This window comes from Paenibacillus sp. 01T443 (assembly GCF_056398325.1).
In genome coordinates, this window is the sequence record NZ_JBFTPE010000005.1 from 288,357 (window position 1) to 403,699 (window position 115,343).

Consider the following 115,343-nt stretch of genomic DNA (forward strand, 5'->3'; position numbering starts at 1 on the left):
AGCCATACTGGCTGGCAGCAGCAAGCCTTTTGACCGAAGATCCCGTCTGTTCTTCACCAACCGTCTCTTTCGTTATCTCTGTATCGCGGCAGCCAGCTTCGTATGCCTGATTCTCTTTCTGATCCTGCTGCTGATGTTCCGTACCGGCGTGCTGACTTTCAGCCATATTTCGCCTATGGATTTCTTCTTCAGCACGGAATGGAACCCCGAGAATGAGCAATACGGCGCTTTGATCTTTATTTTTGGCACCTTCGCCCTCACGGCATTAACGCTGCTGATCTGCGTGCCTATTTCTCTGATCATTGCCGTGTTTCTATCGGTCTTTGTACCGCCCTGGCTCAAAAACATGCTTCGTCCTGTGCTTGACCTGCTCGTCGGCATCCCATCCGTCGTTTACGGTTACTTGGGCTTGACGGTTCTGATTCCCTTGATTCGGAATGTGACCGGAAGCGGTATGGGCGATGGCCTGCTTGCGGCGGCGCTCGTGCTTACCATTATGGTTCTCCCAACCGTGAGCCGCATAAGCGATGATGCAATCAGCGCGGTTCCTTCCAAATTCAGCGACGCCTCCTACGCGCTCGGCGCTACCCGCTTCCAGACGGTGTGGAGAGTGCTGCTTCCTTCGGCCAAAAGCGGAATCATGTATGCCGTTATTCTAGGCATGGCGCGCGCGGTTGGCGAGACGATGGCTGTCGTTATGGTCATCGGCAATACGCCTCAGCTGGCCGACAGTCTGCTGAAGCCAACTTCCGTTCTCACAAGCAACATCGTTATGCAAATTTCGAATGTTCCGTTTGATTCCACGTGGAATTACGCGCTTTATTTGATGGGCTTCCTGCTCCTCGTCATATCGTTGTTCATGATCGTTGCCATCCGCTGGCTGCAAAGAAAGGGGTCACAAGCATGAAGCAAGCTCTAGATATTAACCCTTTGGCAAATCCGTTCAGCGGCAAAAAAGGACTCAACCGGTTCAAAGACCGCGTGTTCACTGGCGTGGTCTGGTCGCTTGGCATCCTGATCATCGTCTTTATTTTCGGTCTCCTTTTTTTAATTTTGCAGGATGGACTCCCGAAGATTACATGGGACTTCATCTTCGGCCTGCCAAGCGAGATTGACGAGGGCGGCGGGATCGGTCCGACTCTGCTGAACTCCTTCTACGTTTTGTTTATTTCCTTGCTGATCTCCATTCCGCTCGGAATGGCAGCCGGCATTTATTTGGCGGAATTCGCGCCGGACAATAAGCTGATCGGCTTCGTTCGCATTTGCGTGGAAGGCTTAGCTTCGGTGCCGTCTATTATATTCGGATTATTCGGCATTGCGTTGTTCGTTGAATATTTCGAGATCGGCTTGACTATTCTAGGCGGCGCGGTCAGCTTGGCTTTTCTTAATTTGCCTGTGCTGACCCGCGTAACCGAAGAATCGATACGTTCGGTGCCCAAGGAGCTGAAGAACGCTTCCTTCGCGCTTGGCGGCACACACCTGCAAACGATCACCCGCGCGCTGATTCCCACCGCATTAAACGGCATCATCACAGGCATCTGCCTTGTGGCTGGCCGCGCGTTTGGCGAAAGCGCGGTCATCATTTTGACCGCAGGCGTTACAACCTCCGGTGAGATGTGGGATTTCAGCCTATTTTCACCCGGCGCCACGCTGGCCGTCCATCTCTGGTATGTGCAGTCCGAGGCCATTGTCGGCGATGCGCAGGAAATTGCCCAAAAAGCGGCAGCCGTGCTCGTATTTGTCGTACTGCTCATCAATTTAGTCTTCCGTATTCCGCTTTGGCTTAATTCCCGCCGTATGAAGCGTTCCTAACGCGAGCCTCGAACCGCAAGCGGCATGCGCAGTATGCCACTCCCTCCAGCCGTTCCTCTCCGGATGCGGCTGTTTCTTTGCGTGGAAAATAAATGTAAAAGATTGGGACGATACTCTACTACGTGGTGAAATTAAGAAAATAAAGCTGAAAACGCGTTCTACCATATTGTAGTTTCCATATGGATAACTTTTTCTGATAGAATGGAGAACACAGGCTATCTATCGGAGGTTAAGATTTTGGATTATATTATATTGGATATTGAATTTAATGGACGTAAGTTTGCAAGTGAATTGCCCATGGAGGTCATTGAGATTGGCGCCGTTCGTTTAAATAGCTCATTGGAGCAGACAGATGAATTTTCCGCTTTAATCCGGCCCGTTTATTTTTCCAAACTGAACAGCTTTATTAAGAAAAAAACCGGCATTCCGCAGGAAGACATCGACACGGCGAGCCGATTTCCGAAGGTGATTGGCGATTTCACTGCATGGTTGAAAAAAAGTGACACCTTCCTGCTCTTTACTTGGGGCGGCGAGGATTTGAAGCGAATCGTCTACGATACGCGAATGCATAAGCTCGATGACAGCTTTTGGATGGCCGCTGATTATTTCGACCTGCTGAAAGGTTATATTCGGTACAAGAATGTCACGAATGATGTCAGCGTAGAAGCAGCCCTGCTCGATCTTGAAATTACGGCAGAAGGCTCTGCGCACCGCGCGCTCGATGATGCCCGCATGACGGCAGAAGTATTCCGCAAAATCTTTGGCGAGCTGGATTTCAGCCTCAAGCAGCAGTTTAAGGATATGTACACGAATGCCAAGGAACGCCGAATGGTTAAAAATGCGATTCGTACGATGACCTCGCAAAAAATCGTGCCGCAATGGGAAGTATTCGCCGAACGTTATCTTGCCGGCAAAGCCTCGTTTGAGGATGTAAGGAAGGTCGCGGAGCTTCAGCAGTATTTTGACGCCGAGCTGGAGAAGGCCGCCGCTAAGCCTACCGCCGGTCAAGTCGGTTAAGTAGAGAATATAATAAAACCCCTGACCCTTGAAGAGCTAACGCTTTGAGAGAGTCAGGGGTTTTATAAGTATGGGAGATATTACAACGATGGAACGCAGCACCAAGTCAATCGCAACCTATGAATTGTTATACATTATCGGGATAATCGCTATCTCGTTTTCATCGATATTCGTACGATGGTCCGATGCCGATGTAGCCGTCATTGCCATGTACAGGCTGTATTTAACCAATCTTATTATGCTTCCGCTCGTTTGGAAGTACCGCGCTGAAATGTTCCATCTCACCGCAAGACAATGGCGGCTGTTAGCCGCTTCAGGTGTGATGCTTGCCCTGCACTTTTTGCTATGGATGGCATCCCTGCGCCTGACAACCGTCGCAAGCTCAACTGTCATTTTAACGCTTGAGCCTGTTATGGTGATGCTCGGCTCTTACTTCCTATTCCGTATCAAGGCAAACCGCATGATGCTGTGGGGCATGGGCCTTGCGCTTGCAGGCTCAATCGTCATCGGCTCGGGCGATTTCGCTCTCTCCGGAGATGCGCTGCTTGGTGATATTCTATCCTTTCTTGGAGCGGCGGCCGTAGCCGTTCATATGCTGATCGGCAAGCAGCTGCGGAAGGACATGAGCGCCTTCGCTTATAACTTCTGGGTATTCGCGCTCGCTGCTACGGCGCTTGCATTCTACAATATCGTACGCGGTAATCCCTTCACGGGCTACAGCTCGAAGGAATGGGGCTTATTCCTGCTGCTGGCGATTGTTCCTACGCTGTTCGGCCACTATCTATTTAATTGGCTGTTGAAGCATATGAGCGCAGCTGCCGTGTCGATGTCCGTACTCGGCGAGCCCGTCATTTCCTCGTTGCTCGCATGGGTGCTCTTGAAAGAAGCGTTGACGGGCTACCAGCTCGCGGCCGGAGCATTGATTTTGTTCGGGGTGTGGCTCTTTATCCGGCATGGTAAGGAGTAGGCAGCCTACATGGCATGCTTTATCTCCCAGATGCGAGCTTTCATTCGGTTATCGCATTCGGTTACTGCATACGGTTACTGTATTCTGTTAGGTTACCGCATTCTGTTACCGCATTCGGTTACTGCATACGGTTACTGCATTCTGTTACTGCATTCTGTTACTGCATTCGGTTACTTCATTCTGTTACTGCATTCGGTTACCGTATTTTGTTTATACACTGCGCTAAAAAGGCAGCTCGCCCTATATCTACGCTGCAGATTATGCAACGTAATGCTCCTCTAATCGCTCCCTATGGAGCTACATTGTAGTTTGTACAACAGAATCAGCTATATGCGGTTCTATTTCATATCCGAGTACTGATTCTGTTGTATTTTCTGCAACGCAGCTGTCCGCTTCGAGGGTCATGTCAGGTTTCTAATGTATTTTTTGCAGTGTAGCCATCTACTCTACGCCGATAAGTAAGCAGCTGATGCCGTCCTCGGCGAAAAAACTCTCTACTCGGTGAAATACAAGCATCGCACGGCCGTAGCATTGATTTTGTTCGGGGTGTGTCTTTTTACCCGGCATGGCAAGGAGTAGGCAATAAAAAAAGACGGGCTGTCTACAATGGTCAAATTGACCAAAGGAGCAGCCCATCTTTTTTTATTTAGCCAGCAAGTTATAAATTACTTGCGCGCTTTCGGCGCGCGTCATATTACCCTTCGGCACAAAGGTATCGTTCGCTCTGCCTTGAACCAGTCCAAGCTCCGCGGCAGCCGCTACGGATGCTGCGGCCCATGGGCTAATCTCACTGCGGTCGGTAAACGCCGCTTCCGCCGATCCCGCGGCGCTCTCGTTCGCTTTGCGCACTTCATAAGCGCGAATAATCATAACCGCCATCTCCTCGCGGCTAATCTTTTCATTCGGCGCAAACTTGCTGTCGCTGCGGCCTTTTACGATGCCCAGCTTGCTCGCTGCAGCCACATAACCGGAATACCATTTGCCTGCTCCAACGTCGGAGAAGCTTGCCGATCCATCCGCTTTAACGCCAAGCGCGCGAACGAGCATGGCTGCGAATTCGGCACGGGTTACGTTGGCTCCCGGAGCAAACTGCGTGCCGTTAATCCCATTCACGATGTTCTTCGCTGCGAGCGACTTCACCGCCGCGGAAGCCCAGTGGCTGGCCTCCACGTCTGCAAATGATTTGTCGTATTCCAGAACCGCATATTTGCTGAAATGGAATACCTCCGCCGTCATCCAATCGCCGTTCAACGCGCCTCCGACGTACTCCAGCTTGCCGTCATCGCTAACATAATAAACGCCAACGATGTCTTTGTTCGCATTCGCATCAACCTTGAAGGTAATCGTAATCGGCTTCTCGAACTTCGAAGCCTGAACCGTTTTTCCATCCTTCATGACTGCGCTTAAATGGAATTCATAAACCAAAGATGCTGCCTTCACCTGAGCCTGATCGGCTTCCACACGGTCAAGCAAAGCTTTAGCGTCCGCCGTCTTCACTGCTTTTAATTCAAATACAAGCTGCGCGCCGTCGGCTTGGGTGGCTGGAACGAGGGCTTGCACCGCTGCCAGCACTTCATTCGGCAGATTAATCGTAATGCCGTTTGCTTTCAGCTCCAAGTCATTGCCTACCAGCATAGCCGCTGCTTTAAACGGCAGCTGCACAATATTTTTTCCATTGGCTATTTGCACCGACGCTTTGCCGTCCTTGATCGTTTTCAAGCTGCTCTCATCCACGGTTTGAGCATCTGTTTCCTGCGGTGTATCAGGCGATGATCCATTCGACGAGACCTCGCTTAAAATCACCGTTCCGCCTTCGTTCCTGCCTGGTACGGAAACCGTCAATTGACCATTTGCCGCCACCGTGTACATCGTTCCGCTGTATTCATCCTTAACCGCCGATCCTGCTGCGAAAGGAGCGGTCAGCACAACCGCTTTGCTGTCAGTTGCCGTGTTAATGACCGTTACGACATTTACACCGTTAAATTGTTTGTTAAATGCCAGGTAGCCCAGTGCATCCGAGCCCGCAAGCTTCGTCCGCGCCCCTTTCGCATAGACCTTCGAGAATTTAGCCCGAATATTGAGCAGCTTCTCATAATGATCATGCATCGCCTGTTCTGCCTTCAGCTGCTCCCAAGGCATATCCGTCCGGTTTTCGCTGAACAGACCCGCGCTCATATCGCGTGCATTGGCACCCGAGCGGCCCAGCTCTTCCCCGTAATAAATGACGGGCTGGCCTTTTGCCGTAATTTGCAGAGCTGCTGCGATCTTCAGCTTTCCTTTGTCTCCATCAACAAAATGCGAGAGGAAACCATCCTCATCATGGCTGCTCAGGAACTGCCCCATGGTTGTCGTGTTATCCAGCTTGGTCTCGCGGTCCGCCAAGTAAGCGTCAACTGCGTCAATGGCTCCGTTTGCAAAATCTCTCGCTCTGTCATTGAAGCTGAAATCGAGCAAGCTGTCCATTTGACCACTGCGAAGCATACCTCCGTCACCGTCTACAGTACCACCAAAATACTCGCCAATCAGCTTAAACTCGGGATCTGCGGCAGTCAGCGCATTTTTGAATGCTTTCCATGTCGTGCTCTCCACATGCTTGATCGTATCTACGCGGAAGAAATCAATCGTATCTCCACGCTCCGTCTTCGCCCGCTCTAACCATCCTGCCTGCCATTCGATGATTTTTTCGCGTACAGCAGGATCCTCTGTCTTAAGGTCTGGAAGATGATCCAGCTCCCCTTCAACCGGATTCGTGCTGGCTTGAACGCCATTCGTCCTCAGCATGCCGTCAAAGCGCGCTTTGTCCTCAGGTGTAATGCCCGGGCGGCTTTCATCCGCCTTCAAGCCATAGCCGGTATGATTTAACACTACATCGACCATGATTTTGATGCCTTTGTCATGGGCTTTGTTGATCAGCTCCTTGAACGTCTCCATATCGCCGAGATGCTCGTCGAGCTTCGTGAAATCTTTCGCCCAATAGCCATGGTAGCCGTATTGCTTGGCGTTAAAATCAGCGCCTTTGTTAAAATCGATATTATCGACAATCGGTGTAATCCAAAGCGTATTGATGCCAAGCTCCTGCAAATAATCCAGCTTGTCGATCATCCCTTTGAAATCACCGCCGTGATAAGCCTCGAGATGCTCTTTATCCACGTCCGCATTATTGGTACTGTCACCGTCCGCGAAACGATCGGTTAACGCGAAATAGATGCGCGCCTCATCCCAATCAAAGTCCAGATTGCCGGCAAACGTTCTCGCTTTAACGGTCACCGAGCCCGTATGCGTATGCTTATTGCCGAACTCGTCAACCAGTGTAATCGGTATTTCCTTTACGCCGGCAGTAACCGTGTCTTTTACGGCAATGGTTTGTGCGAGCAGCGTGGTGTCCATCTTCACCATAGCCGGTCCGCCTAATGCCGTTAAATCCATATAGCCATCCGTAAAAGCTACCTCTTCCGATACGGCGGTCGTGATTGTCAATACCGCATTTTCGTTGTATGAAATCGCAGCTGGACTGACGGTTGCCGTCATGGTAACGACAGGCTTCCGATACGTAATGAAGGATTTGCCGTCAGAAGTATTTTTCGGATCGTTGATTTCTACTGCCGCTTCGTCCTTCTTCTTAACCACAAAGGTATACTCGTACGTACCGCCTTCTACATTAGCAAGCGTATACGCAAACCATTCCTTCGAAGCATCATAAGCCATATCGTACTCCGTATCGTTTACCCTCACCTTAACGCTGGTCATATCGCTGGACTGCCCGTTTTTGAACAACGTATCATCCCGGTAGAGGAAGGTAATGCCTCCATCCTTCAGAACAGGTCCATCAATCGTTGGCAAAATATCAAGTTGACTGACCATGCTCGTAATATTGACCTTTGTAAAGGCAGCCCCCGGCGCAATCGGAATGACCCGATCATCCGGAATATCCTGCTTCGCGGTGTTCCAGTCTCTTCCTTTGCGAAGCACAAAACCTACGCTGGTCGTGTCGGCCGAAATTTCCAGCAGGACCGTAGCTACACCGTTTTCGACTTTATCGAAATTGATTTGGTCATTTTTCACGCCGGTATTCCAAATCCACAGATTCCAATCCGTGTAGTTCTTATCCGGCCGGATGTAATTCAGCTGAACGTAACGCTTCACCGAATCCGTCGTAACCGAAACCGCCGCGCTCGCCGTGATGCCTTTGTACGTAACCGTAATCGTCGTTTGGCCAGCGCCGACTGCGGTTACAAGACCGCCCGCTGTAACGGCTGCCACCTCAGGCTTCACCGATGAGAACACGGCTGCATTCGTTACTTTTTTCTTGCTGCCGTCGCTGTATTTCGCATAAACTTCCGTTTGGTGCGTCGTTCCTACTTGAAGGGAATAGCTAGCGCTATCCAGCTCAAGCCCCGTAAGCTCCGGCGCTGCCGCGTCCAGCTTAATAATGACAGCTGTCAAAGGCGCAAGCTTAATCTTGCTTGCTGTCAGCTCGAAGCCCGTTGGATCTGCAACGGCCTGGGTGCCCGCCTCGTCGCTGTCCACAACGACCGTGCCTCCCGTCAAATCCTCCGAAAGCGTAAGCGTTCTTTCTTTATTATCCGCATTCATAAATACGTAATAATTCCCCGTGCCGTCGGTTGCTTTGTTTTTATAACCGATCACAAGATCGTTTGTTTTCATTTCCTCCGCGTTAATGAGCGTCACGTTGGAGTTAACCAAATCCTTGTCGCCTAGACGGAACGCATCCGTATGCTTTCTAAGCTCAATTAAGCCTGAAGTATACTGCTGCGTAACGTTATTGACCGGATATTGCCCGGCATCCGTCGCCTTCTGCCAATCGAACTTATTAATGGCATCGGACGAGTCATAGGAGTCATGGATAAAATACCCGAATGGGGTGCCTGACGCATCCGCAAGCTCATGGTATTTTTGCTCCGGGATGCCTTCGCCCAGCCATTGCTTCGTCCGGCCGTATTCTTGCCCTGCATGCAGGAAGGCCGTTCCTTGCGACGTCAGGATAAGCAAATTGCCCAGCCGTACCCGCTTATGAATTTCCAGATCATTAGCCGCTACGGCAGGATCCTTCTTGATCGATTGCGCGATAACATCGTATAGCGGTAAGTTATCATGGGCTTCGATATACTGCACCATGTCCCCCGGGTCGTCCGCCGGCGTGTTGCCGGGCTGGCCCTTAATGTTATTAAGAATCGTAGCGATGCTTCTCTCTCCGCCTGTAATGAATCTCGGCTCGCCCTCAGAGCCGAAGCCGGATTTCAATTCATTGCGAATCTCATCGGAGAAGACACCGACGCTGTCCGTTTTGTCCATCCAAGCCTGGTCTGCGCCCTTATCCTTTAAGGCCGGATCGGAAGCGGCGCCACCGAACGTTTTCCAGCCTTCCCCGATGAACAAGGCATTCGGATTAATGCCCGCAGCCGCGTCATAAGCATGCTGAACGGACTCATAAGTGGCATCGCCCATCATATCCCAGCGCATGCCGTCGATTTTATATTCATCAAACCAATACTTAACGGAATCAACCATCAGCTTTTCCGCCATTTTGTGAGAGGTCGCCAGGTTGTTGCCGAAGCCTCCGATGTTGTTGCCGTTCGCGTCCTGGAACGCATAGTAGTTTGGCACAATGTCGTTTAGGAAGCTTGCTTTTGCCATATGGGTGTAAACGACATCAAGCACAACCCCCATGCCTTCCTCATGAATCGCATCGATGAGTCCCTTTAATTCTTTCACTCTAAGCTCAGGATCCTTGGCATTTTCTGAATAAGCACCGTCCGGCGAGAAATAGCTGTGCGGATCATAACCCCAGTTATATTCATTATCGATCGCCGAAAACTCATTCTCCCTTACACCCATGTTCGCCTCGTCGCCATAATACCAAGCCATGACTGGAAGCAATTGAATATGGGTAACGCCCAGCGATTTGATGTAAGCCAGTTTATCCTTGAATGCGTTGTAGGAGCCCCATCGTGCCGTGAGATCACCTGCAACGGAAGGATCGGATGTAAAATCCCGAATATGCGCTTCCCAAATAATCGCATCCTCTCTTTTCTCATAGCCGTCGATTTGGGCAAAATCATAGTCTAGCGAAGGATCGGTTCCGCTTAGATCGACGATGGCCGCTTTCCCAACCGCATCGCCGTCAGGACCAGCCTCCCCTTTCGTATTGACTCTGAACTCCGCCATCGACTTCGCGTACGGGTCGAGTACGTTTTGGGTTACGCCGTCATTCGTTACTTCATATTGATAAAAATAACCCTTCAAGTCGGTTATGCCTTGACCGGCTAAATCGGCCGGAGCAATGGCTGCCGTCCACACGCCCTTGTCGCCTTTCGTCAAATCTACGCTGCCGACAAGCTGGGCTGCGTCATCCTTATCGTAGACATTGGCAACGACAGAGCTGGCTTTTGGCGCCCAGAGCTTCAAGATAACGCTGCCAGAGTCATAAGTCGCGCCAAGATCATTACCCTCGTAGTCGTACAGCTCATCCAGCATTCTCCAGCCTGAAGCGGCTGATATGGTTTTCCCTTGGTAGGTAACGCTGAGCGGAGCTTTGTCTAATTGGATATTCGCCGAAAGCAAGGCTGTTTTTTTATCCGCATTTAGCGTAACCAGATCAACGGCAACTGCTGCTCCGTCCTTATCTTTAATCGTGATCGCTGTCTTCAATTCATCCGCTGCGAGTCCGTCGGTCATCGTGAACCCGAGAAGGAGCTTGCTCTCAGATAAGATTTCGGCGGACACAAGTCCCGTTGGCAATTCAAAGTAAGGGGACACATAAACGTTGTTGTCGTCCTGCTTAATCCACAGCTGATTGTAGCGATCCAGGAGACTGAATGTCCGATCCCCGCCGTCTTTATCGCCTGATGTGCGATTGACCACTAGAAAGCTGATTTTCTGAGCGTTTTCTTGAAGCGGTACATCCACATAGCTGCCATAGCGGTCAACATGCTCAGCTGTAAATGCGGATGCTCCCATTGGCCAACCCGTAGAGGGAGCTGCCACCTGATCCCACAGCCATAGGCCAAAATCGCTCTGTTTTTTATCGTCTCTGACATAGTGAATGCGAACGGTGTTAGCCGGAAGCTCGACCGGCTCGTAGTAGGATACCTTATCGGAGCCCTGCTGTATCCAAACCTCATTAACCACCGGCGAGCTTATCGCTACGGCTTTGTCTCCGCCGTCCTTTGCGCCATCGGTGCGGTTGACAATAAGGAAGCCTACTTTTTTGGCGTTATCCGCAAGCGGAATATCGACATAAGCTCCGTAGCTGTCGCGCTTATTTTCCGGGAAGGCGGTCGCGCCAAGCGGCCAGCTTGCCGATGGAGCAGCTACATGATCCCATGCCCATACCCCTTGGTTCTCGTATAGGGCATCGGTCCGGCTGTAGTGAACGCGAAGATGCTTCGCAGGGACCGGATCCATATTCGGATCTAACGGGTCCGGGTCCGGATCCGTTTCAACCGGCGCCTTGAAATCTGCAGCTACCGCATGCGTGTTGGCATCATATTTAAAGGTTACCGGCAGATCCGCGGGAAGACTGAGCAATTGATTTTCTTGCGGGTAAGTTTCATCCTCCCACGTCGTTCCCAGTACAATTTTGAACTCGTAATTGCCTTTGGGCACATCCTTCGTGATCGTGTACTTACCGTCAAAATCAGAATCGCCCATCATAGCGAGTGCCGTTTGCGGTGCCCAGTTCCCCGGATCTCCGATTGCCGTCTGCAGGCTTCCAACGATACGCGGGAGCTTATCGCCCGCTAGCGGCGTATAATAGGTAGAATCTGCGATTTTATGCGTAGCGTGATTATAGTAAAAAGTAACCTCAGCTGCTTCAGCAAGGCTCAGCTTGATATTGCCTCCATTCTCCGCGCCGCTCAGATTCGTATAGCTGCTAAAGCCATAGCTTTCATCCCAGCCGCCGTTTAGGGCAACCTTATATTCATAAGCGCCTGCCGGCAGCATAGCCGTAAAGCTGTAATAGCCATTGCCGTTATCGGTCATTTTCGTAGCTTCGGCTGCCGGATCCCAGTCCCCGGTATGGCCTAGCTCAGACTGCAGGTCGCCGACAAGCACTACCTGAGTCGGTGCCGCAGCGCTCGCCTGCATCGGTATGATACCGGCAATCGACCAAATCATAGCCGCGATTAACAGGATAGCCAGCATTTTCTTTCGTTTTAGAGCAAAGCCCATTCGTGTGAACCTCCCCAAATTATCGTTAACGCTCGTTCAATTCTTATTAAAAAATCCCGTTTCACTGCTTCTTTCGCGCTGAATTAACACCTCCCGGCTCCTCTAATCTTTTCGAAAACGACTGTGCAATCGTTTGCATTAAAGACAAAACAAATGCAAACTTTAATTCAAAACCCCATTACTCAGCTGAATTGCTGCCGGAACAGGAATGAAAGCGTTTGCTTAGTCTCATATTAATACTCTCGTTAAAGCGCTGTCAATTGTTTTTCACTGATTTACCTTATTTCGACATGTATATGCATCCCATTTATTGAAAATGACAACGTTTGCACAAAAAGTTGCACAGTGCCTGCTGCCCGAGAAAAATAATTAGCTGGAACCCCATTATACAAGCGTAAACGGCTGACGCCGTCTTTGGCGGCAAAAGCTCGTTTCGTTTCGCGGTGAAATATAAGCAACTATAAAGTTAAATTTTTATACTTTCTTATATTTGAACAAATGCAGCCACGGACGGGAAAATAACGTCCTTGACTGCCTCTGTATCTCCGTTAGTGTGATTTGTAATCATCAACTATTATATTAATAATTCTATATGCTTCTTCTGCCAATGCATGGTTAGCATTTTTATTGCCGTTGTAGGTTATTAAAGCCTTCCATAAAGCCCATCCTCTTGCTCTGTTCCAAGTCTTTTCGTCCATATTTATTACATTCTTGAATATTTTTCTGCTGTTCTCGTCAAAAAATGTCCATGCCATAGCAGCATCACAAGAAGGGTCGCCTACACCCAATATTCCAAAATCAATAACCGCGCAAAGCTTCCCATCTTTAACTAATAAATTCCCCGGCGCTATATCACCATGAATCCAAACGGGATCTGAATCCCATTTCGAATCTAAAGCCAATTTCCAAATTTCTTTCAATACGTGTTCATTAAAAGCATCTTTATTATTCTCAATTGCATTTCTAGACTCTTCATCGTATACAGCTAAAGCTCCGCCTCTATAAAAATTATGCTTCCCGGCTAATGGACCTGCGCTTGCATCGATAGATTGTAATTCAATTAAAAATGCTCCTAAATCTCTCGCGAATTGATTTATATCATTAATATTCTTTGGCGTTAATGTCTCACCCTCCAACCACTTGTTGATAGACCAAGGATATGGATATTCATCACTTGGCATACCTTTGGCTAAAGGTATAGAAATGGGTAAAGAAAGTTTTTTAGATAATAGGGGCAGCCATTTCTGTTCTTTCTCTACTTGAGGAACATAGGACGCTGCACTTGGTAACCTTACACTCATATGATCGCCTAAATGAAAGGTTCTATTATCATGCCCGCTAACTTTGACAGGCCTGATCTCTAAATCCGACCATTCTGGAAATTGTTCTTTTATTAATCTTATAACTAAATCGACGTTTATATTATTCATTGATTACCTCTCTAACCGCCCAAAATCTAAGACTTGATTTACTTTTGTCATGCTGTATCCTAATTTTTAACCGCTGCGATCATCAAGAAAATAGGACGGCGAAGTTCGTCGCGCATTTCAGGAATTTGGTCCAGCATCTCCTGCGTCGGTTGAGGCTCGGAAAGCTTCGTGATGCTGAAGCCCGATTCAAGGAGTGCATTAACGTAACTGGAAACCGTACGATGATATTTAACGACGATATTATCTAAAAAATTCGCTTCTCTTGCACCTTCCAAATAGTAGCCGTCGACAGGCCAATGCAATTTCTCTCCGCTAGCGCCATAGTACCAGTCCTGCGCCGCCACAGCTGTGAAAACCGGATGCTCAACCGAGAACACAAAGGAGCCTCCCGCGGAAAGCGCCTGATGAACTTTCCGGCATACATGATCAAAGCTCTCGACATAATGAAAGGCAAGAGAGCTGATCACCACATCGAATTCGCCCTCGCTAAACTCAAAATCTTCAATTGCGCAGCGGCGGTACTCGATCTCTGAATCGTTCGTCAGCGTTCTCGCACGCTCCAGCATATTCTCCGAGATATCCGCGCCAACCACCGAACGGGCCTGGCGCTCGCGCGCATATCTGCAATGCCAGCCGAAGCCGCAGCCGAGATCAAGCACCTTTTTATCACGCAGCTCAGGAAGCATTGCGCGGAAAGCATGCCATTCCCCTGCTGCATCAAGCCCGCCGATCGAACGGGACATCTGGCTGTAATTCGCGAAAAAACCGGGATCATCATATTTATTCTGTTTCATGATAAGCAAAGCCTCCCCGTTATGATTTGAGCAGTCTCTCATGATGATGCTACTCTGCTCTTACAGGCTAATCCTATATTCTTACTTTCTGCTGCTGCGCATCCCTGCAAGCACCTTTAAGCCCTCCTGCTTACCCTCAACATATTGTTGGTATTCGGCAGATTCCCTAGCCACAAGCGCAAGCTTTCCAGCTTCATTAAAATGAATGCCCCAGCCGTATTTCTTCGGAAGCATCGATGCCCGCATGCATGCCATTGGCTTCGAAAAAAACGCCTCCCGAATCTCTGCTCCCTGTTCGGCTAATATCTCAGGCGCGATCTCCTTGTGGCGCACATGCACCTCGAGCATCAGCTCCTCCTGCGTATAGCGGTAAGGCTGCCCCGCGGCTAGCTCATATTCAAGGCTTGGTTTTGTCCGTCCGCCCTTCTTATCCGGCGGCACCGATCCGAACTCTACCGGACAATCCGCGGATACCGTAATAAACGTATTGTAATAATTCCATTCCATCACAAGTGCCCCCTTTGAGAAAAAGCTATTCCCATTATACCCATTTTTCCGCGCATTTGCTGCCGCTGAGGAAGTTAGTTTTATGCAAGCTTCACTTAGTTTCGTGTATGTAGCACGGGGCTGATATCTCATATAATCGGTGTATTCCAACAAACTTTAGGAGGACACTACTCTATGAATCCATCCCCACTATTGCTGACAGACGAACAAATGCGGAAGTTTATTACGGAAGGCTTCCTGATATTAAAGACGGATTTTCCGAAATCCTTCCATCAGTCGATGACCGCTGAACTAAAAAAAGTATATGACGAGGAAGGAAATCCCGGCAATAATTTACTGCCGCGAATCCGGGAAATTCAACAGGTATTCGACAGCCCCGTCATTCAAGGAGCCTTAACGAGCGTACTCGGACCAAACTATATGCTGCATGCGCATCGTCATGGCCACTATAATGCAGTGCCCGTGGCTGGCGGCTGGCACAAGGACAGCTACTGGGGTTATTCCCGTATGCGCAACCACCATCCATGGTGGGCAATGATTATGTATTTCCCGCAAAACACGCCTATGGAACTCGGACCGACAGGCGTTATGCCCGGCACGCAAAATTACGAATCACGTACTTTTGTCTCCGACGAGGCGGCTGGTGAAGCTTATGCCAGCGGCGAAGCAGGGACATTCGCCCTTATCCATTACGATATTTGGCATCGTTCAACGCCGAATGTATCAGGCCAAGCGCGTTATATGCTAAAATTCGAATTTATGCGTACCGAAGCTCCTGCCCAGCCTTCATGGAATAATCAGGTATCCGAATGGCAGGAGCCAGCCGACCTTGCGCTGCCTATCGCTGTCAACGAAACCTTGTGGGAGGAAACTTGGAATTGGTTATCCGGAAGTGTGGGAAGCCTGGCCGAATCAAGGGAAGAGAATAGCGTGAGAATAAAAGAGCTTTCGGGGGATTTGGCGAATTCGTTTGAACCGACCGCGCTGAACGCAGCTTATGAGCTTGCCAGATACGGTAAAAAAGGCATCTCGGCCCTTATTGCCGGCCTTCGTCACGAGAACGTATCGATTTCGCGCATTTCCGCATACGGTCTTTCCGCAGCCGGCATCGACGCCGTCGAAGAGCTGACATCAGCGCTGGCGGATGATCGCGAAGAGACCGTATTCCATGCGGTGTTTGCACTCGGCGAGCTTCGTCACCTTGCAGCTTCGGCGCTTGAAGCGCTTTGCCGCTTGTTATCCCACCCTTCCGCAGCCATTCGCAGCGCTGTGGCCGAAGCGCTCGGCATCATCGGCTCAGCTTCGCCTGCTTCGGTCGATGGGCTAATCGCCTGCTTAACCGATGAGGATGTTCAGGTGCGGTTTACGGCTGGACTCTCGTTATCCCGCCTCGGCTCGGCTGCGGCTTCCGCCGTTCCAGCTTTGGAGGCAGCCCTGGAAGATGAGAACCGATACGTTCGAGCACATGCGCTCGAAGCTCTCCGGTACATCGGCACGGAAGAAGCAAAGGACATCTTAATCAAGTCGCTATTCAACGCCCGCTGGTGCACGACCACTACGCCGGCAACCCCCTTCTATCCTTAATGTGAACAAGCGTAAACGGCTGACGCCATCTTTTGCGGCAGAAGCTCGTTTCGCGTTGAAATATTAGCATTGTATAAGGTTGAAATTTATACCTTCTTATATTTTAAACAAAGAACCGCAGCGAATCCGCCGCGGTTCTTTGTTTTTCCTATGCCTTCATGGAAAGCTCCCTATATTCGCTTGGCGACAACGCCGTGTACTCCTTAAAGAGACGCGAGAAATAGGTAGCATCCATACCGAGCGATTCTGCGACTGCCGAGATGCTTTGCGAAGTAAAGGTCAGCAGCTGCCTCGCCTTATCCATTCGCTTGCGGTTCACATATTGAATCGGCGAGAGCCCGGTCGTATTCTTAAACATACGTATAAAATAATTAGGGTGAAAATGTACAAGCTGCGCAAGGGTATCGACCGTCATATTTTCGGAAAGATGCTCCTCGATATAACTGAGCACCACATTCATTTTCTCGAATGAGCTTGTGGTTGGCGTGTTAATCGCAATAGGGCCCGCCTGCTCCAGCAGCATCGCCATGATCTCAAGAAAAGCAGCCTGCACATGCAGCTCGGCTGTCCATTCCTCGCTCTTATGATGCGCCACGAGGCGTTCGAATTTCTCCTTAAGCCCTTTATGATCGTTCACCGTTAAGATTACCGGCATTTCCAGCATCTGAAACAAATTGAAATTATCCAGCTTCGCAGTAAAATGGCACCAATATTTGCCGAACGTATCCGCGCTCAGCGTGCCGTAGGATTGCATGACATCCGCAGGCAGCAAGCAAAGGTCGCCGGGCTTTGGATAAAATTTACGCTTCCCTATCTGGACGTACCCTTCGCCTTCTTGGATGTAATAAAGCTTGTTTACATCAGGTGTATAATCATCATCCCTCCACGAAATGGGCACCTTCGTATAATTGGCAACGGCCACATGCAATTGCAAGCCGCTCAAATACGTTTTCCAAAATGTTTTACGATCAGCGTTCACTGTTACTCCCGCCTTCCCGGCTTTTTAGCGGGGCTGCCCGGACAAAAAGCGGCGCAGCACTGAAACAAGTAAATCATGATCCTCTTGATCCGGCAATCCGGACACGGTGACCGTTCCAATTTGCCCCTCGCCGATGACGATCAGCGGAAATGCCCCTCCTGCTCCTACATAATCCGCGAAGGGCAGTCCATACTTCTCTTCCATGGTGACCCCTTCGCTTTGAAGCCGGCAGGCTGTATGCCACGAGCTGGTGCCAAAATGATTCGCTACATTGATTTTACGTCTGATCCAGTTCTCGTTCTCTACTGACGTTCCCTCCATCGCATGGAGAAACAAACGTTGGCCGGCCCGGGTAACGTCGACCGTTATCCGTTTACCTGTTTGCCGCGCTTCCTCTACAATTGCTAGTCCAAGCGCAAGTGCTGTGTCATTCGTAAATGATGAGAACAGAAGCTCCTGCTCCTCCAGTTCCATCTGTTTTAATTTTTCTTGGATCGTTTGCATCATGGTCACTTTGGCTCCTCTTTGCTTTGCCTTAGTAAAAGATGTGGGTTACCACCTTTATATCAACCATCTTATCTCTTATCGCATGCCTTGCCAACAAGCTCCTTCATCATTCAGCCCGGCTTTGAATGCGATAGGTATGTCCAGCCAACACGGAAAAGTTCTCCTCTTCGCATACTAACACTTCTCCCGCTTCGTTCCATACCTCGAATGCGCCCGAGTGTGAAATGGTGCAAATTCCGTCTGCTGCTGCCGTTACGAAAGCCTCAAGCCATTTGCCCTCGCGCCATGCGATATCGACAATATAGCCTCCCCTTGCCCTAAGGCCCGACACGCTTCCTTCTGGCCATGCGCTTGGCAGCGCCGGCAGTAATATAATCGAGCCGTTATGGCTTTGCAGCAGCATTTCGGCAATGCCGGCCGCCCCGCCAAAATTACCGTCGATCTGAAACGGCGGGTGGTCATCAAATAAGTTAGGATGCGTCGAACGGGCCAAAAGCGTGCGTATGAAGCGATGCGCTCCTTCTCCGTCCCGCAGACGCGCAAACTGATTGATCAGCCACGCGCAGCTCCAACCGGTATGGCCTCCGCCATGGTTCAGCCTGCGTTCCAGCGTCGTCCTTGCCGCAGCCAGCAGCTCAGGCGTCGCTTCCGAGATTTGCTCCCCGGGATGCAAGCCGTACAAATGAGAGATATGACGGTGACCCGGTTCACTTTCTTCAAAATCATAGAACCATTCCTGCAGCTGGCCATGGCGTCCGATTCGCAGCGGAGGAAGCTTGGCTAGCGCCGCTTCCAGCTCCTCCTTGAAGAGAGGATCAATATTTAAGATCATGCAGGCTTCAATACAATGCGTGAACAGCTCCCGAATAATGCTGATATCCATCGTGCTGGCTAAGGATACGCTGCCTATTTCACCGTCCGTCGTAACAAATTTGTTTTCAGGTGAGGTAGACGGGTTCGTGACCAGATAGCCATCCGGTCCCGGCACAAGAAAATCAAGAAAAAATAGTGCGCTGCCCTTGAGCAGCGGGTAGGCCGTATCCTTCAAAAACACGGGATCTAGTCCGAACTGGTAATGCTCCCATAAATGGCGCATCAGCCATGCTCCGCCGAGCGGCCAAAACGCCCAGCTGGCATCCCCGCCGCTTGGCGCGGATGACCGCCACAGGTCTACATTGTGATGAGCGGTCCAGCCTCGCGCCCCATAATGGATTTTCGCCGTCCGCTGACCAGCCTCCGCCAGCTCGCCGAGCATATCAAACAGCGGCAGATGGCACTCGCTCAGCGCGCAAACCTCTGCATGCCAATAATTCATCTGCGCATTGATATTCGTCGTGTAATTGCTGTTCCAAGGCGGCTGCAGCTGATGGTTCCATATGCCCTGCAGATTGGCAGGCTGAGTGCCCGGCCTCGAGCTTGCCATGAGCAAGTAACGCCCGTATTGCAAATATAATGCTTCAAGCTGCGGGTCCGCTCCACCGTTCCGGTAGGCGATAAGGCGCTGATCCGTCGGCAGCTTCGCTGCGGGGGATATGCCTAATTGCAGATCCACCCGCCCGAACAGCCGGTCATGCTCCGCCATATGCCGCTCGCGCAGCGCTTTGGTGCCAAGCGCTTTGGCTGCTGCCATACGCTTTGTACACCTGGCGCTAGCTTCGGCCGCTCCGGCGGGTGAAGCATCGTAACGGATAAAATCGGTAGCAGCCGCCAAAATCAGCGTTACCTGCCTCGCTCCTGTAATATGGAGCCTGCCGCCGGCCGCTGCGCTAACCGTTCCACCCTCCTGCACCACCTGCAGCTGAAGCCCAAAGGATAAGCCACGCCCCTCCTCGAACAAGATCGGCTGCGGATGATCCCCATGATAATTGTCCGCTACATGGGTCGGGCATTGCCCTGCAAGCACAAGCCCATCCTCTCTTGTCTCCACGTGATACGGCAGCAGGGAATCGACAGAAACAAGCAGCTCCAGATCCGCGCCGCTCGCTTCATAGGTGACCACCATCACATCATCGACAGCGCTGACGTAGGCTTCCCGCTTTACCTGCGCTTCGCCAAATCCGTTTTCGGTCGACGCGATACCTGTCGCCAAATCAAGCTCGCGTCTGTAGCCGTCAGCCCCTGTTAACGCTGCCCCGGCATGCTCGATCCAAAGATTGCCGAGCGGCTGGTAAGGCTCAGTATTGACGCCTAGCATTTTTTGGTTGATGAGTCTCTCCGCCTCGGCATATTTACCGCCCTCTATGAAGGATCGCGCTGGCTGCAAATAGCGAAGCGCCTCATAATTGTTCGTATCCCGCGGGAAGCCTGCCCACAGCGTATCCTCGTTTAATTGAATCCGCTCGCGGCGGATGTCTCCAAACACCATGCCGCCAAGCCGTCCGTTACCAATCGGCAGCGCTTCCTCCCACCTCTGCGCCGGCTGCCCGTACCATAATTTCCATGCATGCTCCTGAATATCGTTTACCTTCATTGTGCCTACTCTCCCTCTCTTCCTTTTGCACCCTGATCCGCGTCTGCAAAGGAAAAAGCGGACAAGCTTCCCTGTCCGCTCCGCTATTATTTAATTCCTTTTTTCTCTAAATCGGCCAAATGGCGCTCATACATAACCTTCTCTACTTTATCGGCGCCTACCTTTTCCATGTCCTTCACGAAATCATTATAGATATCGTCGAATTCCTTATCCGTTCCCGCAAGCACGAGCGTCGGGATCGTTTTGTTCCATAGGTTTTTAATTTTGGCGTTAATGACGCCCTCCGGCGAGGAGCCCTCCGGCTCGATATTTTCGAGGCCAAGCGAGAAGCTGTCGAAATTGTATTTCTTCAAGAGATCCTTCGCTGCCGCTTGTTCGGGCTGCTTCTCGTCGAAATCGCGTTTTTCTGCGGCATCCCACAGCTTGCCAGAACGCCACATCAGCGTGGAAGCCGTAAAGCCGTATTGGCTGTACCATGCATTGTTGTCGCTCAGCTCAAGTCCCTTCACTTCGTCCTTCGCTTTCGGCAAGCCGTCGACCATGTCATAGGTTTCGCCTTCTTTGCCGTAACGGAAGTCGAGCTGCCCTTCGTCGGACCATGCGTATTCCAGGAATTTAATGATGCGCTCCGGATTTTTTGCTTTTTTCGTAATGAAGAAGCCCTGCCAGCCCATCAAGCGGCTAGCTGGATAACGCGGTTCTTGTCCGCCGACCTTCAAGCCATCGAGGACGACATACGTTTTATCCTCGCCCAGCGTGCTTTTGATTTTCGGGTTGTACTGCGTGTACATGCCGTTCATAAAAGCAGAGGTTACGATAAAGTTAGCGCCGTAAATTTTCTCGTCATACTGCTCCGACTTGGCGATCAGCTGCTGCGGATCAAACAAACCGTTCTTCGCAAGCTTGTTTACGTAACGGAATGCATCGATGAATTTCGTATCGCGCATCGGATACAGGACGCGCTGCGTGTCATCCTTGATCCGGTTTTCCATATTCATCGGGGAGAACGAATCGATCAAATAATCCATCGACGTGCTGCCTTGGAAGCCCCACATCGATACGTCGAAGGATTCCATGCCCACCGGGCTCAGCTCCGGATATTTCGCTTTGGCCTGCTCCAAGAATTCGAACAGCTGCTGCTCCGTCTCGATTTTTGGTTCGCCCAGCGCTTTATAAATATCTTTACGCACGAACCAAGGGCGGATGCCCGTAATCGGCACGCCGTTCGTCAAGCGTTCTTCCGTCTCGTAGTTGTTTGGCAAATACCAAAGCTTGCCGTTCACGGAATGGTATTTAATAATTTCCGGATCGATCGAATCCCAAAGCTTCGGCGCATATTGGTCAATCAGCTCATCCAGGGAATAAAGCATGCCGTTGTTGATTAGCTTCGTCACCTGCGGATGGTTCCAGTCCAGCATGAGCGTATCCGGCAAATCATTGGAGGCGATCAACGTATTTAAAAAGTCATTATCATTGCCTGTTGCAAGGAAGCGGTCAATCGTTACGCCTGTTTTATCCGTAATCTGCTTCATGCTGTATTGATCTTTCCACAAATAGTTGGATGCCCATGTTCCATAAAAATATTGGCGGAACGTAAACGGCGAGGTGTCCTGCTTCCATGCCGGCTCATTCGGATCGCTGGATGTTTGCGCGGCGTTGCCTTCTTCGCCTGTCTCTGTATTGGCGCTGCCCGCGTTTGCCGCCGATTCTTTATTGCTGCCGCTGCTGCAGCCCGTGATCGCTAAGGCAAGTACGAGAATGAATGCCAATGCGGCCGTAAGCGACTTTCTATTTGCTTTGTACATGATGAAAGAATCCTCCCTTTTCGAATTGCTTCTATTTGCTTCTATATATCGGGCAGTTTGCCCGCGGAAGCCTTTGCTTAGCCTTTTACCGAGCCAATCATGATCCCTTTAACGAAATACTTTTGCAGGAACGGGTAAGAGAATACGATCGGCAGCGTCGTAATCACCATCGTTGCCAGCTTGACGGATTCTGCGGTAACCGCCTTCATCCCGAGGTTGCTCGCCATCAAGCTCACGTTGCTGTTGGAGCTGATGATTTGCATTAGGATTTGCTGAAGCGTTCGCAGGCTCTCGCCGCCGTACAGCATCGCGTCAAACCATGAGTTCCAGTGGAACACCGCATTGTAGAGCGCAATCGTTGCAAGCACGGGCTTTGAGACCGGCAGCACGAGCCGCCAGAAAATCGTAAGCTCATGCGCGCCGTCCACTTTAGCCGACTCCTCCATTTCCTTCGGAATGCCCCGGAAGAAGGTAATCATAATTAATGCATTGAATACGCTGAACAAATTAGGCAAAATGTAGGCCATAAAGCTGCCCTTCAAATGCAGGTACTGGGCAATCAGCAAATAGTGCGGGATCAGTCCGCCGCTGAAATACATCGTGATAATGGCCAAAATAAGAAACAGCTTGCGGCCAAGCAGCTCCGGCTTGGAAACCCCGTACGAGAAAGCTGCCGTGAACAGGACCGCTGTTGCCGTACCGACGACCGTACGGAGCACCGTCACAATAAAAGCGTTGATCAGGCTCTCGTCCTGCAGCACCATTTTATAATTTTCAAAGGAAAGGACTCGCGGCCAAAAGGTGATGCCCCCCCGCGCCGCATCGGCGGGATCGTTTAATGATGTAATCAATATGTTATAGAACGGATACAAAGTCACGAAGGCAAGCAGCAGAAGCAGCACGACATTCGCCGCGTCAAACAGCTTCTCCCCCGTTGTCCGGTGTACAGCATTCATACCTAACCCTCCTCATGCGTATTCATCGTGATGATCGCTGCCTATAGACGTTTAGAATAGACTTTCGTTTGTCATTTTGCGTGATGAGTAGTTCGCGCCCAGCATAAGCACGAATGCAACGACGGACTGGAACAGCCCAACTGCCGTACCATAAGAGAACCGGCCAAGCACTAGCCCCATCTCGTAGGAATAAATAGAAAGCACGTTAGCCTGATCCTGCGTCATCGAGTTTTTCATCAGGAACAGCTGATCAAAGTTGGCATTGACCAAGCCGCCTACGTTGAGGATAAGCAGAATGACCACCGTCGGCTTAATGGCCGGCAGGGTGACATGCCATATTTTCCGAAAGCGTCCCGCCCCATCCACCGTCGCAGCCTCGTAAAGCTGCGGGTCAATGCTTGCAATCGCCGCCAAAAATATGATGGAGTTCCAGCCGATGTTTTTCCACACTTCCGAGATGACAACGAGCGTGGTAAAGGTTTTTGGATCGCCCATCAGCAGCTGCTCCTGCGTGATGAGTCCAAGCCACTGCAAAAGCCCGCTGAGCGCGCCCGTTCTTGGATCAAGCAGCGTGTACATGAAGCCGACGACAAATACCCATGAAATAAAATAAGGCAGATACGACAGCGATTGAACGACCTTCTTAAGGCGCTGCGCCCTTAGCTCATTGAGCATAATCGCCAGCAGGATCGGCGCCGGGAAGCCGAACAGCAGCTTAAGAAAGCTGATCTTAAACGTATTGACAACCGAATCCAGAAAGCTCGGATCGATAAACAGCTCTTTGAAATTAGCCAGCCCCACCCATGGACTGAACGTAAAGCCCTGCACCGGGTTGTACTCCTCAAATGCAATAATAATGCCGTACATCGGCACATAATGGAATATAATCAGCCAAATGACAGCCGGCAGCGTCAGTATCATCAGATAGCGCTGCGTCCATAAGCGCTTGCCGAAATTGCTGCGTTTGGTCCCGCTCGTCACAATAGGCCTTGCGGCCACACTCAAGTCTTCCATCTGTCCACCCCTTCTCTTGATGTTTTCCCTAACCCTATTGTAGAAGATGGGACTGGGGCGAGATATATCAAAAAGTGTGGTTTGTTTAAAATATTAACGCACTATTTAAACGCTTTCATACGCTTCCTGCAAACAAAGAAGACTGCCTTAGTGACAAGGCAGCCCTCCGACCGTTCCGTTATCGTTATTTTCGATGCAGCATTTCCTGATATTCACCCGGCGATACACCGAAGGCGTTCTTAAATACGGTACAGAAATACGATGTGCTCGGTATGCCAACCCCTTTCGCAACCCTCGCTACCTTATGTTGAGGGGAAGCCAGAAGCTCCTTGGCTTTGTCCATTCTGATCTGTGCGAGCTGATCATGAAAGGAACGTCCGGTCGTCTTCTTATAGAGCGAGCCTAAGTAGTTAGGAGACAGGAATACTTCCTCCGCTACCGACTTTAAGCTGATATCCGGCGACATAAATTTCTGCTCGATCAGCCTGTTCACCTGGCGGATGACATAATCCTCCTTGCCGTCACGCTTCTCGCGAAGAGCCCTGATCGTTTCCTTTATATATTGAAGGCTGTACGCTTTAATAGAGGCGAGTGTCGGCAGCAAGTACAGTTGCTCGCCTGGATCGGCTCCTCCGTTTTCCTCGGCCTGGCGCGCACCTGCGACAACAGACAGCTCGAACAGCAAACCGCTCACATAATGCCGAATGTAATCGCCGTCAGCTCCTTTGCGAAGCATCACATCATGAAACAATTCTTCCGCGCTCGCAAGCGCCTGTGCTTCATCAAGCGCATGAACGCTGTGCACGATCGCTTTCACCTGCTGGCTGCCCTTGTGCAAAAAATCGGCCACCTCGCTCAGAAACCTCGCCCGCTCCCGCTCTGTCTGCTCCAGGCTGATCACGCCGTATTCATCCCAAAACGATGCATACGCAAGCACATGCTCAGCCTGCTTGACGGACTCCGCAATCCGCAGCAGACCATCTACCGGCGCACCTGCTCCGACCTTCAAATCAGCCGGCCACAATAGCCCTCCTTGTCCCGAAATGCGCACGTTAAGCTTGGCGGCGTATTCCTCTGGCTGCTCCTCCGGCTCAGGAATGACGATTACTAGGTGTCCGCTTCGTTTATCCGAATAGTAGACTAAGCTAGGGCCGGGGAACAGTTTCTTCAGCCGTTCAGCGAAGCGGCCTTGCTTTTCATCCGAAATCGCAAATGCAACGAACCTGCCGTGCTCCGAGACGAAGCCCTCCGCTTGGATAAGCTCCCTTATATATTTGGGCTCAAGCGTGCCGAACAGCAAATCATCCAGCCATTTTCCCTTCATCAGCTGACGATGCTCCTCCACCTCAGCCCGCAGTTTATCCCGCTCCTCTTTGGATTGGACGTCCTCTTCGCATTCATCTCTAACCTTGCGCAAAGCCTCCAACAGCTTTTCCTCGCTAATCGGCTTCAGAACATAATGGCTCGCCCGCAGGTCTATGGCCTTCCGCGCATATTCGAAATCGCCATAGCCCGTCAAAATTATGATCCTCACATGCGGCTTAAGCTCCTTGATCCGGCGAGACATCTCGAGGCCGTCCATGCCGGGCATCCGAATGTCTGTAATGACGATATCCGGATCAAGCACGAGCGTTTGCTCCAGGCCTTCAATGCCATCGCGCGCCGTTCCCGCAATTTCTATCCCAAGGGAAGCCCAGTCGAGAAAATCGACCAGCCCTTCCCGCTCCCAACGCTCATCCTCAACTATAAGCAGCTTATACATAGGTCACGCTCTCTCCTTGGCAAAAGTAATCATAACCGACGTTCCGATGCCCGGTGCGCTGTGAATGTGGAAGGCATGCTTGTCGCCATAATAGGAATTTAGCCGTTCTGTTATATTTTTCACCGCATAGCCGCTCCCGCTCGTACGTTCAATGTTGCCGACAAGCAGCGCAGCAAGCCGCTCCTTCGACATCCCGACCCCGTCATCAATGACCTTGAAGCAGAGCATATCATTGGCTTCAAGTGAAGCCTTTATCTGCAGCGTGCCGCGGTCCCGCTTCGGCTCGATCCCGTGGTTCAGCGCGTTTTCAACGATGGGCTGTAGGATGTTTTTGACCACGCAGTACTCATACACGCGTTCATCAATATCGTAAACGACGTCAAACATTTCTTCGAATCTGAATTTCTGGATCGCAAGATATGCTTTGACCATTTCCAGCTCATCCTTGATCAGGATCTCGCGTCTGCCTTTGTTCAGCACCAATCGGTAAAACTGCGCCAACGCTCCCGAGAGATGAACGATTTCCGTCGAATTGGCTTTTCGCGCTACCCAAGAAATCGTAGCAAGCGTGTTATATAGGAAATGAGGATTGACCTGCGACTCCAGCGCCTTGAGCTCGGCCTCCCGCTCCATCAGCTGGCTTTTGTACACCGTTTCGACCAGCTCATGGATTCTCTCGGTCATATGGTTAAAGCTGATTGCGATTTGCGAGAATTCATCATTCGACTGGACCGGTACCGATACGGTGAGCGAGCCTTCTTTTACCCGCTTCATCGCAAGCACGATCCTTTTCAGCCGTGACAGCAAAGCATTTGTGATCAAATAAACGATAAAACCGAGTACAACAAGCGCAATAAGCAAAATGCCCGTAATCGAGAACGCGGACTCCTTCACCTTTTCATTCAGACCGCTCACCGGAAAAATGCCGATTAAACGCAAGCCAAGATCATGAAGGGGGACGGAAATGACAACCGATTTGCGGCCATTCACCTTTAGCACCTGGTTGAAGGACGTTTCGAGCGGAATCGTCGCCAAGCCTGCGTCCGTAATCTTCTGCTTAAACAGCTCGCTCTTATTGCTGGATACGACATTGCTTTCCCGGTCGATCATAAAAATTTCACCGATCTGCCCCGTGCTCTCCGTATTCAGAATATCGAATAAATCGCTTTCCAAAATTTCAATTTCAAGCAAACCGACCGTGTCAAAATAACGGATCGAGTTGATTTTTTGATAAAAGGAAAAGACGCTCTCCGGCTCGCGGCGCTTCGGAATGTTCAATAGAAACTTCTCGGTATGCAGTCCGCGCCAGCCGGATATGTTGGAATCGTTTTTCGTAACCTCGCTAACCCACTGCTGCTCCTTGATCCGGCTGATCTGATAAAAGCTGTCGTAAACCTCCGGAATCGACGGATTCGTCATATAGACTCTAAGCGAATGCACATTCGGATTTTGCCGCAGCACGTTTTCCACGTACGGGCTAATGTTGGACGTATAGTCGTCATAAGCAAACGAATTGTTATTGAAATCGCTTCCCAAAAACGTTTGAAGACGAATATCCGAGGTCAGCAGCTTCGATATATTTTGAATCATATTCATTTTGTTCATGACACTGTTTCGCGTTTGCAGTAAATTTTGCTCCATGACCATCTGTGCTTGCGAGATCGCCGAGCCCGACAGCTGCAGATACAAATAAATGCCGCAGGCGGACAGGGATACAGCCAAAATACAAAGAAAGGTCGCGACAAACTTCCAGGTCACGCTTAAATTACGAAACAGCTTGGTTATCCTTTGCATGCGGCATTACCTTCTTCTCTGGTGTAAACGCGAAAACCGGCTTTCCAACGATGCCGGTTTTCTCCCTTTAATATGGTTAACTATCCTTTATCGGCATATCCATTGCCCAGTACCGTTTGAAGCCACTGCTTCGCGATTAATTCATGACCGGCTGCAGTAGGATGGACGCCATCCCACAGCCAATACGCAGCATCCGCACGGCTGCAAGCTTCATCGAATGCCGCCTGCAGCGGCACAAAGACGGCGCCAAACTGCTCGGACAGCGCTTGGACCGTTTGGCGATAAGCCGTAATCCGCTCGGACCAAGCCGGCCAATTTTGCGAAGGAGCACCCGTATTTAGTATAAAAGGCTCGCATAGCACGAGCTGAGCTTCCGGAAGCACCTGCTTGGTTTCCTCCAGAATGTGGCGGTATGCCCGTTCAAATCGATCCGTAACACCGCTCGGCTCTCCGTTCATGATCCGCCAAGCATCGTTTACGCCAATAAGAATGCTAATTAAATTCGGATTCAGGCTAATCGCGTCTTCATTCCATCTGGCATATAAATCTGAAGCCCGGTTGCCGCTTATTCCGCGGTTTATAAAGACAGGCTTTTGTTCGGCCCAAACGTAACCAAGCCTCGCTCCAATGATATAAGCATAGCTGTGACCCAAGATATGGTTTGGATCATCATTTCTTCCCCTTGCTCCATCAGTGATGGAGTCGCCTTGAAATAAAATAACCCTGTTGGTCATGCCGAGTGCTCCTTTTCATTACGCTATTGTTCGTGTTTTCAATTACATCTATTATAGGCGATAATCCATCGCTGCGTAATTGCAAAAAACAACGATCCTTTCGATAATCAACGAAGGGGCCGGCCTGCTCATATTCATTTTTGATTATTCTATATACCCGAAAAAAAAGAAGCCGGCATGGCGCCTGGCCTCTTCACGTTTATATCTCTTCCTATGTTTAGGCCACGGCGATTCCTTTTTTCACCCACTGCGCTACTGTTACCGTCCGCTTGGCTTGGTATTCAACCGCCGCCTTTACGTCCTCAACCATTTTACCACCTTGGACGGTTACACTTGTGCCATAGGGATTGCCGCCAGCCTCAAAGGTCACCGGATTCGTATAGCCTGGCGCAGCCACGATGGCTCCCCAATGATACATGGAGGTATATAGACCGAGAATGGTTTGCTCTTGGCCGCCATGGGCATTCTGGGCTGAAGTCATCCCGCTTACGACCTTATTGACCAGCTTTCCGTTAAACCACAGCGCACCGGTCGAATCAAGGAACTGCTTAACAGGTCCAGGAATGCCGCCAAAGCGCGAAGGAATACTGAAAATAATAGCATCCGCCCACTCCAAATCCTTGTAGGAAACCATGCTGTAATATGCTTCAACGCTGATATAACGGGTACTCTACTTGAGTCGGCAGTTGAATAATGATCATGCGCACCTGATCGTCCCCGCTTTCCAAGTGCAGCAGCTCTGCCTGATTATCTGCCTCCAGCACCGTAAAATCCTTTTGCTTGAACAGCGCCCTGCTTCCTCCCTCTGCGCCGAAGCTCCATACGCCGTCTCCTCTAATCGCAAGCGCAGCGACGGAATAGCCTTCGGGGATGGTCAATTCATATTCGGAATCCGGCTCTAAGGTTAGGTCCCACATTTGCGCATCCGTTACCAGCTGGATAGGGGAACCCTCACCAAGAATGGTTGTCTTATGCACTTGGCTGCCGCTGGATTGAGGGAAGTCCTCTGCGTTATATTCGTTGTATGTCGGTTTTCTTTTCACGGCTTCATTAAGATCAGGCTCAAACCAAATTTGAAATATTTCAGCATCAGGTCCTGTTATTTTCTCGCGATGCGATACGCCGGAGCCTGTCTGCATGACCTGTGCGCCGCCGGGGCCCACGGTGCTTGCCGTGCCCAAGGTATCTCCATGCTCAACCCGCCCTTTCACCACATAAGTCATAATTTCAAAGCCCTTATGAGGGTGAAGTCCGATGCTGCCGCCTTCCTTGGCATGTGCCCAAGCCCAATAAAATAACGGGCCTACCCGTTTCACTGCCCCCTGATCCTGAGGAAATCCAATCGGCTTCTGCTCGATAATTTTACCGCCTTCAAATGAACCAACCGCCTGCTGCAAGGGTGTATACACATTCACCTTCATGATTTATCCCCCTTCTCGCCAAGTGCTTCCGCGCCAAGGCCGATTGCCTTTAACAGCACAATAAGCTGTTCTTTATCCGCATTGCTGACAAAGCTTAAATTCCGTGAAATAACCTCTGCATGCTTCGGAAAAATATCATCAAACAAAGTCTGTCCCGATTCCGTTAGGGTCACGTTCGAGCCTCTGCGGTCAGTAGGGCTTGGCTCCCGTTTCACATAACCTTTCTTCTCAAGCTTGTCTACTACGTAAGTGATACTGCCGCTTGGGATCGAAAATTTCTCGCTTATTTTTTGTATGGCCTGCGGGCCTTTGCTGTACAATAGCTCCAAGATCATAAATTGCTCTTGGCTGATGCCGTAGCTGGCAATGTCCTTGCTAATATTGTCTACGATCGTCTTGGAAGCTTTATTCCAAATACGAAACAATCTTAAATCAAGCTGGCTTTGCTCATCCGGCTGATACATATTTGCGCCTCCTTGCATCTATATCTTAAATTAATGAATTCTATAATTAGGATATATTTATCCTAACACTAGTATAAATAGTTGTCAACATGTTTTCTTCGCAAAAAAACCGAGAGCCATCTCCATTGGAGAGGCGCTCGGCCCGATTTGCTCTTTATCATCCTAACCGTTTATCGCTTTCCTTACTCCCGGCAAACCATAAGCAGATTATCATCCGGATCCTTAATAACAAACCAATGCTCATGCTGAATATCCGTCACCATATTCACCTGATTAGCAACCGCAAAATCATAGGACGCTTGCAGATCACTCGTCAGCAGCATAAAAGCCGGCGTCTTAAGATTGGGAACCCCGCCCGGCTCTTTTCCTCCCCACATCGGCATGGTATCAAGAATAAGTCCGGTGCCCTGCATGGGTAAAGGACAAAGATGGCCGTTCATGATTTCGCAATCATTGTTCAGTCCGAGCAAACGACAATACCAGTCCCGTGACTTTTCTATATCCTTAACCGGCACAAAAATACTTCCTACCTTGTTCATGATCGGACTTTTGACAGCCTCACCGCTTGTTTGTTCATTATATTTCATTTGAACGCCTCCAAACAAAGTTTTGACAGCCTTTGGAACGATTACAGGTTTGTACCATTTAATCGCTTGCTTTGTTCTTCGTATGACAGCTGGAGTTCGTCGTTTCGATTGTTCTCCCAACTTAGTCACCTCTCTCACTTATTGCAAACTCATATTCATGCGAATGACAGGGATGAAGCAGATGATTACGGTTGATCGTTCCGACTCCCAGCCCTGGGTCTTCACATATTGGCCGAACCATTCCCTGCTCTCATCCAATCTATATTCCACGCTTTGAGCGGCCCATGCATAAAGCTTATCCAGGACACCGGTCATTACACCGTATGCGCTGGTCGTCATACTGGCATACAGACCGCCCGGCTGTAAACGGACTTCCGCTGTTCCAGCTAATCCGCTGGCTTCCGGGAGCGCTATCGCAAGCTCATACCAACTATGAGCTTCCTCTGAGATGCCATAGCTGTAAGACATAAATAACGCTTGGCGGTGTTCCTCTTGAAGATGCCTGCCTGCCAGCCAATGGGTAAGCTTCTCGTCAGCCGTTTCCTTCGCATCTCTTCCACTCGCGCGAAAAGCTAGCCATTTCATCGGAGGCACGCTCTGTATGATAATCGGTTCCTGCTCCTGCTTTCGTATAACCGGTAAAAACAGCTTTAGCCTCGTCACCTTGCCGCGATGATGCTGATGCTCTTCCACAAAATGATGTTCTCCCAGCTTAAAGCTGCTTCTTGGCAGCCATTCCTCAAGCATACGGTTCCACCCCGCTTGGATAACCGATGAATTCACTGCCGGCACCTTGCTAACCGCGTATAAACCTCCCTCTGCCTCCGTTAAGAATAAATCAGGATGGTCAAGCGCGATTGCCGACGTTAATGGCGTGTAGATTTGATAGGCATACGGGAACGAGCCCGGCTCCGGTTCTAGATTGAAGCCAAAGAAGCGCAGCTTATCCGTCGCACAGCCCGCCGACTCCAATCGATTGAAAAACAAACGAAAGGCCTCTTCCTCCAGCCCCTCGCTTACTGGAGCGCGATGCCGATAGGCAAGCACCTGGGCAGTCTCTGTCTTAATGACCTTAATATCTGAGTATTGAAGCGATAATTCCCGGTCTTCTGGATAACTATGCTTCTCCAATAAATGGACCGGCTCAAAGCTATAATAAAAATCGGCCTTACGGTACATGCCTGGCGTCAGTCCTGTTATCCGTTTGAATACAGTCGCAAACGTTCGATAAGAATCAAAGCCGCAATCCAGTGCAATGTCCAATATGGGTCTTGTTGAGTGCCGAAGATAGACAGCCGCTTGATTGACACGCCTTTTGCGAATGTAATCCATGAGTGAATGCCCCGTCAACGCGTAAAACAGGCGGTACAAATTCGGTACTGACATATAGGCTGAATCCGCAATCTGCTCCGGCTCCAAAAGGTCATAGAGTTTCTCCTCTATATAATGAATGGCATTCTGCAGATGCTTATTCGCGTCCATATTCACCCTCTATCCGTCTGGGATTCTCTTCCTGTCATTATATTATCAAATGCCCTGACGGAAAACATGCCGTTTTATATCAAAAAAAACCGAGATTCACCTTTGCGGAAAATCTCGGTCTTTATTATTATTATTATTGAATTGCATTTTTGCCGCCTTGGGACATCTATCCCTAGTTATAGATATCTTTCCTTTTATGAAAGCCGTCTGCGATTACAGTCGTTTCAATATTCGCTTGATCGACAAATATCGGATCAAGCAGCACGGAAGGGATCTCGCTTTTTCCATTGTTAATGTGCTTGTCGGTTATTACCGCCTCTCCTCTAGCAAGCTTAGCTTTCTTCGCCATGCCACAGCTTGCGGAATGATTCATTGCCCTCAAGCAGCTCCTCTGCGGTTCCTTCGGCCTCGATCCGCCCATCCCTCAAAACGATAATATGATCCGCCTGAGCAAGCGCTGTCTTGCGGTGCGAGACTACGAGACAAGTGGCTTCGCCTCGCTCGCGGAAGAGGCGCGCCCAAAGCTTCTGCTCGGTTTCGACATCCAGCGCGCTGGAGAGATCATCAAATACATAAAGCTCGCTGTCACGGACAAGCATGCGCGCCGCAGCCGTTCGCTGCGCCTGGCCGCCGGACAGCTTCACGCCGCGCGGGCCGATGACCGTGTCCAAACCATTTTGCAAATGCCCTAGATCCTCCTCCAGCACCGCGGTATGCAGCGCCCTTGCGAGTTGGCCTTCCTGATCCGGATGGCCGAGCAATATATTCTCGCGCAGCGTATCGCTGTAAAGCCTAGGTACCTGAGCTGTATAAGCGCTCCGCGGAGGAATAAAGAATGAGCCGGGATCCTGCACCTCATGGCCGTTCCAGCGTACCGTACCGCCGGCTTGAGGCAGAAGCCCGAGCAGCGTTCGCACAAGTGTCGTTTTTCCCGACCCGATCGGCCCGGTTATGACCGTAAAGGAGCCGCGCGTAAGCTTAAGATCAACGGCCATGATGCCCCTTCCGGTTTCTGGATATGTATAGGTCAAACCGTTTACTTCCAGCCGCTCAAGCTTTTCAGCTGCAGACGACGTTGCCGCAGTTGGTTTATCGGTCGCATCCCCCTTCAAATGGAGGCTGTTTGCGACCGTCAGCACCTGAGCCGGCGCCCCTTGCAAAATGCCGGTCAAACGCAGAAGAGCCACCGTCATTTGTTTGAAATAGGTCAGGAACTTGCCGAAGTTAGAAATGAACTGTGTCACGAAGGTAAGATAATAGACGAATAAGGAAAAGTCCCCTACCGTAAATTCTCCACCGCGCATTTTTTGCCCGGCAAGCAGCAGAATGAGTCCCGTCCCCAAATTGACTGAATTGGAAAAAATCGAATCCAGCACCTCGGTCATCAATTTATCCTTCAGCATCGTTTTGCGGCGATTATCGTTCAACTGCCTGAATCTCGACATGACGCGTTTCTCCGCGCCCGCGACTTGAATAGCCTGCACGCTGCCGAACATTTCACTGATTGCCCCGGTAACCTTGGCCGTAGAATCGCGGCTCTCCGAGCGATACTTTTGCAGCCGAGTCGTAGCGAGCTGCGCGGCAATAACCACGATAACAAGCGGTAAAAACACCAGCATCGTCATTTGCGCGTCTATTCGAATGAGGATAAAGCAAGACACGACCGCGAAGCAGGTCATGCCGAACACATCGACAGACCAGCTCACCGCCTCCTCCAACTGATCGACATCATCGCGGAAATGGCTGATCGCCTCGCCCGGCGAGCATGGAATCGCCCTTGCTCCCGGCTCCTTCAAGATATGCTCCAATAAATTTCGCCGCAGCAGCATGCCCATTCGGAAACGAAAGTTAACATCCGTAATAAAACCGATCAGTACCGTAGCGCTGCGGGCGAGAGCAGCCCCAATCAAGAGTGCGATTAAGCCCCATGTGCCGTAGCCGGCAGCTGAATCGATCGTCAGGGAATCGAAAAATGCCTTCGTAATGAGCCCCGGGAAAATCGGCATTAGATAAATAACCGTCCAGACGAGCGCATTAGCGATGTACCAGCCCGGCCGGTAGCATATTAAACGCCACATGTACGTAAATGTACTCATACCAGCACCTCCTCAAGCCCTGCCGCCAGCATCCTGCTGAACCTGGACGCTGGATCAGCGGCCAGCTTTATCCGAGATCCGCTTTCAACAATGCGTCCTTGCTCCAAAATCACAATCTGATCTGCGCGCTGCACCGTAGTTAAACGATGCGCAATGATGATGCAGGAGCGGTTGCTTAGCAGCCTGCCGATCGCCTGCTCCATCCGAAATTCCGTCAGCGGATCAAGCCTCGACGAAGCTTCGTCAAGAATAACAAGGCCGGGGTCCGTAAGGAAAACCCTCGCAAAAGCTAGCAGCTGCGCCTCGCCTGCCGACAAGCTGCCGCCGCCCGAAGCGAGCGGCGTATCCAGCCCGTCCGGCAGCGATTCATACCAGCTCCGCAGTCCCAGCTCCCGCAGAACCAGAATGATGTCTTGGTCCGGGATGCTATCGTCATAGAAGGTCAGGTTATCTCTTACGCTGCCCTGCAAAATTTCGATGTTTTGCGTGACAAGCGCCACCCTGGATCGCAGCTCTATGAGCTTGCACTGCCTAATATCCGTTCCGCTCAGCTTAATGCTGCCCTGCTGCGGGTCGTAGAAGCGCAGCAGCAATCGCGCCAGCGTCGTCTTCCCGCTTCCCGTTCGTCCAAGCAGCCCAAGCACCTCGCCTGGCTTGACATAAAGCTGCAGCTCCTCAAGCGTCGGGTATTCATCATAGCCGAACGTAACCGCATCCAGCTCTACGGCAAGCGGACCAACCGGCAGCTTCGCGCCTGGCCCATCCTCGATTCTCGGAGCCGTAGCCAACAGCTCGCGAATCCGAAGCAGACTGGCGTCCGCCTTTTGCAAATCCTCGATTTGCGTCCGGATTTTTTCAATTGGCTTCGCTAAAAGCTCCGTATAATAAAAAATTAAATAGACGGTCCCTATTGAAATGCTGCCTGCTTTCCAGAGATAGGCGCTAATCGCAAAAGCCATCGCATTGCCCAGCGCAAACACAATGATCGTCGTAATCCACATGGAGGAGAAGCCGAGAAACGCCCTTCTCCGCAGCGGCAGCATTCGGCGCAGCAGCGAATAGAAGCGGTTCATGACGAACCCGGTTGCGCCGTTTGCCCGTGTATCCTCCGTCCCCTCCAGATGCTCGCCGATAAAGCCGTAAAATTCAGCATTGATTTGCCGCCACTTGGCCCATACGGGCACGGCGAATTTGCGAATCCATTGAATGACAAACATAGCGAATGCCACAAATAGAAGCATGCCTGCGCCGATCAGCACGTTTTCCCGAAATAATAAAACGATAATGCCCAGCATAAGCAGCAGATTGCCCGCCAAATGAATGATGAAGCTGGAGAAAAAATTCGCGAGCGCATTCACATCCCCGTCGACTCGCTCAATAATTGATCCGGAGGTATTCGATTTGTGAAAAGACATATCCAGTCTCAAGCAGTGCTCGGCAAGATCGCCGCGCAGCTGGTTTGTCGCTTGCCAAGCGAGATTCTCGCTCACATAGGTGGCGATGACGGATACGAGCTGCTGAACAAGCGAGAAGCCGATAAACAGCGCAGCTGCATAATAAAGCGGCTGTAAGGCATTTTCTGATTGCGCAGTATCAATGAAGTAGCGAATAATTTGAGGATTAACCAGCTGCAGCAAAATCGAGGCAAATAGCAGCAACGCGAGCCCGGCTAACGTTTTTTTCCGCGGAAGCAGATAGCGGCTCAGCATCATTCGATAATGGCTTAATGAATTCATTTTCTTGGTCTTGCTCATGTTGTTCCCCTTCCTGCTCTGCATGGCTTATTGATCCAACTTGCGCAAGCACTCCTGAATGCGAATACTCGTTTCCTCTCCGAGAAAAGCATGCTTCTTTTCCCTTAACGCTTCCCTCTCAAACGCGCCTAGCTCATACAATCTCCCCCAAATGTGCTGAAGCTCCTGCAGCAGTGCTTTGATAAACGCCTTTTGGGGCAGCACGGCATGAACGAATCTTTCCTTGTTATGAGTTAAATAGATGCTAAATTCCATTTCGTCCTTTCCGCATGCTTTCATTTGCATCTCGAAATAATCGATGCCATAGAGCCCCTCGGCATAATGATTCGCTAGATAGCGTTCAATCATAGCTAAATAGTCAAACCAAAGACATGTACCCGGGGTAAACGGATTATCGAAATCGACCACGTTTGCGCCGTTATATTGAATAAAGATGGTCATTGAAAAATAGTTAACATAAAAACTTTCGCTATCTATAATACTCACGGCATTATCGTCATCAATAGGAATATACAATTTCTCGCGTTCGTTCGTATGCACCCGTTTATACTGTTCAAAATCATGGCCAAACTCGGCTTCAATCCGGCTTTGCGGCTTTCTTAAATAGGTTTTGAGCTTGAACATACGTCCTCCTTGTTGATCTGGATAAAAATAGGATACACTCTCCGGAGCGGCCTGTCCAAGCTTTCATTGGACCGTTGACAATAATATGCAGGATATGGTAACTTTTTATTGAACAATGTTCAAAAAAGGAGAATTGGATCCCATGACACCACGTAAGGCTGTTGATCAGGAGCTTAGCAAGGAACGAATACTGGAGACCGCAAGAGATCAATTCTCGCTGCTTGGCTACCGCGACGTATCCATGCGCGGAATCGCAAAGTCGCTTGGCTATTCGCCGGGATCGCTTTACTACCATTTTCGCGAAAAAGCGGATTTGTTCAGCGCGATGGCGGCGGCGGATTTTGAAAGGCTTAATGCACTGCTTGATGATACTGTCAGTCAATCGCCCATTGCCGGCCAAGAACAGCTGGAGATGATCTTTATCGCCTTTATCCGGTTTGGGCTTGTGAACAAACGATCGTTCGAGCTGATGTTTCTCATCCAGCAGCCAGAGCTGGACTGCTACACCATGAGGCCGAAGACGGAAAGCTATGAGAAATTCGCAAAGGCGGTTAAGGAGTCCCTGCACGTAATCAATCCGGAGCATGCTGAAAACGGTGCTATGATCTGGATCCTGTTCCTCTCCCTTCACGGCTTTGTCAGCTTTTTTATTTCGAGCACGCAATCCTTTGAAGAAGTCTCCACTCTGGCCTACATGCATGTGCGGCTGCTGCTGCGCGGCCTGCACTAATTTTTTTGATATTTATTGAACACCTATCAATTAAATCCCAAAAAAAGAGAGTGTGATATTCATTATGGGAAAAAAGATCAATCGTGCGCTCGTGTTTTTCTTGGCTTTTGCGGTAGCTGGTTATGCTGTTGTGCAGTACAGCCTTTTTAAAGCCAGCGATGCCGGACTCGTGGCCGCCAAGCTTCTAGAGCCTGACTTCCAGCTGACGCCTTGGGTCTACGTGCTTTATATTCATATCGTTACGGCTGTGCTAGCTCTGGTCATAGGTCCCTTTCAAATTTTTCAAAAGCCATCCAAACCTAGAGGCCGGCTGCATAAAAGGCTGGGCTATGTCTATGTCCTTTCGATAGCCGTAAGCGGCATTGTCGGCATCTATTTATCCTTTTTTGCAACAGGCGGCTGGATTTCGGGACTTGGCTTCTTTACGTTGGATGTTCTATGGGTAGCAACGACATGGATCGGCTTTCGCAAAATTATGGCCAAGGACGCCAAAGCCCATCGCGAATGGATGCTCCGCAGCTACGCGCTAACGTTTGCGGGTGTTACCCTCCGCATTTGGCTTGCGCCGCTTGTCATGCTATTTGGGGATTTCGAGTCGGGTTACCTTGTCGTGGCTTGGCTTTGCTGGATTCCTAATCTGCTCGTCATCGAATATATCATTCGCAGGAAATCCTCCAAAAGGCTGCTGCCGGTTGATGACAGCCAATCGCGGCCGAATCTATGATAAACTAGTAAAAAACGATTCAGGTCGCAAGGAGATAGATCATGATTAAGCTGGTATCTTGGAATGTAAATGGTTTAAGAGCATGCGTAACGAAGGGCTTTTATGATTACTTCAAAGAAACGAACGCAGATATTTTCTGCCTGCAGGAGACGAAGCTGCAAGAAGGCCAGATCAGCATGGAGCTCGGCGAGGAATACGAGCAATATTGGAACTACGCCGTGAAGAAGGGTTACTCCGGCACGGCTGTCTTCACTAGAATAAAGCCCCTCTCCGTCCACTACGGCATTGAGGAAAACTCGGAGCCTGAGGGCCGCGTCATTACGCTTGAATTCGAAGGCTTTTATCTGGTTAATGTGTACACCCCAAATGCCAAGCGCGATTTGTCGCGGCTGGATTACCGATTGGAATGGGAAAACCGGTTCCGCGGCTACCTTCAGAAGCTTGACGCCGTGAAACCTGTGATCGTTTGCGGCGATTTGAATGTCGCGCATCAGGAAATCGATCTAAAGCATCCGAAGCCGAATCTCGGAAACTCGGGGTTTACGCTGGAGGAGCGCGGCAAGATGTCTGAGCTTCTGGATGGCGGCTTCCTCGATACGTTCCGGCATTTCTATCCGGATCGTTCCGATGTATACAGCTGGTGGTCTTTCATGCCGAAGGTACGCGAGCGAAACGTGGGCTGGCGGATTGACTACTTCCTAGCCTCGGCAAGACTCGGCCCGCAGCTTATCGACGCGCAGATCGACTGTCACATTTTGGGGAGCGACCATTGCCCGGTTCTGCTCACCATGGAAGATCTCTAAGTCTCGCTCCTGTAGAAAGATAATAAAGGATTAGACTGATCTCATCTATAAAAACAGCGGCAGCCGTGGACGAGAAATAAAGTCCTAGAGTGCCGCTGTTTTATTGAGCTAACGTTAACGCATATCTGCTCATTGGATAACGCCTGTACTTGTAATATGAACTTGAATACTCGGCTTCAACTTCACATCCTTGTACTCGTTTTTCCAGATGATGTTTTTCCATAGGTTCGAATGGCTAACTCTCAGTTTTCTGCCGATTCCGAGAGCATCGCAATTCGCTTTCTGCAATTTGCTTGTAACTTCTGCTGCCTGTTTGTTCAAGATTGCGGCAATTTCCTGATTTAACTGCTCGCGATTGATTTTTTGGCCCATATGGGATGGGGAGCTGCTAATCGCACCATAAAGGTCAACTTTTAATGAACATTCGATTTCTTGCGTGTTTTTATTGACAGACACTTTAAATGACCTCTTTACTTTCCGAGCTTCAAAAGTAATCATATTAGCGGTCGTTTCTTTAAACTTGCTCTCTTCAGAGCTCTGTTTCATTGGTATATCCATAAATGCACGTTTGTTTAGCTTATCCATTAAAAGCAATAACATTGTACTTTCGTCACGAGACAAGGATGCTCCGGTAAATTTGGTTCCATCAAATAATGCGATGCTATCGACGACTAAAGCTTTATTTTTCGTTTTATGTATCATAGGCAGAACCGCATCAACACCCGGATCAGTGATTTGACTCCACAAGGTGAACAGATTTTGCTTCGGTACAAGCGTCCTGCTTTCTGATCCATCAACCATTTGTTTAATACTATAAGCGGCAGGACTATTTTCTGTAGTTTCATAAGATAAAACTTCGGAAGCTAGTCCCTTGCTTATTAGGACATTAGACGCCAGATAACCTTTAGGATACCGGTAAAAAAACTCCAAAGGGGACATAATGCCACGTTTTGCTAAATCTTCCCCGATGATTAAAACATGAGTCTTGCTTGCTTCTATCGTGCCTGGAAGCATACTGTCAATAGTAGAACCAACATTAGAAACGGTATCCCCGGTTGCTTGAAACTGTTCAGACTTTACTTCGAATTGTCCGCTGCCTTTACTCTTCAGAATGACCGCACTAAGCGTCCCAACCAATTGGCCATCTTTAGCAGCATCAAAGCTAATCCCGTTTATCATTTTTTTCCTGATCAACAATTGTTGGTCCCAACACCCTGTTAGGAGCATTGAAAATAAACCTATACAGACCGCAAGAAAACATTTTTTTCTCAAGTTGACCCAACCTTTTCATTATTTTTTAGAAGGAAGGACACCAACCACAACAAAATTGGCAAGGGTGCAATCATAATAAGGTATCCATATTGCAACCATTTATAGAAAAAATCAATATTTTCCAATGTGGATAAATACCACCCTATAAGATAGACAAGCAAGCCGCTGATCCACACAAGCTTTCGGTAAGAACTTTGATTTGCGGTTAGACTTTTTCCCGCTAAGCATAGATAAGAAACGATGGTGGCGGTCATTGGAACAATCCAAATGGTTAAAAAGATTAGATCCATGCGGTCAAACAGCTGATAAGATAACCCTTTAAAGATATACAAAACCGGTTCATTCACTTGTTCTAATGCTTTAGGACTAAATCCAATCAGGCAAATGAAAACAAAATAAGTATAAAATAATGTGACAAAACAATTTGCTAAAGTGACAACGCGAAACATACCTTTCCGGTTGCCTTCGACTTGTGCAAAAAAATATAGGATCACTTCAAAACCGAGCATTGAAAAAAAAGTTTTTTCACTTCCCTTTAAAATTTGCATGAAACCTGATTCGCCTATTGGCAAAATATTAGAAACTTGCACTTCATTATTAAAGTTTAAAAAACTGATCAAGATCAACAAACCGAATAGTACAGATGTTAATACAAAAAATCTTGCTATGACACGCAAATTTTCAAGAGCCAGATATATGCCAGTCCCTATGATGAGCAGGAGCAGAACCCAACCGGGTGTCATAGAGAGCATCCAAGTTTGAATTAACTGGACATAGACCGTACTCGCGTAACCCGCTATGAGAATAAAAAAAACATAATAAATGAGGTTTAGAGTCTTGCCTATATAAGCTCCAAACACTCGTACCGTAATTTCACTTAAGGTGTGGTTGGGAAATTTTTTAAGCAGCTGCCAATATACGATAAGCAATAGCTGAATGGCCGCCCCAGCCACAAGAACCGAGATCCAAGCATCGCCTTTAGCCGAACCTTGTATTTTCGCAGGCAAAGATAAGAGCCCTATTCCAATTTGTGTTTTGATGATCAAGAAAAACAATTGGGATTTGTTTATCGTAGTATTCAAGTTCGTTTCCACCTCCCGAAAAATAACTGTTTTAAGGGACTGGTTTTACCGTTTTGTGAGTCCTTATTGACCATCCATAATGGAAGTCTTAGGAAAATATCTTTAAAATTTTGTTTCCCGTGAAAAGGACCAAATGGTGTGAAATAAGGTATTCCCAAAGTCTCTATCTTGCATAGGTGAATGAAGATGACCATCATCATGATGGAAATTCCGAAAAAGCCAAACAAAGCTGCGGCCAGCATGGTTGGAAAGCCCAACACTCTTAAGCTGGTTCCAAACTCGTTTAATGGGGTTGCGAAAGAAGCAATCGCCGTCAATCCGATGACAACAATCATCGTATGAGAAACCAGTTGGGCTTCCACTACGGCCGTGCCTATGACTAACCCCCCGACAATGCCAATCGTTTGGGCTATAGGTGAAGGTAACCGGATCGCTGCCTCTTTCAGTAACTCAAGGATGGTTTGCATAAGGAGTGCCTCCAAGATCGGCGGCAATGGAACGTAGGTTAAGGATACCTTAACGGAATATAGAATTCCGATAGGAAGCACTTCGGAATGGTACGACACGATCGCAATATAGATCGCTGGTAAACAAGTGGCCAAAATAAAACTAATTAAACGAATGTACCGGTAAAATGAACCGATTAGCCATCGGCTGTTATAATCATCCGGGGATTGGTAAAACGAAAAAAAAGTAATAGGCAAAACCAAAACACTTGGGCTGCCGTCAACGGCTACAGTGATTTTCCCCTCCATTAGGTAAGAAACTGCCCGATCAAGCCTTTCGGTCTGTATCGTTTGCGGAAAAGGAGAAAACGGGTGTTCTTCGATCATCTCATCAATGTTGCCAGCGGAATACAAATAGTCGAGATCGATCGCCGATATCCTTTTCAAACATTCCTCAACGATTTTGGGATCGGCTATGTTATCCATATAAAGGACAGCTACTTTCGTATTCGTGACACTGCCTAAGGTGAAGTATTTCACCTTCAATTTTGGACTTTTGATTCGATTGCGGAGCAAATAAATATTAGTGCTTAAGCTTTCGATAAAACCTTCATGAGATCCCTTAATAACTTGTTCGGTCCTGGGTTCTTCGATTGATCGGCCTTGCGATTGTGCAGCTGGCATCATAACTGCGGCTGAATCCCCCCCCATGACAGCAACGCAAAATCCATTAAGTAAAGATTTTCCTATCTGAACAACATTTGTTGATTTCGCGACTTCGATTGAATTTACAAACTGTTCAACATCTCCAGAGTTTGATTCCAGCAAAGGCTTAATAATACTGGTTTGAATTAACTCCGTGTTTACAAGTACTTCTAAATATAACAATGCGCACGCTTGGTTGTTAAATACGTGCATTTGAATCATCAGGTCCTCAGTATGCGATAAATGTTCTTGAATTTGAGCGATTTTGTGTTCGACTTCTCCAGATTTCAACTCAATAGTAAGGGTTCCCGATTCCGATGATTTTAGGTTTCTATTTTTCAAGTATTTCATGTAATCATCCCCTCTGTTAATAATCACTGCTTATTATTAACAAATATCCCCACAATTATTTTCATAACTAGCCCCCATCAATATTTTCATTATGGGCTTTAGCCGCTTCCTGACAAACATGGTTCTTCATAGACTAATTCCGTACCTAACTCATTAGGAAAGGGAGCAAAAAATGAATATTCCTGTTACCGGATTTGTGATGGGATCTTCCGACGAGGACGATAGCCATCATTCGCATAAGCTATATATAACGTCTTGGAATGGAAACCCTGTCCATATTCATGCCTTCTCCGGTGAAACCTCCATCGATGACGGACATTCTCATCAATATGCGAGTTGGACCGCTCCTGCACCTACCGGGGTTCCTCATGTACATGGATATCAAACTGTCACTTCACCGAATAACGGCCATACCCACCTTATTCAGGGAACGACCGGTCCAGCCATCGCTATTCCCGGTGGAGGGCACTATCATTTATTTGAAGGATATACCACGATTAACGGCACTCATCCCCATTCACATGCCTATCGCGGGAGAACAGGCAATGAAGTTAGCAGTATGTAAAAAAATTCACTGAATATAAAGGACATTCGACCGCTCTCACCATCTCTACAAATGAAAATAGGGGCGTGTTAAAGGCTTAAAGCCACCGTATCGGCTCAACAAGGCTGACAGCCGCTTCACGGTTCCCACGTTGCCGTCTACGATCTCAATATGAGACGGCAGCAGCTCCTTCAATATATCCTTATAAAACGGGTAATGCGTACAGCCAAGTACAATGATGCCGTAATCGTTCAAATTATAGCTTGCAAGCTTTGAGAGAAAATATTCATTCATGACCGCTTTATCGAATTGCAGCGATTCGCAGTAATGCACCAGCTCCGGCAGAGGAAGCGAATCCACGATGCCCATATCATCTACACGGGAAACGAGCGCATAATATTTCGGCATCTTAAGCGTTAATGGCGTTGCGAAGACGAGTACCCTTTTGCCCGTCGCGCGGTTCATTTCCACTGCAGGCTTCACCGCAGGCTCCATGCCGACAATGGGAAGCGAGTAACGCTCTCTTAAATCGTTTATGGCAATGCTGGTCGCTGTGTTGCAGGCAACGACCAATGCGTCTATGCCCTCGTTCATCATCATGCCGACCGTATCGAAAATATAAGCCTTCACGTCCTCCTCGGCCTTCGTGCCATAGGGGACATGCAGCGTGTCCGCCATATAAAGAAAATCCTTATCAGGGAGCCTCCGAAGCGCTTCGGCCAGAACGGTAAGCCCGCCGATCCCTGAATCAAAAAAACCAATTCGCATGTCTCATCGATTCCTTACGTTTATTGGAATTGAATAATTAAATGTAGCTATATCCATATTAACTCATTGCTACCCGCCATTAAAGCTTATAATTTCTAATAAACGAAAAAAATGCCCCTCGTCCTAGCGGACAAGGGGCATTTGCGCTGCTTCTATGGCGCTCGCTTCGGCAGCAAACGGACATAATCATCCGAAAGCTTCATCAGTTCCAAAATATAATCGTAGTCCGCCCGGTATTGGCTGAACTCGGCCACGGGCTGCTTCGTCCTAATATCGATCGCCCTTCCGTCATCAAAGCCTTTGCCCGGAACAAACAAAATGTCATTGTTGAAAAACGAGCCGGTTGGCAGATAATATCTCATGCCAATGACATTGTGAGAGCTATTCAGCAAATCATGGCCGAATGCGGTATACCCTTCGTCCTTCAAGGATACTCCGAGCAAATTAGAGAGCGTTGGCATAATGTCTACCTGGCCGCCTACCTGATCGACAACCTTGCCTTCCGCGCCTGGCACATGGACAAACAGTGGAATGTTGAAGCGGCTGACTTCCCCGTCATAGTTTATGCCAAGCTGCTCGCTAACCCATGCCGGATCATTGTCCTTCGCCTGCAAGCCGGAATGGTCGCCGTAAGCAACCAAAACGGTATTGTCCCATATGCCGCTTGCTTTGAGCCCTTCAATAAATTCACCAAGAGCATAATCCGTGTAATTAAGCGCCGTTAAATAGTGGCCCAGCTGCGTATCCTGCAGGGAATCCGGCATCGCAATCCGTTGCTGCCCGCTTGGCACCTTGAACGGATGATGGCTTGCTGCGGTTACGAACTGCGCATAAAACGGTTTATTTTGCTGCTTCAGCGCTTGAAGCTTTTCTAGGCCAACCTTGTAGAGCTCCTCATCGGAGGCGCCGAAGGAATTAAAATGATCATTATTAAATGACGGCTTATCATAGTATTTCGCAAATCCTAATGCAGGATACATCCGGTTGCGATCCCAGAATGTCACATCATTTATGTGGAAGGTATTGGTTTCGTACCCCTGTTCCCCCAGCAGCCTAGGGAGGCTTGGCAGCACCTTATCGCTATAACCCGTAGACATGGCAATGACGCCAGTTGGATAGATGGAGGTATTCGACATAAATTCGGCATCCGATGTGTTGCCTTGCCCGATTTGCTGAAAGAAATTCGGGAAATAGAAGCTCTCCTTCGCCAAATCGTTCAGCACCGGAGTAACTGGCTTTCCGCCTACCGAGAGATTAATCGCGAAATTTTGGAACGCCTCCAATTGAATGACGATGACGTTTTTGCCTTTGGCAAAACCGTAGTAATTAGGGCTACCCGCTTCGACTGCAGTGCCAGCTTGATCAAAATAAGTGACCTGAAGCGCATCTGCGCTAGATGCAGTTTCTTCCACGCTTCCGTTTCTGAGCGCGGCTTGTTCCTTGTTCGCTTTAATGGCTGAAGCTACCTGATAATCGAGAAAGCCCAGGCTCTCGGCTTGGACGATCTCATTCGGAATAGAGCTGCCCGACCAAATATATCCGCCCGATATGGCTGCGCACAGGATAACCGCAACAGCTGTAATCCTCGGTCTTGCGATCCGTTTGCGTCCTTCGCTGCGTAAACCTTTAATACGGTTAACGATGGCGATGACCGTAAGGATGATCACATCTATAAAATAAATATAAAAAGAAGGTTGAATAATTGAGCCTACGCTTGATCGAATCTGCAGCACCTGATCAAGGCCATGCAGCGCGGTGTAGGTAGGTACGGTCCCGTAATAGCTGAAATAGACCGTAGAAGCAAATAACAGCAGCGACAGCACCGCATTCAGTATGCCGTATACCGCTCCCCTCCATTTTGCGGAGGTAACCAGTTCTACAATCAGCAGTAGGGTCAATATTGCCGCCGCATCCGTCAGTAAGCGATCCGCCTGAATGCCTTGAAAAACAAAATGGCGGAAAAGCAGCATTTTCAGCATCATCATGATGAATATAACGATAAACGGTGATCGGCCGTAATGTTTCGAAATCAGTTCCAAGCCCTTTCACTCCTTAATGGTACATGCTTGCGTCTAATAGAAAATAACCGTCATGTCATGACGGCTAATCTAAACTTTAATGTTAAGGGAATGTGAAGACAAATGCAACGTCAATAAAATGAAATAGAGGAACCTTTCTCAGCAGCGATTGGCAATCGTCCATCCATCGCAACCTCAAATACGGATTCGACGATGACGGGCAGCTGCCCCCTTAATGAGTTTGCGCCCAATACCGACCGGGCATGAAGACCCTTCTCGCCGAATACCTCCAGCATTAGATCAGAGAAGCCGTTCAGCACTTTATGATGCTCCTCAAAGAGCGGATCAGCATTCACAAAGCCTTGGACCTTCACAACCTGCTTCACGTTTTCCAAATCACCCAAAGCATTTCTCAATACTGCGAGAACCTCTACCCCAGCCTGCCTTGCAAATTGATAACCTTCCTCTGTCGAAAAATCACGGCCAAGCTTGCCTTTCACCTCAGCAGCTGGTCCTTTTCCTGAAACGAATAGCAGTCCGTTCGAAAATACAGAGTTCACATAGTTTGCTGCCGGATCGCTTGCCTGCGGGAGCACAATGCCTAATTTCGTTAATCTTTCTTCAATGGTACCTTCTATCTTGGTCATATTCTCCCTGCTCCCTTATCGTAGTAGATGATTGATGTAGGCCTTTGTCAAAGCATATACTAGGATTGACCCCTGACGAAGTGTCAGATATGCACTTAATTTAAGGGTCAGACTGCGAGTAATGAGAATGGAACTATTACTGCCCAGGGATGATCATCACCCCTTATATTTGACCTTATATCAGCATATTCGAGGACTTATACAGGATGGCACTCTTCAGGATGGCACTAAATTGCCGTCTATTCGTTCTCTCCGCGAACAAACCAAGCTGAGTAAAACAACCATTGAAACGGCCTATCATATGCTGCTCGAAGAGGGTTATGTCTACAGCAAGCCGCGCGCAGGGTTATTTGTCATTCATCCACAAGCCGCCCCAGGCGCCAAGTCAAAACCGGCTAAGCCTTCTAATATAGAGCATATTCTGGCGCATCGGCATGCTGATCCTCTTCCCCTGCACAACGAGAAAGTAATTGATTTCAGCTTGCTAGCCGTAGATGGGGACTCCTTCCCCCTTCGTCCATGGAAATCCGTTCTCCATGACGCGCTGTCTCTCCACATTAGCAGCGTCCATCAATACGGAGATCCACAGGGCGAATATGGCTTAAGGCTGCAATTAGCCCACTATTTGAAGAGCGCGAGAGGCGTTAACTGCTTGCCGGAACAAATCATCATCGGCGCAAGTTTCACTTACAGCACTCAAATCCTTTCTATGCTTTTGGGTGGCGGCGGTAAGATTGCAGTTGAAGAAGCCGGTATCGCGCAGGTGGGAGCGATCTTTGCGCAGCATGGGTTCGCTGCGCTCTCTGTGCCTTTTCACAACCTGGAGCTGCTGGCTGCGGAATTACAGAAAAAGGACATCCAGGCGCTCTATGTTACCCCCTCACATCGGCCATCGGCCAGCCCGTTGCCCTATGCAACCCGGCAGCTGCTGTTGAACTGGGCCGTTAATAACAACGCCTTTATTATCGAGGATGACTATGACGGGGAATTTCGATATTCCGGAAAAACGATTCCTTCGCTGCAAAGCCTAGACGATCACGGCTCTGTTATTTATATTGGAACCTATTCCAAAGCCTTCACGCCGGCATTGCGATTGAATTATATGGTTGTGCCCCCGCAGCTAACAGCTAAGCTCCAATCGATCCATTACGCGCTCTCCAGCCCTTCGCGAATCGATCAATGGGCGATGCAGCTGTTCATGGAACGAGGCCATTGGTATCGGCATGTTCGAAAGATGCGTAATCTCTACCGCAAGAAGCTTGCCATGCTCCTGCAATATATTGACGTTTATTTATCGGATCGGGTGATGATCAACGGGGAGTCCAACGGTCTACATATCGAATTAACCGTACAAACCACAAGAAGCGCAGATGAGCTGATACAGTTGGCTACGGCTGAGGATGTAAGAGTTTACGCCTCTCAGAACCCCGCTGCTGCATATGGCGATGCGCCGAGAATCTACCTCGGTTTCGGAGGCTTGACGGGTAGAGAGATGGAACAAGGCATCCGCTTGCTAGCCAAGGCTTGGTCGACCGTTTAGCTGCCAACAAAATTTTCATAGTTATAGAATGAACATAATGAGAGGGGGCCTTTTTTTGGGAAACAAACATTTTCTAACCGATCTCGATGGAACACTGCTGCATTCCGATGCTTCGTTATCACCGTTTACTATTAACATCGTTAGCCATGCCTTGGAACAAGGCGTTGTTATCAGCTACTCGACGGCAAGAAGCTATATCAGCTCTCATAAAATCGTGTCCGTTATTCCATGGAAATACCCGATTATTTTGTATAATGGCGCTGTGATTTTTGATCCCCTATCCATGAAGGTCATTGGCGGCTGCTGGCTGGACAACAAAACGACCAATGAAATTATTGAACTGGGGAGAGCTCTGGAGCAAATTCCGCTTTTGTTTGCGCTTGATGAGGAGGACAAAGAACGTGTGCTGCATGAGAAGCTGATTCGAACCGGGGATATATCTTTTTATAACAGCCGTCCGGGCGATCCACGGTTTGGAGAACTTCCTCGGCTGGAATGCCCGGATTCATTTAGAACGTTAATCGTGACCTATATCGGATTGCTGCATGAGCTCGAACCGCTAAAAACCGAGGTTGAGCATCGATTTGGTAACCGGGTGCATATCCATCTCATGAAGGACGCCTACATCGAGAACCACTACTTCCTAGAATTCAGTCACAGTAAGGCTAATAAAAAAGAAGGACTGAAGCAGTGGGCGGAGCTGGTGGGCTGCAAGACCGGGGATGTCACTGTGTTTGGAGACAATCTCAACGATTTAGGTATGTTTGAGGAAGCTGGAACAAAAGTGGCCGTATCCAATGCGCATCCTGCTCTCAAAGCGCTGTCCACGCTGGTGGCAGCGAGCAACGATGAAGATGGCGTGGCCAAGTATATTAATCGTGTGACGGGAGGTATTCCATCAGAAGCTATCGATTCGTAGGCAGATGAATAAGCTTGAATAGAGGTTACACTATACACCCATAACAAGTTCACTTTTGGGGAATTCATCGTATGAATTAACAGGAAAATATGGCGCTAAATCCATCGGAAATTGATACTAATTACGTTTAGCGGTAAAAAACGGCGTTATTTCGGGTTACGAGCTTGTTAATGCAAGTAAACGCGAGAATTAGCGCCAAAAATTACTGTTAATTGGTTGGTAAGTTCTAAATCGGCGAGATTAACGCCATATTTTACCGCTATTTGGTTGGTAATTCGAAACAAGCGAGATTCGCGCCCTCTTTTTCCGCTATTGTTTATCGGTAAGTGAAATAGCAGCTGCATAAAAGAATAGAATAAGCGCTTGGAAGAAACGAAAGAGCGGTTTGGTACTGGTGGAGACGGTTTTGGTATTGGTTGAGGGTTTTTGTACGGTTAGAGCGGTTTGGTACTTGTTGAGGGTATTTGTACGGGTGGAGTGCTTTGGTACTGGTTGAGGGTTTTTGTACGGGTGGAGTGGTTTGGTACTGGTTGAGGGTTTTTGTACGGGTGGAGCGGTCTGGTACTGGTTGAGGGTTTTTGTACGGGTGGAGCGGTCTGGTACTGGTTGAAGGTTTTTGTACGGGTGGAGCGGTCTGGTACTGGTTGAGGGTTTTTGTACGGATGGGGCGGTCTGGTACTGGTTGAGGGTTTTTGTACAGTTGGTGCGTCTGGTACTGGTTGAGGGTTTTTGCACGGATGGAGCGGTTTTGGTATTGGTTGAGGTTTTTTGTACGGATGGAGCGGTTTGGTACTAGTTGAGGGTTTTTGTACGGATGGAGCGGTCTGGTACTGGTTGAGGGTTTTCGTACGGATGGTGCGGTTTGGAACTGGAGGAGCGTCAGCGTTCGCCTTTGTCTCCCTATTTCTACCGCAAGCAGCGGTATATTCGAAGAAATAGGGAGACAACAGCGGCCGGAAGTCCAAACCGTGCTTTGCATCCTGCACAAAAAAAGCTGCCCTAGGTCATCGACCTTCGGACAGCTTCTTCATTTCTGCATATTATTTCTTAGCTACATATTTACGGATATCGAATGCAACGGCAACGACGATGATCAAGCCTTTGATAATCAGCTGCCAGTTAGGATTGATACCGATGTAAGTCAAGCCGTAGTTGATGACCGTGAAAATGAGAACACCTGCGATGATACCCTTCACTCGGCCTACGCCGCCTGTCGTCGAAACGCCGCCGACCACACAAGCTGCAATGGCATCAAGCTCATACATATTGCCGTAGTTGTTCGAAGCTCCGCCTGTACGCGCTGCTTCCAGCACGCCAGCCAAGCCGTACAAAGCGCCGGCAATAGCATAAATCCACATCAAGTTGCGAGCTACGTTAATCCCGGATACGTGGGCAGCTTGGATGTTGCCGCCGATGGCGTACATGTTTTTGCCAAGGCGCGTTTTGTTAAAAACGACCCATACGATAAAAGCTACAAAAATAGCGATTAGAACGATATAAGGAATTGCGAATTGACCGCCGCCGATCGCGCCTGTGCCAATTTCCGTAAAATCCTTGCGCAGACCGCCGATTGGCTGCGAGTTGTTCGGCGGCATATCGAAGTAAAGCGAATTCGCGCCGTATACCGCGACCATCGTACCGAGCGTCGCAATGAAAGGCGGAACGTTAAATTTAGCTACGATTACACCGTTGAGAAGCCCTACCAGCAAACCAACCACAATCGCGATAACGATTGGGATAATCAGCGCCAGCTCCGGCAAGTTAGGGAAAAACTTGCTTGCGTAATCCGGCATTTGAAGCATGGATGCCGATACGACGGCACTGAGTCCGACCACACGTCCAGCCGACAAATCCGTCCCTGCAGTAATAAGTACAAAAGCAGCTCCCAGTGCAATAATAACCCGAGTTGAAGATTGCACCAACATATCTCTAAGCGTTGTTATCGACAAAAAGTTAGCATCGATAATTGCGATTCCGAGGATCAATGCGACAAGCACGATCCAGATTGCGTTTTGCGAAAATGCATGTTTTATTTTCAAGCCTTTAGCAGCATCCATTTGTCTTAACCTCCTTCAAATCCTCCAGCATTAGCCCGTCTGTGCAGCAAGCCGCATAATACTTTGTTCCGTCGCCATATCACTCTCTAGAATACCGGTTGAGCGACCTTCCGACATGACCATGATGCGATCCGACATGCCGATTAGCTCCGGCATCTCCGACGAAATCATAATGATACTTTTCCCTTGCTTCGCAAGCTCGATAATAATGCTGTAAATTTCATATTTAGCGCCAATGTCGATGCCTCGCGTCGGTTCGTCCAGCAGCAAAATATCCGGATTCGTGAGCAGCCAGCGAGCCAGCAGCACCTTCTGCTGATTACCGCCCGATAGGTTTCGGATAAGCTGATCGACAGACGGCGTTTTCGTTTTGAATTTCTCGACGCCCTTTACTGCTTCTTCTCTCATCTTCGACTCGTTTAGGAAACCGAAACGATTCTGGTACATGCCGAGATTGGCAATGGCTGTATTCTCCTTAACGGATAAGACTGGGAAGATACCCGTAACCCGACGTTCTTCCGTCAAAAGAGCGATTTTATGTTTTTTTGCATCAATCGGCGACTTGATTGTGATCGGCTTGCCATCCTTATAGACGGTGCCCGATTTTACGGAACGAAGTCCAAACAGCGCTTCGACAAGCTCTGTTCGCTGAGCTCCAACAAGACCGCCAACGCCAAGGATTTCTCCTTTTCGCAGCTCGAATGATACGTCCTTGAATGAATGTGCATGCGGTGATGTCAAGCCTTCGACCCGCAGCATGACTTCGCCCGGCTTGTTCGTGCGTTCCGGGAAACGATCCGACAGATCGCGGCCAACCATTCGGGTAATAATCGTATCGATCGTCAGCTCAGGAGCCGGCCATGTCCCGATATATTTACCGTCACGCATAATCGTCACATCATCCGAAATTCGTAATATTTCTTCCATTTTGTGCGAAATATAAATGATAGAAACGCCTCGTGCCCGCAGCTTGTTGATAATGGCAAACAGCTGCTCCACCTCATTGCCTGTCAGCGAGGAGGTCGGCTCATCCATGACGATGATTTTCGAATTAAACGATACGGCTTTCGCAATTTCAAGCGATTGGATTTTGGAAACGGACAATTCGCCAACCAGCTGGTTCGGGTCAATCGCCATGTTCAAATCCTCAAACAGACTGACCGTGTCGCGGTGCATCTTTTTATGATCAATAAACCGGAAAGGAGCAAAGCCTTTTACCGGAAATCTGCCAAGCCAAATGTTTTCCATCACGCTGCGCTGCGGCACTGGATGAAGCTCCTGATGGATCATGGATACGCCGTAGTTTAGCGCGTCCTTCGAGTTTTTAATCTCAACCTTTTGTTCATCAAGAAAAATTTCGCCGGCATCCGGCTTGTAAATTCCAAATAAGCATTTCATCAATGTAGATTTGCCTGCGCCGTTCTCGCCCATGAGTGCGTGAACCGTGCCGGGACGTACTTTCAGCGTTACATCGTCTAGCGCCTTAACACCTGGAAACGTCTTGGTAATCCCGTTCATTTCAAGCAAATAAGGATGCTGCTTTGCCATCGTATAGCCTCCTTTTGTCGAGCCCGCCTAGCGTAAACGGGCGAAAAAAAACAGGGGCAACGCAAGTGACGTTATCCCCTGCTCTCGTTCATCCATCCAAATACCGTTATTATTTGCTCTCTTGCGTTACTTTTTGGTATGGAATCCATACATACTTGCCATCTGTAATTTCGAAGCCTGTATTTTCTTTTGTCGGTGTTTCTCCCGCTGCAAGAACGCTCATCAGCTCAACCGTTGCTTTACCTTGGTTTGCCGCATCATTCAGAACCGTACCAAGCAATGTGCCTTCTTTCAACGCTTGCTGTGCCGGATCCGTAGCATCTACGCCAACAACCGGCATGAATTTATTGTCTTTGAAATAACCGGCAGCCTTCAACGCTTCAATTGCGCCAAGCGCCATGTCATCGTTATTTGCTAGAACTGCTTCGATTTTGTCGCCTTTAGAAGAAAGGAACGCTGCCATTTTCTCTTGGCCTTTTACGCGATCCCACATCGCCGTATCTTCAGCAAGCTTCTCTACTTTAATGCCTGCATCTTGAATCGCTTGTACGGAGAACTTCGTCCGAAGCTCAGCGTCTTGGTGACCCGGCTCGCCTTTGAGCATAACGTATTGCAGTACGCCGTCGCCGTTTTTATCCGCTTCCGGATGCGCTTTCCAGTACTCAGCAACAATTTCGCCTTCCATTGTGCCGGACTCTTCTGCTTTAGCGCCTACGAAAAAGGCTTTGTCCCATTTCGCCAAATCGTCAGCAAGCGGCTCGCGGTTAATGAATACTACCGGGATATTCGCTTTTTGTGCTTTATCGATAATAATGCCAGCCGCTGTACGGTCAACCGGGTTAACCGACATTGCTTTTACTTTTTTCGTAATAAACAAATCAACTTTATCATTTTGAGTCGGCTGCGAGTTTTGGCTATCTACGATATCTACTGCCATTTTACCCTCTGCCGCTGTTTCGATGGCATTACGCACACCGCTCATGAATGTATCGTCAAATTTATAGATTGCAACGCCTGCTTTTGGCAAACCGCTTGTGCCGCCCTCTCCATTCGCGCTTCCGCAACCTGCCGCTGTAACTGCTAATGCTCCGATAACGAGCGCTGCTGTCCACTTTTTCATTCTTTTTGGCCCCCTGGTGGATTAATTAAGTACAGCTTCATTATGTCGTAATTCACGAGGGAATCACATGTAATATCCTCATCACTTTTATTAATATCCTCATCTGTTTGCCATTCTATTTTTCCTTATTGCACAACAGGGAATAAAAGCTTCTGATTTTTTAGCCAAAACATATTTTCTTCCGTAATGAGCTCCATACTCATCTCTACGCGCTCAGGTACAGCCTTTCCTTGCGCAGCCTCCAGCGCATGCTTGACGCTCAGATAACCCATGCTGAACGGATTTTGTACAATTAATGTCTGCAGCTGATTTTCCTGCAGCAGCTCGAGCAGCTCCGGCGAGCTGTCGAAGCCGACCAGCTTAATCCGCTCGCCGGCCTGCCGGCGCTTGAGCTCCAGTGCAGCGCCGATCGAAGTTTCCGTATTGAGCGACATCACTCCGTCTATCTGCTGCTTGTCCATCATCTCACGAACCGCTTGCTGGCAAGCCCCGTATTCATCCGAGCAAAATTGACTGTCTACGATCCGGATCCCCGGATACTGCTTAACGGCATCACGGATCCCTTTCTCCCGGAGGCCTCCATTAATGCCGCCTTTGCTGTAAGCTGCGATTACGACATCGCCTTCCCCCCCAAGCTGCTCGGACATCTCTCGCATCGCTCGTTTTCCTGCCATATAATTGTCCATGCCGATATAAGAAGCGATTTCTCCCGACGTCAGCAGGCTGTCAATCGCGATAACGGGGATATCGCGATTGGCAGCTTCGATTAGAAACGGCTCGAAAGCGGAGTCCGCATTTGCCCCCAGCACGATCGCATCGGGCTTCGTCTCCAGCGACTGCATCGCCGTTTGGAGCTGTGTATCAATATCCCCTTCGTCCGCAGGTGCCGATATATGAAGATTAATGCCAAATTCCTTCACGGCTGCCTGCGCTCCCATCGTCACGTTTTGCCAGTAATCTCCTTTGCTTGAGCGGAGGATAAGCTGGATCGTCTTTCCCGCTTCCTCCTGCTTCGGCTGCGCAGAGCCGGGATTAAGGGCAGAATACAGCAACCAGCCAGCCGCAATGAAGAGCAGCCAGCTCATTATGATTCCTTTATGCTTAACCATCAGGACCGCTCCCCTTCCTCTATTTGTTCAGGCGTTAGAGCAGGGAAACGAATCGTCACCGTTGTACCGACTTCCTGCTCACTTTCAAAATGAAGCCCGTAAGCATCGCCGAAATAAAGCCGGATTCTCTCCTGTACGTTCATGACACCTACACCCGATCCTTTAGAGCTAACGACCGTTCCCGATAAGATTTTTTGCAGCCGCTCCTCCGACATCCCCAGTCCGTTATCCTTGATTTGAATGACAATCTCGCTGCCTTCAAGCTTTGCCGATATGGCAATATGGCCTTTATCGACCGAGGGCTCGATCCCATGCACGAGCGCATTCTCGATCAGCGGCTGTACGATTAGCTTCAAAGTTGAATGAGCCAGCGCCTCCTGCTGCAAATCAAAGGAATAATCGAATTTATTTTTGAAGCGCATTTGTTGGATAACTAAATAGTTTCGTGCATGCTCCATTTCATCGTCAATCGTTATTAAACTCTTCCCTTTTCCAATACTGATCCGGAACAGCTTAGACAACGCGGTAATCGTCGTAATAACCTCTTCGTTCTTGTTCATGCCGACCATCCGCACGACTGTATTTAACGTATTGTACAGAAAATGCGGATTAATTTGCGCCTGCAGCGCCTCCAGCTCATACTTCCGTTTGCTCTCCTGCTCCGTTACGATTCGGTTCATCAATTGCTTGATCGTGCCGATCATAATGTTAAAACGATCCGCTAGATGCTTGATTTCAAGCGGCCCCTCGCCGCTGACCGTCTTATCGAAATCGCCGCGCTCTACGCTTTTCATCGACAGCTCCAAATGCTTGATAGGTCTCGAAATACGCCGGGCCACCATGCTCGCTAACAGGAAAACAATGAGTCCTAAGGCAATTAACAGCTTGGACATCGAACGGTTCAGCTCCCCGCTTGCCGTCATCACCTCGTCCATATAGGAGACGCCAACAACCTTCCAACCGACGTTGCCGATCGTTTGCACGCTTATCATTTTTGCATCCTCAGTGGATTCATCAATAAAGCTGCCATAGGTATGCTTAAGCGCAAGCTCTACGTTCTCTTCCTTTAGATTCGCATAAATAAGTTCAAGCTGCGGATGATACACGATGTTGCCGGCCGACTCATCCAGCATATATACGTAACCTTTCTGTCCCAGGCTGATCCGCTCAGAAAGCTCGTCGATCGTATTAAAGTTCACATCCATCAGCAAAACGCCATTCACCTGCTTGCCGTTATGCCACACCGTGATGCTCTTGCTGATCGACACGACCCACCGGTATTGCTGCTTGTACAAATTTTGCACATGGGGCAGCGAGATCGACAAATGGCCGGCCGTATCGAGTGCGCTTCGGAACCAGCCTTCCTCCGTAATTTGCAGCGTTTCCTTTAATTCTACATTCGGCAAATCGAGCAGCAGCTGCCCCTTATCGTCAAATAAGACGAGCGAAACGGTATCGGTCCGTGTCGACATCATCGATTCCAGCTGCTGACGCATCATATCGGATTTCACATCATTGCTTTGGCCGAGTGCATGATGCATCATATTGAACAGGTCAGAAGTGACCTCTACGTAGTTTTCCAGATTGTAGCTAACCTGATCTACAATTTGCTGCGAATTGCGAAATGCATTTTCTTTAGCCGTTGCCGAGAACCGGCCGTACAGCACGACGCTGACAATCAAAATAATAAAAATCGAGAACAAGGTGAAGGACACCGTCAAAATAAACTGTATGCTTCTGCGCTGCATCACTTCTCCTGCTCCGTCAAGCCGCTTCTATATTCTTTCGCCGATACGCCGGCATATTTTTTAAAGCTCAGGCTAAAATAATTCGGATCCGCGAAGCCGACCTTATCCGCAATCTCGAAAGCCTTCAGCTCCGTTGTCCGCAGCAGCTCTTTGGCTGCTTCCATCCGAAGCTGCAGCAAATAGGCGCCAAACGTCAGCTTTAGCTCCTTTTTGAACAAACCGCTGAAATACCCCGCGCTGATATGCAGCTGCCCGCATACCTTTGCGATCGATAAATCACTTTCGTGGAAATGGCTCTTGGTGTAGCTGATCGCATCCTCAACGATTTGTTTGTAAGTATGCTGCCTTTGGCTTGCGATGCGGCTGCGCACTTTCGCGCACATTTCACCAAACCACGCGCGCGTCTCCTGTACGCTGTTCAGCTTCTGATACTGATTTAGGATGCCGAACCCTCCTCCGAAAATTTCTTCGGTATCGCTGTCAAACACCTTCGTCATTTTAATAATCGCCGTGACCATTTCAAGCAAATAATGCTGGTATTCATGCACTGGTGCCTGCACGCGCGCAATCTCGTCAAACAGCCCGTCAATTACCTCTTCAAGCTCTTTCTCCGTTCCCAGTTTTACGGCGCGAATTAAGCTTTGCTCCTTCCATTCATCGAACAGGAGCTTCTCATGAGACAGATTTTCCATATCGTCAATGCAAATGATTAAATTATTGCCGAGTATACGCCGGTAATCCAGCGCTACAGCTGCGGCCTCATACGCATATTTCAGGTTATCAATATCCTTCGTAAACGTCCCCACGCCAATCATGACCGGAAAGCGCAAAAACTTCTCGATGCTTTGCAAAATTTCCTTTAATGCATCCTGCGTTTGCTCCATCATTTTCTCCTGATCGGAATGGGGGCTTACCGTGAACAATACAACCTGGTCCTGATGGATAAAAACTTTGCCAAGCTCATGCCGGGCCCAGATTTCACTTGCTATGTTACTAACGGAAAACAGCTTTAAATCCAAATCGGATGATTCTGCCAGTGATATGGAGGGCGTCTCCGCAGCTACCTCATTCTGATTATCCGAATGGTTAACGGCAATAATTGATACGACGTAACCTTCGCCTTCGAGCTGCATGCCGTATTTTGCGGCTTTTGAAGCAATCTCCTTATGCGGCTGCTTACGCGTAATTAAGGAAGACAGAAACTTCTCGCGAACAATGGGCAGGCTTGTGCGGTAATGCTCCTCCAGCAGCTCAATATTGCCCCTCTGCTCCCGCTCCTCGTCCATTCGTTTTGCCACTTCCACGACCGTATCGGTCAGCTGCCCTGCTGAGAACGGTTTCAAAACATAAGCCTCCACCTGTAGATGGATCGCCTGCTTCGCGTATTCAAATTCATCGTGTCCGGACAAAATAACGATACGGGTAATCGGGTACGTTTTCCTTACCCATTCCGAGAGCTCAAGGCCGTTCATATAAGGCATACTAATATCGGTAATGAGCACGTCAGGCTCCATTTTTTCAAAAAGCTCCATCGCTTCCTTGCCGTTCCCAGCCGTCTTCACCTCTGAGAAGCCGCACCTTGTCCAATCAATCTCTACCATTAATCCTTCTGTAACTTCCGGCTCGTCATCGACGAGCAGCAGCTTGTACATGTGGCTCCCCCTAAAAACTTTGCTCTGAGCTCGACGCAAGCTTGTAAGCTGCGTTCCGCCTTTCTCATTTTGCCATAGATTTCACCATTGTAAATAAGAGATCGCCGATTAGATTATGGTTTCTCATTTCCGTGCCTTATTATTCATTCCAAACGGTGACAAAACGACTACTTTTGCTGCATGCAGCTGGCTATTTCCTCTTTATATTGATATATTACCTAAGGTGAGCAGGATTCTTACAGAACAAACAGCTCCTTAGACTAAAGAACGCGCAGGTGACGAACATGATTGAGGTAAAAACTTCTACGCTCAGCGATGGAGAGTTAAATAGAGGGGTATTTGCGACACGCGATATAGCAAAAGGCGATTTGATCCATGAAGCACCCGTCATTCCCTTCCCGAACGAAGAGCATGAACACATAGAGAAAACCATTCTCGCGGATTACGTATTTGAATATGGCTCTAATCACACGGCTATCCTGCTTGGATACGGCATGCTGTTTAACCATTCCTATACACCTAATGCTTATTATGATTTGAATTTCGATAATCATACCGTCGACTTTTTTGCCCATACGGCCATCGCCGCAGGGGACGAGATTCTTATTAATTATAACGGCGAGGTCGATAATGATGATCCGCTTTGGTTTAATGAGGATAAGGAAGAAGCAAGCAGCGATCCCTCCTAATAAGATTTTCCCCAATAAAAAACGAGGCTGTTCCACGCAAAATGTGGAACGGCCTCGTTTATTTTCAGCTTATTTATGCGAATAGCTCGGTCCCTACTTCCATTTTGGTTTTCCTATTTTTGTCTTATAAATTCAATATAGTCCATCCGGCTGTTCACCTGCATAAGGAGCTGCTCCGCCATGTAATGCGCCGAATATTTAAAGCTTGTTTCCGCCCAATACATAATAACGCCGACCGTCGCAGACATTCGGTAGCTTAGCATAATTTCATAATCGATCGGCGGATCGCTCTTTTCCATCTCAATATGCATATCCGTCCTCATCGACTCCCGCAGCACGTCGACAAGCTCAAGCCCCAGTCTTTTATCGATAGACAGCAAAGCCATAAATTCATCCTTATGCTTCTCTACATGCTCGAATAGCTGCAAGCTGGATGGGTAAATGTTTGTTGCCTCCACCCTCTCCATCCCCTCGTAAGGAATCAATAGCGTCTCAGCAAAGCCCCGCAGAAATTCGTCGTGGATCTCACGCAGCAGCTCTTCTTTGCCAATAAAATGGTTATAAAAGGTTCCCCGGTTGTAATCGGCCCGTTCCGATACATCCAATATCGTGACAAGCTCATAACCCTTTTCAAGAACAAGCGCCACGAAAGCCTCTTTGATTGCTTGACGGGTTCTTCTTATTCTTCTGTCCGTGTGTGCTTCCATCGTCATGAAGTTCATGCCTCCACCATTATACTGCTATTATTATAGCCCATCCGATCACATTATCGCGATTTGAACAGAAAATCCGCAGCATCAGAACCAATCACATCCACCAAACGATTCAACAAAACGGCAGCTAATGTTCAATTTCGTCATCAAAAATGACATCTCTTTCGCTTCTGTTGAATACATGACATATGCGGCTTTACTGCTCATTGTCGATGCGGTTCATCGAGAGTTATCCTAAATATAGAGCACGGCATACAAACATCCGTCCTCATGCTAATCCATTTCAACGAAAAGGAAGCGAAATGATATGAGTCAACCACAAGTGAAAACAGCTGTCATTACAGGCGCCGCCGGAGGTATTGGCAAAGAGCTTGCCCGCCGTTTAGCTGAGCGCGGTATTAACCTCGTTCTGGTCGATTTGAACGAAGAGGCATTGTTAAAGGCCAAGGAAGAGCTCGGCCTGAATGATCATAATGCACTGATCGTAGCCGCGGACGTTTCGAAGGAAGAGGACGTTCAAAACTATGTAAATAAAGCGGTCGAGAAATTTAGCACCATCGATTATTTTGCTAATAACGCGGGTATTGAGGGACCTTCGGGCCTCGTCGAGGAACAAAGCGTCCAAGCACTCGATCTCGTCTACAACGTCAACGTCCGCGGGGTTTTCCTAGGACTCCATTACGTCATTCCCGTTATGAAAAAACAAAAATCAGGTGCGATCCTGAATACATCATCGCTGGCTGGATTAATGGGGGCGCCAGGCATGTCTCCTTACATCATGTCCAAGCATGCGGTTATCGGACTTACTCGCGTCACTGCCAACGAACTCGCACCATATGGCATTCGTGTGAATGCCGTGCTTCCAGGAACAATTAATACGCGTATGATGCGTCAAATAGAAGAGAATTTCGGCAATGCAGAAGATTTTAAAGCAGCCAACGAAGCTGCGACGCCAATGGGTCGCTACGGTGAGCCTCAAGAAGTCGCTGCAGTCATGAATTTCTTGCTTTCCGACGAGGCTTCCTTCGTTACAGCCTCACTCTATACCGTAGATGGCGGCATGATCGGCCAATAATATTGGAGAAGGAGTGAATAGTCATGAAACTACAAAATAAAGTCATTATCATCACAGGCGCCGGCAGCGGTATCGGGCGCGCAACCTCTCTTAAGCTAGCGTCTGAGGGAGCCATTGTCGTTTCCTCCGACTATAATGAAGCAACTGCCAAAGAAACAGCCGAACTCATCAAGCAAGCTGGTGGACAGGCTTCTTATGTCCGTGCAGATGTTTCCAGCGCAGAGGATGTTCAGCATATGATCGATGCAGCCGTGGAAACGCATGGCACGCTCGACGGTATTTTCAATAATGCAGGCGTGGGTGATATTCGATCGTTCGAGGAGCATACACCTGACTATTTCAACCATGTCATCTCGGTCGATCAATTCGGCGTGTACCTTGGCATCTATTACGGATCGAAGAAGATGAAAGAGCTAGGCGTCAAAGGCATTATCGTCAATACCGCTTCCATCTTCGGTTACGTGGCTGCCAAAGGAAGCTTCGCTTACCAAGCAGCTAAAGCCGCAGTCGTCATGATGACGAAGTCAGCCGCGCTAGAGCTTGCCGAAGACGGCATTCGCGTAACCGCCGTGGCTCCAGGCTTCATCGATACGCCGATCATCAAGGATGGCGACGACTTCAAAAATTTCCTTGCCGAACAGCATCTAAGCAAAAAGCTGATTCAACCTGAGCAAATCGCTGATGTCGTAGCTTTTCTATTCTCCAATGAGGCTTCAGCTATTAACGGACAGACGATTCCTGTCGAGGACGGTTTTTTGATTTTCAAGCGTTCATAATACGCGGTATGACTATGGAAAAGCTAAAGCTGCTGGTTCTCCAGCAGCTTTGGCTTTTTTGGCTAGTTGGCCAGGCCTTTGGCGAAGGTTAATTATTGACCAATCAATAACATCTTTCTCTACCTTTGCGGCATTGACTGCCCAAGCCTTAAGATTTAAGCTTTGCTTGCCATGTCTGCGATCTGCTCTAACCAACCGCGTCTCGTATTTTCATCGGATGCCTGAACAGCGTCAAACACAATATGATACATCACATCGAAGCCGCAATATTCAAAGATGCCTTTATCCGAGGTTAACCGAAGCGCCTGGTCCATTCCCGAGGCAGCATATTCGGCATGCGATTTGCCTTGCGTATGAATAATAACGGCCTTCTTGCCCTTTAGCAATCCCATTTGTACGCCATCTACATACTTGTAAGCAAAACCATACGTAAACACACGCTCGATGTATCCTTTCAGGATAGCCGGCAATCCCGTCCACCAAATCGGATAAATAAAGGTGATGACATCTGCCCATTTTAAATGCTCCTGCTCGCGCTCGATATCCTCTGAAGTTCCCCCGATGATTTCACTGCTGCTAACTACCGCTTGAAAGCCGATTGCGTATAAATCACGGACAACAACCTCATGGCCCTTCTTTTCAAGACCTGTTACTGCTGTTTCCAAAATAGCATGGTTAAAGCTTTCTTTTCTTGGGTGTGCGTAAACGATTAGATGTTTCATATCAATTCTCCTCTCTAATTGGCAACTCGGTAATTTAATTTGTGATTGATCAATCAATAACAAATGAGCGAAAGCCAGCCAAGTATTCCTTGGCTTACTCATTCACAGCCATTAATTCCGGTAAAGACAGCGCCATGGAGATGTTGCACAGCATTCCTCTTGCAAGAAATATCAGCGTCTTCTCCTGCGGTCTTTCGAGGCCCGCCTCTTTAAAGGCCGTATACACGATCTGCTGAATTTCCCGAAACCCATTTTGCATGGTCTCGATAATCGCTGCCTCTTTTATCGTTTGAGCCTGCATTTGCAGCAAGGTCTCATTCTGATAATCGTCCATAATTTTCACGTATGCCCCGACTAATTCCTTCTCAAGCTGTTCAGGACCTGTTGTTGCAATAACCATACGAAACGCATCAAAAATACGTGTCCATGATACTTCCAACGCTTCCTGCAGCAGCGCTTCTTTCGTGGAAAAGAATCGAAACACATAAGGCTGTGAAATTTTGGCGCGTTCAGCAACCTTGGCAGTCGTGGCACGATAATAACCAATTTCCGCAAAAATCTCAATAGCAGCAGAAACAATGTCATTCCGGCGATTAACGGAGGTTGATGGATTTTTTGTCATTGCGTATTCCACCTTTAAACGGCATGTCGTTATTAGTGATTGATCAATCACTAAATTAATATTACTTGAACTTCTGTTTTTTTGCAACCATTTAATTACGATAAGATTGACTAAATGATCCACTCCAATAATAAATGGCTGTCTCTAAAGGTTATGCGCCTTATAGAGACAGCCTCTTTGGTATTAAGTTTGACTTATCGATTATGGCCTGCTTCATATCTGTTTGCTGGTAAACCTTTATTCAGAATAATAAGTACGCAGCTCATCCATGATTCCCAATGTGTTTTTCCGAAGGTCCTTCGCGCTAAAAAATACGTCGCCTTTGATTTCTGCATATTTTTTATTGTATTTTAACTGATTAATCATCTCCTGAGCGCTTTGCCAGCCCGCTTCCATCGTTCCCAGCTTATAAGGGGAATGTCCGATATACAGGTCTACATCCGTACCTTTAACCTCCTGCGCCCACCAATCTACTAATTTATCGTAACGCGCAGCAGTAAAGGATAAGCTCCAATAAATCTGAGGCGTAATATAATCAACCCATCCCCGCTGAATCCACGTCCGAACATCTGCATACATATCGTCGTAAGCCGTGATGCTCGCTTTGGTATCGGAGCCCGTCTTGTCTACCGCCATATTTCGCCACACTCCGAATGGACTGATTCCATATTTCGCCTGCGGATTAACCTTATGAATCGATTCCCCCAGCTGACGTACGAACTCATTAATATTGCTGCGCCGCCAATCTGCTTTTGCTGTAATTTTAGTAGGGTTATAGGCTTGGAATGCCGAATCGTCGGCAAACACGATATTCAATGGATAGAAATAATCATCTAAATGGACACCGTCAACCGCGTACCCGTTCACAACCTCCATAATGGTATCTATAATATGCTGGCGTGCCTCCGGAATGCCGGGATTGATATACAGCTTGCCGCCTGCATTCACGATCCAATCCGGGTGCTGCTTCGTCACATGGTTAGCAGCAAGCTGATCGGTTTTGTTGTCTACGCTTGCTCGGAACGGGTTGAACCAGGCATGAAACTCCATGTTCCGCTTATGCGCTTCTTCAATCATAAAAGCAAGCGGATCATAAGACGGCGCCAAGCCCTGAACGCCTGACAAATACTTCGACCACGGAACGAGATCCGACGGGTAAAAAGCATCGCCTGCCGGGCGTACCTGAACGAATACCGCATTCATCCCCATACTCTGCAAATCATCGAGCAGGCTTACGAATTCCCCCATCTGCTTCACTGCATTTAAGTAGGAGGCTGAAGAAGGCCAATCCAAATTGTATACCGTCGACACCCAAGCCCCGCGCAGCTCCTCAGTTTCTTCGGGGTCCTCATTCGGATCCGGGTCTGGAGCCGGCGGTGTGATTCCGCCTGACAGCAGTGTAATCGTCTTATTGCTCTGGCTCCAATTGACCGTGAGGCCGAGCTGTTCGCTGACAAAGCGCAGCGGTACCATAGCCCTTCCCGCTTTTACCTGGACAGAGGCATCAAGCTTAACGCTTTCGCCATTAACAATCGCCGCCGTGCTTCCGCTATGCATCGTAATCGTCTTATTCCCGCTGCTTTTAATCGTAACCCGCCGCTCGGCAGAGCTCCAAGTCACGCTCGCTTTCAGCTCCTCACTGATGACCCGAAGCGGAACCATCGTTATATTGACCTTCGGGAGAATGTACGGCGCTACCTCACTCTCGATCACCTTTCCATTCAAAATAATGCGAATGCCCGCAGCCTCGGCCGCATGACTGACAGGCGCAGCTGCACTCAGGCAAATAACCGCAATAAGCAGCAAAATAGACCATTTTCTTATTTTCATAAATTCCGGTTCCCCTATCATTTTGCAGTAATCTACCCTACCGGAAGTTAGACGCTTTCTTCTGGTCATTGGTTGCTTGTTTTTGATTGGATAAAAAAATTTTAATAAAACAAATAGATCCGCGTTCCCGATAGGAGACGCAGATCTATTTGTTTTCATTTGCTTGGTTTATGGAGAAAGAAGGCTGTCGCCCTCTCTTCTCAACACACGATCCCTAGGATGCTCAGACAGAACAGAAGCGAATAACTCGCTTACCGCGGGATGCGCGGATGCTGCCAGTTTAGATTTATCGCTGCACAGCTCCACGATCTGTCCTTTGTCCATTACAGCCAGTGAATCCGAAATCACATGGGCCGCCTTTATATCATGTGTAATAAAAAGATACGAAAGGCCAAGCGTCGCTTTCAATTCACTAAGCAGACTCAGGATCCGAGTTTGATTCACCGTATCCAGGCTGCTGACAGCTTCGTCCAATACGATAAGCTTCGGCTTCAAGGCGATTGCCCGCGCGATATTAATACGCTGGAGCTGCCCGCCGCTGAATGTATGCGGGTATTTCCGCATATCTTCTGCCTTTAATCCGACTGCCTCCAGCAATTCTCCGACCCGTCTTTTCCGTTCGTCCCGGGTGAGTTTCCCATAATTATTCAGCGGCTCCGCGATGATCTGCTCAGCCGTCATTCGCGGATTAACCGAGGAATAACAATCTTGAAACACCACCTGCAAATCCCTGCGTAGCTGCCTTGTTGCTTGTGAATCTGAGTTGTACAGGTCATGGCCCTGGAAGATAATCCGCCCCTGGCGCGGCTGTTCCAAGCCAAGAATAACCTTGCCCAGTGTACTTTTGCCTGCTCCGCTCGTTCCGAGCAAACCCAGGCATTGACCGCGTTCAATCTCAAATGACACATGTGAAAGCACGGTCGTTAGACCTCCTGACCCCCACAGCCGTTTGGATGAACGGTACGCATGAGAGATATCCTCAACCTGTAAAAGACTCATCCAATCCTCTCCTGTCTTCTTGATGCCAGCAGGACAAGCAGCAAAGCTGCTAGCCCGATCCCGATACAGCTCGAGAACATAACTCGATACGAATAGCTATCCGCGATGAAACTAAGAACCATTGTGCCTACAGACGTGCCGAAATCAGCAGCTGCAATAAACAGCCCCAGCCCCTTGCCCCGGGCACGTTCAGGCACGATAAACGTTACATAGGTCACCAGAGTCGGATACAGCATTGACAATGCGCAACCGCTGCAAATGGCAGCAAGCACCAGTAGAACCGGCGATCCGCCAAACCGAATCAGCGTCGCTGATACCGTGATGAGCAGAACGAAGAGCGCGATCATGCGGGTCGGAAAATATCCGTTTGTCGGAATCTTCTTGCGTCCTATGAAACGCAGCGATACTAGAACAATCGTCTCGGTCAAGAAAAACAGTCCGGCGTAAGGCATATTCTTCTGCTGCAAATAAAGAGGCAGAAAAGAAGCTACCGTTCCGATGATTACGGAAGCAAGCAGCATGATCATCGAAGGATGCATCAGCTTGGGATCGGCCCACGCTCTGTACGGCTTTTCATCCGCCGCCCCACCCGTTCCCGGTTGAGCGTTCATGATGCGTTCCGGAAGCTTGATGGTCATCCCGACAACCAGAGTCAGCAATGCAAGCGGGATGAGCGCACCAAAGAGATAGAACATCGGTATGCGATCCGCGAAATAAATAACCAGAAAGGGGCCGTACGTATAAGGCAGCATGGAGGAGAGTGAGAAAAGTGACATCCCTTGTCCCCTGCTCTTCTCCGGCAGCGCCTCCACGATCATCAGATGCAGCACCATAGAGACGAAGGAGAGAATAACACCCTGTGCCATACGCAGGGCAGCAAACACTGCTAATTCGTCGATCAGATATAGCGAGACAACAACTGTATGCAACAATAACGCAGCAGTAAATACCCGTCTGGTACCCAGTTTATCGACAATTTTCCCGGCTACCGGCCGCAAAAACATTGAGGTAAACATGTACGCGCCCATAATCAGACCGATTTGTGACGGGCTCGCTCCAAGCTTGTACGCGTGAAGCGGAAGAAGCACAAGCAGCGTATGGCTCGCCGTATAAAACAACAAGGAAACGATATAAATCCGAATGGCATTCGTTCCAAAGGGACGATCCTCCGCGTCCATCTGCAGCTGCTTTTGTATCTGCTGGCTCATGCGTGTACAAGCCCCGTTAATGGCTCAGGCACACTTGACTTCAAATTTGGCCGTGCCTGCAGAAGCTGCTTCGTGTACTCATGCTTCGGATGATCGAACAGCGTATACACATCCGACCTTTCGACAATCTGCCCGTGCTGCATAACGATCACATCATCGGCAAGTTCCGCAATAACACCCAAATCGTGAGTGATCAACAAAACCGCGGTGCCTTGGTTTTGGCGCAGTCGGTCCAGCAGTCTCAGAACCTGCAGTTGATTCGTTGCATCCAGCGCTGTCGTTGGCTCATCCGCGATGATAACCGCAGGCTTCAAGCACATGGAAATAGCGATCATCACACGCTGCAGCATCCCCCCGCTCAGTTGAAACGGGTATCGCCGCATCAATTCAGCGGGACTCGGCAAGCGGACATCCTCCATCGAGGCAATAGCCAGTTCTGCCGCTTCACTCCTGGTCATGCGGGAATGCGTTCGAATCGTCTCGACGAATTGAGAGCCAATCGTAGCGACAGGCGAGAACGCATTCATCGGATTTTGCATAATAAGCCCAATTTCTTTCCCGCGAATAGATTGCATGGCATTAGGCTTCATGCCAATCAATTCGTTTCCATTCAGTCGAATACTTCCCTCAACGCTCGTTTGTTTCCGATCAAGGAGCTGAAGCAGCGCAAGACTTGTCACGGTCTTTCCGCTGCCGCTCTCGCCTACAAGGCCAAGCACCCGGCCAGGCTGCAGCTCGAAACTGATCCCATGGACGAGAGAAGAGATGCCATCTGGCGTTTTTGCTTGCACCTTCAGTCCGTTTACTTCCAATACAGGCTCCGATTGAACCATTAAAGCTCTCCGTCCTTCCCAAAACGCTTCTTGACGCCAAGCCGTTCCGACAACGCTTCACCAAGTAGATTAAACATGACAACAACAAGTAAAATGAGAAGCCCCGGGTACATCATAAGCTCCGGGTTACTCCGAATATAAGCTTTTCCTTCATGAATCATAGAGCCCCACTCAGGCGATGGAGGCTGTATGCCAAGCCCTAGAAAGGAAAGTGCCGCGATGTCCATAATAGCCCAGCCGATCTCCAGCGTCCCCATGACAACAATCGGCGGAAGCACGTTCGGAATGATATGCCTCCGAATGATATTCCACCGCGAGGATCCGCTGATTCGTGCTGCGGCAATAAAGTTTCGTTCCTTCAAACTAATTACCAACCCCCGGAACATACGGGCATAATATACCCACTGCACGAGCACCATTGCCAGCACGACCTGCGCAAGGCCTGGACCGAAAACGCCGACCAAACCAAGCACGAGCACGAGTGTCGGGAAAGCCATGACACCTTCGCAAAACCGCATGAGAACATAATCCATCCATCCGCCAATGTACCCCGACAGGGTTCCGATAAGCAGCCCAATCCCAAGCGATGAAATGAAAATGAGAGAAGCAAAGCCAAGCGAAACACGTGCCCCGTATAACAGACGAGACAGCGTACAGCGTCCTAGATGGTCAGTGCCCAGCGGATACTCCCATGAAGGCAGATTTAGCTTAAGCGCCAGGTTCACCTGTATGGGATCATGCGGCGCGATCCAAGGCGCAAAAACCGTCAGCAGAAACAACACCAACAAAACAACGGAACAAGCTATTGCGATTTGGGGGCTTCTGATGCCGGCTCGTATGGTCGCTATCATTGCTTAGCCCCCCCTTCCCTGGATATGCGAGGATCGAGCACCATTTGCAGAAGATCTACGATCAAGTTGCAGACGATGAACAAACAAGCCGAAAGGAGCACATAGCATTGAATAACCGGAATATCCCGATTAAAGATAGCTTCAATGAAGTACCTCCCGAAGCCCGGCCAGGAGAACACTTCCTCTACGATGATCGTACCGCCGAGCAATTTGCCCATGTTCATCCCGAGTCCTGTCAACATGGGTGAAATCGCAATTCTTAGCACATGCTTGCCCAGAATGACCCGCTCTTTCATGCCTCTTGTTCTCGCATACAACACATAAGGCTCCTCCAATTGCTCCAGGACAGTCGTTCGCAACAGACGGGAATAAATGGCGATCAACCCCATTGCCAGCGTGAACGAAGGCAGCAGGAGATGCAGCCACGTACCGGTCCCCTGTACAGGCAGAAGATCCAGCTTGACGGAGAAAAAGAAAATGAGCAAGTACCCCAGCCAAAACTGAGGTATCGATGCTCCAAAAAAAGCAATAAGCCTGCTTATATGATCGATAATGCCGTTCTTGTACATAGCCGAAAAGAAACCAATTGGAACGCTAATGATTACGGCTAAAACAATGCTGCCAAACGCCAATTTAAGCGTGGCAGGGATACGCATGGCTATCTCATCCCAGACCGGCTTATTCGTAAGATAAGATGTGCCGAACTCAAGTCGGCACATCTTCATCAGGAATTGGGCGTATTGAACGGGAAGCGGCTGGTCCAAGCCGAACTCATGTCTTTTTTGCTCGAGAATCTCGTCGGTTGGATGAATATGAGCCGCTACCAGATAGGCTTCGGCAGGATCGACCGGCGAGAGATGGACTAAGATAAACGCTAACAGCGTCGCAAAGAAAAAGAGTGGTATGACTGCAAGCAGCCGTTTTCCAATAAAGCTGCCCATGAATGGCCTCCCTGACAATTACTCGTTAATCTGCAGACTAGAGAATGCATTGGCATCCCGATTTGCCGGGAATTCAACGCCGCCCAGTTTTTTGTTGGCAACGACCATTTTCTTCACATAGGAGATCGGAACGATCGCTGCCTGCTCTTGAAGTGTCGTCAAAATGGAACCGTACAGCTCTTCGCGCTTCTTCTCGTCCGTCGAGCCGAGCGCATCATGAATTTGCTGGTCGAGCTGTGCCTTCATCGGCAGTTTAGCCAGAGCTTCCGCAATGCCAAAGCCCTTCTCAGCCGTAATCTGGATAAAGGAGTGCGGATCATATGGCGAACCGTAGTTGCTGAAGAAGTTTAGGTCAAAGTCATTTGCTCGGAACCGTTTAATTTGCTCGGTCAGATCAAGACCGGTAATGTTCAGCTTAATGCCGATTGCGGCCCATTCAGCCTGTAACGTCTCGGCCATCGGCTTTTGAATTTGCTCGGCTTTCTCATAGATCAGCTCAAGTTCAAGCGGTTTTCCATCCTTCTCACGAACCGTTTTGCCCTCGGGCAGCTTCCAGCCCGCTTCATCCAGGTAGGACTTGGCTTTCTCTACGTCGTAAGGAATAGGTGAAACGGTAATATTCGTATAAGGCAGGTTAGTGGATAACAAATTATCGGCTTTCTCTTCGAATCCCGACGTAACGCCGTCGACCATCGCCTGTTTGTTAAAGCCCGCCTGCAGCGCAAGACGAACGTTCAAGTCTGCTAATGCTGCATTAGCCGTATTCAATATCAACTGTCTCGTAGCAACGGGTTCGGAAAGTTTAGTCTCATATTCGCCGGACTCCTCAAGCTGCTTGTATGCATCCAGGCTAATGATTCCTTCACCATAAATCAGGTCGAGCTCGCCTTTTTCGAAAGCCAGTACGCGCGTATCGCCGTCTGGAATGATCTTGATGACGATTTTATCGACCTTCGGCTGCTCGCCCCAATAGTTCGGGTTACGAGTGAATGTCGCATATTCGTCCGTTTTATAATCGCTCAGCATCCATGGACCTGTACCGATCGAGGCTTTCACACCTTTCGATGTGTCACCGTCATCAGGGAATCCGGCCTCTCCAAGGAAGCGGACAGGACGTACGACAGACAGTTCCTGGATCGTCGGATAGTAGGCTTCTCTCAAATTCATTTTAAATGTATATTCGTCCACTGCTTCGGTCTTCTCAAGAAGAGCGATAAAGCCGAGCCAGCTATGATTGTCAACATTTTTCATGATAGCATCAAAGTTCTTCTTAACGATCGTTGCGTTAAAAGCAGAACCATCGGAGAACTTTACGCCTTCCCGGATTTTAAATGTATATTCCTTGCCGTCCTCGGAAATCGTCCAAGACTCGGCCAATGCAGGCTCCAGCTTGCCGCCTTCTCCGTAATTGACCAAAGGCTCGAAGATCATCGATTGTCCAATGAGCTGCGACGGATTGTACACATGTGGATTCATAGGCCCGATATCACGCGGCCAAGATAGGGTAACGACTTTTTCTGCTGACGCTTCGTTTGCCTCAGCATTCTTTTGCTCCGGCGCGTTGCCTCCATTGGAACAGCCTGCAAGGGCGGTGGACAAGAGCAGCATGATTGCCGCTGCCAGTAGAACCATTGATTTTCTCTTTCCTGCAACCATTTGTAAAATGACCCCTCTCATTCTCTCTATCCTTAATTTCGATGATAATTATTATCAGCACTTTGAGAATGATAACCCCTATCATATAATTATGTCAATAATAAATGCCCTCCGCTGCCGCTCGTGTAAGACCTCTTGCTTTCGACGCATAACCGCAATAGCTCCGAATGGACGAGTTGCAGCCCCCAATTTGTATTAATCTTCCTGTAAACGCAATGAAGCTGCCGATCTTGCCGGCAGCTTCGGTTTACATATCAAGCTTTGCTCTTCTATACACCTATGTAACCATTATTATAAAAAACACTCATGACAAAAGCAGTGACAGTTACTTCAACAATTCCACATTTGCTACAAACTTTCGAACGTCTTTCGGAGACTTTAAAATGATTATGTTCTTTTCATTCGATAACCCTCGAAGCTTCTCTAAGATCTTTGGCTTTTGTTTTTCAGGGTATGCCCAGACCCATTTCAAAAATTCCAGACTGACCTTTTCTTCGCAGCCTTCGGCCATATCCATTCTCTTCTTGTTGCGGTATTGGAATCTTCTCTTCAACACGCGGAAAATGCAGATCCACCTCGACAGATCAAAAAATATGATCGTGTCAGCCGCCTGTAACCTAATGTCTATAGTGCCCCCATAATTGCCGTCGATAATCCAACTGTTATGACTTACGAGCTCCTCTTGAACATCTTTTTGCTCGTATTTTGGCGTGCTAATCCAGCCTGGTTTCCAAAAGATTGCATCCAAATGATAAACTTCAATTGATAAAATCTCGCCCAGCTTGCGAGCTAAAGTTGATTTACCTGAACCTCCGGAACCTATAAGTACAATTCTTTTCATATTGGCCCCCGACATTTTTAAATTAATAGATTGTTTCTTGTTAACCTGAAAAAGAAAAAGGATCCGCCACGGCGGATCCCTTACGATTGCTGCTCCAGACGATCCACGCGCCTGCGAAGGCGTTCAAACTCATTGGTCAACCGTTCCACTTGACGTTCCAAGCGCGTTACCCTTCGTTCTAGGTTATCCGGTACGGGTGGGGTAGGCGGAAACGGCGGGCTGGGTATAGGGATGTATAGCGTTAACCCGACATAAATATAGTTCGGGTTCGTCAGGCCGTTCGCCTGCATGATTGCTTGAACGGAAGTTCCGAATCTCGACGCGATCGACCAAAGTGTATCGCCGGGTTGCACTACATAATTCATGAAATGTTCCTCCCGATAGTTAAATCCTTACCGAGATAGTGTATGTGCCTATGGCTTTTAGTGATTGAGACTAATGCCTATTGCGTTACGTTTATTATCTGAAGTAAGTCTCACTTTTTCACCCGTATAAACTGGCGATCCTTCCACTCGAACTCATTCCCCAAACGAAATGTGGATAGCTCAAGTACGAGATCGAGCTCCTTTTTAGGAGTCTCTAAGAATCGTTCCCTCCCCTGCGCCCAGCAGGAATAGAGTTCTAGCTCTTCACCTATCCCCATATGAAGACGTAGGTAATCGAATAGTTCCGTTAAACATTTTTTGTTGCTTTTATAGGATGAGAGGGAATGTTGTTTTATTTCGTCATTAATCTGGAAAGAACCTCCTTCGGGGTTCACTTGGTACACTAATGGATGACAGAACAAATGCGAGGAATCTTGATTGCTGATAGGGCCGGTTATATATAAGCCTGCTGCATCCTCCACCGTCTCATAGATCTCCATAAGCTTATCACCCTGTGTATATTTCTCTAGCAGTATTTGCATAAAGGGATGATCCTTCGCTGCAGGATTCATATGCGTCACATAATGAATTAGCGTCATAGCCGTTTTCTTCTGTCCGAACGAACCAGTCGGAAGCTCATGGCTTGCAGCAATATAGTAGAACTGGGACATAGGTAATATCAACTCCCTAGCTTAGAAAGCCTGTTATTCAAAATATAATCAACCAAGAGCGGATAAATAAAAAATCCAAAGGACATGCTACTCCTAACTTAAAGGAGGGATAATAATGCCAAATAAAAAAATAGTTGTAGAAACCGATGGAGATCCAAAAACAGCTTATGAAGATACCGCGGCTCATGAGCGAACTGGCTTTATCATTGACGCTACGGAGCAGTTAGGTAATGAAAACGAGGAACTATCCAATATACCAAACAACAGCTAATTAAATAGTTCTTGAGTTAAGAAAGGCTGCCCATATGGCAGCCCCTTATGAAGTAATAGCTCACTGTCAGCGCAATTAATCCAGCCATACCTTCGCCCCATGTAAGCTCATTTTACGCTTTCTCTTCGCCAGCAGCCTCCAACCGCTCCATAACCAGAGGGCAAAGACAACCATTTGTACAAGCAAAGCCTTGATCGTAAAATAATGACGCTTAATTATGCCTTCATCAAATTGAATGCTGCCCAGCTTCTTCTCCGCGTGTTTCATGAGGGATAGTTGCAGCGCTGGATCATTGGCCATACCTCCAGTATTCAATCGAAAACCGTTGGTTTGTCCGGGCTTGTTTAAACCCATCTTTACAGTCAGCGTTACATCAATTCCTAACTGGTCGCATATGTCCAGAAGTGACTCCGAGAAGCCTCCAAAAGGAAAAGCAAGCACATTGTTTTGGATTCCCAGCCTCTGCTGGAGGATGTCATTGGCCTGCTTAAGGTCGTTAGTAACACGCAACTTATACTCTTCCTCCGTTTCCTTCCGCTGCTTGTCCTTCAGGTAAATCCGACCGGCAAGCATTGCCGTTTCCTCGGTACTCGTGGAGTCCGTTTTGGCATACTTATGCGAGTCATATGTATGACTGAAAAATTCAATACCGTTTCTATGCATCAGCTCAACCTGTTCCCAGGTCACCTTCGGAATCCCTTTATACTTTGGATTGTCGATTGCATTGACAATAAGGAAGTTTGACACAGGGGCTTGATATTTCTTAATAAGCGGATAAGCATACGTATAAAATGATTCATAGCCATCGTCAAAAGTAAGGAGCACCGCGTTGTCCGGTACAGGAGCAGCGTGCAGTATGAAATCCGTGTATTGCTTCATCGAAATCCAGTGAAAATTATTATCTCTCATTAACTCTAATTGCTTCTCGAAATTAGCGACGGACAATGTGCCAGCGTCCTTCGGCTCAGGACTAAGATCATGATACATCAGCACAAGAACGCGTTCCTTATAGTAAATACCGTTTGGATTATTATCTTCAGGTTTTAATCCATCATATGGAGAGCTATCCATATCCAAACCCAACTTTTTGGCACTATCAGTAAACATTTGGTTAATAATAGGTATTTTCGAATGGTATCTTTGAACGACGAAGTAACTAAAAACAATCGAAGATATCACTAGCATCACAGATAATAGAATGAATTTGATACGTAAATACATGTCTTCGCCTCACAAAGCAGAATTGATGTTCGAACGGTACTTATAGTGAACATATGAGGGAATCGTACCATAATCTGGAACATTTGGCATCAAAAATGTAAACATTTCACAAAAATGTTATCTATTTTACAAGCAGCTTTACCGAACAACAAGTTTGATTGTTCTACTTTATATCGCACACACAACATGCTATTGTTATTTAGTGGAAAAAATAGAAGGCTACGAGAAGGAGTCTTGCAAATGAGTGAATTCACGTCCGGAAATCTGACGTTAGTATCTTTTAAAGAAAAAATAGTCCATGAAGGGCTTTCGTACGTGAACGAGCTTAATGAGGATTGGCTTGTCTTTTTTACCGATGAAACCATGATTAACGACGAAGCTTCTGAACGTGTTATTCGTATGTCAGAAAAGGCTCCTATTTTATATTTTTTTAACGCCGAAGACCATGGATGGGGCTACCGTATTATTCATAACAAAGAAGTGGTCGCTAAGGTGGATGTATCCTACGACCTTGAGGAAACGATGCTGATGAAGCTTGTTGAGGAGCGGCATCCTGACGTGGAAGACCCTATTGAGCTTTTCTACATTGACGATGAGGGTGAGGAATTGCGAGCGCAATATGCGGAAGAGATAAGAGCATCTTCGGATTTTGATGATGCAATCGCTAAGCAATTCATTAATCGCAACATCGAGCATTTCAGGCTTTTTAACGTAAATGAGGCTCAGCTTGAACAATTAGGCACTCTGTTGACGAAAGAATATTTGCAGCAATTAGAATTCCAACAGCATTTAGTAGAACAATTCAAAGAGCTGTTGAACTTGCAGGAAATGAGCTGGATACGTCCCGATCGCATCCATAATTTATGATCGAATGTGAAACTATGGATGCGCTGCTGGCTTTCCGCATCTGCAGACTTTGAGTGCTTCATTCCTTTCGTAATCTCCTGCACATGGGAAACAATTCCTTCCACATACACTTTTTCTAAGCTAGCCAATTGTAACCCCTACCGCACCCGAGGAGCACATGCGCAAATAACCCACATACAATGCATGTGGAGGTGAGTATTCATGCTTCAAATGTCGTGGTATACAAAGGCTATAGGCTTAGTCGGCCAGCCTGTAGGTGTATCATTTGTAAACGGCCAGGGTGTGACAGGCGTTTTATGCAGCGTCACCGGAGGCACTGTCGTTTTAATGGAATACTTGTATCAAAGCCAATTTGCCACCAAGCATTATCCTTCCAATACGATTCAGGACATTAATTCTTTTCCCGGCTGCAGCATGCCTGGACCTCTTTTCTAAACCATAACGAGCCGCTCAAGGGTTGCACCTTGGCGGTTCATTATTTTATATATTCGGATTTAACGAACTAAATTGTTAATGATGTAATATGAGCGGCTTCAGCTTTGAATGGGAATGATAAAAGATATTTTCGTGCCGTGACCCGGTGCGCTCTGAATGTGGAGGCCTTGGCCATATAGCTGCCTCAATCTCCGGTCTGTATTGCGAAGACCAATTCCTTGCCTAGAGCTCGTTTGGGTGATTAACAGCTTCTCCAGCCTATCCGCTTCTATGCCCACGCCGTCATCCTCAATCACAATTTCCGCATAATGCTGATGGCCGGAAATTCGAATATGAATATTCCCGCCTTTCGCGCGTTTTAAGATACCATGCTTGATTGCGTTCTCTACAAGCGGCTGAATCGTAAGGGGCGGAAGCTCCAGCTCGATATTGTCGTCAACCTCCCAGAAAACTCGTACCCTATCCTCGAAGCGTTCCTTCTCGATATATAGATAAGAGCGCACAAGCTCCAGCTCATGCTCCAAAGGAACAAACCTTTCTAGATTCCTTGAGTCAAAGCTTGCCCGTAAATAATCGCCGAACACATCAAGCAAAGCACGCATTCTATTGATATCGATTTCGCTTAGCGCGCCGATCGAGTTTAACGTATTAAATAAAAAATGCGGTTGAATTTGAGCCTGAAGCCAAGCCGCCTCCACGCGCAATCGTTCTCGAAATGATTTCTTATTGTCCGTCAAAGCCCGTACCCGCGATTTCAGTTCTAACGCATCGACCGGCTTCATTAAATAATCGTTCGCCCCGGCTTGGAAGCCTATTTCGATATCCTCTGGACGGCTGCGCGCAGTAAGGAGAAGAATGGGAAGCTCCGCCATCGCAAACCGTTCCCGAACCGCCTGCGATAATTGATATCCGGACATATTCGGCATCATAACATCGGTAATCACCAAATCCCATTCTCTTGTTGTCAATAAGGCGAGTGCTTCTTTGCCACCGGCAGCCGTTATGATCTCATAGCTTTCGGATGAGAGCACGCTCTCGAGCACGCTTAAGTTAATCGGGTCATCATCAACAGCCAAAATGCGGGGCCGATCTGCGCCCGGTTCCGCGCTAGTCGCAGCGGGCAATTCTGAATATGCCGCTGCCGCCTCTCGCAGGACAATCTGCTCCGGCGGGTGATACGCCGGCGTATTATTCGGCTGAACGGCTGAATCCGATATCGGCAAGGTAAAGGTAAATACCGATCCGGAGTTTGGAATGGAGCTGACAGCCAGTGTTCCCTGGTGGAGCTCTACCAGCTGCTTGCATATGCTTAAGCCTAGTCCAAGTCCGCTGGCATTGTCTGCATTTCCGCTGCCGCCTTGCTCGTACGGCTCAAATATCGACTGCTGCTGTCCCTCCTCAATTCCAATACCCGTATCTGAAACAAGAATGACCGCCTTCCCTTCACGAATATGAGCGTCTACTGTAATGAATCCTTCATTAGTAAACTTTGCTGCATTGTGAAGCAAATTAAATACGATCTGCACCAGCCGATTTCATCTGCAATGACAGGCGGGAAGGAATCCGGAATGCGGTTGACCAACTGAACCGGCTTGCTGTCTATCATTAATCGAATCAAATCGAAAACGCCGGATGCAATCGCCTGAACACGGACATCCGTCATCTGCAGGCGTATCCGATTTTCTTTTAGGCGTGTAATATCAAGCAAATCATTCAATAAATAAGACATTCTCTTTCCTAATGTGACGAGCAAGTCCATGTTTTTCCGATTTTTGGCATCAGCCATTCCATTATCGCTGCTCAGTACCGCCTGGGCGATATTTAGAATTCCGTGAAGCGGATTTCGCAGTTCATGCGAGGTTTGGACCAAGAACTGGTCTTTTCGCTTATCTTCCTCGAGCAGCTTCTCGGCAAGCTGCGCTGTCTGCGTGGAGTTTCGCAAATAACGCTTAAACCAGTACGATGCAAAAGCAATAAACGCGGCGATCATATCGAATGGATAGTAGTCCATTTCCATCCAGCCTGTGTTTTTAACAATTCCCCAAAGAGTATTGACAGTTACGGCGCTTATGCCGAGCAATATAAACACAACATCCCTATTCCCCCTGCTTGCCGCTAAAAAAGCGATAAAGGGAACCGCGAAAAATGAAATCATGACCAGTGGCACATGAAGATAATCCGTATACGTCAGCCACTTGACCGGCAAAAAAGGAATTGTCAATGCGTACACGGCGCATAGGGCCGTATACGTCCGAAGACCCCAAATACGATTGATCTCCGGCAAAAGATGTTTGGTATATTGAAATATAAATACAGCCATCGCTAAGTAGGATAAATAATAAAGCTTGAGGTTCCACTCATAGCTGATAGGAAGCCATACGATCAACAAGTAGCTGTTATCTATAAGAATGGATACAATTGCAAAAATGGTTATTAAGAAAAAATAGATAAGCGCTTTTTGACGGACCCCCATGAAATATAAAATAACGGAATAAATTGCATGCCCTAGCAAAATCAGGCATACAGACAATTGCAGTGATGCAGATAACCATGTCGCTTTATGGACGGCCTGATCGCTTCCGAATTTAATAGGCCAATAAATACCGCCCGCAATGCGGTCATCAAAATTTGCCACCTGAATGATAATTTCAATTTCCTGCCGGTTTGTGGCGAAGGTCGCGGAGTATGGAACGATACGCGGTTTATATTGATCATCCGTTGAAGCAGGTTGTCCCGAATGAGCCAAGAGCCGTCCATTTACGAAAACCTTTGATGATGTCGGAATCGTAGGTAACCGAATACCGTAAATTTGCTCCGCGTCTGCGCTGACCAATATCCGTAAACGGTAAGAACCGTAACCAAACGTAGCATTCTTTTCGTTCGCGACGGCATCATTCCAATTGCCGGGAACCTGAATCATTTGTTTATTTCCCAGCGCTTCAATTCCGGATAATGAATCCCCTGGCAGCAATTGGCCGCGGTAAAATTCCCATTCGCCGTTCAAGGATACCGCGCGGTCTGAAGAAAAATCCCATTCACGCAAATCCAATTTGCCGTGTATGGCATGCGCCTGCTGTGGCGGGGTTACCACCATGACCCAAAATAATCGCAAGCCTGTAAGCACCATGACGAACAAGGCCGTTATAAGCAATATTTTCCTAATATTATTCATAGGTTTATTTTTCGACAAAAAAAGCGGTATTCCTTTTTCATTTATTGAGGCAAGGCGCGCTATCCAAACAAATATATATCTTGATAAATATGGATATCCGAATGATATAATGTTAGGTGGAATATATAGTAAGATGGTACCGTCTTTATTCCCATTCGCGCGGCAATGGAGCATTTGCACGCCAAAGTGAATTTTTCAGAAAAAAAGATTATCATTGACCGGGCTGACGCCCAAATCATTATGGAGTCAGGCAAAACCTTGGTTACAATTAACGGGGAGTCCGTAATGGTAACCACACCGCCGATTATCGTCAAAGGCAGTACGTATGTCCCGCTTCAGTTTGTCGGCAATGCGCTTGGCTATGAGGTGCTGTATCAGCCAGCTTCCAAAAAAGTGCTGCTGAGCACCGCAGGAAACCAAGCCGTCATCTATGGCTATGTTGAAAACATAGACGGCCAGGCTGTCCAGCAAGGCACCGTGTTAATAGAGGATGTAGCTGAACAAATCACATACGAGGCACCTATACGGAATGGTTTTTATCGTTTTAAAGCCGCCCCAAAAACCTATCAATTCAAAGGCTATCTAGAATCCTACTCCGGAAGAAGCCAGGCGGTGAATGTACAGGAGCCGTTTGAGCTCTCGGCGGGGAAAACCATATTTTACAAGCTGACGCCACCCCAGCTCGGGTTCAAGGTTACGCTGCATGATCCGGCAGGCAAGCCGATCGCCAAAGCTGACGTGAGCTTTAATACATCGCATGGTGCCATTTACGTGAACATCCGCAATGGGATTGGCTATCTCGACTTTCTTGAGCCTGGCAATTACAACTTCGATGATGTAGAGATTAATGATGAGCACAAGAATGACTACGATATCTATCACTCGTTTACGATCGATGAGAGCGGGAATGCCTCTTCGCTGAATATCATCGCGCACCCTCCAAATGTTAAGGGCCAAATCCTAGGAGAGTCCAAAACAGTCTATGGAAACCTTGATATTTGCTCAGCCGAAGCTGATGACTGCAGCGTGCAAGTGGCACCAGGCGGCGCATTCTCCTTTTATTTACCTGACGGCAATTATAAGTGGAGCAGCTATTATGACAGCACGATCCGTCAGCACTTCGAGGTTAATCTTGCTTTTTCCGTTAGCAACGGACAAACGCAAACGAATCTGCGATGGTCCAAGCCAGTTATTAATATTCAAGGCACTGTGACCACGAATGAAGGAAAATCGCTGACTGGCGGTTATGTACTGTTCTATAACATGGGAAAAGAATACTCCGCATGGGTAGAGGACGGAAAATTTAAATGCTATCTTCCGAATGGCACGTATACCGTCCGCTATGATCAATTTTTTGGAGATTCCTTACATTTATCACTGGGGACCCCAGTAGAAGTATCCAATGGAAAAATAATAGGTTCATCGGATCTCGTATTTTATAGCTCTTAATTGCAAAAAGACCGGCTTTTCCTTTAAAGGGAAATCCGGTCTTTTCTTCTTATTATCACTCAATACGGACATGTTACATCTCTAATCGACTTATCTGGGCGGTATCTCTGGTGGTATTTCCGGCCTTACCTCCGGCAGAACATCCGGCTTAATCTCCGGTTCAGTCCGTGGAATGATTTCTGGGACTGGCTGACCGGGTATAATCTCGGGTGAGGCAGGCGGTTCGATCTCCGGTTCGTTGCCAGGATTAACATCAGGTATTTCCGACGGCTGATTAACGTATTCAGACATGATTGAGCATCTCCCTTCGCCTATAAATAGAAGTACCCAAAACCACGAAAAAATAACATTCGCATTGGGTGCGTTGCAAGAATGTGATCATAAGCATTCCTGCGCCGTTTTGTTTGTTTAAAAAAGGGAAGAAATAATACAGACCATTTCCACTATGGAATAAAGGTTTATCCAAGATTCTGTCGAATGCAGTGGACAATCCATTTTCTTACAAATGAAATTTCAGCCCATTACAAAGCGGAAGCGAGATCCATTTTATGAAAAATAAAGCTGTTATCCTTGGTTCGAATTTTTACATTGGTCTAAGCATCATAAGGGCTCTTGGTTCTCGTCAAATCTACACGGTCGCCATGGATTACTCCAGGATAAACACTTATGCGTCAAAATCAAAATATTTGAACGAACAAATCATCGTCCCGCACTATAAAGAAAGCGAGCAGGAATTTTTGGCTTTTCTTATTGAGTATGCAAAGCAGCAGGATGAGAAGCCTGTTTTGTTCCCGACTGTAGATCCCTATGTAGAATTCATAGATGCCCACCTAGATGAGCTTAGTCCATACTATCTCATCAATATGACTAATCAGGGGCTTTGGAGCAGCATTATGGACAAGGAATTTCTTCATGACTTGGCATCTAAGCATGAAGTGTTGGTTCCGGAGTCTCTAAAGCCAACGGATGATGGGTTTGAAGACAAGGTTCTCTCCCAAATCGGATTTCCATGTATCGTAAAACCAACAGACTCTCCCGCATTTGTTGCCAAATTCAGATTAAAGATTTTCAAATGCAGCAATATGGATGAACTAAGAGCCGCGTTAGAGAAAGCTGCTCAGGCGAATCTTCAAGTCATCGTTCAGCGCATTATTCCAGGCTTCGATGACCATGTCTATACGTTTGACGCCTATTTGGATCAACACTCCAAAGTTACTCATTGGGTAAGCTGTCAAAAGCTCCGGCAGTTTCCGATTAATTTCGGAGCATCCGCATTCACAAGGCAAAAGCACGAAGAGGAGCTTTATCGCATAGGCGCTCCCTTTTTAGAGTCTATTGGTTATAAAGGCTTTGCCGAAATTGAATTTAAGAAGGATGCTGTCACCGGAAAGTTCTATTTAATTGAAATAAATACGCGTACGACAACATTAGATCCTCTTCTCAGAAAATGCGGAGTGAATTTCCCGCTGCTCGCATATCGCGAGCTTACAGGAGAAGCTATCGGGCGTCATTCCGTTACCCATGATACCGGTTATGTTTTTTGCTTTTTGTTCGAGGATATTCTTTCATCGAGAGATTATATTCGGGCCAAGCAGCTGAGCCGCACTCAAATCTTTAAGTCTCATTTTGTAAAAAAGGCACCTGCAATATGGAGTATGGATGATCCGCTTCCAGCCTTTCACTTCTTGTATATAGTCCTAAAAAAAATTAACAGGAAGCTGCTGAGAAAACGGCAAATCGGTTAGAACTTACAAACCAAAGAGGGGACTGCCAAATGCAGTCCCCTCCTATTTTTGCTGCTTAACCTTTTAACTGTTTGAAAGCTCTGCTTTCTGGATGCTAAATCTAAATTAAGTAATTGATAGGTAAATAAGCAAAAAAAGACAGAGCACTTAGAGGCAATGTCCCACGATGCTCTGTATTGTTCCTAACAGATAAGCGACTATGCAGTTCTAATAAGATAACCTACACTACGTTTTCTGCATTTGGATTTCTTTTTCTTTTTCACGGAAAAGCCAACATCCACTGAAGTTATCGAAGAAATTTTAACGTAGCTTACAACACCCTTCACATTGATAACGACACAGCCGTCGACTATGCCTAAGAACACGCCGGTACGGCTTGTTCCATCAAAATGAATGCGAATATTAGCTGTGCCTACTCCGATTTTTGTGAGAATGCAATGGACGTGATCGTTTTTACCGCAGGATTGTTCCTTTGAGCCGCTGCTGCCGCTGCTCTTATGACAGCATTTGTTACCGCTGCTTTTATGGCAGCATTTGTTGCCACTGCTTCCATGACTTTTGTTACCGCCGCTATCATGGCTTCCTCTGCTGCGGCAATCTGAGTGTTTGCTTCCCCGGCTCTTGTTACCCGAGCTTTTACTGTCTTTTTTGCTTCCCATTCCTATCATCTCCCTTATATTAAGAATTGATTCTATTCTATGAGGATTGATAGATTTCGGTGTGTGTCTATTTACTAGAATTAAAAATTAATATATTCGGCGGTACATTTTAAGGTCGGAAACTTTATAGATGCAGGCCCCAGAAGCCAACACACGCAAATAAAAAGCACTTCGCAACATGCAAAGCGCCTTTTAATCCACTTATCCGCAATTCACTATCAACTGCTAAGTAGCTAGAGTCCCCTTTATATAAGCTCTTACTTGATCGGTACAATGCCGAATGTGAATGCTGTCATCGAATAATTTGCTTAGCATAAGCCCGCCCTCGACCAAAGCAATTATTACGCTGCATGCGGCTTTCACATCTACATCACTGCGGAATTCTTGCAGCTCGATGCCCTCGCTAATCATTTTTCCCAAAGCCGTCATTAGCTCCGTCATGGCATGCTGTGCCCTTTGCTTTAACAGCGGATGGCCATCGTCGTTCTCTACTGCCGTATTAAGAATAGGGCAACCGCCTTCGCATACATCCTGCTCGATCAGTGTTACATACACATCGCATACGGCCAGTAATTTATCCGCTCGGGTAGAATATGCTGCCATTGCTTCGTCCAGCAGATTCCTTAATTGCGCAAACGAATAATCAAATGCCGCCAGTGCGATTTCATCCTTATTTTCAAAATGATTATAGATGCCGCCTTTACGGACCTGACTGCGTTCAATAATTTCGGACAGCGAAGTGCCTGCATACCCTTTTGTATTAAATAAACCAGCGGACTGCCTGATAATGTGTTCTTTCGTATCTTGCCCTTTCCCCATATCCAGCCCTCATTTCAAAAAGTACCAATTGGTCTTAAATTAGCATACTCTCTTCTCGAGTTCAACCCATACGGTAAAGATCCATTTTCTAATTATGGAAAATTACTCTTGCTGCACTATCAAAAATATGTTAATTTAGTACAGACCGGTCGGTATTAAATTAACCTAGGAGATGTTCATTATGTCTATTTCGATTCAACATATTCGCAATGCTACATCGGTCTTAACCTTGAACGGTAAAAAAATACTTGTCGATCCGATGTTGAGTGATGTAGGCGAGCTTCCGCCGGTTCCTTTCACGCGGTCCCTTCGCAGAAATCCATTAACGCCACTTCCCGTTCCATTGCATTTCTTTGAAGACATGGACGCGATACTTCTAACACATCGCCATTTTGATCATTTGGACAAAAGGGCTATCTCTATTCTGAACAAAAGTGCACCGGTGTTTTGCCAACCGGAGGATCAAGCTTTCTTGCAAACCTCGGGCTTCTGCAACGTACATGTGATTCATGATTCACTTGCGTGGTGCGGCATTCAAATGAAACGTATAAAAGGGCAGCATGCCAAGGGCGTTGCCGCCAAGCTGCTCGGACCGGTATCCGGATTCCTTATCCGCACACCCGCAGACGGTTCCATTTATTTGGTCGGGGACTGCATTTACACTCCAGCTATAGAAGAGGTGTTCCGTTCCCATCAACCGGATATTACAATCTTGAATACGCCGCGCGCACAGATGCTGTTAGGGACAATTATTACGATGACCGCGGAGGATATCGTTCGCATTGCGCAGTTGTCGCCAGCCACGAAAATTATTGCCGTTCATATGGATGCAATCAGCCATTGCACATTTAAACGCCAGCATCTTCGGGCATTTTTGAAGGAACGCAACCTTGAGCATGCCGTTATCGTTCCTGACGATGGAGAGATTATTTCCTTCTAGCTCAACTATCCCGCTAAAAACCAAACCAATAAAGGAATAGGCCGGGAAGCCGCCTTGAGAACGGGCCCGGCCTATTCACCCTAATCCTCCACGACGCCAAGCGCCTTGTTCTTCTCCTTAAAACGCGCATTATGTGAGGATACGTACGCCACTTTTGGCGCTTCAGGATCCATATAGAGCTTTGCGCTGTTAACGGCTAGCGCCGCATCCGTAAATGCTCCGGCTATGAGATTAAGCTTGCTATCATAACAAGCAAAATCCCCTGCTGCAAATATACCGGGCAGGTTCGATTCCAGCTTGGAATTAACGAACACATTCCAGTCGTCCATGCTAAGACCCCAATCCTCAATTCCGCTGAAATCGGATTGCAGTCCATGGTTCACGATAACCGCGTCCACCGATAGCTGTTCCGATTGCCCGGTCTCCAGATGAGTCACCGTCACGCATTCGATCGTCTCTCCGTTGCTGCTGTACAGCTGAGTAACCTCATATGGCGTCCGTACATCAACAGAGGATTGTTTCATTTTGAAAATATTTTTCTCATGCCCGCCGAATTGCTCTCTCCGATGCACGACCGTCACCTGCTCGGCAATCGGCTCCAGCTCATTTGCCCAGTCAACCGCCGAATTCCCCCCGCCAGAGATAAGCACGCGTTTGCCGCGGAACGGCTCCAGTTCCTGCACCGTGTAGTGCAAATTGGTCACCTCGTACCGTTCTGCTCCCTCAAGCTCGAGCTTAGCCATCTTTAAAATACCGCGTCCGATAGCCAATATTACGGTGCGTGTCCAGTGCTTCTCTCCTGTAGCCGCCTCTAACAAATAGGTGCCGTCATCCTGCTTCTCCATGCCGCAAATTTGTTGGCCCAGCAAGATGGTCGGATCAAAGGTTTGTGCTTGCTGTTCCAATTGCGTAATCAGCTTTTCGCATAGGACCGGCGTAACTCCCCCAACATCCCAAATCATTTTCTCTGGATAAATCAGCATACGCCCGCCAAGCTTTTCGTTCGCATCAATCACCTTCGTTTTCAAATCCCTCATCCCGCTATAGAAAGCAGCATACATCCCAGCAGGACCGCCGCCAATAATCGTTACATCATATAATTCCAATGATTCCGTCATGTTTTCCCTCCCGGGCATGTATTTGAGATTGATTCTCAATTTCATTGTAGACTTCGTTCTATCGGGAGAGCAATGGACAAAAAGCAATGAAAATTTGTACAAATTACACGGCATTGGCCGATTACAAATGTAACGCAATCATCGACTGGACACGATAGTTGATAGTAATTCTATAATGGAACAGCTGCTTATCTTACCAACGATGACAGTTTATCCTTGATGCTGGCGCTAGTCCGTTCCCAAAACAGCTGGTTGAAATACCTTTTGCCAATGCCCGTCTCGCGAATCAGCTTAACGAAATCGATTTTCCAGCATCACTCGTTATACACCTACTTAAATGAGAATCATTTTCATTAACCTCATTGTATATGCAAAAAAGCGGACCCGCAATGGTCCACTTGAATAATTACGATTGTAAGCCTTCTTATTTCATATCAAGCAGCTTTTCGACTTGAATCTCCGGCTGCTTCTCCATAGAGATCGGGTCTCCTGCCGCCTTATCACCGGTATTACCCGCCTACTGTGTCTTTTTTCGTATCTGCTTGTCTCGGTTCTCTCCCCATTCTTTGGCCTGAGACGTTGCAATCGCAATGGCCCTGCCCTCTTCATAACCGTCCTCTATTAAAGCATTTGCGATTTCAATCGCTTTATTGCGAATGGGAGCCATAAAGTTTTTTAGAGAATCCGGGTATTCGTCTTTTGTCCATGGCATAGCGCAGCCCTCCTCTCGTCATCGGATCGCAAGCTTTAACACTTTGTAACTGCCTGCAAAACCTACCAACTAATACCCAAGCCTCGCACTTCATTAAACAACTATAAATCAATTGATCTGCTTTATAGCGTAAGTCTAGTGATTGTTGTATCATACAATAAGAATCAAACCCGTATTTACATATAAAGGAGTATGACATGTTGAGAAAAAAGCTCATTGCACTAATTACCGCATGCCTCTTGGTCAGCAGCCCTGTTATTCCCAGTAATCAAGCAAGTGCGAAGTCTGAAGCAAAAACTTATAAAAACTGCACAGAATTAAACAAAGACTATTCAGGCGGCGTAGCACAATCCGCATCCGTTAAAAATAAGGGCGGAAAAACGAAATATAAACCATTTGTATCCAAAGCCTTGTACGATGCCAACAAGAAAAGTGACCGTGACAAAGACCTCATTGCATGTGAAAAATAGGATAGGTTACAAAAAAGCCGTGCGGGCTGTGGGGCCTGCGCGGCTTTTTTGTACTTCTTGAGCTGGATAAATAATATTTATTCCTTCGGAAGTATACTCCTATTCATCACTGGAGAAGAAAGTATAACCGATGTGTTGACATTGCCGAAAGGCATGAGCCGCTCCACGAGCTCGCTCAGCGCGTCCATCCCCGTTACCGCCGCCTTCAAAATATAACTGACCGTTCCGGTTACGCGATGGCATTCCAATATTTCATCGTCATTCATAATACGCTTCTCAAATTCCGTGGGAAACACCTTCATCTCGCTCATTTGAATAATCAACTGAATGTTTCTTCCGACCGCAGCCGGGGATACCCGAGCGCCAAAACCGGTGATGACTCCTCTTTCTTGCAGACGAAGCAGACGCTCCGATATACTAGGACGACTTAAAGCCAATCGCTTAGACAGCTCACTAACGGTCATTCGCCCATCCTCCTGCAGCAGCTGGAGCAGTGATCGATCCAATTGATCCATCGTCGCAGGCCCTCCTTCATTTTGCAGATAAGAAGCAGTAATTTAGTTCAATGTTACCTACACTCACATTAATTTTGTTCAGTTTATTATATATCCGATCGGCACCGTTTTGTATGCTTAAACTAACAAACCTAAGCAGGCGGTGCATGCGATATGATACAGAAGTCAGGCAGCAAGATGAAGGAAAACATACGTAATTGGCTTCATATTGCAATAGGCTGCTTCGTGAATGCCAGTGGATTGGTCATGCTGAAGCATTCGGAGATTGTCACTGGAGGTACAGCGGGACTCTCTTTAAGCTTATCGTCGCTGCTGCATGTCCAATTCCACTATATTTTCGCTTTAATCAATCTTCCGTTTTTTATCTTCTCCTACTTTTACATGGGCAGATCCTTTACGGTCAAAACCATTCTAGCGATTGCGTTCCTCTCCTTATTTAGCGCTGTGGACGGCGCATTACCTGCATTCTCAATTCCTCCGCTGATTGGGGCCATTGCCGGCGGGGCATTCATAGGGGCAGGACTGATCACCTTGTTTCGAAACGATGCTTCACTTGGCGGTGCAACGATTCTCGCGGTTTACCTGCACAAGAGATACGACATCAATCCCGGTAAAACCAACTTTTCATTCGACCTCATGGTCGTCCTCACCAGCTTATCCGTATTCTCGCTTACGAGCGGGCTTTTCTCTGCATTATCCATAGCCGTTACATCGGGTATGTTATCCTTCTATAAGAGAAGAAAGACAAGCGATAAGAAAACTAAAGATGATCCCCTCCCGAGCGTTACTACTTTGAGATGAACACTGCTCAGATTATTGCTAATAAAGTACTCCATTCTCAAAAAAACGTGTCAGTCGTATCAACCGCTGAGCTGCATTTTCCCCTTACAGCATGACCAGACCAAAGGCGGGGTATTTCCCCCTGCTTAAGATGGTTTTATCTTCCAGTATATTCCTATACATTAGAAGGAAGTGCCGGAAGACTGGTAACGAATGGCTTGAAGGGAGACGGAAGAACTTGTGGAGACGTGTTCGAAAAATTGTGCTATACCTGCTCGTCATACTTGTGGCGTTAGCAGGTATCGGTGCTGCATATCAATGGTATGGCTCTGTACAAGACAGAAAAACGTACCAACCTGTCGGAAAACGATATGAAGTAGCTGGAAGCAAGATGCATCTCTATACGGAAGGTAAAGGGAACACGACAGTCATATTCGCTTCAGGCTGGGGAACGGTCAATCCTTACGCCGATTTCTCCCCTCTATATGAAGGTCTGAAGCAGCATATGAAGATAGCCGTCTATGACCGGTTCGGTTACGGCTACAGCGATATAACGGACAGAACGCGGGATATCGATACGATTACCGACGAAATTCATGAGCTGCTTCTTGTCTCTGGACAGAAACCTCCTTATGTGTTTGCAGCCCACTCTCTGGGTTCTCTGGAAGCCATTCGGTATGCGCAGCGATTTCCCGAAGAAGTGAAGGGAATTCTGCTTATTGAAGGCGGGAGTCCGGAATATTACAGCACCAGTCCGGAGCTTACTTTGATTCCATGGATACACAGCGGACTCCGAACAACGGGTATATTAAGAACGTTGTATCATATAAACGGCTTCGCGGAATGGGTCGCCGACCAAAGCAACGGGGATAAACTGTTGACGGAGGAACAGAAGGAATTGAATCGCAAAGCCACACTGCTTAAGGTTGGGAACCGCAATATGAGGGATGAAATACGACAAAGCCGAGAAAATGCCGAAACCGTGCTGGCGGGAGGGAAACCCCTAAACATCCCTCTTACCGTCTTGACTGCGGACAATTTCGGCAAGCTGTCCAAAGATCAAGCTTGGATGGACAGCGAAGCCGCACTTCCTTCATGGTCCATTTCCGGCAAGCAAATCATCGTGCAAGGCAGCTCCCATTACGTGCACAGCTATCAGCCGGATATTGTAGTTGATGAACTGCTGCAGCTGGCAGAACAAGAGCAGTGAATCAGAAACAGAGCAAAGGAGATCACATCTCCTCTGCTCTGTTTTTCGATTGCTTAGCTGTTATGAGAAACTCAATCGTTCGAGCTGACCTATTTGCCATGAAAGAAAGTCCGCTGCCGAGTGATTTTATAACGTCGAGGCTGCCTGGCTGACAAGCGATGATAGTTGGTCGCAATCGACTGATTGCCCTTGTCGGAGCTTGATTGTTTTTCTTTCCGGCGGACCATCGAACAAGCCTTCAGGAAGCGATAGCCCACTCGTGTTAAAAATAGTAAAGCTGACCGCGTCTTTCGACGTTGAAATAACGGCTGCGTATTTCCCATTATTCAAAAAATGTGGTTTCTTGTATTGGATGCGCTCCTGAACGCCAGGAATCGCTCCATGAACAACCTCGCGCAGGCGGAAGCATAGCTCTCCTTGCCAAGGCTCTTTTACCGCTCTAACAAAATCCGTTACTTCTTGATTCATTTATTCTTCTCCTTTTTTGAGTAAATGTGATATATTGCTCATCGAAAAATATTTTTAACTTTTATTTAGCATGTCAATTTGGTCCTTCAGGTCGGCTTCCAAGACCTTTGATTTTGAAGCTCCTAGCAGCCCCTCATTCTCAAAAAGCTGGCGGAGCTCAATTTCATATTCGCAGCATCCACTTGGATTCGGCATGCGCATCGCCCATTCGATGGCTTCTTCTTCCGATTTCACATCAATCAGCGTATAGCCTGCAACCAAATTCTTTGTCTCCGCAAAAGGCCCAGCCATGACCTTCGGCATCACGCCGTGCAGCGGATACGTAATCCGCAATCCGCACGAACTCGGCTGCAGCTCTTCCACAGCGAGGAGCACGCCGGAACTGGCCAGCGATGCGATGTACGCTGCCATCGCATCATTGTACTCCCGGCTGGGCTTCACGCCAGCTTCAGAATGTTTCGTTGCTTTCACCATTAACATATATCGCATTGGTGTTTCCTCCCGATTTTGGATGAGTACGAGATGCATATAAACCCGCCTCTACTTAAACAACGAACAGGAGGACTAATAATCGACATGCGGAGTAAAGTTATCTAAAAAAACGCAAATGGACTGCTGTCCATTTGCGTTTAGCTATGTCTGGCTATTCACTTGTTTCATGAGGCTTACCTGATTCACCTGAAGCGCATTCCGCGGCGCGCTTTAACAGAAGCTCACGCTCGCGCGCATTGCGCGTCAGCGATGCGGCGCGTTCAAATTCACCGCGAGCTTCGCCGATGCGGCCCAGTTTGACCAGAAGATCTCCGCGCACACTCGGCAGCAGATGGTAGTCCTTCAACGACGGCACAGAGGTCAGCTCATCTACAATTTGAAGGCCGTATACAGGACCGAAGGCCATGGAGATCGCTACAGCGCGATTTAATTCTACGACAGGCGATGGCATTACGCGTGATAAAGCTTCATATAACGCCGCAATACGCGCCCAATCGGTCTCGGCTGCAATACGTGCTTTCGCGTGGCACGCAGTAATCGCGGCTTGGAGCGCATAAGGACCGAGCGGACGCCCGAGCTTCTGCGCACGTTCGAGAGCAGCCAAGCCGCGGCGGATCAGCAATTGATCCCATAATGCGCGGTTTTGATTCATAAGTAGAATAGGCTCTCCTGAAGCGCTTACCCTGGTTTTGAACCGTGACGATTGGATTTCCATTAGGGCAACCAGGCCGTGAACCTCCGGCTCCGCAGGTGCAATTTCCGCAAGGACACGCCCTAGCCTAAGCGCTTCCTGACAAAGCAGCGGGCGTAACCAGCTTCCGCCGGAAGTCGCCGTATAGCCCTCATTAAACATTAAATAAACCACTTCGAGCACCGTCGATAGGCGTGCCTTGAGTTCTTCACCCACAGGAACCTCGAAGGCAACCCGCAGGTTACTTAGCGTACGCTTCGCCCGGACGATCCGCTGTGCAATGGTTGATTCCGAGAGGAGAAAAGCATGTGCGATTTCATCGGTCGTAAGTCCCCCGAGCAAGCGCAGCGTCAGCGCTACTCTCGCTTCCTGAGATAAGGCCGGATGGCATGTCGTAAAGATTAATCGCAGGAGATCATCGCCCACCTCCCCATCCATCGCCATATCAATATCTTGCTCGGTGTACAATTCGCTTCCTCGTCCCAGCTCCTCGTATTTCTGCTCGCGCAGTCTGCTCCTGCGGATAAAATCGATCGCTCGGCGCTTCGCCGTTGTCATAAGCCATGCGCCGGGATTATCCGGGATTCCGGTATCCGGCCATCGTTCCAATGCAATGACAAGGGCATCCTGTGCAAGGTCTTCCGCGAGACCGACGTCGCGCACCATTCGCGCCAATCCGGCAATTAGCTTGGCCGATTCAATCCGCCAGATGGCATCAATTGTACGCTGGACTGCGGAATCGTTCACGATTTCTTAGGCCTCTCCATCTGCTCACGAAGCGCGGCTTCCATCGCCAGCGTTTGCGGGTTTTGCGTCAGATCCTCCGCTTCCATCACCTGACGAAGCTCGATTTCGCCTTCGCCGTTACCGTGCGGATCCGGCATGCGCATCGCCCATTCGATCGCTTCTTCCCTCGATTTGACCTCAATTAGCGTATATCCAGCTATGATTTCTTTCGCCTCCGTGAATGGCCCGTCGATTACTTTCGGCTTCTCTCCAGGATTCGGATAGGAAATCCGAATGCCGTTAGAGCTAGCTTGTAATCCGTCTGCAGCGAGCAGCACTCCTGCTTTAGCTAATTCTTCGTTGTATCGAAGCATCGCTTCGAGAAGCTCCTGACTAGGCATAACCCCTGCCTCGGAATCCTTGGTAGCTTTGACGATCATCATAAACCTCATCTTTTTTTTCCTCCCGCAATCATTTTGGAATCGCAATTACCCCTTCTTAATTAACCGATAATCTCGTTCCTATATAGACAACGAACGATAAGCTACAGAATCGACATCGCGAGCAGAAAATATATTGGATACTTTCGTCATCTTTAAATGAAACTCCTTTACAAAATTTGAAGCAGCAGACGAATTACTCCTTTGCCAATGTTCCGAATCCATCTTATTCCTATGGGGACGATGCTGATCAAGACAAAAAAAGCCGCCTTTGGATAAGGCGGCTTTTATCTATTTTTTTCTACCATATTGCTTGGCATAGGCCATAATGCTGCGATACATGCTTTTGTCTTTCATATGCTTCAGTGGATAGAACTGAGGTCTTGTATTCACCTCAAGAATCCAAGCGTTTCCTTTATTGTCTAAGGCTACGTCCAGCCCCAGCTCACGGAATCCGCTGCTATGTTTATCAAATAATTGACCAACGGATTTGCCCAGCTTCTTAAGATCTTTTTCCTTGCGCTCGCTGCTAGTCTTGCTAAAGCCTGCTTTAGACAGCGTTTTTCGGAAATATCCCAAATCGCCGCCTTGATGGTAGTTTGTCGCGACTTTGCCCGGCATCCCTACTTTCGTGAAAATCGCAGTGCTCTTCCATACATCGTTGTTCGATTTTTGAACCATGACGCGGATGTCAAACGGCCTGCCATTCGCAGTAGCAAGCTGAATGCCCTTCTGCAGCAGATAGGAGCCCCCTTTGGCCCGTTTCTTCAGCTGACCATAGAGAGCGTCTAGTGTTGCATAACGGGTTTTTTTTGCGTTGTGTTGAACTTGATAGCCATTCCCCAGCTTCTTTATTCGATTTATATTAAAACCGCCTGTGCCGCCGGTAGGCTTGAAATAAACAGTAGAATAGCGAGAAAGCATAATGCTGAGATTGCTGCGGTTAAAGAGCAAGGTATGAGGTACATATTTACGTATATTCGCGTTTTTAAGCAGCCACTTCGTTTTTACCCATTTGCTCTTAATCGATGTACTTCGATAACTCATAATGTCCAAATCCCCCCTTTCTCCTAGCATATGAGGGGCTATTAAAGTTTGCTCGTGCTCCTGTCTAGCATATAATCGAATGGTAGATAATAATCTTAGTTCCTCACTTTTTAGGTAAAGGAAAAATATTGAAATAAAACATATAATTAAATAAAATGGAAGAGAGATATATCACATACATGCTAGGGGTGTATACATGAATTTATTCGATAGCTGCTCCGGTCAATCTTTGCAAGCGGAATTAAACTGGATTAATAAACCGGACAATTGGGAGTTTGATGTCGACCAGGCTTTAGTCGTTTCCGCACCAGCCGCTGCTGATTTTTTTATTGATCCATCAGGGGAAACTATCAAATCCTCCGCTCCATTTTTGTATACAAAGGTCAAAAGCGATTTCAGCGTGGTCACCAGAGTCAGCGTAGAGATGAAGCAGCAGTACGATTCAGGATGCTTGATGGTCATGGCCGATGACACGCATTGGGCCAAGCTCTGCTTTGAGTTTTTTGAGGATTATCCTTCTATTCTCAGTGTAGTGACCAAGAACAGCTCGGATGATTGTATCTCCGCCAAAGTAGAGGTCACTCAGCCGTATCTGCGAATTGCAAGGGCTGGAAACTGCTTCGCCTTCCACTATTCACTGGACGGGAAGCGGTGGGAGCTGGTCCGGTATTTCGGGTTGGATTGCCCAGAGGAGATAAAGGTAGGTGTTGTGGCGCAGTCTCCGGTCGGTGATGGCGCTCAGGTAAAGTTTGATCTTTTTCTGCTTGCCGATGGCAGCTCTGGCGATATTCGAACGGTGAGAGAATAAAGCCTCAGAGATGAGGTGGGCCTATATCGAGCGCACCATTATAACCGATATATAGCCTGCCATTATCGCTTCCTTTACGGTTCGCGTAATCGCAGACTATATTGTAACGCTTCATCCTATTCTTATTTTACGTTGCGCAGCCTTATGAGGCTTTTGGCATAATGACCGAACTGGCGCTTCCCGGTGCACTCTGCGAGAGAGCTGCAACGATCTGATCCGTCGGCTGCGTAAGCAGCATGAATAAAATGGCCGCCAGCTCCTGCTGGTTCAACATCTTCCGTGATTGGTAATTAGCTGCACCATTTGCATTCACTTCAACCTCAGGCCCATGGATGCCGAGAGCGACCATCATTTGAACGGCTGGAACCGCCCAAGCGTCTGTCTTACCTACTAGCTTCACATCCTTAAATAGCTCCGAAGGATACTGAGGGCTTAGCAAGCGCCATATCATGGCAGCAGCTTCTTGACGCGTAATGGCGCGGTCCGGTACAAACTTCCCGGAACCGCTCCCCTTCACCATCCCAAGCTCATAAGCGGCTTGAATAAAGGAAGCCGAAGGATGTCCTGCCACGTCGCTGAAAGCAAGCTCAGTCGTTTCGCTGCCTTTCAGATTGCTTGATTCCAAAAGAAATTGTACGTATTCTCCTCTTGTTACCTGCCGTTCCGGCTGGAACGCTTTGCTTGCGTCGTTCGCATAATACCCAAGCGACTGCAGCGTTAATATTTGCTCGGCATAAGCATGATCATTAGTCACATCAGCAAATCCTGCTGGCGTTACCCCCTTGCTTGCATAGCCTAGCGGATTGAGATAAGGCTCCTTCATATAAAGAACTTTTCCGTTCTCATCCAGCTTGAACGCGGTAAATTGATTCGTCAGCTCATCGACGAACAAATTTGCATCCACTTGATGCAGCTTACGAGGTCCGATAATAGCGTCGGTAATCGTCAAATCCGCTTCTTCCGACTTCAGGCTCGACACGATGCTTCTGATCCGAAGATCCGCATAGTATCCGTTGAACTTTTCCAGCTCATCGCTTGATGATGACTTGTAATCGGCAAGCTTCGCAGGCGCCGAATATTGCGGGAAAAACGTCTGGATGAACTGCGGATAAAACAGATTGCGCAGCACGCCTTGTTGGTTATACGTCAAGAAAACACCGGTATTCTGCTCAGGAATAAGAAATAAATAAGAACTGAAGTCTGGCAGGTCTCCGCCCTTCGTAATGACTTTTGAACTGCTTCCGGCACCGGGAATCTGGAACGGCGCTTCAAAGCCGTAAGTCGTGTCTGGCAAAAGCGGATGAATAGACGAGCGATATACTTCCATTTGTTCTACTGTGTTATTGGCAAGAATTCTGCCGGATTCAGCTGCGCCGCCATTAAGGAAGGCAATCATAAATTTACCTACGTCCTCGGCAGTAGTAAGCATACCACCTTGCGGCATAATTGTCGGTGTGAGCGCATAAGTCTCAACGCGCTGGCCTGCCGCATCGTATCCTGTAGCCAATTGCTCCTTCAGCTTGCCTTCAAGTTTGAAGCCGCTGTTGTTCATTCCGAGCGGTTTAAATATATTTTGATCCATATATGTCTCATATGGTAATCCGCTTGCTTTCTCCACAACTAATCCAAGCAGCAAAGAGCCAAAATTGTCATACATATAGGAGCTGCCAGGCTTCCGGACAATTGGAGGCAAATTGGCGCGGACATAGTCTTGAATGGAGACAGATTTGTCGAAATCGTAGTGAAGATCTTCCTGGTTCGGATCACGAATTTCAAATCCCGTCGTGTGTGTCAAGAGATGCTCAATCGTGACGGGGGTATTGAAAGGATTTTCAACCTTTAGGTCCGGCGCATACTTCAAAAAATCGTCCTTTAGGTTAAGCTTGCCCTGCTCGATAAGCTGCATTGCCGCTACGGCCGTAAAGGACTTCGAAACCGAAGCGATCCGGAAAACGGTAGAAGCAGGGTCTACTGCATCCTTCGTATCTTTGTCCGTAGCGCCATAACCTTTCTGCGCGATAACCTTGCCGTCTTTCACAACAACGACGGATGCGCCTACATAATGAGGTTTAGCGGCTTCCGAGGCAAAGAACTCATCGAGGAAGTCGGCTGCGTTTTTCGCATTAAGCTCCACGGCTTGCCCTCCACCACTGGTTTCCGGCGCTGCCGCATAGACGGTTGAGGTCATTAAACATACGGTCAATAAGGCTACAGCAAATGATTTGGCCCATAATGCGGTTCTAGCAACGTACAAAAGTCTTTTCATTTTCACACTGCCTCTCCCAAATTTTAGGTAACAAACCATTATTACGCATCCATTAATTGGGAGGTTTCATTTTTATGAAACTCGCAAACACCTCATAAGTTGTACCATAGCTTTATAATTAGTGATACATCAGGCACTTCCTAGACTCTCTTATATTCACTCAATCTATCAAATACTCAAAGTAAATCTCATTAACGATGCCATCCTTAATGTCCAAATAGAGATTGCTGTAAAAGTCATTAGACAGCGCATAGGCAAAGTTATGAGGCGGGGTTCTCCCATCTTTTGCAAGCTCAACGAATGGATAAACCTCCTCAACCTGCTGCGCCGTATCTCCTACTCGAATCCCTAAGGATGTTGCGTATCGCTCGTCTGTTACCCGCATGTTGACCAAATAATACTTATCCCCTTTCGCTGAATACAGCGTTAATTCGAGCCCCTCATAGGTAAGCGACTTCGTATACATGCCGTTAAAGGTACCCGCATCTGAACCCAGCTGCTTTGTTAACTCTGTAAGCGGCTCTCCCAATAAGGCCGTCAGATCAACCTCATTGTCATAATCACGCAAGGCGATATACTTCCCGCCCGCTTGTATAGCGAGAAGCGGAATTTCCCCTGCTATCTCTTCTTCTACTTGAAAATGTAAGGGGTCCAACACGAACCCCTTCTCTGTAAATGTATAGTTTACATCCATTGTTCCAAATTTCATTTTCCCCGTACCTGCTCCGACAAATGCATCCACTGTTGCATAAGTAAGATCAGGCCTATCACGCACCGTATATTTAATGGAATGGTGAAAATCGATTTTATCGCCCCAGGCTTCCAGCTTTTTAGAATCAACGGCCTTCTCGTAGATTTGTCCATTGACGTTTAATCTGATCCACACATAGCCATTAAGGGGTAAGACCTGTGATTCTACGCTTTGATCCAGATACTGCCCTGCAGACGGCACTGGAATTTCAGTCATATCTTTGGAATGCAACACATGCAGCTCTTGTGAAAAAACACCGCTTGAATTAGGAATGTTTAAGACAACGACCAGCTCATCAACCTCATCGTTATTGAGATCGGACAGCTGAAGTGTCGGAGGAAATGCAGAGCTGTATTCGTTTAGTTCCCAATTAAATATCCGAACCTCACCATTCTCGTTCTCGATATACACTTGCGAATATCCACCATTGCCATTCGATCCAGGTGTTACATAAAGTCGGTAGCTTCCGTCCGTTGTTTCTGCAAGTGTCCGTAGACCGTCTTGATCAGAAGCGTCTGTCGGATCAGATACAATTGTCTCCTTTGGATTCGCCGGATCCGAAGATGGACCCCCTCCTAATTGAGGCAATACGAATATACCCGCTCCGATGAGTATGATAATAACACTCGCCAACGCTATAATCCTGCCTAGATGCAATGAATTACGCTTAGATTGGTTTTTACTCATTAAGCAGTCCTCCCTTTATTAGCTGCCGATAAGGCTGCACGTGCATCGACCTTACGCCTCTTACCAATAGACTCCTTTCATCAAAGAAAAGTTTCCTGTATCTTCCACTTTTTTCATTATAGAGGAAGTGCATCAATGCAAAAAAGAGGAAGACATGATGTCTCCCTCTCATTGCTATGTATTTCGTTCTCCTGCCGGCTAAATCACTGCGGACCTAATTCAGACCGGACTTCAAGGGTTATTCATTAGGCAGAATGATCTCGACGGTCGTCCCTTGATTAACTTTACTTTTTATTGTCATACTCCCCTTGTGCCCTTCTATTATTTTATTCGTTACCATTAATCCGAGCCCCGTCCCCATCTCTTTCGTCGAATGAAACGGTTCGCCCAGCTTAGGCAGCTGCTCCTCAGGAATGCCGATCCCTTGATCAATAAACCGGATTAATATTTGATCAGGTTGAATATTTTTAACCTGAATCCGGACTATTCCTCCATTATGCATCGCTTCTAGAGCATTTTTAAGGATGTTAATAAAAACCTGCTTCAGCTGATTTTCATCACACTTGATTATGGGAATGTCACAATCATATTCAGTAATGATTTGTACATTGATCAGATTTGCCTGAGCGCCAAGCAGCATTACGATATTACTAAGGATACTTTCCAGATTTTTTTCTTCCAGAGAGCGGACAACCTGTGGATTTGAAACGATCATAAATTCATTTACGATAAAATTGATTCGTTCGATCTCAGCCTGCATAATCTCAAAATAGTTTTCATAACCAAGATTTTTTGAATTTAATAATTGCAAAAATCCTTTTAAAGAAGTTAATGGGTTTCGAATTTCATGAGCAACTCCCGCTGCCAATTGCCCAACCACGGAAAGTTTTTCAGACTTCCTGATCATTTCCTCTGTTCGCTTTCGCTCGGTTATATCTCTCATCACATTTTGAATGACGGGCTTACCCATATATTCTTCAATACAGATGCATGATGTTTCGACGTCTATAATTTCTCCATCTAAACGGATAATCTTCTGCTCTACGCATTCCGAACGTTCTTCTGTCGGTATAATAGACTGACTTCGCTCGGTCTCCATCTCATGATAGTCGGGATGTAAAAAATCATAAACCGGTTTTCCTACTACTTCCTCAATCCCGGTTGCCCCAACGACTTTCAAAGCAGCATCATTCGCATAGATCAAAATACCGTCACTATGAATCGTTATAGGCTCTGGTGAAAGCTTGATGATTTTCCGATACCTTGACTCGCTGTCACGAAGCATTTCTTCTATTTGATTCCGCTTAAAATTATTAATCTGCATAAGCACATACAGCAACCAAGCCATGATAAGGACAAAGAAAAGGCCTTTTAACGTTTGTATTCTAGTTATGGTTTCCGCATCTTTGAAAAATATAGCTAATACATTGTCTGTCATTACAATCCACAGACTCGTAATAAGTACATAAATGAATACTATTTTTAAAATGTTACTTTTTCCATTGGACTTTTCTTGTCTGCTTGAGCCCATAAAAAAATCCCTTCTTTTCCCCATAAGTTTTCGAGCCTACGTACGATGGAATAGTCAGGGATAGATCTCCAATCGCTTCAGCTGACGATTTTATTTACAGAAAAATCCATAAGCGAAAGATATTATCCTTCTTTACTTGCACGTTGGAAAATTTTTTCCCAACATGACCGAGTATAAGTTAATTTATTTTCCTAGTCAATGCTAATTTCGATAGTTTCCAACGATGAAGTTAGCAATTAAAATTAGATTAACAATGAACGTACATACCATGAGTTTATAATAGCCTGCAGCCGCCTTTTAGCCGATACACCCTATATAAATGAAGCAGTCAACGGAATTTTCGTTAACAATTAATTAATGTCCTATAATAGAAAAGTCGGCGTCGACTGCAGGCAATCTATTTTATATTGCATATTGAATGGACGTAAAATATAATTTGCATATACAGGAAAGTTTTTTCCTGAATTATGAATCAGTCGGTGATTAACATGAAAATAACGATTAACGATATCGCAAAAATAGCCGGGGTTTCTATATCTACAGTCTCAAGAGTGCTCAATAACAGCAAACCCGTTAAAGAAGAAGTTAGAAAACGGGTGATAGACGCCATCAAGCAGACCAACTACCGCCATAGCGCTTTAATCCACGATGTTGAAAAGAGTGATCCCTGCCTGATCGGTGTCATTATTCCGCTGCATACGCATACAGTGTTGGACGAATTTATCAGTGGTATTAAAAATGTATTCCATTTATATGGATATGACGTTTTAATTACGCAAACAGACGGTACAATCGAAAGCGAGCTTCACCATTTGAATCTATTCAATAAACTTCGAACTCATGGCATTATTTTCGCAGGAACGCCTCTACATAATAAACATATCAACATGATTGCTGGCACACCCTGCATAGCAATCGGCCAAATCTCAAACATCCCTTCCATACCTTCTGTACATATAGATAACATAACTGCTGCATATGAAGCTGTAACCTCCCTGATCCAGAATGGCCACCGCAATATTGCAATGATTCGAGGATCAGGCACATCAGCCGTCGGCGGAGAACGTTTTGCAGGTTATTTGCAGGCTTTAACGGATGCCGGGATTTCGATGCGCAAAGAATGGGTCGTGGAGAGCGGGTTTTCCGTTGAGGAGGGTAAAAAGGCAATGCGCAGCATTGCAGCAACCGGTTCGTTGCCTACCGCTGTATTTTGTTCAACTGATCTCATGGCTCTGGGAGCGATGAATTACTTACTCGACAATGGCCTTCGAGTTCCTGAGGACGTTTCCGTTTTCGGCTTTGACGGCAGCTACATGTCAACGGTAGCAAGGCCTAGACTTTCAACCGTTGAATACTCATCTACGGAAATTGGTATGACGGCTGCCCGAAATCTATTCAAAATGATTAAAGGGGCCACGGATATTCCGCAGCATACCCATGTAACGCATTATTTAGCGGTTCGCGACAGTACGAATTGAAGACAAAGGCTTCGGGATTAGTCGCATTAAACTAATCCCTATAATAGGAAAGCACCCAGCCAATGCCGTTTCGATCCGTGAGAATGGCGAGTAACCCGTTAAAAGGAGCCTCGTACTTCTCAACATTGATGCGACCGCCGGCTGTCAACGCTTCATAGACCTTGTTGAATTCCTCCTCCGTCTCAAGCTTCAGTATGAGCTTCACATAGTCACCTTTCAGAGACGGCTTGGCTGCGGTTGTATCCGCGAAGTTGATCTTGGTGCTTTCGAAATGCAGTTCCGCATTTAATACTTTATCATCCTGTGTTCTTAAAATTTTAATCTCACCGCCGAGCACGCTCCGGTAATACTCGATTTCATCCTTGCAATTTTCCACTACGACAAAAGGGCTTACGTTCTTCATATCCTTAACCTCCCATTATTCATAGGTTCATATTTGGCTCGTAACATTTAAACCGCATAGCGAACAATTGTCTTGGATTTCAGACTGCTAGGGTGAAGCTGTTACTCCCTATTGCGAACCTGTTCGCTTACATTCTGGAGTACCTTCTTCAACAGATCCAGCATCAATGCGTACTCCTCGCTGCTTATGCCGATACTGGTAATCTGTCTCACGTGATCCAATGCTTCCTGAACCTTCGGAACGATCGTTATGCCTGCTTCTGTCAAATACAACAAATGGTAACGGTTATCTGCGGGATCGGGCTCTCTTCGCACATATCCCTCTGCCTCAAGCTTAGCAATCGCCTTCGCGGTCGTTGTCTTATCAATGAGCAATTCCTCACTTAACGCTTTCTGGGTTATCCTTTCCTTGCCCGCAATGGCCATAAGGAAAATATACTGTCCGCTCCCTATCCGAAACGGAGCAAGCTCAGCCGCAATGAGAATCTGCATATTACGGTAAATAGCCGAAATGTATTTCCCATATGACTCCGTGTTGTTCTCACGGGTTTGAAGCCAATCGATATCCACTACTTTGCGCCTCCTCGAATAGAACGTTATTGCAACTAATAAAAGTATATGCCGCATAGGATGTTATTGCAACTAATTTAATGAAGGATCTTCCATACCTGTTTGTGGGCCAATGAAAGCCCATGAGCAATTCACAATCACCTGCCCCGACTAGCAGCATAGTAAGGCAGCAAGAAAAAAATTCATTTTAATGTAAAGAATACTTTACATTATGTAATTAATAAGTTACATTACTTTCATGGTCCTTTACTTAAAATGAAGATCAGCTTACAGGAGGAGTAAAAATGTCCTATCAAGAAAAAAAGAACATCGTATCTTTGATCGGCACCATATTGATTTTCGGATTTTATGGCTGGTATGTATTTCAACAGCGCCTGAATGGGAGCTTGGATTCAAACGATTCACTCAGCTTCTGGGGGGCCGTCATTCTAATCTTGATCCCGGTGTCCATCGCAGCTAAGATCATCATCACGATCATATTCAATATCATCTTCCGAATGACAACGGATGAAACCGAGCCAACCTTCTCCGATGAGTTAGACAAGTTGATCGATTTGAAAGCCACACGGAATTCGCATTACGTGTTCATTCTCGGCTTTCTCCTTGCGATGGGATCACTGGTCCTCGATGTGCAGCCCTTCGTAATGTTCCTTATCCTTATCTTCTCAGGTTTCGTGTCAGAACTGGTCGGAGTGACAACGCAGATTTATCTATATCGGAAAGGAGTCTAAGATGGGCAAAAGTCTTATCGGTAATAACGTACGTAAACTACGATTCAACCATCACGAGATGACCCAGCAGCAATTGGCTGACAAAGTAGGCGTAACCAGACAAACCATCGTAACCATCGAAAAAGGAAATTACTCCCCCTCGCTGGAATTGGCTTTTCGGATTGCTCGCGTCTTCAACTCCCCTTTAGAAGAAGTGTTCTTTATGGAAGATGGAAATTCATGAAATACCTCTCTAAAGCAGCAACTAATCATAAAAAAAGGCCAGAGTTCTCCGACGTGGAATTCTGGCCTTTTTTATACTTACTCTTGGGATACAGTTATTTCATTTCTGTCCCGGGCAAACATGAATTTAATATTCCTTGACAGGAATATTCCTTATCAGGTATATTTAACTCATGAAATTAATCTTACTTGCTCTAGCCGAGCCCCACCGATTACAAATTGTCGAACTCTTACGCGAATGTCCTCTTACTGTTGGAGAAATCGTCAATCGACTCGGGCTCAACCAGCCGCAGGTTTCCAAACATCTTCGAGTACTTGGTGATGCCGGACTCGTCGAGATGTATCCCATCGCCAACCGGCGGGTTTACAAGCTGCGTCCTCAGCCACTACAAGAGCTGGACACATGGCTAGGCTCCTTTCGTCGTATGTGGGGAATTCCGTTCGATCATCTGGAAGCTTATATGCAAGAACTACAGGGGAAGACTAATACCACTGTCTACAACGATTAACGATCGAACCATGGTTTAACAAATGTGGACCTAATGAATACTACAATCAAATTTGGAGGAATCGACATGACGGAAAGCCAAGCAGCAAACACCAATCCTACGAACACAGAGGAAGGAAAGTTGGTGATCACTCGTACTTTCAACGCGCCGCGTGAGCTAGTGTTTAAAGTATGGACGGAGTCCGAGCACTTGAAGCACTGGTGGGGACCTACGGGGATGTCGCTTGAAGTAATAAAGCTTGATCTGCGCCCAGGCGGTATGTTTCACTATGGCATGCGCTCCCCTGATGGCCATGAAATGTGGGGCAAGTTCGTCTATCAAGAAATTGTTGCACCTGAAAAAATCGTCTTCATCAACTCCTTCTCCGATGCTGAGGGTAATACGATACGTCCCCCATTCAGCTCTGAATTTCCGATTGAAGTGACGAATATCGTAACGTTCGACGAACATGAAGGCCAAACCACCCTCACTCTCCGGGGAGGTCCACACAATGCAACAACCGAGGAGCATGCATTCTACAAAGGTATGTTTGATTCCATGCAGCAAGGCTTCGGCGGCACCTTCGACCAGCTCGATGCCTACTTAGCGAAAATTTAAGGATCTGATGTTGCCTCGCAAAGACTGCTTATATAATCAGGGCCGTAATAGTCACCTCAATGGTGGCTTTCACGGTCCTTTTCTTCCTTTGTCCGGAGTATTATTTTATCATCTACTAAGCCAGTAGACCCTCGTTATAGGAGGGCTACTGGTTTTTGTGTTTTCAGCGGAGAAGGCAGAAAACAATTTTCATAGGAGCTCAAGACGTTAACTGTGGCTTGCAGAAATTCTCCTCCTTCCACCTACCGTAAATAGGATAATAGTAGCAATTATTTAATGATTATTCCATGCGTTTGAAAGGTATGTGTAGAATAACGTCGAATTGTAACGAAAGCCAATTTTTAAAAAGAGGAGTTTTACCATGCCTGTACTGCGCGAGATTAAAAGAAGTCAGAGGAATAAAATCGGTCTAGCCACACTTCTATCGGGATTAGTCATACTTTCCGTCGTGCTCACTTTGACGCTCTTACTCATTGCGTCCTATCAATCAAAAAAACAGGCATTATACGACACGACACTCACCTTAAATTTCACAAACGCTGCAAAGATGAGTCAAACCATGGACTCCTTATTTAAATCGATGCGGAGCAGCCTTCAATATACAGCCGGTGTTTTATCAAGTAATCCTACTACGAACGAAGAAGAGATGTTTAAAAACCTCGAGCTCATGCGTCTTAGCAGCAGCTACTTTAACTCCGTCTTCGTAGTGGATGAAACGGGACTCGTCCGCAACAGATCTCCTTATTCCGAAGGCGCTGTCGGGAGCCGCATTTCAACGGAAGCTGCCAAAGAGGCACTGGCTTCGAGAAAGCCCTACTTATCCCATTCGTATACAACCTCCAAGAGCAATCGCCTCATTGTATTTATGAGTGAGCCGTTATTTGAGAAAAACGGGACATACCGCGGAATTGTCGGGGGCACCATTTTTTTGCAGGAGAACAATATTATGAATATGATTTTCGGGAGCAATAACGTCGATGATGCCGGCTCCTCCTTTTATGTGGTAGGGTCAGACGGTCATCTGTTATACCATCCCGACAAAACCCGGTTAGGCGAGGATATTAGCGCTAATACAGTCGTTCAGAAGCTTGTTCAAGGCAAAAGCGGGAAGGAGCAGATGATCAACTTGAACGGTGTCCCCTTCCTCGCCGGATATTCCAGCGTTCCGGAGAACGGTTGGGGAATAGTGGTTTATTCTCCGATCGGTGCTATCCATGAACAATTAAATGATCATATCCAAACCTTACTCTTGTATTCACTCCTTCCGTTCATCTTATTATTGCTTTCCGCAATATGGCTTGCTCGTAGATTGGCACGCCCTTTCGTATCACTTGCGAACCTCGTTAGCAAAATCGGGAGAGAAGAAGTCCGTCTTCCGGAAACCAAGAACCATTGGAACAGGGAGGCCGATTTACTTACAAAAGCGATAACGGTTGCATTAACGGATATAAGAAAGCATACGGAGCAATTAACCCGCGATGCCATGACAGATCCATTAACAGGGTTAACGAACCGGAGAACGCTTGAATCCATTATGAATAAATGGATAGCCGAACAAGTCTCTTATTCCATTATTGTTATGGATATCGACCGATTCAAAAGAATTAACGACACGTACGGTCATCAAACTGGGGATGAAGTGTTAAAGCTTCTCGCCAAAATCATCATGTTATCCGTTCGACCCGGTGATGTAAGCTGCCGTTATGGTGGAGAAGAATTCGTCGTGCTTCTCGCCTTAGCCACAGCATCGGATGCTTATCTCGTAGCCGAAAGAATTCGCAAAACAATGGAAACGAGTGAGAATACAGTCGGGGAGCAGATTACGGTCTCCATGGGTATCGCCCATTATCCATTACACTCTGATTCTGCTGACGCCTTGTTCCATCTAGCCGACCAAGCACTATATAAAGCTAAGGAATCAGGAAGAAACCGGACGATGGTTACGGATATAGCGGATCAGAGCGAATAACTCATGCAAAGAATGCCGGTTGCCACTCGGAAGAGCAGGCTGCCGGCATTCGTTATGTCTGTACAAAGGACATATTTCATTTCTGGGTGAGGTTCATGAAGCAACGAAATAACTACGACTGCCAAGTTTACATGCCAGGCAGTTTTTGTAACGCCCATTGACATGAATTAATGAATTAGTGTACTATCTCACTAATACAATAATTCATGGTTAGCATTTTAAATTAAAGGGGAGATATAAATGACCAACTGGACAGCTTTATTCAAAAAGGATTTTCGTTTGACAAGAACTGTTTTTTTCATAGGACTTGTGATGAACTTCTTGGTTCTATTGTTAACGTTGTACGTGGATATGAATACTGGCGATAACTTATTCCTGTTTATACCCTTGTTAGTTGCTGTTGTGCTCCATATTTTTTATCTTCCGGTCATCTTGTTTATCAGCTTGCGAACAGAGGCCGATCAGCTGCACCTCTGGCTGCATGATCCCCGTTCGTCCTCCACCTTACTATTAAGTAAAGTATTGAATGGGATTGCCATGATGTTTGTATCCTTAGTTATTCTATATTTGATGGCGGGGTCGCTGATTATTTCGAGGTTCAGTTTAATTGAAGCGTATTGGACGGATACTTTGAAGGCGGGATTACTGATTTTTCCTCATATTTTTTTGATCTCCATTATGATTAGTGCCTTCGTGATACTCTTATGGTCTATACACCATGCGCTAAAATACAGAATTGGACGTTGGACCTGGTTAGCGCTTCTTGGTGCGGTTATCATCCCAAACTGGTTAGGCGCCTTATTCGATTCCTCTAAACCATATAAGTTATTAACGCAATGGATAAGATTGGAAACGAATTTTCCGACATTCTCAATAGATCCCATACCTGTATATGCGGGAGAATATCTGTATCACTTTATGGTTGTCGTTGGACTATTTTATTTGAGTGCTTGGATCATTGATAGGAAAGTTGAGGTGTAATGATGGATGGATGAATTTAATTCTACAAAACCAATCTATCTGCAATTGGCAGATCGGATCAATCGACTGATTGTAAGCAAAGAGTTAAAAGCAGGTGAGAAGCTTCAATCTGTCCGCGATATGGCGTTGTCCTACAACGTCAACCCGAATACCATTCAGCGTGCTTACAGCGAACTGGAGCGTGAAGGCATTTTGGAAACAAGACGAGGTCAAGGAACGTTCGTCACAGAACATGAGGATCGACTGATTCAACTACGCGGGAATTTGAAAGAAGAGCAGATTCTAACGTTTGTTCAGGTCATGCAGGAAATGGGATACAGCTCATATGAGATCATATCCGGACTACAGGACCACTTAAACAAAATGGATAAAGGGGATGCGTAATGTGATTGAACTGACTAATGTTTCAAAGAGGTATATGAAACGTCCTGCCATTAAGAACATTTCATTAGCGCTGCCCTTGGGTAAGATCATAGGCATTGTGGGCGAGAACGGCAGCGGAAAATCAACATTATTGAAGCTTATTGCAGGACTTTCGCATCCGACAAGCGGATCGGTAACCGTTAATGGAGAAATCGCGAATCGAAGAATTAGTAAGCTCGTTTCTTACATGTCAGGGCATGATTCGTTCTATTCCATATTCACGGTAAGAGAAGCACTGGTCTTTCAGGCTACTCAGTTTACTGACTTCAATATAGCTAAGGCTGAAGATATCATGAAATATATGCAGCTAGATCCCAATAAGAAAATCAAAGATCTCTCCAAAGGAAATCACGGCCGGTTAAAAATCGTGCTTACTCTAGCCAGAGAAGCGCCTTACATTTTAATGGATGAACCATTATCTGGACTTGATCCGTTGGTGCGTCAATCTATCGTGAAGGGAATGATTTCTTATGTCGATTTGGAATCGCAGACCTTAATCATGACGAGCCATGAGATAACGGAAATCGAATCGGTACTAGATAGCTTCATCGCAATCAAAGACGGGTCATTGATTCGAATGGATGATGTCGAAGTATTACACGTATCAGAGGGGCTTGGTATATCGGATTGGATGAAGAAGACGTATATCTAATTATTATCAAATCTATATTTAAACGGAGGAGATAAAAAAATGATTTCAAATAGAAAAACTGCAGTCATTGTAGGTGTATTATTTATTCTTGCGGCGGTTACGTCGATAATAGGCCTTCTCTTATACGATCCTATTCTAAATGACCCCGATTACCTTACTATAGGTTTTGAACATAAAAACCAAGTGGTTCTGGGAGCGCTTTTCGAGTTAATTCTTGTCTGCTCCGCTATTGGCACTTCGATTATGCTGTTTCCATTATTAAGAAAGCAAAATGAAAGTATAGCTCTTGGGTATGTCTGCTTCAGGTTCCTTGAAGCAGTTATCATTACTGTTGGTATAGTCAGCGTACTATCCCTATTAACCTTAAGTCAGGAATTTGTAGAAACCGCGGCTCCGAATGCTTCCTCTTTTCAAACTTCAGGCACTTTATTAACAGCCGTACACGACTGGACCTTTATGCTTGGACCAAACTTCATGCTGGGCATTAACACGATGATGTGCAGTTATTTGCTCTTTAAATCAAAACTCGTTCCCCGATTTATATCTGTCATGGGCCTTACTGGAGCAACACTTATTTTTATCGCTGCCTTGTTGGAAATGTTCGGTGTTATTCTTCAGCTTTCAACATGGGGAGCCATTTTGGCGATTCCCGTGGCCTTATATGAAATGACTTTAGCGGTATGGCTTATCGTTAAAGGTTTCAATTTATCAGCATTCGCTTCCGAGTCAGCAACAACAAAAACGATCAAGCAAACAGCAGCAAACCTATCATGAGGAGGAATACTTATAAAAGCTATTGTGGCATCAAAATACGGATCACCCGAGGTTCTTCAGCTCAAAGAGGTCAAAAAACCTACACCCAAAGACAATGAACTACTAATAAAAGTACATGCGACAACCGTAAACGCCGGAGACTGTAGAATGCGAAGTTTTACAGTCCCCCCTATGTTTTGGCTCCCCGGTCGAATAGCTTTAGGTTTTAGAAAACCAAGAAATCCGATATTTGGAATGGAATTAGCCGGTGAAGTTGAAGCAGTCGGCAAAGATGTAACACAGTTCAAGGCAGGTGACCAGGTTTTTGCCTCGACCTTCAAGGCAAGTTTTGGTGCCCACGCCGAGTATAAATGTCTGCCTGAGGATGGAGCAGTGGTAATAAAACCAAACAATATGACCTATGAGGAAGCCGCTACTCTTTCTATAGGAGCAGTTACCGCTCTGTTTTTCCTCAAAAAAGGCAACATCCAACCCGGCAAAAAAGTGCTTATCAATGGCGCTTCGGGTAGTGTAGGCACTTTTGCGGTGCAGCTTGCTCAGTACTTTGGGGCAGTAGTTACCGGGGTATGCAGCACTCAGAATATACAATTGGTAAAGTCTCTAGGAGCAGAAAAGCTCATTGACTACACGCAAGAGGATTTTACAAAAAACGGCGAGACCTACGATATTATTTTTGACGCAGTAGGCAAGACTACGCTACCACAATGCAATAGCTCGCTGAAGAACAAAGGATATTATCTGCATACGGGATTGGTGGGGTCAGATATTAAAGGGCTGTGGTATACGATGACAACAGACAAGAAAATTGTCGGCGGAACAGCTGTCACACGCAAAGAAGATCTAGTATTTCTCAAAGAGCTTACTGAGACCGGCCAATTGAAGCCGGTTATTGATCGCTGCTATCCGCTGGAGCAAATGGTCGAGGCGCACCGGTATGTTGATCAAGGTCACAAAAAAGGAAATGTAGTCATAACATTGAAACCCTAACACCTCATCCATTGTGAACACAAAGGATTATCGCCGTGCTGCACTTATTGCTTTTCCTTTTTTCCTATCGCCTTTTTCTTTATCAGCGAATAGCCTGACGGAAGGCTCGCCCTCCCTGTCAGGCTATTTGTTCATTCAACTCACGAGTTCACGGTCAAGTCCACTATGCGCTGGTTAATGTCGCCTCTCAGCAGTCCGCCATGGTAGCAAACGACAGTTTCGATATCAAACGGTTTGAATTTCTCCAACGATGCGGTTGCTTGCTCCATGTTAATCGTAGAGTAAGGAGAGGAACCTAGCAATTGGCCGTTATGGACAACCAAGGCGTCGCTAGCTATTACAGTTTTGCTAGCTTGATGGTACAGACTAACGTGGCCCGGTGTATGACCCGGCGTATGGATTACCGTTAGACCTCCTCCTATCGGAAGCGTCTCTCCGTCCGCCATAAGCCGCGTCACATTCGGCTTGGACGGACGAACGAAGACATTCTCGAACTGAGTGCGCACCTCGATCGGTAAGGTGTCGAGCTCGGCGCTTAATCGCTCGGGCGGAAATTTCAGAAGCGGAACTTTCCCATCAATCGTGTCCCTATCGTCTGCATGGGCATATACGTCAAATGATGGCGCGCCTTCATCCTCCAGAAACCCCGGAAAGCCGCCGATGTGATCGATGTCTTGGTGCGTTAGAATAATGGCCTGAAGAGGCTTCCCAGAAATTCCAGCTTGCTTGGCGTAAGCTTGAATTGCGCTTGCCGAGCCCAGCATACCCGTATCGATCAACGTCCAAGAGTCATTGTCGTACACGATGATAGGATGAATCCTCATCGTACGATCACCAAGCTTCATCTCCAAATCCAACATCTCTAAACCTTCCGCAATACGCATCATTGCTGCCGAGCCGGCGAGAGAGCCGAGCTTCGGCACACCTCCTTTAAATGTATAGAATAAAACCAATGAGTTCAATATAGAACTAATTAGTTTTATTGTCAACACCATGACGTTGACCTCATTCGAAACTCATGTCAATATAGGGTGGGGTGGTAGTCTACATGAAGGATTTAAAGAAGGCCAAAATTCTCGAAGCGGCCATGGATTTGTTTCGGAATAAGGGCTACAGTGCAGCTTCCGTGCAAGACATCGCTGAAGCGTGCGGGGTAGCCAAAGCTAGCATTTACAAATTTTTCACATCTAAAGAGGACTTGTTTACAGCGACCTTCATAGCCTGCCATCAAACGTTGCTGGAGCAGGCGGCCGAGCTTGACCGATCCGGAATGCCGCTTGGCTTGTCCCCAAAGGAAAAGCTAAGTCGCAAGATAGAGTTCTATCTGTACTATATCCTCGAGAATCATCTGTTTATGATCGAATTTAGTGCGCCTCCCATTACGGAGAACGAGACGTTCATGGAGGCGCAGAAGAAGATAAAGATTGCCCTGCTTACCTGGCGGAAGGAGATGTTGATTGAAGCATTTGGCGAGCACCTTGAGTCGCATGCTTGGGACGCAGTCATGATCTTCCATGGCATCCTCCACGAATATACGAACGGCGTCTTACAGAAGGTGATCTCGCTGCCCATTCCCGAGCTTGCGGACTTCATTGTCGATCGTATGGAAGCAATCGTCCAAGACATGGTACGAACGGCACCAAAGCCGATTATCGGCGAATGGATCGTCCAATATAATCACACAAACCAAAACGACGTGGAAGCACGAAAGGGTACGGTCGGCGAATTCCTTACGGCGATGGAAGAGCGAATTCAGACACTCCCCCTGCCGGCAGCCACTCGTACGGAGTTAAGAGAAGTTGTAGGTCTACTGCGCAATGAAGTGCAGTCGAAACAGCCAAACCTCACCCTGCTCCGAGTGTTGAAGACTCATCTGGAAGCCGTTCCGGAACTGCGCTCGTATTTGCGCCAACTCAAGCTGCTGATGACCTAGATTACCGCTTTTGCGGCACATAAGATGAGGTAAGCGATTTTTAGACTCAATTAGTAAAGTTTTTCTAGTCATGAAATAAGGAAATCAAAAAAGCCGTGTCCCGGATTCCCTTCATCAGAAATCCAATCACTCCAACTGTCTGAATCTTTTTAAGAAAAGACTATACTATTGGACTTATTCACGAAGGTAATGGTTTAATATAAGCAGATTAGGAAAATATGAGGATGAATAATCCGAGGAGGAATGGCCAATGCCGACTGTTCAAATAGAGGGAAGAGACGCCATTCAGGCAGTTGCAGGCACGAAACTCGTGCTTGCGTTAGAGGATAGCGGGATCGACATCCTGCACAGATGCGGCGGCAATGCCAGGTGCACAACATGCGCCGTAGAGGTGCTCTCTGGGAATGCGGGTGAAATGGAAGAGGCTGAAGCGACAGTCCTCCGTAACAAAGGAATCGAGGACGCCGCTATCCGGCTATCTTGCCAAATTCGGCTGCATAGTGACGTAACGGTCCGGCTTATCAAGACAGCCACTTCTACAGGCTTGGAGCCTGGCACTCGCCCCCAAGAGTAATCGAACCACCTCTTTGTCACGATATACGGTATTGAAGAAGTAAGTTGCGATCATCACGATAAGGGTATAGCAACAAGCTAACTGCTAGTAAATTAAAGGTCTGGGACTCCTCGTTTGAGGACTCAGACCTTTAATTTGTCTGTATAGGACGAGCACGTGCTCGATCCTCTCCTCTAAAATAAGAGCTTGTCTGAATTCTTTTCGGAGCATGACTCCTTGTTGACTCGGTACATAAAAAATACAGAGAGACGGCTTTAATCTCGCCACGCTCTGTATACTGATTGTACATACTATTATTCATTCTTTTTCCATTGGATTGACCGCAAAAATAGAATGGATATTACCCTCTGGATCAGCGAAAAATCCGGTTGTATGCCCCCATGACATTGTCATTGGCTCGGAAATTGCCGTAGCGCCTTTCGAAATAAATTCCTCATATAGATCACGGACAGCCTTCGGGGAATTACATTCAAAATTCAGTTCGAAAGCCTGACCTTTACGCTCTTCGATAAAGGAATAATGCTTGTTCGTGTTATCAGCCATCAGCTGTTTGGAGCATATCGCGAGACGAACTCCCTTATTCTCGAATTCCACATAATGATTCTCTTCGATCACTGCTTTAAATCCAATGACTTCCCGATAGAAACCTGCCATGGCGGATACATCGTTAGCCAGCACAGTAATACCCTCTAAACGAACCTCCACATCTCATCCCCCTTTAGTGAATATCCAAATTATAGCACAGTATGTTGACTACCTATTAAATGGCTTCTCGGCTTTTACTCCTCCCCTACCGCCACCGGTTTCCCCTTATCAGAACTCCAATCACTCCAGCTGTCGGATTCACTTTTGGAATGTGCATCGACCTCCCTTAAACTCCAAAAAATGCAGCTTGTATGGCATATCCTGCGGTAGCTGCTCATAAACCTAAAGTATGCAACCAAGAATCAGCACACCTGTATCAGATCGTTGCTCCAAAAAAAGTTGAGAACCCCATTAAGGAGGCTGTTTCTAATGAAGGTACTTAACGTAATCAGTCTTATTTTGGTCATCCTAGGCGGCTTAAACTGGTTATCCGTTGGCTTGTTCAATTACGACGTCGTCAGTGAACTTTTCGGGGGTACGGAAGAAGTTGTGTCGCGAATCGTATATATCGTTGTTGGTGTCGCAGCGCTTTATGCTCTCTCCTTCTTCTCAAAGGTAGCAAGCGAGGATTAAAGAAAAACGACAGAAACCGCAGGACACGTCTGGGTTTACCGGATGTGTCCTGCGGTTTTCATGTTGCCTATTATTTCATTCGTAGTGTTTTGCAGCTGTAGTTACACGTCGCCAAGCGTTGAAAATACCCGGTCAAAGCCTGTCTTCGAACGACGTAACGCCTCTTCCATCGTTGGTTGAACGCCATCTCCATACGGCATCAACACTTCTTGCGCAACGACGCCCGTATAGCCGATTTTTCGCAAGCTGCGTAAAAAACCGCTCAAATCGATAACACCCTCTCCCGGATAAAGCCGATCATGATCCAATACTTGCTCGATCGGCATCGATTTGGCATCGTTAATATGGACGTACGCAACTTGATTAGCCAACAATCGCTCCAGATCACCGGTCGTTACGCCATTGGTATGCCAATGATAAGAATCCAGTAGTAAGCCGATATTCGGCCTGTCGATTGCATCCATGAACGCTAATGTATCCTCCATCGTATGGATGAAAGGATGCTTGTAAGCCGTTCGCCAATGATGCGGACCGACGAATTCAAGGCCCAGCTTCATACCGTATATGCCTAAAATATCCGCGCATCGTCTAAGCCGGCGAACCGCCTGTACGGCCAGAACTGCCGGGGAAAGGGCTGTCGAAGGCAATATATACGTGCAGCAGGTATCGCTTCCCAGCAAAGCCGCCGCTTTGGCGCGAGCCTCCAACAAAGCCAAACCGTCCAGAAACTCTTTCTCACCGTTCCGCCAATCCACGCCTAGATCGAAAGCACCCATCGCCATTCCGTACGAATTCAGCAATTCCCTAGCAGCTTCCAGCCCGTAAGTTTCAATCAAGCCTGCCGCATCAATCTCCACAGCTTGGAATCCATTTTCCGCTGCCAACTCAATCAATCGCTTATCGTCGCCGACCCTACCTAGTCCCGCCCGGGTCAATCCTCTTAACATATACCCCAGCTCCATCAGAAAAATAGAATAATCGCAATACTGCCGTTTTTAAGACCAATCGAATAAAACGCCATAGTAATGCTCTTTGTCTTTTCTTAATCCTTCGTACGCGGACGCCGCTTCCTCCGGTTTAAGAATATGACTGATTAGCGGTTCGATGCACAGCTTGTTCTTCGCCATTAAATCAAAAACGAGTTGCGAATTTCGCACTAAGGAATGCTTCACGAACGAGTCTTTCTCCACCGGATAACGCCATTCATGCGCCCCTTTGAAGGCAATGCTGCCATAATTCATCAAATGAACGTAATTCAGCATCTCGGTGACGTTGGTCTGATACTCCCCCCGCGGACTGCCAAGAAGAATCAGCTCCCCGAACTTGGCGATCAAAGGCAAATTATCGACGACTACCTTCGGCACTCCGGTCGCTTCAATCAAGACAGACGCTCCTTCGCCTTTCGTCAGCCTCATTACCTCTTCCCGAATATCCCCGCGTCCTGCATGCAAAGCCGCGTCAATCCCCGTCGTTTCCGCCATCTTCAATCGTTGATTCGACAGATCGATTCCGAACACATTCGCTCCCTGCAGCTTGGCCAATTGGGAAGCCATATTGCCGATCATCCCCAGCCCCGTAACGACTACGTTGTCTCCCAATTCAATTTGCGACACCCGAGTCGAGGTGAAGGCCACCGTCGCCATCCTCGTGAAAGGAACCCAAGTTAACGGAACATTCTGCGGAGCCCTCAAAAAAACACCAGTCG

General features: G+C 47.5%; 106 protein-coding genes and 2 pseudogenes (2 of these 108 cut by a window edge). 38 read left to right on the top strand and 70 right to left on the bottom strand.

Annotation, left to right across the window (positions count from 1 at the left end; all coding sequences use genetic code 11):
* From pstC to AC1DLI_RS08975, 4 genes are all read left to right on the top strand, one after another.
* On the top strand, window positions 1-907 hold the 3' portion of the coding sequence (pstC, locus tag AC1DLI_RS08960; protein ID WP_477601629.1) for a phosphate ABC transporter permease subunit PstC. 62 nt of this gene lie to the left of the window's left edge; the window shows 907 of its 969 coding nt (coding positions 63-969); its start codon lies beyond the left edge, outside the window; the stop codon is at window positions 905-907.
* Window positions 904-1,812, top strand: a complete 909-nt coding sequence (gene pstA, locus AC1DLI_RS08965) for a phosphate ABC transporter permease PstA (RefSeq protein ID WP_477601631.1) — start codon at window positions 904-906, stop codon at window positions 1,810-1,812. The genes pstC and pstA overlap by 4 nt, the downstream gene beginning before the upstream one ends.
* Window positions 1,813-2,049: 237 nt before the next feature.
* Window positions 2,050-2,829 (top strand): 3'-5' exonuclease, encoded by a 780-nt coding sequence (locus AC1DLI_RS08970; protein ID WP_477601633.1) that lies wholly within the window; start codon window positions 2,050-2,052, stop codon window positions 2,827-2,829.
* Between the two features lie 70 nt (window positions 2,830-2,899).
* Window positions 2,900-3,796, top strand: coding sequence for a DMT family transporter (locus AC1DLI_RS08975; protein WP_477601635.1), 897 nt, complete (start codon window positions 2,900-2,902; stop codon window positions 3,794-3,796).
* Between the two features lie 642 nt (window positions 3,797-4,438).
* Here AC1DLI_RS08975 and AC1DLI_RS08980 read toward each other — a convergent pair.
* From AC1DLI_RS08980 to AC1DLI_RS08995, 4 genes are all read right to left on the bottom strand, one after another.
* Entirely contained in the window at window positions 4,439-11,989 is a 7,551-nt protein-coding gene (locus AC1DLI_RS08980) for a pullulanase (RefSeq protein WP_477601637.1), read from the bottom strand.
* Window positions 11,990-12,537: 548 nt separating this feature from the next.
* Window positions 12,538-13,419 (bottom strand): aminoglycoside phosphotransferase family protein, encoded by an 882-nt coding sequence (locus tag AC1DLI_RS08985; protein WP_477601639.1) that lies wholly within the window; start codon window positions 13,417-13,419, stop codon window positions 12,538-12,540.
* A gap of 59 nt (window positions 13,420-13,478) precedes the next feature.
* A complete protein-coding gene (locus tag AC1DLI_RS08990) occupies window positions 13,479-14,213 on the bottom strand; it encodes a class I SAM-dependent methyltransferase (RefSeq protein ID WP_477601641.1) in 735 nt (244 codons plus the stop codon).
* Window positions 14,214-14,294: 81 nt separating this feature from the next.
* A complete protein-coding gene (locus tag AC1DLI_RS08995; RefSeq protein ID WP_477601643.1) occupies window positions 14,295-14,720 on the bottom strand; it encodes a DUF6157 family protein in 426 nt (141 codons plus the stop codon).
* 174 nt (window positions 14,721-14,894) lie between these two features.
* Between AC1DLI_RS08995 and AC1DLI_RS09000 the strand changes: the two genes are divergently transcribed.
* On the top strand, window positions 14,895-16,304 hold the full coding sequence (locus tag AC1DLI_RS09000; protein ID WP_477601645.1) for a HEAT repeat domain-containing protein: 1,410 nt from the start codon (window positions 14,895-14,897) through the stop codon (window positions 16,302-16,304).
* 148 nt (window positions 16,305-16,452) lie between these two features.
* Here the strand turns inward: AC1DLI_RS09000 and AC1DLI_RS09005 are convergent, their stop codons facing one another.
* From AC1DLI_RS09005 to AC1DLI_RS09090, 18 genes and pseudogenes are all read right to left on the bottom strand, one after another.
* Entirely contained in the window at window positions 16,453-17,283 is an 831-nt protein-coding gene (locus tag AC1DLI_RS09005; protein WP_477601647.1) for an AraC family transcriptional regulator, read from the bottom strand.
* Window positions 17,284-17,307: 24 nt separating this feature from the next.
* Window positions 17,308-17,790: a heme-degrading domain-containing protein gene (locus tag AC1DLI_RS09010; RefSeq protein WP_477601649.1), complete on the bottom strand. Its 483-nt coding sequence runs from the start codon at window positions 17,788-17,790 to the stop codon at window positions 17,308-17,310.
* Between the two features lie 106 nt (window positions 17,791-17,896).
* Entirely contained in the window at window positions 17,897-20,260 is a 2,364-nt protein-coding gene (locus AC1DLI_RS09015; protein WP_477601651.1) for a glycoside hydrolase family 95 protein, read from the bottom strand.
* 86 nt (window positions 20,261-20,346) lie between these two features.
* On the bottom strand, window positions 20,347-22,065 hold the full coding sequence (locus AC1DLI_RS09020; protein ID WP_477601653.1) for an extracellular solute-binding protein: 1,719 nt from the start codon (window positions 22,063-22,065) through the stop codon (window positions 20,347-20,349).
* Between the two features lie 77 nt (window positions 22,066-22,142).
* Entirely contained in the window at window positions 22,143-23,021 is an 879-nt protein-coding gene (locus AC1DLI_RS09025; protein WP_364150693.1) for a carbohydrate ABC transporter permease, read from the bottom strand.
* Between the two features lie 51 nt (window positions 23,022-23,072).
* Window positions 23,073-24,035 (bottom strand): ABC transporter permease, encoded by a 963-nt coding sequence (locus AC1DLI_RS09030; protein WP_477601656.1) that lies wholly within the window; start codon window positions 24,033-24,035, stop codon window positions 23,073-23,075.
* A 184-nt stretch (window positions 24,036-24,219) separates the two neighbouring features.
* Entirely contained in the window at window positions 24,220-25,797 is a 1,578-nt protein-coding gene (locus tag AC1DLI_RS09035; protein WP_477601658.1) for a response regulator, read from the bottom strand.
* A 3-nt stretch (window positions 25,798-25,800) separates the two neighbouring features.
* Entirely contained in the window at window positions 25,801-27,591 is a 1,791-nt protein-coding gene (locus AC1DLI_RS09040) for a cache domain-containing sensor histidine kinase (protein WP_477601660.1), read from the bottom strand.
* Window positions 27,592-27,671: 80 nt separating this feature from the next.
* Window positions 27,672-28,325 carry an SGNH/GDSL hydrolase family protein gene (locus tag AC1DLI_RS09045; RefSeq protein WP_477601662.1) on the bottom strand — a complete coding sequence of 218 codons (654 nt, stop codon included), beginning with the start codon at window positions 28,323-28,325 and terminating at the stop codon, window positions 27,672-27,674.
* Between the two features lie 217 nt (window positions 28,326-28,542).
* Window positions 28,543-28,956 (bottom strand): annotated as a pseudogene (locus AC1DLI_RS09050) (flavodoxin family protein); the annotation flags it as partial.
* Window positions 28,957-28,972: 16 nt separating this feature from the next.
* Window positions 28,973-29,746 carry a pirin family protein gene (locus AC1DLI_RS09055; protein WP_477601664.1) on the bottom strand — a complete coding sequence of 258 codons (774 nt, stop codon included), beginning with the start codon at window positions 29,744-29,746 and terminating at the stop codon, window positions 28,973-28,975.
* A complete protein-coding gene (locus tag AC1DLI_RS09060) occupies window positions 29,743-30,210 on the bottom strand; it encodes a MarR family winged helix-turn-helix transcriptional regulator (protein WP_477601666.1) in 468 nt (155 codons plus the stop codon). The genes AC1DLI_RS09055 and AC1DLI_RS09060 overlap by 4 nt, the downstream gene beginning before the upstream one ends.
* A 182-nt stretch (window positions 30,211-30,392) precedes the next feature.
* Window positions 30,393-30,797 (bottom strand): VOC family protein, encoded by a 405-nt coding sequence (locus tag AC1DLI_RS09065; protein ID WP_477601668.1) that lies wholly within the window; start codon window positions 30,795-30,797, stop codon window positions 30,393-30,395.
* A 138-nt stretch (window positions 30,798-30,935) separates the two neighbouring features.
* The gene (locus AC1DLI_RS09070) at window positions 30,936-32,279 is read right to left on the bottom strand and encodes a helix-turn-helix domain-containing protein (RefSeq protein WP_477601670.1); all 1,344 of its coding nucleotides are present in this window, start codon (window positions 32,277-32,279) and stop codon (window positions 30,936-30,938) included.
* A 172-nt stretch (window positions 32,280-32,451) separates the two neighbouring features.
* On the bottom strand, window positions 32,452-32,652 hold the full coding sequence (locus AC1DLI_RS09075) for a hypothetical protein (protein WP_477601671.1): 201 nt from the start codon (window positions 32,650-32,652) through the stop codon (window positions 32,452-32,454).
* The gene (locus AC1DLI_RS09080; RefSeq protein WP_477601673.1) at window positions 32,612-34,375 is read right to left on the bottom strand and encodes an ABC transporter ATP-binding protein; all 1,764 of its coding nucleotides are present in this window, start codon (window positions 34,373-34,375) and stop codon (window positions 32,612-32,614) included. The genes AC1DLI_RS09075 and AC1DLI_RS09080 overlap by 41 nt, the downstream gene beginning before the upstream one ends.
* On the bottom strand, window positions 34,372-36,129 hold the full coding sequence (locus AC1DLI_RS09085) for an ABC transporter ATP-binding protein (protein ID WP_477601675.1): 1,758 nt from the start codon (window positions 36,127-36,129) through the stop codon (window positions 34,372-34,374). Before AC1DLI_RS09085 ends, AC1DLI_RS09080 begins: the two co-directional genes overlap by 4 nt.
* A 27-nt stretch (window positions 36,130-36,156) precedes the next feature.
* Complete coding sequence (locus AC1DLI_RS09090; protein ID WP_477601677.1) at window positions 36,157-36,753, bottom strand: hypothetical protein; 597 nt, start codon at window positions 36,751-36,753, stop codon at window positions 36,157-36,159.
* A 142-nt stretch (window positions 36,754-36,895) separates the two neighbouring features.
* On the opposite strand from AC1DLI_RS09090, the gene AC1DLI_RS09095 reads away from it, so the two are divergent.
* From AC1DLI_RS09095 to AC1DLI_RS09105, 3 genes are all read left to right on the top strand, one after another.
* Entirely contained in the window at window positions 36,896-37,483 is a 588-nt protein-coding gene (locus tag AC1DLI_RS09095) for a TetR/AcrR family transcriptional regulator (protein WP_477601679.1), read from the top strand.
* A gap of 64 nt (window positions 37,484-37,547) precedes the next feature.
* Window positions 37,548-38,207 carry a DUF2306 domain-containing protein gene (locus AC1DLI_RS09100; protein ID WP_477601681.1) on the top strand — a complete coding sequence of 220 codons (660 nt, stop codon included), beginning with the start codon at window positions 37,548-37,550 and terminating at the stop codon, window positions 38,205-38,207.
* 44 nt (window positions 38,208-38,251) lie between these two features.
* Window positions 38,252-39,010 carry an exodeoxyribonuclease III gene (locus AC1DLI_RS09105; protein WP_477602349.1) on the top strand — a complete coding sequence of 253 codons (759 nt, stop codon included), beginning with the start codon at window positions 38,252-38,254 and terminating at the stop codon, window positions 39,008-39,010.
* A gap of 129 nt (window positions 39,011-39,139) precedes the next feature.
* Here the strand turns inward: AC1DLI_RS09105 and AC1DLI_RS09110 are convergent, their stop codons facing one another.
* Genes AC1DLI_RS09110 through AC1DLI_RS09120 form a run of 3 tightly spaced genes read right to left on the bottom strand, consistent with a single transcriptional unit; the run spans window position 39,140 to window position 42,866 of the window.
* Window positions 39,140-40,282 carry a Ger(x)C family spore germination protein gene (locus tag AC1DLI_RS09110; protein ID WP_477601683.1) on the bottom strand — a complete coding sequence of 381 codons (1,143 nt, stop codon included), beginning with the start codon at window positions 40,280-40,282 and terminating at the stop codon, window positions 39,140-39,142.
* Window positions 40,279-41,364 carry a GerAB/ArcD/ProY family transporter gene (locus AC1DLI_RS09115; RefSeq protein WP_477601685.1) on the bottom strand — a complete coding sequence of 362 codons (1,086 nt, stop codon included), beginning with the start codon at window positions 41,362-41,364 and terminating at the stop codon, window positions 40,279-40,281. The genes AC1DLI_RS09110 and AC1DLI_RS09115 overlap by 4 nt, the downstream gene beginning before the upstream one ends.
* A complete protein-coding gene (locus AC1DLI_RS09120) occupies window positions 41,361-42,866 on the bottom strand; it encodes a spore germination protein (RefSeq protein ID WP_477601687.1) in 1,506 nt (501 codons plus the stop codon). Before AC1DLI_RS09120 ends, AC1DLI_RS09115 begins: the two co-directional genes overlap by 4 nt.
* 172 nt (window positions 42,867-43,038) lie before the next feature.
* Here AC1DLI_RS09120 and AC1DLI_RS09125 point away from each other — a divergent pair, with 172 nt between their 5' ends.
* Window positions 43,039-43,431: a YmaF family protein gene (locus tag AC1DLI_RS09125; protein WP_477601689.1), complete on the top strand. Its 393-nt coding sequence runs from the start codon at window positions 43,039-43,041 to the stop codon at window positions 43,429-43,431.
* 45 nt (window positions 43,432-43,476) lie between these two features.
* On the opposite strand, the gene murI is transcribed toward AC1DLI_RS09125, so the two are convergent.
* From murI to AC1DLI_RS09140, 3 genes are all read right to left on the bottom strand, one after another.
* Window positions 43,477-44,178, bottom strand: coding sequence for a glutamate racemase (gene murI / locus AC1DLI_RS09130; RefSeq protein WP_477601691.1), 702 nt, complete (start codon window positions 44,176-44,178; stop codon window positions 43,477-43,479).
* A 152-nt stretch (window positions 44,179-44,330) separates the two neighbouring features.
* A complete protein-coding gene (locus tag AC1DLI_RS09135) occupies window positions 44,331-46,217 on the bottom strand; it encodes an LTA synthase family protein (RefSeq protein WP_477601693.1) in 1,887 nt (628 codons plus the stop codon).
* Between the two features lie 110 nt (window positions 46,218-46,327).
* Window positions 46,328-46,843: a RidA family protein gene (locus AC1DLI_RS09140; RefSeq protein ID WP_477601695.1), complete on the bottom strand. Its 516-nt coding sequence runs from the start codon at window positions 46,841-46,843 to the stop codon at window positions 46,328-46,330.
* A 127-nt stretch (window positions 46,844-46,970) separates the two neighbouring features.
* Between AC1DLI_RS09140 and pdxR the strand changes: the two genes are divergently transcribed.
* Entirely contained in the window at window positions 46,971-48,383 is a 1,413-nt protein-coding gene (gene pdxR, locus AC1DLI_RS09145; protein ID WP_477601697.1) for a MocR-like pyridoxine biosynthesis transcription factor PdxR, read from the top strand.
* 55 nt (window positions 48,384-48,438) lie between these two features.
* Window positions 48,439-49,302: an HAD-IIB family hydrolase gene (locus AC1DLI_RS09150; RefSeq protein ID WP_477601699.1), complete on the top strand. Its 864-nt coding sequence runs from the start codon at window positions 48,439-48,441 to the stop codon at window positions 49,300-49,302.
* 1,040 nt (window positions 49,303-50,342) lie between these two features.
* Here the strand turns inward: AC1DLI_RS09150 and mglC are convergent.
* The 6 genes from mglC to AC1DLI_RS09180 all read right to left on the bottom strand — a co-directional run bounded on the left by mglC (window position 50,343) and on the right by AC1DLI_RS09180 (window position 58,536).
* Entirely contained in the window at window positions 50,343-51,359 is a 1,017-nt protein-coding gene (mglC, locus tag AC1DLI_RS09155) for a galactose/methyl galactoside ABC transporter permease MglC (RefSeq protein ID WP_477601701.1), read from the bottom strand.
* A 30-nt stretch (window positions 51,360-51,389) separates the two neighbouring features.
* Window positions 51,390-52,907: a sugar ABC transporter ATP-binding protein gene (locus AC1DLI_RS09160; protein ID WP_477601703.1), complete on the bottom strand. Its 1,518-nt coding sequence runs from the start codon at window positions 52,905-52,907 to the stop codon at window positions 51,390-51,392.
* A 109-nt stretch (window positions 52,908-53,016) separates the two neighbouring features.
* Complete coding sequence (locus AC1DLI_RS09165; protein ID WP_477601705.1) at window positions 53,017-54,027, bottom strand: galactose ABC transporter substrate-binding protein; 1,011 nt, start codon at window positions 54,025-54,027, stop codon at window positions 53,017-53,019.
* Window positions 54,028-54,152: 125 nt separating this feature from the next.
* Window positions 54,153-55,136: a substrate-binding domain-containing protein gene (locus AC1DLI_RS09170; RefSeq protein WP_477601707.1), complete on the bottom strand. Its 984-nt coding sequence runs from the start codon at window positions 55,134-55,136 to the stop codon at window positions 54,153-54,155.
* Window positions 55,136-56,884 carry a cache domain-containing sensor histidine kinase gene (locus AC1DLI_RS09175; protein ID WP_477601709.1) on the bottom strand — a complete coding sequence of 583 codons (1,749 nt, stop codon included), beginning with the start codon at window positions 56,882-56,884 and terminating at the stop codon, window positions 55,136-55,138. Before AC1DLI_RS09175 ends, AC1DLI_RS09170 begins: the two co-directional genes overlap by 1 nt.
* Window positions 56,884-58,536 (bottom strand): response regulator, encoded by a 1,653-nt coding sequence (locus AC1DLI_RS09180; protein WP_477601711.1) that lies wholly within the window; start codon window positions 58,534-58,536, stop codon window positions 56,884-56,886. Before AC1DLI_RS09180 ends, AC1DLI_RS09175 begins: the two co-directional genes overlap by 1 nt.
* Window positions 58,537-58,820: 284 nt before the next feature.
* Between AC1DLI_RS09180 and AC1DLI_RS09185 the strand changes: the two genes are divergently transcribed.
* Complete coding sequence (locus tag AC1DLI_RS09185; RefSeq protein WP_477601713.1) at window positions 58,821-59,225, top strand: SET domain-containing protein; 405 nt, start codon at window positions 58,821-58,823, stop codon at window positions 59,223-59,225.
* Between the two features lie 113 nt (window positions 59,226-59,338).
* Here the strand turns inward: AC1DLI_RS09185 and AC1DLI_RS09190 are convergent, their stop codons facing one another.
* Window positions 59,339-59,938, bottom strand: a complete 600-nt coding sequence (locus AC1DLI_RS09190; protein ID WP_477601715.1) for a TetR/AcrR family transcriptional regulator — start codon at window positions 59,936-59,938, stop codon at window positions 59,339-59,341.
* 307 nt (window positions 59,939-60,245) lie between these two features.
* Between AC1DLI_RS09190 and AC1DLI_RS09195 the strand changes: the two genes are divergently transcribed.
* Together AC1DLI_RS09195 and AC1DLI_RS09200 are read left to right on the top strand one after the other, a co-directional pair.
* On the top strand, window positions 60,246-61,013 hold the full coding sequence (locus AC1DLI_RS09195) for an SDR family NAD(P)-dependent oxidoreductase (RefSeq protein WP_477601717.1): 768 nt from the start codon (window positions 60,246-60,248) through the stop codon (window positions 61,011-61,013).
* A gap of 23 nt (window positions 61,014-61,036) precedes the next feature.
* A complete protein-coding gene (locus tag AC1DLI_RS09200; RefSeq protein WP_477601719.1) occupies window positions 61,037-61,789 on the top strand; it encodes an SDR family NAD(P)-dependent oxidoreductase in 753 nt (250 codons plus the stop codon).
* 155 nt (window positions 61,790-61,944) lie between these two features.
* On the opposite strand, the gene AC1DLI_RS09205 is transcribed toward AC1DLI_RS09200, so the two are convergent.
* The 12 genes from AC1DLI_RS09205 to AC1DLI_RS09260 form a co-directional block, all read right to left on the bottom strand.
* Window positions 61,945-62,511, bottom strand: coding sequence for an NAD(P)H-dependent oxidoreductase (locus AC1DLI_RS09205; protein ID WP_477601721.1), 567 nt, complete (start codon window positions 62,509-62,511; stop codon window positions 61,945-61,947).
* 94 nt (window positions 62,512-62,605) lie between these two features.
* Entirely contained in the window at window positions 62,606-63,133 is a 528-nt protein-coding gene (locus AC1DLI_RS09210) for a TetR/AcrR family transcriptional regulator (protein ID WP_477601723.1), read from the bottom strand.
* A gap of 237 nt (window positions 63,134-63,370) precedes the next feature.
* On the bottom strand, window positions 63,371-64,963 hold the full coding sequence (locus AC1DLI_RS09215) for a family 10 glycosylhydrolase (protein ID WP_477601725.1): 1,593 nt from the start codon (window positions 64,961-64,963) through the stop codon (window positions 63,371-63,373).
* 168 nt (window positions 64,964-65,131) lie between these two features.
* A complete protein-coding gene (gene nikE, locus AC1DLI_RS09220) occupies window positions 65,132-65,962 on the bottom strand; it encodes a nickel import ATP-binding protein NikE (RefSeq protein ID WP_477601727.1) in 831 nt (276 codons plus the stop codon).
* Window positions 65,959-67,170 (bottom strand): staphylopine family metallophore export MFS transporter CntE, encoded by a 1,212-nt coding sequence (gene cntE / locus AC1DLI_RS09225; protein ID WP_477601729.1) that lies wholly within the window; start codon window positions 67,168-67,170, stop codon window positions 65,959-65,961. Before cntE ends, nikE begins: the two co-directional genes overlap by 4 nt.
* Complete coding sequence (locus AC1DLI_RS09230; protein WP_477601731.1) at window positions 67,167-68,003, bottom strand: ABC transporter ATP-binding protein; 837 nt, start codon at window positions 68,001-68,003, stop codon at window positions 67,167-67,169. The genes cntE and AC1DLI_RS09230 overlap by 4 nt, the downstream gene beginning before the upstream one ends.
* Window positions 68,003-68,854 carry a nickel ABC transporter permease subunit NikC gene (gene nikC, locus AC1DLI_RS09235; RefSeq protein WP_477601733.1) on the bottom strand — a complete coding sequence of 284 codons (852 nt, stop codon included), beginning with the start codon at window positions 68,852-68,854 and terminating at the stop codon, window positions 68,003-68,005. The genes AC1DLI_RS09230 and nikC overlap by 1 nt, the downstream gene beginning before the upstream one ends.
* The gene (nikB, locus tag AC1DLI_RS09240; protein ID WP_477601735.1) at window positions 68,851-69,795 is read right to left on the bottom strand and encodes a nickel ABC transporter permease subunit NikB; all 945 of its coding nucleotides are present in this window, start codon (window positions 69,793-69,795) and stop codon (window positions 68,851-68,853) included. Before nikB ends, nikC begins: the two co-directional genes overlap by 4 nt.
* Before the next feature lie 18 nt (window positions 69,796-69,813).
* Window positions 69,814-71,451, bottom strand: coding sequence for a nickel ABC transporter substrate-binding protein (nikA, locus tag AC1DLI_RS09245; RefSeq protein ID WP_477601737.1), 1,638 nt, complete (start codon window positions 71,449-71,451; stop codon window positions 69,814-69,816).
* A 325-nt stretch (window positions 71,452-71,776) separates the two neighbouring features.
* Entirely contained in the window at window positions 71,777-72,292 is a 516-nt protein-coding gene (locus AC1DLI_RS09250; RefSeq protein WP_477601739.1) for a DNA topology modulation protein, read from the bottom strand.
* Between the two features lie 80 nt (window positions 72,293-72,372).
* Window positions 72,373-72,657, bottom strand: a complete 285-nt coding sequence (locus tag AC1DLI_RS09255) for a LysM peptidoglycan-binding domain-containing protein (RefSeq protein WP_477601741.1) — start codon at window positions 72,655-72,657, stop codon at window positions 72,373-72,375.
* A 110-nt stretch (window positions 72,658-72,767) separates the two neighbouring features.
* Window positions 72,768-73,328: a hypothetical protein gene (locus tag AC1DLI_RS09260; RefSeq protein ID WP_477601743.1), complete on the bottom strand. Its 561-nt coding sequence runs from the start codon at window positions 73,326-73,328 to the stop codon at window positions 72,768-72,770.
* Window positions 73,329-73,443: 115 nt separating this feature from the next.
* Between AC1DLI_RS09260 and AC1DLI_RS09265 the strand changes: the two genes are divergently transcribed.
* Entirely contained in the window at window positions 73,444-73,599 is a 156-nt protein-coding gene (locus AC1DLI_RS09265) for a hypothetical protein (RefSeq protein ID WP_477601745.1), read from the top strand.
* A gap of 75 nt (window positions 73,600-73,674) precedes the next feature.
* Here the strand turns inward: AC1DLI_RS09265 and AC1DLI_RS09270 are convergent, their stop codons facing one another.
* Window positions 73,675-74,670 (bottom strand): polysaccharide deacetylase family protein, encoded by a 996-nt coding sequence (locus AC1DLI_RS09270; RefSeq protein ID WP_477601747.1) that lies wholly within the window; start codon window positions 74,668-74,670, stop codon window positions 73,675-73,677.
* A gap of 390 nt (window positions 74,671-75,060) precedes the next feature.
* Here AC1DLI_RS09270 and AC1DLI_RS09275 point away from each other — a divergent pair, with 390 nt between their 5' ends.
* Window positions 75,061-75,687 (top strand): hypothetical protein, encoded by a 627-nt coding sequence (locus tag AC1DLI_RS09275; protein WP_477601749.1) that lies wholly within the window; start codon window positions 75,061-75,063, stop codon window positions 75,685-75,687.
* 210 nt (window positions 75,688-75,897) lie between these two features.
* Window positions 75,898-76,122, top strand: a complete 225-nt coding sequence (locus AC1DLI_RS09280; RefSeq protein WP_477602351.1) for a hypothetical protein — start codon at window positions 75,898-75,900, stop codon at window positions 76,120-76,122.
* 98 nt (window positions 76,123-76,220) lie between these two features.
* Here AC1DLI_RS09280 and AC1DLI_RS09285 read toward each other — a convergent pair whose 3' ends face one another.
* The gene (locus AC1DLI_RS09285; protein ID WP_477601751.1) at window positions 76,221-77,648 is read right to left on the bottom strand and encodes a sensor histidine kinase; all 1,428 of its coding nucleotides are present in this window, start codon (window positions 77,646-77,648) and stop codon (window positions 76,221-76,223) included.
* Window positions 77,582-79,312 carry a sensor histidine kinase gene (locus AC1DLI_RS09290; protein WP_477601753.1) on the bottom strand — a complete coding sequence of 577 codons (1,731 nt, stop codon included), beginning with the start codon at window positions 79,310-79,312 and terminating at the stop codon, window positions 77,582-77,584. The genes AC1DLI_RS09285 and AC1DLI_RS09290 overlap by 67 nt, the downstream gene beginning before the upstream one ends.
* Before the next feature lie 126 nt (window positions 79,313-79,438).
* Between AC1DLI_RS09290 and AC1DLI_RS09295 the strand changes: the two are divergent.
* Window positions 79,439-80,743: pseudogene (locus AC1DLI_RS09295) on the top strand (copper amine oxidase N-terminal domain-containing protein); the annotation flags it as partial.
* A gap of 90 nt (window positions 80,744-80,833) precedes the next feature.
* On the opposite strand, the gene AC1DLI_RS09300 reads toward AC1DLI_RS09295, so the two are convergent.
* Window positions 80,834-81,034 carry a hypothetical protein gene (locus tag AC1DLI_RS09300; protein WP_477601755.1) on the bottom strand — a complete coding sequence of 67 codons (201 nt, stop codon included), beginning with the start codon at window positions 81,032-81,034 and terminating at the stop codon, window positions 80,834-80,836.
* Between the two features lie 257 nt (window positions 81,035-81,291).
* On the opposite strand from AC1DLI_RS09300, the gene AC1DLI_RS09305 reads away from it, so the two are divergent.
* A complete protein-coding gene (locus AC1DLI_RS09305) occupies window positions 81,292-82,488 on the top strand; it encodes a carboxylate--amine ligase (protein ID WP_477601757.1) in 1,197 nt (398 codons plus the stop codon).
* 197 nt (window positions 82,489-82,685) lie between these two features.
* Here AC1DLI_RS09305 and AC1DLI_RS09310 read toward each other — a convergent pair whose 3' ends face one another.
* Window positions 82,686-83,147: a hypothetical protein gene (locus tag AC1DLI_RS09310; protein WP_477601759.1), complete on the bottom strand. Its 462-nt coding sequence runs from the start codon at window positions 83,145-83,147 to the stop codon at window positions 82,686-82,688.
* 225 nt (window positions 83,148-83,372) lie between these two features.
* Window positions 83,373-83,966, bottom strand: a complete 594-nt coding sequence (locus AC1DLI_RS09315) for a TetR/AcrR family transcriptional regulator (protein ID WP_477601761.1) — start codon at window positions 83,964-83,966, stop codon at window positions 83,373-83,375.
* A 181-nt stretch (window positions 83,967-84,147) separates the two neighbouring features.
* Here AC1DLI_RS09315 and AC1DLI_RS09320 point away from each other — a divergent pair, with 181 nt between their 5' ends.
* Window positions 84,148-84,906, top strand: coding sequence for an MBL fold metallo-hydrolase (locus tag AC1DLI_RS09320; RefSeq protein WP_477601763.1), 759 nt, complete (start codon window positions 84,148-84,150; stop codon window positions 84,904-84,906).
* An 80-nt stretch (window positions 84,907-84,986) separates the two neighbouring features.
* On the opposite strand, the gene AC1DLI_RS09325 is transcribed toward AC1DLI_RS09320, so the two are convergent.
* Window positions 84,987-86,024 carry an NAD(P)/FAD-dependent oxidoreductase gene (locus tag AC1DLI_RS09325; protein WP_477601765.1) on the bottom strand — a complete coding sequence of 346 codons (1,038 nt, stop codon included), beginning with the start codon at window positions 86,022-86,024 and terminating at the stop codon, window positions 84,987-84,989.
* A 517-nt stretch (window positions 86,025-86,541) separates the two neighbouring features.
* Window positions 86,542-86,736, bottom strand: a complete 195-nt coding sequence (locus tag AC1DLI_RS09330) for a DUF2188 domain-containing protein (protein ID WP_477601767.1) — start codon at window positions 86,734-86,736, stop codon at window positions 86,542-86,544.
* Window positions 86,737-86,936: 200 nt separating this feature from the next.
* Between AC1DLI_RS09330 and AC1DLI_RS09335 the strand changes: the two genes are divergently transcribed.
* Window positions 86,937-87,206 carry an excalibur calcium-binding domain-containing protein gene (locus AC1DLI_RS09335; protein ID WP_477602353.1) on the top strand — a complete coding sequence of 90 codons (270 nt, stop codon included), beginning with the start codon at window positions 86,937-86,939 and terminating at the stop codon, window positions 87,204-87,206.
* A gap of 77 nt (window positions 87,207-87,283) precedes the next feature.
* Here AC1DLI_RS09335 and AC1DLI_RS09340 read toward each other — a convergent pair whose 3' ends face one another.
* The gene (locus AC1DLI_RS09340) at window positions 87,284-87,721 is read right to left on the bottom strand and encodes an Lrp/AsnC family transcriptional regulator (protein ID WP_477601769.1); all 438 of its coding nucleotides are present in this window, start codon (window positions 87,719-87,721) and stop codon (window positions 87,284-87,286) included.
* Window positions 87,722-87,874: 153 nt separating this feature from the next.
* On the opposite strand from AC1DLI_RS09340, the gene AC1DLI_RS09345 reads away from it, so the two are divergent.
* Together AC1DLI_RS09345 and AC1DLI_RS09350 are read left to right on the top strand one after the other, a co-directional pair.
* Window positions 87,875-88,522 (top strand): YitT family protein, encoded by a 648-nt coding sequence (locus tag AC1DLI_RS09345; protein ID WP_477601771.1) that lies wholly within the window; start codon window positions 87,875-87,877, stop codon window positions 88,520-88,522.
* A gap of 217 nt (window positions 88,523-88,739) precedes the next feature.
* Entirely contained in the window at window positions 88,740-89,711 is a 972-nt protein-coding gene (locus AC1DLI_RS09350) for an alpha/beta hydrolase (RefSeq protein WP_477601773.1), read from the top strand.
* 126 nt (window positions 89,712-89,837) lie between these two features.
* Here the strand turns inward: AC1DLI_RS09350 and AC1DLI_RS09355 are convergent, their stop codons facing one another.
* The 5 genes from AC1DLI_RS09355 to AC1DLI_RS09375 form a co-directional block, all read right to left on the bottom strand.
* Window positions 89,838-90,179, bottom strand: a complete 342-nt coding sequence (locus AC1DLI_RS09355; RefSeq protein ID WP_477601775.1) for a DUF1801 domain-containing protein — start codon at window positions 90,177-90,179, stop codon at window positions 89,838-89,840.
* A gap of 54 nt (window positions 90,180-90,233) precedes the next feature.
* Window positions 90,234-90,668, bottom strand: a complete 435-nt coding sequence (locus tag AC1DLI_RS09360) for a YciI family protein (RefSeq protein ID WP_477601777.1) — start codon at window positions 90,666-90,668, stop codon at window positions 90,234-90,236.
* Window positions 90,669-90,822: 154 nt separating this feature from the next.
* Window positions 90,823-92,109, bottom strand: coding sequence for an RNA polymerase sigma factor (locus tag AC1DLI_RS09365; protein WP_477601779.1), 1,287 nt, complete (start codon window positions 92,107-92,109; stop codon window positions 90,823-90,825).
* A complete protein-coding gene (locus AC1DLI_RS09370; RefSeq protein ID WP_477601781.1) occupies window positions 92,106-92,540 on the bottom strand; it encodes a YciI family protein in 435 nt (144 codons plus the stop codon). The genes AC1DLI_RS09365 and AC1DLI_RS09370 overlap by 4 nt, the downstream gene beginning before the upstream one ends.
* 279 nt (window positions 92,541-92,819) lie before the next feature.
* Window positions 92,820-93,575: a YheC/YheD family protein gene (locus AC1DLI_RS09375; protein ID WP_477601783.1), complete on the bottom strand. Its 756-nt coding sequence runs from the start codon at window positions 93,573-93,575 to the stop codon at window positions 92,820-92,822.
* Between the two features lie 196 nt (window positions 93,576-93,771).
* Between AC1DLI_RS09375 and AC1DLI_RS09380 the strand changes: the two genes are divergently transcribed.
* Window positions 93,772-94,383 carry a DUF1349 domain-containing protein gene (locus tag AC1DLI_RS09380; protein ID WP_477601785.1) on the top strand — a complete coding sequence of 204 codons (612 nt, stop codon included), beginning with the start codon at window positions 93,772-93,774 and terminating at the stop codon, window positions 94,381-94,383.
* A gap of 142 nt (window positions 94,384-94,525) precedes the next feature.
* Here AC1DLI_RS09380 and AC1DLI_RS09385 read toward each other — a convergent pair whose 3' ends face one another.
* The 3 genes from AC1DLI_RS09385 to AC1DLI_RS09395 form a co-directional block, all read right to left on the bottom strand.
* A complete protein-coding gene (locus AC1DLI_RS09385; protein ID WP_477601787.1) occupies window positions 94,526-96,649 on the bottom strand; it encodes a serine hydrolase in 2,124 nt (707 codons plus the stop codon).
* Between the two features lie 160 nt (window positions 96,650-96,809).
* Complete coding sequence (locus AC1DLI_RS09390) at window positions 96,810-98,087, bottom strand: hypothetical protein (protein WP_477601789.1); 1,278 nt, start codon at window positions 98,085-98,087, stop codon at window positions 96,810-96,812.
* Window positions 98,088-98,325: 238 nt separating this feature from the next.
* Window positions 98,326-99,618 (bottom strand): ATP-binding protein, encoded by a 1,293-nt coding sequence (locus tag AC1DLI_RS09395; protein ID WP_477601791.1) that lies wholly within the window; start codon window positions 99,616-99,618, stop codon window positions 98,326-98,328.
* 488 nt (window positions 99,619-100,106) lie between these two features.
* Between AC1DLI_RS09395 and AC1DLI_RS09400 the strand changes: the two genes are divergently transcribed.
* Complete coding sequence (locus tag AC1DLI_RS09400; RefSeq protein WP_477601793.1) at window positions 100,107-101,096, top strand: LacI family DNA-binding transcriptional regulator; 990 nt, start codon at window positions 100,107-100,109, stop codon at window positions 101,094-101,096.
* A 31-nt stretch (window positions 101,097-101,127) separates the two neighbouring features.
* Here AC1DLI_RS09400 and AC1DLI_RS09405 read toward each other — a convergent pair whose 3' ends face one another.
* Both AC1DLI_RS09405 and AC1DLI_RS09410 read right to left on the bottom strand, forming a co-directional pair.
* Complete coding sequence (locus AC1DLI_RS09405; protein WP_477601795.1) at window positions 101,128-101,499, bottom strand: VOC family protein; 372 nt, start codon at window positions 101,497-101,499, stop codon at window positions 101,128-101,130.
* 101 nt (window positions 101,500-101,600) lie between these two features.
* Window positions 101,601-102,068 (bottom strand): MarR family winged helix-turn-helix transcriptional regulator, encoded by a 468-nt coding sequence (locus AC1DLI_RS09410; RefSeq protein WP_477601797.1) that lies wholly within the window; start codon window positions 102,066-102,068, stop codon window positions 101,601-101,603.
* Between the two features lie 284 nt (window positions 102,069-102,352).
* Here AC1DLI_RS09410 and AC1DLI_RS09415 point away from each other — a divergent pair, with 284 nt between their 5' ends.
* The 10 genes from AC1DLI_RS09415 (at window position 102,353) to AC1DLI_RS09460 (ending at window position 109,913) form a co-directional block, all read left to right on the top strand.
* The gene (locus AC1DLI_RS09415) at window positions 102,353-102,799 is read left to right on the top strand and encodes a hypothetical protein (protein ID WP_477601799.1); all 447 of its coding nucleotides are present in this window, start codon (window positions 102,353-102,355) and stop codon (window positions 102,797-102,799) included.
* Window position 102,800: 1 nt separating this feature from the next.
* The gene (locus AC1DLI_RS09420; RefSeq protein ID WP_477601801.1) at window positions 102,801-103,022 is read left to right on the top strand and encodes a helix-turn-helix transcriptional regulator; all 222 of its coding nucleotides are present in this window, start codon (window positions 102,801-102,803) and stop codon (window positions 103,020-103,022) included.
* A 172-nt stretch (window positions 103,023-103,194) separates the two neighbouring features.
* On the top strand, window positions 103,195-103,530 hold the full coding sequence (locus AC1DLI_RS09425) for an ArsR/SmtB family transcription factor (RefSeq protein WP_477601803.1): 336 nt from the start codon (window positions 103,195-103,197) through the stop codon (window positions 103,528-103,530).
* 66 nt (window positions 103,531-103,596) lie between these two features.
* Window positions 103,597-104,127: an SRPBCC family protein gene (locus AC1DLI_RS09430; RefSeq protein WP_477601805.1), complete on the top strand. Its 531-nt coding sequence runs from the start codon at window positions 103,597-103,599 to the stop codon at window positions 104,125-104,127.
* Window positions 104,128-104,488: 361 nt separating this feature from the next.
* Window positions 104,489-106,096, top strand: a complete 1,608-nt coding sequence (locus AC1DLI_RS09435) for a sensor domain-containing diguanylate cyclase (RefSeq protein WP_477601807.1) — start codon at window positions 104,489-104,491, stop codon at window positions 106,094-106,096.
* A 240-nt stretch (window positions 106,097-106,336) separates the two neighbouring features.
* A complete protein-coding gene (locus AC1DLI_RS09440; protein ID WP_477601809.1) occupies window positions 106,337-107,077 on the top strand; it encodes a hypothetical protein in 741 nt (246 codons plus the stop codon).
* A gap of 6 nt (window positions 107,078-107,083) precedes the next feature.
* Complete coding sequence (locus AC1DLI_RS09445; RefSeq protein ID WP_308997363.1) at window positions 107,084-107,461, top strand: GntR family transcriptional regulator; 378 nt, start codon at window positions 107,084-107,086, stop codon at window positions 107,459-107,461.
* Window positions 107,454-108,152 (top strand): ATP-binding cassette domain-containing protein, encoded by a 699-nt coding sequence (locus AC1DLI_RS09450; RefSeq protein ID WP_477601812.1) that lies wholly within the window; start codon window positions 107,454-107,456, stop codon window positions 108,150-108,152. Before AC1DLI_RS09445 ends, AC1DLI_RS09450 begins: the two co-directional genes overlap by 8 nt.
* A 39-nt stretch (window positions 108,153-108,191) precedes the next feature.
* A complete protein-coding gene (locus AC1DLI_RS09455; RefSeq protein WP_477601814.1) occupies window positions 108,192-108,926 on the top strand; it encodes a DUF4386 domain-containing protein in 735 nt (244 codons plus the stop codon).
* A 12-nt stretch (window positions 108,927-108,938) separates the two neighbouring features.
* Window positions 108,939-109,913 (top strand): NAD(P)-dependent alcohol dehydrogenase, encoded by a 975-nt coding sequence (locus tag AC1DLI_RS09460; protein ID WP_477602355.1) that lies wholly within the window; start codon window positions 108,939-108,941, stop codon window positions 109,911-109,913.
* Between the two features lie 140 nt (window positions 109,914-110,053).
* Here the strand turns inward: AC1DLI_RS09460 and AC1DLI_RS09465 are convergent, their stop codons facing one another.
* Window positions 110,054-110,836, bottom strand: coding sequence for an MBL fold metallo-hydrolase (locus AC1DLI_RS09465; protein ID WP_477601816.1), 783 nt, complete (start codon window positions 110,834-110,836; stop codon window positions 110,054-110,056).
* 125 nt (window positions 110,837-110,961) lie between these two features.
* On the opposite strand from AC1DLI_RS09465, the gene AC1DLI_RS09470 reads away from it, so the two are divergent.
* Window positions 110,962-111,846 carry a TetR/AcrR family transcriptional regulator gene (locus AC1DLI_RS09470; RefSeq protein ID WP_477601818.1) on the top strand — a complete coding sequence of 295 codons (885 nt, stop codon included), beginning with the start codon at window positions 110,962-110,964 and terminating at the stop codon, window positions 111,844-111,846.
* Between the two features lie 250 nt (window positions 111,847-112,096).
* Window positions 112,097-112,420 (top strand): 2Fe-2S iron-sulfur cluster-binding protein, encoded by a 324-nt coding sequence (locus AC1DLI_RS09475; RefSeq protein ID WP_477601820.1) that lies wholly within the window; start codon window positions 112,097-112,099, stop codon window positions 112,418-112,420.
* Between the two features lie 297 nt (window positions 112,421-112,717).
* On the opposite strand, the gene AC1DLI_RS09480 is transcribed toward AC1DLI_RS09475, so the two are convergent.
* Entirely contained in the window at window positions 112,718-113,125 is a 408-nt protein-coding gene (locus tag AC1DLI_RS09480) for a VOC family protein (protein ID WP_477601822.1), read from the bottom strand.
* Window positions 113,126-113,434: 309 nt separating this feature from the next.
* On the opposite strand from AC1DLI_RS09480, the gene AC1DLI_RS09485 reads away from it, so the two are divergent.
* Entirely contained in the window at window positions 113,435-113,638 is a 204-nt protein-coding gene (locus AC1DLI_RS09485) for a DUF378 domain-containing protein (protein ID WP_308997355.1), read from the top strand.
* A gap of 101 nt (window positions 113,639-113,739) precedes the next feature.
* Here the strand turns inward: AC1DLI_RS09485 and AC1DLI_RS09490 are convergent, their stop codons facing one another.
* Entirely contained in the window at window positions 113,740-114,585 is an 846-nt protein-coding gene (locus AC1DLI_RS09490; protein WP_477601825.1) for a sugar phosphate isomerase/epimerase family protein, read from the bottom strand.
* A gap of 48 nt (window positions 114,586-114,633) precedes the next feature.
* Window positions 114,634-115,343, bottom strand: partial view of a zinc-dependent alcohol dehydrogenase gene (locus AC1DLI_RS09495; protein WP_477601827.1) — the 3' portion only. Its footprint extends 298 nt past the window's final position; 710 of the gene's 1,008 nt are visible here — the last part of the coding sequence; its start codon lies beyond the right edge, outside the window; its stop codon occupies window positions 114,634-114,636.

Bases quoted from the DNA above. Each gene is read 5' to 3' on its own strand.
- murI (WP_477601691.1), bottom strand. From the start codon at position 44,178: ATGCGAATTGGTTTTTTTGATTCAGGGATCGGCGGGCTTACCGTTCTG.
- AC1DLI_RS08995 (WP_477601643.1), bottom strand. From the start codon at position 14,720: ATGGAATGGAATTATTACAATACGTTTATTACGGTATCCGCGGATTGT.
- AC1DLI_RS09100 (WP_477601681.1), top strand. From the start codon at position 37,548: ATGGGAAAAAAGATCAATCGTGCGCTCGTGTTTTTCTTGGCTTTTGCG.
- AC1DLI_RS09345 (WP_477601771.1), top strand. From the start codon at position 87,875: ATGATACAGAAGTCAGGCAGCAAGATGAAGGAAAACATACGTAATTGG.
- AC1DLI_RS08975 (WP_477601635.1), top strand. From the start codon at position 2,900: ATGGGAGATATTACAACGATGGAACGCAGCACCAAGTCAATCGCAACC.
- AC1DLI_RS09305 (WP_477601757.1), top strand. From the start codon at position 81,292: ATGAAAAATAAAGCTGTTATCCTTGGTTCGAATTTTTACATTGGTCTA.
- nikE (WP_477601727.1), bottom strand. From the start codon at position 65,962: ATGAGTCTTTTACAGGTTGAGGATATCTCTCATGCGTACCGTTCATCC.
- AC1DLI_RS09175 (WP_477601709.1), bottom strand. From the start codon at position 56,884: ATGCAGCGCAGAAGCATACAGTTTATTTTGACGGTGTCCTTCACCTTG.
- AC1DLI_RS09355 (WP_477601775.1), bottom strand. From the start codon at position 90,179: ATGAATCAAGAAGTAACGGATTTTGTTAGAGCGGTAAAAGAGCCTTGG.
- AC1DLI_RS09395 (WP_477601791.1), bottom strand. From the start codon at position 99,618: ATGGGCTCAAGCAGACAAGAAAAGTCCAATGGAAAAAGTAACATTTTA.
- AC1DLI_RS09000 (WP_477601645.1), top strand. From the start codon at position 14,895: ATGAATCCATCCCCACTATTGCTGACAGACGAACAAATGCGGAAGTTT.
- AC1DLI_RS09455 (WP_477601814.1), top strand. From the start codon at position 108,192: ATGATTTCAAATAGAAAAACTGCAGTCATTGTAGGTGTATTATTTATT.
- AC1DLI_RS09275 (WP_477601749.1), top strand. From the start codon at position 75,061: ATGAGTGAATTCACGTCCGGAAATCTGACGTTAGTATCTTTTAAAGAA.
- AC1DLI_RS09205 (WP_477601721.1), bottom strand. From the start codon at position 62,511: ATGAAACATCTAATCGTTTACGCACACCCAAGAAAAGAAAGCTTTAAC.
- AC1DLI_RS09320 (WP_477601763.1), top strand. From the start codon at position 84,148: ATGTCTATTTCGATTCAACATATTCGCAATGCTACATCGGTCTTAACC.
- AC1DLI_RS09095 (WP_477601679.1), top strand. From the start codon at position 36,896: ATGACACCACGTAAGGCTGTTGATCAGGAGCTTAGCAAGGAACGAATA.
- AC1DLI_RS09215 (WP_477601725.1), bottom strand. From the start codon at position 64,963: ATGAAAATAAGAAAATGGTCTATTTTGCTGCTTATTGCGGTTATTTGC.
- AC1DLI_RS09425 (WP_477601803.1), top strand. From the start codon at position 103,195: ATGAAATTAATCTTACTTGCTCTAGCCGAGCCCCACCGATTACAAATT.
- AC1DLI_RS09025 (WP_364150693.1), bottom strand. From the start codon at position 23,021: ATGAATGCTGTACACCGGACAACGGGGGAGAAGCTGTTTGACGCGGCG.
- AC1DLI_RS09485 (WP_308997355.1), top strand. From the start codon at position 113,435: ATGAAGGTACTTAACGTAATCAGTCTTATTTTGGTCATCCTAGGCGGC.
- AC1DLI_RS09265 (WP_477601745.1), top strand. From the start codon at position 73,444: ATGCCAAATAAAAAAATAGTTGTAGAAACCGATGGAGATCCAAAAACA.
- cntE (WP_477601729.1), bottom strand. From the start codon at position 67,170: ATGAGCCAGCAGATACAAAAGCAGCTGCAGATGGACGCGGAGGATCGT.
- AC1DLI_RS09475 (WP_477601820.1), top strand. From the start codon at position 112,097: ATGCCGACTGTTCAAATAGAGGGAAGAGACGCCATTCAGGCAGTTGCA.
- AC1DLI_RS09430 (WP_477601805.1), top strand. From the start codon at position 103,597: ATGACGGAAAGCCAAGCAGCAAACACCAATCCTACGAACACAGAGGAA.
- AC1DLI_RS09255 (WP_477601741.1), bottom strand. From the start codon at position 72,657: ATGAATTATGTAGTGCAACCCGGCGATACACTTTGGTCGATCGCGTCG.
- AC1DLI_RS09020 (WP_477601653.1), bottom strand. From the start codon at position 22,065: ATGTACAAAGCAAATAGAAAGTCGCTTACGGCCGCATTGGCATTCATT.
- AC1DLI_RS09340 (WP_477601769.1), bottom strand. From the start codon at position 87,721: ATGGATCAATTGGATCGATCACTGCTCCAGCTGCTGCAGGAGGATGGG.
- AC1DLI_RS09075 (WP_477601671.1), bottom strand. From the start codon at position 32,652: ATGAATCATTCCGCAAGCTGTGGCATGGCGAAGAAAGCTAAGCTTGCT.
- AC1DLI_RS09060 (WP_477601666.1), bottom strand. From the start codon at position 30,210: ATGTATCAGCCGGATGAGCAAAGCCAGCTTGATTTAAGATTGTTTCGT.
- AC1DLI_RS09165 (WP_477601705.1), bottom strand. From the start codon at position 54,027: ATGAAAAAGTGGACAGCAGCGCTCGTTATCGGAGCATTAGCAGTTACA.
- AC1DLI_RS09015 (WP_477601651.1), bottom strand. From the start codon at position 20,260: ATGAAGGTAAACGATATTCAGGAGCATGCATGGAAATTATGGTACGGG.
- AC1DLI_RS09210 (WP_477601723.1), bottom strand. From the start codon at position 63,133: ATGACAAAAAATCCATCAACCTCCGTTAATCGCCGGAATGACATTGTT.
- pstA (WP_477601631.1), top strand. From the start codon at position 904: ATGAAGCAAGCTCTAGATATTAACCCTTTGGCAAATCCGTTCAGCGGC.
- AC1DLI_RS09120 (WP_477601687.1), bottom strand. From the start codon at position 42,866: ATGAAATACTTGAAAAATAGAAACCTAAAATCATCGGAATCGGGAACC.
- AC1DLI_RS09400 (WP_477601793.1), top strand. From the start codon at position 100,107: ATGAAAATAACGATTAACGATATCGCAAAAATAGCCGGGGTTTCTATA.
- AC1DLI_RS09325 (WP_477601765.1), bottom strand. From the start codon at position 86,024: ATGACGGAATCATTGGAATTATATGATGTAACGATTATTGGCGGCGGT.
- AC1DLI_RS09450 (WP_477601812.1), top strand. From the start codon at position 107,454: ATGCGTAATGTGATTGAACTGACTAATGTTTCAAAGAGGTATATGAAA.
- AC1DLI_RS09280 (WP_477602351.1), top strand. From the start codon at position 75,898: ATGTCGTGGTATACAAAGGCTATAGGCTTAGTCGGCCAGCCTGTAGGT.
- AC1DLI_RS09170 (WP_477601707.1), bottom strand. From the start codon at position 55,136: ATGGTTAAGCATAAAGGAATCATAATGAGCTGGCTGCTCTTCATTGCG.
- AC1DLI_RS09385 (WP_477601787.1), bottom strand. From the start codon at position 96,649: ATGAAAAGACTTTTGTACGTTGCTAGAACCGCATTATGGGCCAAATCA.
- AC1DLI_RS09065 (WP_477601668.1), bottom strand. From the start codon at position 30,797: ATGAAATATAATGAACAAACAAGCGGTGAGGCTGTCAAAAGTCCGATC.
- AC1DLI_RS09470 (WP_477601818.1), top strand. From the start codon at position 110,962: ATGAAGGATTTAAAGAAGGCCAAAATTCTCGAAGCGGCCATGGATTTG.
- AC1DLI_RS09040 (WP_477601660.1), bottom strand. From the start codon at position 27,591: ATGCAAAGGATAACCAAGCTGTTTCGTAATTTAAGCGTGACCTGGAAG.
- AC1DLI_RS09250 (WP_477601739.1), bottom strand. From the start codon at position 72,292: ATGAAAAGAATTGTACTTATAGGTTCCGGAGGTTCAGGTAAATCAACT.
- AC1DLI_RS09035 (WP_477601658.1), bottom strand. From the start codon at position 25,797: ATGTATAAGCTGCTTATAGTTGAGGATGAGCGTTGGGAGCGGGAAGGG.
- AC1DLI_RS09435 (WP_477601807.1), top strand. From the start codon at position 104,489: ATGCCTGTACTGCGCGAGATTAAAAGAAGTCAGAGGAATAAAATCGGT.
- AC1DLI_RS09390 (WP_477601789.1), bottom strand. From the start codon at position 98,087: ATGAGTAAAAACCAATCTAAGCGTAATTCATTGCATCTAGGCAGGATT.
- nikA (WP_477601737.1), bottom strand. From the start codon at position 71,451: ATGGTTGCAGGAAAGAGAAAATCAATGGTTCTACTGGCAGCGGCAATC.
- AC1DLI_RS09260 (WP_477601743.1), bottom strand. From the start codon at position 73,328: ATGTCCCAGTTCTACTATATTGCTGCAAGCCATGAGCTTCCGACTGGT.
- AC1DLI_RS09030 (WP_477601656.1), bottom strand. From the start codon at position 24,035: ATGGAAGACTTGAGTGTGGCCGCAAGGCCTATTGTGACGAGCGGGACC.
- AC1DLI_RS09055 (WP_477601664.1), bottom strand. From the start codon at position 29,746: ATGAAGGTGAATGTGTATACACCCTTGCAGCAGGCGGTTGGTTCATTT.
- AC1DLI_RS09445 (WP_308997363.1), top strand. From the start codon at position 107,084: ATGGATGAATTTAATTCTACAAAACCAATCTATCTGCAATTGGCAGAT.
- AC1DLI_RS09370 (WP_477601781.1), bottom strand. From the start codon at position 92,540: ATGAGGTTTATGATGATCGTCAAAGCTACCAAGGATTCCGAGGCAGGG.
- AC1DLI_RS09125 (WP_477601689.1), top strand. From the start codon at position 43,039: ATGAATATTCCTGTTACCGGATTTGTGATGGGATCTTCCGACGAGGAC.
- AC1DLI_RS09270 (WP_477601747.1), bottom strand. From the start codon at position 74,670: ATGGATAGCTCTCCATATGATGGATTAAAACCTGAAGATAATAATCCA.
- mglC (WP_477601701.1), bottom strand. From the start codon at position 51,359: ATGGATGCTGCTAAAGGCTTGAAAATAAAACATGCATTTTCGCAAAAC.
- AC1DLI_RS08990 (WP_477601641.1), bottom strand. From the start codon at position 14,213: ATGAAACAGAATAAATATGATGATCCCGGTTTTTTCGCGAATTACAGC.
- AC1DLI_RS09090 (WP_477601677.1), bottom strand. From the start codon at position 36,753: ATGTTCAAGCTCAAAACCTATTTAAGAAAGCCGCAAAGCCGGATTGAA.
- AC1DLI_RS09010 (WP_477601649.1), bottom strand. From the start codon at position 17,790: ATGATGCAAACGATCCAAGAAAAATTAAAACAGATGGAACTGGAGGAG.
- AC1DLI_RS09200 (WP_477601719.1), top strand. From the start codon at position 61,037: ATGAAACTACAAAATAAAGTCATTATCATCACAGGCGCCGGCAGCGGT.
- AC1DLI_RS09180 (WP_477601711.1), bottom strand. From the start codon at position 58,536: ATGTACAAGCTGCTGCTCGTCGATGACGAGCCGGAAGTTACAGAAGGA.
- AC1DLI_RS09070 (WP_477601670.1), bottom strand. From the start codon at position 32,279: ATGGACGCGAATAAGCATCTGCAGAATGCCATTCATTATATAGAGGAG.
- AC1DLI_RS09405 (WP_477601795.1), bottom strand. From the start codon at position 101,499: ATGAAGAACGTAAGCCCTTTTGTCGTAGTGGAAAATTGCAAGGATGAA.
- AC1DLI_RS09160 (WP_477601703.1), bottom strand. From the start codon at position 52,907: ATGGCAAAGCAGCATCCTTATTTGCTTGAAATGAACGGGATTACCAAG.
- AC1DLI_RS09360 (WP_477601777.1), bottom strand. From the start codon at position 90,668: ATGCGATATATGTTAATGGTGAAAGCAACGAAACATTCTGAAGCTGGC.
- AC1DLI_RS09490 (WP_477601825.1), bottom strand. From the start codon at position 114,585: ATGTTAAGAGGATTGACCCGGGCGGGACTAGGTAGGGTCGGCGACGAT.
- AC1DLI_RS09415 (WP_477601799.1), top strand. From the start codon at position 102,353: ATGTCCTATCAAGAAAAAAAGAACATCGTATCTTTGATCGGCACCATA.
- AC1DLI_RS09315 (WP_477601761.1), bottom strand. From the start codon at position 83,966: ATGGGGAAAGGGCAAGATACGAAAGAACACATTATCAGGCAGTCCGCT.
- AC1DLI_RS09045 (WP_477601662.1), bottom strand. From the start codon at position 28,325: ATGACCAACAGGGTTATTTTATTTCAAGGCGACTCCATCACTGATGGA.
- AC1DLI_RS09080 (WP_477601673.1), bottom strand. From the start codon at position 34,375: ATGAGTACATTTACGTACATGTGGCGTTTAATATGCTACCGGCCGGGC.
- AC1DLI_RS09185 (WP_477601713.1), top strand. From the start codon at position 58,821: ATGATTGAGGTAAAAACTTCTACGCTCAGCGATGGAGAGTTAAATAGA.
- AC1DLI_RS09310 (WP_477601759.1), bottom strand. From the start codon at position 83,147: ATGGGAAGCAAAAAAGACAGTAAAAGCTCGGGTAACAAGAGCCGGGGA.
- AC1DLI_RS09230 (WP_477601731.1), bottom strand. From the start codon at position 68,003: ATGGTTCAATCGGAGCCTGTATTGGAAGTAAACGGACTGAAGGTGCAA.
- AC1DLI_RS09300 (WP_477601755.1), bottom strand. From the start codon at position 81,034: ATGTCTGAATACGTTAATCAGCCGTCGGAAATACCTGATGTTAATCCT.
- AC1DLI_RS09330 (WP_477601767.1), bottom strand. From the start codon at position 86,736: ATGCCATGGACAAAAGACGAATACCCGGATTCTCTAAAAAACTTTATG.
- AC1DLI_RS09085 (WP_477601675.1), bottom strand. From the start codon at position 36,129: ATGAGCAAGACCAAGAAAATGAATTCATTAAGCCATTATCGAATGATG.
- AC1DLI_RS09195 (WP_477601717.1), top strand. From the start codon at position 60,246: ATGAGTCAACCACAAGTGAAAACAGCTGTCATTACAGGCGCCGCCGGA.
- AC1DLI_RS09380 (WP_477601785.1), top strand. From the start codon at position 93,772: ATGAATTTATTCGATAGCTGCTCCGGTCAATCTTTGCAAGCGGAATTA.
- AC1DLI_RS09140 (WP_477601695.1), bottom strand. From the start codon at position 46,843: ATGACCAAGATAGAAGGTACCATTGAAGAAAGATTAACGAAATTAGGC.
- AC1DLI_RS09375 (WP_477601783.1), bottom strand. From the start codon at position 93,575: ATGAGTTATCGAAGTACATCGATTAAGAGCAAATGGGTAAAAACGAAG.
- AC1DLI_RS08985 (WP_477601639.1), bottom strand. From the start codon at position 13,419: ATGAATAATATAAACGTCGATTTAGTTATAAGATTAATAAAAGAACAA.
- AC1DLI_RS09440 (WP_477601809.1), top strand. From the start codon at position 106,337: ATGACCAACTGGACAGCTTTATTCAAAAAGGATTTTCGTTTGACAAGA.
- AC1DLI_RS09420 (WP_477601801.1), top strand. From the start codon at position 102,801: ATGGGCAAAAGTCTTATCGGTAATAACGTACGTAAACTACGATTCAAC.
- AC1DLI_RS08980 (WP_477601637.1), bottom strand. From the start codon at position 11,989: ATGGGCTTTGCTCTAAAACGAAAGAAAATGCTGGCTATCCTGTTAATC.
- nikB (WP_477601735.1), bottom strand. From the start codon at position 69,795: ATGGGCAGCTTTATTGGAAAACGGCTGCTTGCAGTCATACCACTCTTT.
- AC1DLI_RS09190 (WP_477601715.1), bottom strand. From the start codon at position 59,938: ATGACGATGGAAGCACACACGGACAGAAGAATAAGAAGAACCCGTCAA.
- pdxR (WP_477601697.1), top strand. From the start codon at position 46,971: ATGGAACTATTACTGCCCAGGGATGATCATCACCCCTTATATTTGACC.
- nikC (WP_477601733.1), bottom strand. From the start codon at position 68,854: ATGATAGCGACCATACGAGCCGGCATCAGAAGCCCCCAAATCGCAATA.